This is a genomic window from uncultured Roseobacter sp., from assembly GCF_947499265.1.
Lineage (GTDB): Bacteria > Pseudomonadota > Alphaproteobacteria > Rhodobacterales > Rhodobacteraceae > Roseobacter.
The window spans coordinates 274,640-389,982 of sequence record NZ_CANMNK010000005.1; the positions used below are offsets into that span (position 1 = coordinate 274,640).

General features: G+C 59.7%; 104 protein-coding genes, 1 tRNA gene and 1 riboswitch (2 of these 106 running past the window's edge). Of the genes, 57 read left to right on the top strand and 48 right to left on the bottom strand.

The features are described 5' to 3' along the window. Nucleotides 1-35: the 5' end (the start) of an ectoine synthase gene (locus Q1A63_RS15485; RefSeq protein ID WP_298974033.1), read on the bottom strand. It extends 352 nt beyond the left edge of the window; the window shows 35 of its 387 coding nt (coding positions 1-35); its start codon is at nt 33-35; its stop codon lies beyond the left edge, outside the window. A 74-nt stretch (nt 36-109) separates the two neighbouring features. Here Q1A63_RS15485 and Q1A63_RS15490 point away from each other — a divergent pair, with 74 nt between their 5' ends. The 3 genes from Q1A63_RS15490 to Q1A63_RS15500 are packed head-to-tail and all read left to right on the top strand — an operon-like array spanning nt 110 to nt 2,768. After that, a complete protein-coding gene (locus Q1A63_RS15490) occupies nt 110-1,048 on the top strand; it encodes an aldo/keto reductase (RefSeq protein ID WP_298974036.1) in 939 nt (312 codons plus the stop codon). After that, the gene (locus Q1A63_RS15495; RefSeq protein WP_298974039.1) at nt 1,045-2,115 is read left to right on the top strand and encodes an FAD-binding oxidoreductase; all 1,071 of its coding nucleotides are present in this window, start codon (nt 1,045-1,047) and stop codon (nt 2,113-2,115) included. Before Q1A63_RS15490 ends, Q1A63_RS15495 begins: the two co-directional genes overlap by 4 nt. After that, a complete protein-coding gene (locus Q1A63_RS15500; RefSeq protein ID WP_298974041.1) occupies nt 2,112-2,768 on the top strand; it encodes a DUF938 domain-containing protein in 657 nt (218 codons plus the stop codon). The genes Q1A63_RS15495 and Q1A63_RS15500 overlap by 4 nt, the downstream gene beginning before the upstream one ends. On the opposite strand, the gene Q1A63_RS15505 is transcribed toward Q1A63_RS15500, so the two are convergent. The 5 genes from Q1A63_RS15505 to Q1A63_RS15525 form a co-directional block, all read right to left on the bottom strand. Beyond that, complete coding sequence (locus Q1A63_RS15505) at nt 2,765-5,257, bottom strand: FAD-dependent oxidoreductase (protein WP_298974043.1); 2,493 nt, start codon at nt 5,255-5,257, stop codon at nt 2,765-2,767. The genes Q1A63_RS15500 and Q1A63_RS15505 overlap by 4 nt on opposite strands. 131 nt (nt 5,258-5,388) lie before the next feature. Beyond that, on the bottom strand, nt 5,389-6,063 hold the full coding sequence (locus Q1A63_RS15510) for a spondin domain-containing protein (RefSeq protein WP_298974046.1): 675 nt from the start codon (nt 6,061-6,063) through the stop codon (nt 5,389-5,391). Beyond that, nucleotides 6,056-7,465 carry an FAD-linked oxidase C-terminal domain-containing protein gene (locus tag Q1A63_RS15515; protein ID WP_298974047.1) on the bottom strand — a complete coding sequence of 470 codons (1,410 nt, stop codon included), beginning with the start codon at nt 7,463-7,465 and terminating at the stop codon, nt 6,056-6,058. Before Q1A63_RS15515 ends, Q1A63_RS15510 begins: the two co-directional genes overlap by 8 nt. 26 nt (nt 7,466-7,491) lie before the next feature. Further along, the gene (ggt, locus tag Q1A63_RS15520; RefSeq protein WP_298974048.1) at nt 7,492-9,270 is read right to left on the bottom strand and encodes a gamma-glutamyltransferase; all 1,779 of its coding nucleotides are present in this window, start codon (nt 9,268-9,270) and stop codon (nt 7,492-7,494) included. Nucleotides 9,271-9,295: 25 nt separating this feature from the next. Beyond that, nucleotides 9,296-10,282: a D-glycerate dehydrogenase gene (locus Q1A63_RS15525; RefSeq protein ID WP_298974049.1), complete on the bottom strand. Its 987-nt coding sequence runs from the start codon at nt 10,280-10,282 to the stop codon at nt 9,296-9,298. A 118-nt stretch (nt 10,283-10,400) separates the two neighbouring features. Here Q1A63_RS15525 and Q1A63_RS15530 point away from each other — a divergent pair, with 118 nt between their 5' ends. Then, nucleotides 10,401-10,904, top strand: coding sequence for an SH3 domain-containing protein (locus Q1A63_RS15530; RefSeq protein WP_298974051.1), 504 nt, complete (start codon nt 10,401-10,403; stop codon nt 10,902-10,904). An 18-nt stretch (nt 10,905-10,922) separates the two neighbouring features. On the opposite strand, the gene Q1A63_RS15535 is transcribed toward Q1A63_RS15530, so the two are convergent. Next, complete coding sequence (locus tag Q1A63_RS15535) at nt 10,923-11,849, bottom strand: haloalkane dehalogenase (protein WP_298974054.1); 927 nt, start codon at nt 11,847-11,849, stop codon at nt 10,923-10,925. Between the two features lie 92 nt (nt 11,850-11,941). Here Q1A63_RS15535 and Q1A63_RS15540 point away from each other — a divergent pair, with 92 nt between their 5' ends. Together Q1A63_RS15540 and Q1A63_RS15545 are read left to right on the top strand one after the other, a co-directional pair. Next, nucleotides 11,942-12,934 (top strand): NADPH:quinone reductase, encoded by a 993-nt coding sequence (locus tag Q1A63_RS15540; protein WP_298974056.1) that lies wholly within the window; start codon nt 11,942-11,944, stop codon nt 12,932-12,934. Between the two features lie 100 nt (nt 12,935-13,034). Further along, nucleotides 13,035-13,109, top strand: a tRNA-Gln gene (locus Q1A63_RS15545). Between the two features lie 276 nt (nt 13,110-13,385). Here the strand turns inward: Q1A63_RS15545 and Q1A63_RS15550 are convergent. Together Q1A63_RS15550 and Q1A63_RS15555 are read right to left on the bottom strand one after the other, a co-directional pair. Next, entirely contained in the window at nt 13,386-13,721 is a 336-nt protein-coding gene (locus Q1A63_RS15550; RefSeq protein WP_366524373.1) for a nuclear transport factor 2 family protein, read from the bottom strand. Between the two features lie 55 nt (nt 13,722-13,776). After that, a complete protein-coding gene (locus Q1A63_RS15555) occupies nt 13,777-14,085 on the bottom strand; it encodes a hypothetical protein (protein ID WP_298974058.1) in 309 nt (102 codons plus the stop codon). A gap of 99 nt (nt 14,086-14,184) precedes the next feature. On the opposite strand from Q1A63_RS15555, the gene Q1A63_RS15560 reads away from it, so the two are divergent. The 7 genes from Q1A63_RS15560 (at nt 14,185) to Q1A63_RS15590 (ending at nt 20,920) form a co-directional block, all read left to right on the top strand. Continuing rightward, a complete protein-coding gene (locus Q1A63_RS15560) occupies nt 14,185-15,087 on the top strand; it encodes a LysR family transcriptional regulator (protein WP_298974059.1) in 903 nt (300 codons plus the stop codon). Between the two features lie 36 nt (nt 15,088-15,123). Beyond that, on the top strand, nt 15,124-15,525 hold the full coding sequence (locus tag Q1A63_RS15565) for an ACT domain-containing protein (RefSeq protein ID WP_298974060.1): 402 nt from the start codon (nt 15,124-15,126) through the stop codon (nt 15,523-15,525). A 318-nt stretch (nt 15,526-15,843) separates the two neighbouring features. Then, a complete protein-coding gene (locus tag Q1A63_RS15570) occupies nt 15,844-16,797 on the top strand; it encodes a hypothetical protein (protein ID WP_298974061.1) in 954 nt (317 codons plus the stop codon). Continuing rightward, a complete protein-coding gene (locus Q1A63_RS15575) occupies nt 16,794-17,663 on the top strand; it encodes a ThiF family adenylyltransferase (protein ID WP_298974062.1) in 870 nt (289 codons plus the stop codon). The genes Q1A63_RS15570 and Q1A63_RS15575 overlap by 4 nt, the downstream gene beginning before the upstream one ends. Further along, nucleotides 17,660-18,868: a hypothetical protein gene (locus tag Q1A63_RS15580; protein WP_298974064.1), complete on the top strand. Its 1,209-nt coding sequence runs from the start codon at nt 17,660-17,662 to the stop codon at nt 18,866-18,868. Before Q1A63_RS15575 ends, Q1A63_RS15580 begins: the two co-directional genes overlap by 4 nt. Then, nucleotides 18,861-19,946, top strand: coding sequence for a GNAT family protein (locus Q1A63_RS15585; protein WP_298974066.1), 1,086 nt, complete (start codon nt 18,861-18,863; stop codon nt 19,944-19,946). Before Q1A63_RS15580 ends, Q1A63_RS15585 begins: the two co-directional genes overlap by 8 nt. Further along, entirely contained in the window at nt 19,943-20,920 is a 978-nt protein-coding gene (locus Q1A63_RS15590; RefSeq protein ID WP_298974069.1) for a hypothetical protein, read from the top strand. Before Q1A63_RS15585 ends, Q1A63_RS15590 begins: the two co-directional genes overlap by 4 nt. Here Q1A63_RS15590 and Q1A63_RS15595 read toward each other — a convergent pair. The 3 genes from Q1A63_RS15595 to Q1A63_RS15605 all read right to left on the bottom strand — a co-directional run bounded on the left by Q1A63_RS15595 (nt 20,917) and on the right by Q1A63_RS15605 (nt 25,788). After that, nucleotides 20,917-22,551 carry a hypothetical protein gene (locus Q1A63_RS15595; protein ID WP_299632208.1) on the bottom strand — a complete coding sequence of 545 codons (1,635 nt, stop codon included), beginning with the start codon at nt 22,549-22,551 and terminating at the stop codon, nt 20,917-20,919. The genes Q1A63_RS15590 and Q1A63_RS15595 overlap by 4 nt on opposite strands. A 293-nt stretch (nt 22,552-22,844) precedes the next feature. Further along, the gene (locus Q1A63_RS15600) at nt 22,845-23,558 is read right to left on the bottom strand and encodes a response regulator (RefSeq protein ID WP_298974075.1); all 714 of its coding nucleotides are present in this window, start codon (nt 23,556-23,558) and stop codon (nt 22,845-22,847) included. After that, entirely contained in the window at nt 23,551-25,788 is a 2,238-nt protein-coding gene (locus Q1A63_RS15605; RefSeq protein ID WP_299632210.1) for an ATP-binding protein, read from the bottom strand. Before Q1A63_RS15605 ends, Q1A63_RS15600 begins: the two co-directional genes overlap by 8 nt. A gap of 253 nt (nt 25,789-26,041) precedes the next feature. Between Q1A63_RS15605 and Q1A63_RS15610 the strand changes: the two genes are divergently transcribed. The 4 genes from Q1A63_RS15610 to Q1A63_RS15625 all read left to right on the top strand — a co-directional run bounded on the left by Q1A63_RS15610 (nt 26,042) and on the right by Q1A63_RS15625 (nt 29,339). Then, a complete protein-coding gene (locus tag Q1A63_RS15610; RefSeq protein ID WP_298974079.1) occupies nt 26,042-26,887 on the top strand; it encodes an alpha/beta hydrolase in 846 nt (281 codons plus the stop codon). 79 nt (nt 26,888-26,966) lie between these two features. Beyond that, entirely contained in the window at nt 26,967-27,797 is an 831-nt protein-coding gene (locus Q1A63_RS15615) for a class I SAM-dependent methyltransferase (protein ID WP_298974081.1), read from the top strand. Between the two features lie 156 nt (nt 27,798-27,953). Then, the gene (locus Q1A63_RS15620) at nt 27,954-28,313 is read left to right on the top strand and encodes a group 1 truncated hemoglobin (protein WP_298974083.1); all 360 of its coding nucleotides are present in this window, start codon (nt 27,954-27,956) and stop codon (nt 28,311-28,313) included. 3 nt (nt 28,314-28,316) lie between these two features. After that, nucleotides 28,317-29,339 (top strand): adenylate/guanylate cyclase domain-containing protein, encoded by a 1,023-nt coding sequence (locus tag Q1A63_RS15625; protein WP_298974086.1) that lies wholly within the window; start codon nt 28,317-28,319, stop codon nt 29,337-29,339. A gap of 81 nt (nt 29,340-29,420) precedes the next feature. Here Q1A63_RS15625 and Q1A63_RS15630 read toward each other — a convergent pair whose 3' ends face one another. Next, nucleotides 29,421-29,825: an Rrf2 family transcriptional regulator gene (locus Q1A63_RS15630; RefSeq protein WP_298974087.1), complete on the bottom strand. Its 405-nt coding sequence runs from the start codon at nt 29,823-29,825 to the stop codon at nt 29,421-29,423. 72 nt (nt 29,826-29,897) lie between these two features. On the opposite strand from Q1A63_RS15630, the gene Q1A63_RS15635 reads away from it, so the two are divergent. From Q1A63_RS15635 to Q1A63_RS15660, 6 genes are read left to right on the top strand one after another with little or no spacing between them, the layout of a single operon-like run. After that, nucleotides 29,898-30,215, top strand: a complete 318-nt coding sequence (locus Q1A63_RS15635) for a DUF6525 family protein (protein ID WP_366524370.1) — start codon at nt 29,898-29,900, stop codon at nt 30,213-30,215. Between the two features lie 9 nt (nt 30,216-30,224). Beyond that, nucleotides 30,225-31,748 (top strand): ABC transporter substrate-binding protein, encoded by a 1,524-nt coding sequence (locus Q1A63_RS15640; RefSeq protein ID WP_299632211.1) that lies wholly within the window; start codon nt 30,225-30,227, stop codon nt 31,746-31,748. Beyond that, on the top strand, nt 31,745-32,428 hold the full coding sequence (locus Q1A63_RS15645; RefSeq protein ID WP_298974090.1) for an ATP-binding cassette domain-containing protein: 684 nt from the start codon (nt 31,745-31,747) through the stop codon (nt 32,426-32,428). Before Q1A63_RS15640 ends, Q1A63_RS15645 begins: the two co-directional genes overlap by 4 nt. Beyond that, nucleotides 32,422-33,147, top strand: a complete 726-nt coding sequence (locus Q1A63_RS15650; RefSeq protein WP_298974108.1) for an ATP-binding cassette domain-containing protein — start codon at nt 32,422-32,424, stop codon at nt 33,145-33,147. The genes Q1A63_RS15645 and Q1A63_RS15650 overlap by 7 nt, the downstream gene beginning before the upstream one ends. Further along, complete coding sequence (locus Q1A63_RS15655) at nt 33,144-34,082, top strand: ABC transporter permease (protein ID WP_298974110.1); 939 nt, start codon at nt 33,144-33,146, stop codon at nt 34,080-34,082. Before Q1A63_RS15650 ends, Q1A63_RS15655 begins: the two co-directional genes overlap by 4 nt. Next, nucleotides 34,075-34,869: an ABC transporter permease gene (locus Q1A63_RS15660; RefSeq protein ID WP_298974112.1), complete on the top strand. Its 795-nt coding sequence runs from the start codon at nt 34,075-34,077 to the stop codon at nt 34,867-34,869. The genes Q1A63_RS15655 and Q1A63_RS15660 overlap by 8 nt, the downstream gene beginning before the upstream one ends. Nucleotides 34,870-35,038: 169 nt before the next feature. Here the strand turns inward: Q1A63_RS15660 and Q1A63_RS15665 are convergent, their stop codons facing one another. Continuing rightward, complete coding sequence (locus tag Q1A63_RS15665) at nt 35,039-36,886, bottom strand: hypothetical protein (RefSeq protein ID WP_298974115.1); 1,848 nt, start codon at nt 36,884-36,886, stop codon at nt 35,039-35,041. 224 nt (nt 36,887-37,110) lie between these two features. On the opposite strand from Q1A63_RS15665, the gene Q1A63_RS15670 reads away from it, so the two are divergent. The 9 genes from Q1A63_RS15670 to Q1A63_RS15710 all read left to right on the top strand — a co-directional run bounded on the left by Q1A63_RS15670 (nt 37,111) and on the right by Q1A63_RS15710 (nt 46,214). Beyond that, entirely contained in the window at nt 37,111-38,238 is a 1,128-nt protein-coding gene (locus tag Q1A63_RS15670) for an MHYT domain-containing protein (protein WP_298974119.1), read from the top strand. A 112-nt stretch (nt 38,239-38,350) separates the two neighbouring features. Next, nucleotides 38,351-39,205: a xanthine dehydrogenase family protein subunit M gene (locus tag Q1A63_RS15675; protein WP_298974121.1), complete on the top strand. Its 855-nt coding sequence runs from the start codon at nt 38,351-38,353 to the stop codon at nt 39,203-39,205. 12 nt (nt 39,206-39,217) lie between these two features. Continuing rightward, nucleotides 39,218-39,748 (top strand): (2Fe-2S)-binding protein, encoded by a 531-nt coding sequence (locus Q1A63_RS15680; RefSeq protein ID WP_298974124.1) that lies wholly within the window; start codon nt 39,218-39,220, stop codon nt 39,746-39,748. Then, nucleotides 39,745-42,174 carry an aerobic carbon-monoxide dehydrogenase large subunit gene (locus Q1A63_RS15685; RefSeq protein WP_299632212.1) on the top strand — a complete coding sequence of 810 codons (2,430 nt, stop codon included), beginning with the start codon at nt 39,745-39,747 and terminating at the stop codon, nt 42,172-42,174. Before Q1A63_RS15680 ends, Q1A63_RS15685 begins: the two co-directional genes overlap by 4 nt. Before the next feature lie 54 nt (nt 42,175-42,228). After that, nucleotides 42,229-43,104: a MoxR family ATPase gene (locus Q1A63_RS15690; RefSeq protein WP_298974128.1), complete on the top strand. Its 876-nt coding sequence runs from the start codon at nt 42,229-42,231 to the stop codon at nt 43,102-43,104. Beyond that, nucleotides 43,101-44,282, top strand: a complete 1,182-nt coding sequence (locus Q1A63_RS15695; protein ID WP_298974131.1) for a VWA domain-containing protein — start codon at nt 43,101-43,103, stop codon at nt 44,280-44,282. Before Q1A63_RS15690 ends, Q1A63_RS15695 begins: the two co-directional genes overlap by 4 nt. Continuing rightward, on the top strand, nt 44,279-45,061 hold the full coding sequence (locus Q1A63_RS15700) for an XdhC family protein (protein ID WP_298974133.1): 783 nt from the start codon (nt 44,279-44,281) through the stop codon (nt 45,059-45,061). Before Q1A63_RS15695 ends, Q1A63_RS15700 begins: the two co-directional genes overlap by 4 nt. Beyond that, nucleotides 45,054-45,659, top strand: a complete 606-nt coding sequence (locus Q1A63_RS15705; protein WP_298974135.1) for a nucleotidyltransferase family protein — start codon at nt 45,054-45,056, stop codon at nt 45,657-45,659. Before Q1A63_RS15700 ends, Q1A63_RS15705 begins: the two co-directional genes overlap by 8 nt. 102 nt (nt 45,660-45,761) lie before the next feature. Beyond that, the gene (locus Q1A63_RS15710) at nt 45,762-46,214 is read left to right on the top strand and encodes a carbon monoxide dehydrogenase subunit G (protein ID WP_298974139.1); all 453 of its coding nucleotides are present in this window, start codon (nt 45,762-45,764) and stop codon (nt 46,212-46,214) included. A 268-nt stretch (nt 46,215-46,482) separates the two neighbouring features. Here Q1A63_RS15710 and Q1A63_RS15715 read toward each other — a convergent pair whose 3' ends face one another. From Q1A63_RS15715 to Q1A63_RS15730, 4 genes are all read right to left on the bottom strand, one after another. After that, nucleotides 46,483-47,472, bottom strand: a complete 990-nt coding sequence (locus Q1A63_RS15715) for an ABC transporter substrate-binding protein (protein WP_298974142.1) — start codon at nt 47,470-47,472, stop codon at nt 46,483-46,485. Then, complete coding sequence (locus Q1A63_RS15720; protein ID WP_298974143.1) at nt 47,469-48,224, bottom strand: ABC transporter ATP-binding protein; 756 nt, start codon at nt 48,222-48,224, stop codon at nt 47,469-47,471. Before Q1A63_RS15720 ends, Q1A63_RS15715 begins: the two co-directional genes overlap by 4 nt. Beyond that, nucleotides 48,221-49,009 carry an ABC transporter permease gene (locus tag Q1A63_RS15725; RefSeq protein WP_298974144.1) on the bottom strand — a complete coding sequence of 263 codons (789 nt, stop codon included), beginning with the start codon at nt 49,007-49,009 and terminating at the stop codon, nt 48,221-48,223. Before Q1A63_RS15725 ends, Q1A63_RS15720 begins: the two co-directional genes overlap by 4 nt. 4 nt (nt 49,010-49,013) lie before the next feature. Then, nucleotides 49,014-49,622 (bottom strand): YkoF family thiamine/hydroxymethylpyrimidine-binding protein, encoded by a 609-nt coding sequence (locus Q1A63_RS15730; protein WP_298974146.1) that lies wholly within the window; start codon nt 49,620-49,622, stop codon nt 49,014-49,016. After that, nucleotides 49,616-49,728, bottom strand: a riboswitch (TPP riboswitch). It overlaps the preceding gene by 7 nt. Before the next feature lie 302 nt (nt 49,729-50,030). Here Q1A63_RS15730 and Q1A63_RS15735 point away from each other — a divergent pair. The 4 genes from Q1A63_RS15735 to Q1A63_RS15750 all read left to right on the top strand — a co-directional run bounded on the left by Q1A63_RS15735 (nt 50,031) and on the right by Q1A63_RS15750 (nt 57,622). After that, the gene (locus tag Q1A63_RS15735) at nt 50,031-53,885 is read left to right on the top strand and encodes a TIR domain-containing protein (protein WP_299632213.1); all 3,855 of its coding nucleotides are present in this window, start codon (nt 50,031-50,033) and stop codon (nt 53,883-53,885) included. A gap of 225 nt (nt 53,886-54,110) precedes the next feature. Then, nucleotides 54,111-54,773: a peroxiredoxin gene (locus Q1A63_RS15740; protein WP_298974152.1), complete on the top strand. Its 663-nt coding sequence runs from the start codon at nt 54,111-54,113 to the stop codon at nt 54,771-54,773. Nucleotides 54,774-54,830: 57 nt separating this feature from the next. Beyond that, nucleotides 54,831-55,709, top strand: a complete 879-nt coding sequence (locus tag Q1A63_RS15745) for a sulfurtransferase (RefSeq protein WP_299632214.1) — start codon at nt 54,831-54,833, stop codon at nt 55,707-55,709. A gap of 380 nt (nt 55,710-56,089) precedes the next feature. Next, nucleotides 56,090-57,622 carry a winged helix-turn-helix domain-containing protein gene (locus tag Q1A63_RS15750; protein WP_298974155.1) on the top strand — a complete coding sequence of 511 codons (1,533 nt, stop codon included), beginning with the start codon at nt 56,090-56,092 and terminating at the stop codon, nt 57,620-57,622. Nucleotides 57,623-57,659: 37 nt separating this feature from the next. Here Q1A63_RS15750 and pcaC read toward each other — a convergent pair whose 3' ends face one another. Continuing rightward, entirely contained in the window at nt 57,660-58,064 is a 405-nt protein-coding gene (gene pcaC / locus Q1A63_RS15755; protein ID WP_298974157.1) for a 4-carboxymuconolactone decarboxylase, read from the bottom strand. Nucleotides 58,065-58,148: 84 nt separating this feature from the next. Next, nucleotides 58,149-59,318: a 4-hydroxybenzoate 3-monooxygenase gene (gene pobA, locus Q1A63_RS15760; protein WP_298974158.1), complete on the bottom strand. Its 1,170-nt coding sequence runs from the start codon at nt 59,316-59,318 to the stop codon at nt 58,149-58,151. 90 nt (nt 59,319-59,408) lie between these two features. Here pobA and pcaQ point away from each other — a divergent pair, with 90 nt between their 5' ends. From pcaQ to Q1A63_RS15815, 11 genes are all read left to right on the top strand, one after another. Next, nucleotides 59,409-60,341 (top strand): pca operon transcription factor PcaQ, encoded by a 933-nt coding sequence (gene pcaQ / locus Q1A63_RS15765; RefSeq protein ID WP_299632215.1) that lies wholly within the window; start codon nt 59,409-59,411, stop codon nt 60,339-60,341. A 158-nt stretch (nt 60,342-60,499) separates the two neighbouring features. After that, the gene (locus Q1A63_RS15770; RefSeq protein WP_299403227.1) at nt 60,500-61,084 is read left to right on the top strand and encodes an ANTAR domain-containing protein; all 585 of its coding nucleotides are present in this window, start codon (nt 60,500-60,502) and stop codon (nt 61,082-61,084) included. Further along, nucleotides 61,081-62,241 carry a CmpA/NrtA family ABC transporter substrate-binding protein gene (locus Q1A63_RS15775; protein WP_299632216.1) on the top strand — a complete coding sequence of 387 codons (1,161 nt, stop codon included), beginning with the start codon at nt 61,081-61,083 and terminating at the stop codon, nt 62,239-62,241. Before Q1A63_RS15770 ends, Q1A63_RS15775 begins: the two co-directional genes overlap by 4 nt. A 254-nt stretch (nt 62,242-62,495) precedes the next feature. Next, nucleotides 62,496-63,863: a CmpA/NrtA family ABC transporter substrate-binding protein gene (locus tag Q1A63_RS15780; protein WP_299632217.1), complete on the top strand. Its 1,368-nt coding sequence runs from the start codon at nt 62,496-62,498 to the stop codon at nt 63,861-63,863. Between the two features lie 72 nt (nt 63,864-63,935). Then, the gene (locus Q1A63_RS15785; RefSeq protein WP_299402616.1) at nt 63,936-65,009 is read left to right on the top strand and encodes an ABC transporter permease; all 1,074 of its coding nucleotides are present in this window, start codon (nt 63,936-63,938) and stop codon (nt 65,007-65,009) included. Between the two features lie 5 nt (nt 65,010-65,014). Further along, complete coding sequence (locus tag Q1A63_RS15790) at nt 65,015-66,706, top strand: ABC transporter ATP-binding protein (protein WP_299632218.1); 1,692 nt, start codon at nt 65,015-65,017, stop codon at nt 66,704-66,706. A 3-nt stretch (nt 66,707-66,709) separates the two neighbouring features. Further along, entirely contained in the window at nt 66,710-69,148 is a 2,439-nt protein-coding gene (gene nirB / locus Q1A63_RS15795) for a nitrite reductase large subunit NirB (RefSeq protein ID WP_298974169.1), read from the top strand. Beyond that, complete coding sequence (gene nirD, locus Q1A63_RS15800; protein WP_298974171.1) at nt 69,145-69,480, top strand: nitrite reductase small subunit NirD; 336 nt, start codon at nt 69,145-69,147, stop codon at nt 69,478-69,480. The genes nirB and nirD overlap by 4 nt, the downstream gene beginning before the upstream one ends. Continuing rightward, on the top strand, nt 69,477-72,053 hold the full coding sequence (locus tag Q1A63_RS15805; RefSeq protein ID WP_298974173.1) for a nitrate reductase: 2,577 nt from the start codon (nt 69,477-69,479) through the stop codon (nt 72,051-72,053). The genes nirD and Q1A63_RS15805 overlap by 4 nt, the downstream gene beginning before the upstream one ends. 68 nt (nt 72,054-72,121) lie before the next feature. Continuing rightward, nucleotides 72,122-73,543: a siroheme synthase CysG gene (gene cysG, locus Q1A63_RS15810; protein ID WP_298974174.1), complete on the top strand. Its 1,422-nt coding sequence runs from the start codon at nt 72,122-72,124 to the stop codon at nt 73,541-73,543. 61 nt (nt 73,544-73,604) lie between these two features. Beyond that, nucleotides 73,605-74,021: a heme-binding protein gene (locus Q1A63_RS15815; RefSeq protein ID WP_298974176.1), complete on the top strand. Its 417-nt coding sequence runs from the start codon at nt 73,605-73,607 to the stop codon at nt 74,019-74,021. A 3-nt stretch (nt 74,022-74,024) separates the two neighbouring features. Here Q1A63_RS15815 and Q1A63_RS15820 read toward each other — a convergent pair whose 3' ends face one another. From Q1A63_RS15820 to Q1A63_RS15840, 5 genes are all read right to left on the bottom strand, one after another. Beyond that, nucleotides 74,025-74,756, bottom strand: a complete 732-nt coding sequence (locus tag Q1A63_RS15820; RefSeq protein ID WP_298974178.1) for a cytochrome b561 domain-containing protein — start codon at nt 74,754-74,756, stop codon at nt 74,025-74,027. Continuing rightward, nucleotides 74,756-75,628 carry a carbohydrate ABC transporter permease gene (locus Q1A63_RS15825; RefSeq protein ID WP_298974180.1) on the bottom strand — a complete coding sequence of 291 codons (873 nt, stop codon included), beginning with the start codon at nt 75,626-75,628 and terminating at the stop codon, nt 74,756-74,758. The genes Q1A63_RS15820 and Q1A63_RS15825 overlap by 1 nt, the downstream gene beginning before the upstream one ends. After that, complete coding sequence (locus Q1A63_RS15830; RefSeq protein ID WP_298974182.1) at nt 75,628-76,545, bottom strand: sugar ABC transporter permease; 918 nt, start codon at nt 76,543-76,545, stop codon at nt 75,628-75,630. Before Q1A63_RS15830 ends, Q1A63_RS15825 begins: the two co-directional genes overlap by 1 nt. 72 nt (nt 76,546-76,617) lie before the next feature. Then, nucleotides 76,618-77,955 (bottom strand): extracellular solute-binding protein, encoded by a 1,338-nt coding sequence (locus Q1A63_RS15835; protein ID WP_298974185.1) that lies wholly within the window; start codon nt 77,953-77,955, stop codon nt 76,618-76,620. A gap of 34 nt (nt 77,956-77,989) precedes the next feature. Beyond that, entirely contained in the window at nt 77,990-79,072 is a 1,083-nt protein-coding gene (locus Q1A63_RS15840; RefSeq protein ID WP_298974188.1) for an ABC transporter ATP-binding protein, read from the bottom strand. A 196-nt stretch (nt 79,073-79,268) separates the two neighbouring features. Here Q1A63_RS15840 and Q1A63_RS15845 point away from each other — a divergent pair, with 196 nt between their 5' ends. After that, nucleotides 79,269-80,306 (top strand): LacI family DNA-binding transcriptional regulator, encoded by a 1,038-nt coding sequence (locus Q1A63_RS15845; protein ID WP_298974190.1) that lies wholly within the window; start codon nt 79,269-79,271, stop codon nt 80,304-80,306. Here the strand turns inward: Q1A63_RS15845 and Q1A63_RS15850 are convergent. From Q1A63_RS15850 to Q1A63_RS15860, 3 genes are all read right to left on the bottom strand, one after another. Then, the gene (locus Q1A63_RS15850; RefSeq protein WP_298974193.1) at nt 80,303-81,313 is read right to left on the bottom strand and encodes a cytochrome d ubiquinol oxidase subunit II; all 1,011 of its coding nucleotides are present in this window, start codon (nt 81,311-81,313) and stop codon (nt 80,303-80,305) included. The two genes, Q1A63_RS15845 and Q1A63_RS15850, sit on opposite strands and share 4 nt — an antisense overlap. A 2-nt stretch (nt 81,314-81,315) precedes the next feature. Beyond that, complete coding sequence (locus tag Q1A63_RS15855; RefSeq protein ID WP_298974196.1) at nt 81,316-82,704, bottom strand: cytochrome ubiquinol oxidase subunit I; 1,389 nt, start codon at nt 82,702-82,704, stop codon at nt 81,316-81,318. A 128-nt stretch (nt 82,705-82,832) separates the two neighbouring features. Next, complete coding sequence (locus tag Q1A63_RS15860) at nt 82,833-83,234, bottom strand: rhodanese-like domain-containing protein (RefSeq protein ID WP_298974199.1); 402 nt, start codon at nt 83,232-83,234, stop codon at nt 82,833-82,835. A 139-nt stretch (nt 83,235-83,373) separates the two neighbouring features. Between Q1A63_RS15860 and Q1A63_RS15865 the strand changes: the two genes are divergently transcribed. After that, nucleotides 83,374-84,123 carry a sulfite exporter TauE/SafE family protein gene (locus tag Q1A63_RS15865; protein ID WP_298974202.1) on the top strand — a complete coding sequence of 250 codons (750 nt, stop codon included), beginning with the start codon at nt 83,374-83,376 and terminating at the stop codon, nt 84,121-84,123. 5 nt (nt 84,124-84,128) lie between these two features. On the opposite strand, the gene Q1A63_RS15870 is transcribed toward Q1A63_RS15865, so the two are convergent. The 7 genes from Q1A63_RS15870 to Q1A63_RS15900 form a co-directional block, all read right to left on the bottom strand. Next, nucleotides 84,129-85,274, bottom strand: a complete 1,146-nt coding sequence (locus tag Q1A63_RS15870; RefSeq protein WP_298974205.1) for an iron-containing alcohol dehydrogenase — start codon at nt 85,272-85,274, stop codon at nt 84,129-84,131. Nucleotides 85,275-85,278: 4 nt separating this feature from the next. Further along, complete coding sequence (locus tag Q1A63_RS15875) at nt 85,279-86,652, bottom strand: aldehyde dehydrogenase family protein (RefSeq protein WP_298974207.1); 1,374 nt, start codon at nt 86,650-86,652, stop codon at nt 85,279-85,281. A 3-nt stretch (nt 86,653-86,655) separates the two neighbouring features. Next, nucleotides 86,656-88,020, bottom strand: coding sequence for a glutamine synthetase family protein (locus Q1A63_RS15880; protein ID WP_298974209.1), 1,365 nt, complete (start codon nt 88,018-88,020; stop codon nt 86,656-86,658). Nucleotides 88,021-88,170: 150 nt separating this feature from the next. Then, nucleotides 88,171-89,205 carry a TRAP transporter substrate-binding protein gene (locus Q1A63_RS15885; protein WP_298974212.1) on the bottom strand — a complete coding sequence of 345 codons (1,035 nt, stop codon included), beginning with the start codon at nt 89,203-89,205 and terminating at the stop codon, nt 88,171-88,173. 47 nt (nt 89,206-89,252) lie between these two features. Continuing rightward, nucleotides 89,253-90,575, bottom strand: coding sequence for a TRAP transporter large permease subunit (locus Q1A63_RS15890; RefSeq protein WP_298974214.1), 1,323 nt, complete (start codon nt 90,573-90,575; stop codon nt 89,253-89,255). Next, nucleotides 90,565-91,143: a TRAP transporter small permease subunit gene (locus tag Q1A63_RS15895; RefSeq protein WP_298974216.1), complete on the bottom strand. Its 579-nt coding sequence runs from the start codon at nt 91,141-91,143 to the stop codon at nt 90,565-90,567. The genes Q1A63_RS15890 and Q1A63_RS15895 overlap by 11 nt, the downstream gene beginning before the upstream one ends. Beyond that, entirely contained in the window at nt 91,140-91,913 is a 774-nt protein-coding gene (locus tag Q1A63_RS15900; protein WP_298974218.1) for an N-formylglutamate amidohydrolase, read from the bottom strand. Before Q1A63_RS15900 ends, Q1A63_RS15895 begins: the two co-directional genes overlap by 4 nt. 120 nt (nt 91,914-92,033) lie before the next feature. Here Q1A63_RS15900 and Q1A63_RS15905 point away from each other — a divergent pair, with 120 nt between their 5' ends. Together Q1A63_RS15905 and Q1A63_RS15910 are read left to right on the top strand one after the other, a co-directional pair. Further along, entirely contained in the window at nt 92,034-92,906 is an 873-nt protein-coding gene (locus Q1A63_RS15905) for a MurR/RpiR family transcriptional regulator (protein ID WP_298974219.1), read from the top strand. Between the two features lie 33 nt (nt 92,907-92,939). Beyond that, nucleotides 92,940-94,655 carry an AMP-binding protein gene (locus Q1A63_RS15910; RefSeq protein WP_298974221.1) on the top strand — a complete coding sequence of 572 codons (1,716 nt, stop codon included), beginning with the start codon at nt 92,940-92,942 and terminating at the stop codon, nt 94,653-94,655. Between the two features lie 62 nt (nt 94,656-94,717). Here Q1A63_RS15910 and Q1A63_RS15915 read toward each other — a convergent pair whose 3' ends face one another. Next, nucleotides 94,718-95,254 (bottom strand): peroxiredoxin-like family protein, encoded by a 537-nt coding sequence (locus Q1A63_RS15915; protein ID WP_298974224.1) that lies wholly within the window; start codon nt 95,252-95,254, stop codon nt 94,718-94,720. A gap of 165 nt (nt 95,255-95,419) precedes the next feature. Between Q1A63_RS15915 and Q1A63_RS15920 the strand changes: the two genes are divergently transcribed. Beyond that, complete coding sequence (locus tag Q1A63_RS15920) at nt 95,420-96,772, top strand: MmgE/PrpD family protein (protein ID WP_299632219.1); 1,353 nt, start codon at nt 95,420-95,422, stop codon at nt 96,770-96,772. Here the strand turns inward: Q1A63_RS15920 and Q1A63_RS15925 are convergent. Genes Q1A63_RS15925 through Q1A63_RS15935 form a run of 3 tightly spaced genes read right to left on the bottom strand, consistent with a single transcriptional unit; the run spans nt 96,769 to nt 99,348 of the window. Further along, nucleotides 96,769-97,563, bottom strand: a complete 795-nt coding sequence (locus tag Q1A63_RS15925) for an ABC transporter permease (RefSeq protein WP_298974227.1) — start codon at nt 97,561-97,563, stop codon at nt 96,769-96,771. The two genes, Q1A63_RS15920 and Q1A63_RS15925, sit on opposite strands and share 4 nt — an antisense overlap. Further along, complete coding sequence (locus tag Q1A63_RS15930) at nt 97,556-98,323, bottom strand: ABC transporter ATP-binding protein (protein WP_298974229.1); 768 nt, start codon at nt 98,321-98,323, stop codon at nt 97,556-97,558. The genes Q1A63_RS15925 and Q1A63_RS15930 overlap by 8 nt, the downstream gene beginning before the upstream one ends. A 5-nt stretch (nt 98,324-98,328) precedes the next feature. Continuing rightward, nucleotides 98,329-99,348, bottom strand: coding sequence for an ABC transporter substrate-binding protein (locus tag Q1A63_RS15935; RefSeq protein ID WP_298974231.1), 1,020 nt, complete (start codon nt 99,346-99,348; stop codon nt 98,329-98,331). A gap of 156 nt (nt 99,349-99,504) precedes the next feature. Between Q1A63_RS15935 and rpe the strand changes: the two genes are divergently transcribed. Beyond that, nucleotides 99,505-100,197 (top strand): ribulose-phosphate 3-epimerase, encoded by a 693-nt coding sequence (gene rpe, locus Q1A63_RS15940; protein WP_298974232.1) that lies wholly within the window; start codon nt 99,505-99,507, stop codon nt 100,195-100,197. Between the two features lie 31 nt (nt 100,198-100,228). Here rpe and Q1A63_RS15945 read toward each other — a convergent pair whose 3' ends face one another. The 9 genes from Q1A63_RS15945 to Q1A63_RS15985 all read right to left on the bottom strand — a co-directional run bounded on the left by Q1A63_RS15945 (nt 100,229) and on the right by Q1A63_RS15985 (nt 110,077). Next, nucleotides 100,229-101,722, bottom strand: a complete 1,494-nt coding sequence (locus Q1A63_RS15945; protein WP_298974233.1) for a class I adenylate-forming enzyme family protein — start codon at nt 101,720-101,722, stop codon at nt 100,229-100,231. Next, nucleotides 101,719-102,720 (bottom strand): nitronate monooxygenase, encoded by a 1,002-nt coding sequence (locus tag Q1A63_RS15950; protein WP_298974235.1) that lies wholly within the window; start codon nt 102,718-102,720, stop codon nt 101,719-101,721. The genes Q1A63_RS15945 and Q1A63_RS15950 overlap by 4 nt, the downstream gene beginning before the upstream one ends. Next, on the bottom strand, nt 102,717-103,487 hold the full coding sequence (locus Q1A63_RS15955) for an oxepin-CoA hydrolase, alternative type (protein ID WP_298974237.1): 771 nt from the start codon (nt 103,485-103,487) through the stop codon (nt 102,717-102,719). The genes Q1A63_RS15950 and Q1A63_RS15955 overlap by 4 nt, the downstream gene beginning before the upstream one ends. Beyond that, the gene (locus Q1A63_RS15960) at nt 103,487-103,888 is read right to left on the bottom strand and encodes a PaaI family thioesterase (RefSeq protein ID WP_298974238.1); all 402 of its coding nucleotides are present in this window, start codon (nt 103,886-103,888) and stop codon (nt 103,487-103,489) included. Before Q1A63_RS15960 ends, Q1A63_RS15955 begins: the two co-directional genes overlap by 1 nt. Further along, nucleotides 103,869-105,002 carry an acyl-CoA dehydrogenase gene (locus Q1A63_RS15965; protein WP_298974240.1) on the bottom strand — a complete coding sequence of 378 codons (1,134 nt, stop codon included), beginning with the start codon at nt 105,000-105,002 and terminating at the stop codon, nt 103,869-103,871. Before Q1A63_RS15965 ends, Q1A63_RS15960 begins: the two co-directional genes overlap by 20 nt. Further along, complete coding sequence (locus Q1A63_RS15970) at nt 104,999-106,198, bottom strand: acyl-CoA dehydrogenase family protein (protein WP_298974241.1); 1,200 nt, start codon at nt 106,196-106,198, stop codon at nt 104,999-105,001. The genes Q1A63_RS15965 and Q1A63_RS15970 overlap by 4 nt, the downstream gene beginning before the upstream one ends. A 9-nt stretch (nt 106,199-106,207) precedes the next feature. Next, a complete protein-coding gene (locus Q1A63_RS15975; protein ID WP_299632220.1) occupies nt 106,208-107,383 on the bottom strand; it encodes an acetyl-CoA C-acyltransferase in 1,176 nt (391 codons plus the stop codon). A 3-nt stretch (nt 107,384-107,386) separates the two neighbouring features. Beyond that, on the bottom strand, nt 107,387-109,477 hold the full coding sequence (locus Q1A63_RS15980; RefSeq protein ID WP_299632221.1) for an FAD-dependent oxidoreductase: 2,091 nt from the start codon (nt 109,475-109,477) through the stop codon (nt 107,387-107,389). Between the two features lie 114 nt (nt 109,478-109,591). Further along, the gene (locus Q1A63_RS15985; protein WP_299632222.1) at nt 109,592-110,077 is read right to left on the bottom strand and encodes a class I SAM-dependent methyltransferase; all 486 of its coding nucleotides are present in this window, start codon (nt 110,075-110,077) and stop codon (nt 109,592-109,594) included. Nucleotides 110,078-110,249: 172 nt separating this feature from the next. On the opposite strand from Q1A63_RS15985, the gene Q1A63_RS15990 reads away from it, so the two are divergent. The 4 genes in view from Q1A63_RS15990 to Q1A63_RS16005 are tightly spaced (each overlapping or abutting the next) and all read left to right on the top strand, a layout consistent with a single transcriptional unit that may run on beyond the window. Continuing rightward, nucleotides 110,250-112,022 carry an ABC transporter ATP-binding protein gene (locus tag Q1A63_RS15990; protein ID WP_299632223.1) on the top strand — a complete coding sequence of 591 codons (1,773 nt, stop codon included), beginning with the start codon at nt 110,250-110,252 and terminating at the stop codon, nt 112,020-112,022. Beyond that, nucleotides 112,015-113,937, top strand: coding sequence for an ABC transporter substrate-binding protein (locus Q1A63_RS15995; protein ID WP_299632224.1), 1,923 nt, complete (start codon nt 112,015-112,017; stop codon nt 113,935-113,937). Before Q1A63_RS15990 ends, Q1A63_RS15995 begins: the two co-directional genes overlap by 8 nt. Further along, nucleotides 113,934-114,962 carry an ABC transporter permease gene (locus tag Q1A63_RS16000; RefSeq protein ID WP_298974247.1) on the top strand — a complete coding sequence of 343 codons (1,029 nt, stop codon included), beginning with the start codon at nt 113,934-113,936 and terminating at the stop codon, nt 114,960-114,962. Before Q1A63_RS15995 ends, Q1A63_RS16000 begins: the two co-directional genes overlap by 4 nt. Then, nucleotides 114,959-115,343 carry the 5' portion of an ABC transporter permease gene (locus Q1A63_RS16005; protein ID WP_298974249.1) on the top strand. The gene runs 770 nt beyond the window's last position, so the window shows 385 of its 1,155 coding nt (coding positions 1-385); the start codon lies at nt 114,959-114,961; the stop codon falls past the right edge of the window. The genes Q1A63_RS16000 and Q1A63_RS16005 overlap by 4 nt, the downstream gene beginning before the upstream one ends.

The window sequence follows — 115,343 nt, forward strand, 5'->3', positions numbered from 1 at the left end:
GTGCCCTCCAAATCAGACTTATGTGCCGTAATCATGTCCGCATCCTTTCCGCGCTAATCACATGTTTTGATCATTGCATGGCGCGCCGGGTCATGCCACTTCTGAACCTATGACACATGCGTTGACCAGCCTCGATGGCACCCCCGCAAGCCGCCTTGCCTTTGGCACCATGCAATTTGGCGGGCGGGCCGATGAAACCGCTGCGCGCGAGATGTTCGAAGCCTCCATCGCGGGCGGCATCACCCATTTCGACACCGCCTATGTTTATAACGACGGCGCGTCAGAGGAAATTCTGGGCGGGTTGCTGCGGGACCAGCGTGACCGCCTGATCATCGCGACCAAAGCCGCCTACACCGGGGGCGGATCAAAACAGAACATCCAGGACTCCTTCGCGATTTCGCGCAAACGTCTGAACCTCGATGTGGTCGATATCCTCTACATGCACCGCTTCGACCCTGATACGGACCTGCATGAGAGCATGGAGGCGCTGGCCGAGCTGAAACAGCAGGGTCTGATCCGCTACGTGGGCGTGTCGAACTTCGCCGCCTGGCAGGTGGTCAAAGCCATCACCATCGCCGCGAAATTCGACATAACAGTCGATATCCTGCAACCGATGTACAACCTCGTGAAGCGGCAGGCGGAGGTGGAAATCCTGCCCATGTGCGCCGATCAGGGCGTGGCCTGTGCGCCTTATTCCCCGTTGGGGGGCGGGCTGCTGACCGGGAAGTACAACGCCGGCAAAGGCGGACGTCTGACCGAAGATGATCGCTACGCTGCGCGCTACGGCCTTGACTGGATGCATGCGGCTGCGGTCGGGCTCAGTGACGTCGCTGCGGAAATCGGTGTCAACGCGGCAACCTTGGCCGTGGCCTGGGCCGCTGCACATCCGATGGGGCCAACGCCAATCATATCCGCACGCACAGCTCAGCAACTTGAACCATCATTGGCCGCGCTGGACTATCAGATGAGCGATGATCTTTATGATCGCTTGGCGGCTCTCAGCCCCACACCACCGCCCGCCACGGATCGGATCGAAGAACAGCAATGACGGACATCCTCGTCATTGGCGGGGGGATTGCTGGCCTTTCTGCCGCGGCGCGTTTGTCCGAAGGCGCGCAGGTCACTGTCATTGAGGCGGAAACAGCGCTCGGCTATCACGCCTCTGGCCGGTCCGCGGCGCTGATCGAGCAGAATTACGGAGCCCCCAGCGTTCAGGCGTTGAACCGGGCCAGTGTCGATTTTCTGCAGGATGGTGGGTATCTCAGCCCGCGCGGCTTGATGATCATTGCGCAAGCCCATGAGCGCGCCGCCTACGAACAAGACATCGCAACACTGGGCACGACACCGATTACCATAGAGGAGGCCTGCGCGTTTGTGCCTGTGCTGGACCGGGCAAAGCTGGCCTTTGCCGCCTACCACGACGATGCTCAGGACATCGACACGGACCTCTTGCTGCAGGATTTTGCCCGTACCCTGCGCCAGAATGGCGGCACGGTGATCACCGGCAGCCGCGTGAACGCGATTGTTCGGGAAAATGGGTGCTGGCACGTGAGCGCGGGCGACAGAACAGAGGTTGCGCCGACCCTGGTCAATGCGGCGGGGGCCTGGGCGGATCAAGTCGCACAGATGGCGGGTGTTGCAGCGCTGAACATCGTGCCCCATCGCCGATCCATGGCCCGCATCCCCGCCCCCGGCGATCACGACGTCAGCACTTGGCCAATGTTTTTCGGCGTCAATGAAAGCTGGTACGCGAAACCCGATGCCGGGCATCTGCTGGTCTCCCCCGCGGATGAAGATCCGGTGGCACCCCATGACGCCTGGGCCGAAGACCTGACGCTGGCGCAAGGGCTGGCGCTCTATGAGGAGATGGTCACGGAACCGGTTACGCGCCTGCAATCGAGCTGGGCGGGCCTGCGCAGTTTCGCACCCGACAGGTCGCTTGTTCTGGGGCGCGAGCCTGCAATGCCCGACTTTATCTGGTGTGCGGCGCAGGGAGGGTATGGCATGCAAACCGCCCCTGCCGCATCGCGTCTGCTTGCGGATATCGTGCTGGGAAGATCATCCGAATTGGACGCTGAAACACGTGCGGCGCTGACCCCGGACAGGCTGCGATGACCTCCAAGCTACCCCCAAACGCCAGCGTTGCGGCCCGTCTGGAGGGGGCGAAACTGCACGCGCCCGCTGCCGCCCGCAATGCGGAATTCCTCTGTGATCTGCTGCGTGCGCACGCGCCCAAATCCGGTCAGGCGCTCGAAATCGCCAGTGGGACCGGCCAGCATGTCACAGCCTTTGCCAGCGCCATGCCCGGTCTGAGATGGCACCCCACCGAGGTCGATGCCGCGCGCATCTCCAGCATCGATGCCTATGTGCAGGACGCGGGCCTCGGGAACGTCGCGCCCGCGCGGATGCTGGATGCCACGCAAGCCGATTGGCATCGCCAGGCGGGTCAAAAAGACCTGATCGTGTTGATCAACCTGCTGCATCTCATCCCAGAGCAACCCGCCATCACACTTGTGACCGAGGCGATGCGCGCGCTTTCGCCCGGGGGCATATTCATCCTTTACGGGCCTTTCAAGCGAAACGGTGCTTTGACCAGTGATGGTGATGCACGTTTTGACGCCGACTTGCGCGCCGCGGATCCCGCCATAGGGTACAAGAACGATCAGGACCTTTGCGCCTGGCTGGAATTGGCAGGCGCGCACCCCCTCAAGCGTATCGAGATGCCAGCCAATAACCTTGCCTTTGTCGCGACGAAGCCGGAGCCCTAGCCATCCACGCGGATGCGCTCATTGTTCGGATCATAGGGGCTGTCTTCGACCACCTCGGCATCCCACAATTGATCGAACATCTTGACCTTGAGCTTGGTGCCCTGCACCGCCAGTTCCGGGGTCACATACCCCATGCCAATGCTTTTGCCGAAGGCCACGGAATACCCGCCCGAGGTCAGGCGCCCAACCCGTGTATCGCCATGGTAGAGCGCTTCACGCCCCCAGGGGTCCGCGTCAGAGGGTCCGTCGATCAGCAGGGTCACGCATTTTGACCGCACACCGGTGGCCTGCATCCGCTCCTTGCCGTGGAATTCCTTGGAGAGGTCAACAAACCGTGGCAGGTCTGCCTCCAGCGGTGTTGCATCCCGGCCCAGCTCGGTGCCAAAGGCGCGATATGATTTTTCCTGCCGCAGCCAGTTCTGCGCCCGCGCGCCCACCAGTTTCATACCATGCGTCGCCCCGGCCTTTTCCAGCAGGTCAAAGAGATAGTTCTGCATCTCGATCGGGTGGTGCAGCTCCCAGCCCAATTCGCCGGTATAGGCCACACGGATAGCCCGCACCGGGCACATGCCCAGCTCGATCTGGCGCATGGACAGCCAGGGGAACCGCTTGTTCGACAGGGCCGTCGCCGGGTCTGCGTCCTTGATCACCGATTGCAGCACATCACGCGCTTTCGGTCCGGCAATGGCAAAAACACCCCATTGCGTGGTCACATCCTGCTCGTTGATGCGGCCGAACTCTTCCTCTTTCTCCATGATGGTCTTGTAGAGGTAATCCTGATCATAGGCGTGCCAGGCCCCCGCAGACACCAGATAATAGTCATCTTCGGCCAGCCGCACGATGGTGTATTCGGTCCGCGTCGTGCCGTGGCTGGTCAGCGCATAGGTCAGATTGATGCGCCCGACTTTCGGCAGCTTGTTGGTTGTGAACCAATCGAGGAAACCGGTTGCCCCCGGCCCGCTGATCCGGTGTTTGGTGAAGGCCGTGGCGTCAATCAGGCCAACCCCTTCGCGGATCGCTTTGGCCTCTTCGACCGCATATTGCCACCAACCGCCGCGCCGGAACGAGCGGCTGTCGTGATCGCTGAAGCCTTCGGGCGCATAATAGTTCGGACGCTCCCATCCGTTGACCCAACCAAACTGTGCACCGCGTGCCGCCTGCCGGTCGTAAGCCGGTGAGGTGCGCAGGGGACGGCACGCCGGGCGCTCCTCGTCGGGGTGGTGCAGGATATAGACGTGGTTGTAGGCTTCCTCGTTCTTGCGCGCGGCAAACTCCGTGGTCATCCAGTCGCCGTAACGCTTGGGATCGAGCGAGGCCATGTCGATCTCGGCCTCGCCGTCGACCATCATCTGCGCGAGGTAATACCCGGTGCCACCCGCCGCGGTGATCCCGAAGGAGAAGCCCTCAGCCAGCCACATATTTGTCAGCCCCGGTGCCGGGCCCACCAGCGGATTGCCGTCGGGCGTATAGCAGATCGGCCCGTTGAAATCGTCTTTCAACCCGCAATCCTCGCAGGATGGGATGCGGTGGTTCATCGCCATGTATTGATCTTCGATCCGCTCCAGATCGAGCTGAAAGAGGTCGGCGCGGAAACTGTCCGGCACACCGTATTCAAACCGTGCAGGCGCGCCTTTTTCGTAGACGCCCAAAATCCAGCCGCCGCGTTCTTCGCGCACGTAGGATTGCGCATCGGCATCGCGGACAACGGGGTGTTCGACATTGCCCTCGGCGCGGAATTTCACCAGTTCCGGATCCTGATCCATCACGATGAATTGGTGCTCGACCGGGATCGCAGGCATCTTGATCCCAAGCATCTTCGCCGTGCGTTGCGCGTGGTTGCCCGAGGCGGTCACCACATGTTCCGCAGTGATCACGATCTGCTCGTCGGTGGGCACAAGATTGCCGCCCTTTTCGGCCATCTTCGTCGCGGTCACCTCCCAATGGGTGCCGTTCCAGTGAAAGGCATCCGCCTGCCATTTCCGCTCGATCATCACGCCGCGTTGCCGCGCACCCTTGGCCATCGCCATGGTCACATCCGCCGGGTTTATGTAGCCATCGGTGTGGTGGTAGAGCGCGCCCTTGAGGTCTTCCGTGCGAATGAGCGGCCATTTTTCCTTGATCTCATCCGGCGTCATCCACTGGTAGGGCACGCCGCAGGTTTCGGCTGTGGAGGCGTAGAGCATGTATTCATCCATGCGCTCCTGCGTTTGCGCCATGCGCAGGTTGCCCACCACAGCAAACCCCGCGTTGAGCCCGGTTTCCTCCTCCAGCGTCTTGTAGAAGCGGATCGAATAATCATGAATATGCGTGGTGGCATAGGACATGTTGAAATAGGGCAGCAGCCCCGCCGCGTGCCAGGTGGAGCCGGAGGTCAGCTCGTCCCGCTCCAGCAGCATCACATCGTCCCATCCCGCGCGCGCCAGATGATAGGCAATGGAGGTGCCGACAGCACCGCCGCCAACGACAAGGGCTTTTACCTGGGTTTTCATGCGCCGAATCCTCTGTCTTGCGAAGTTGCCCTATTTCTAGAAAACACCTGAGCGTCCTCGCTCTGCCCAGCCGACCGCAAAGCGCGCAAAAACGACTTTTCCCACGCCGCGCTTCGGCAAAATGCGACTGCCTAGGGCGACACCCTGGAAAAAACAGCGCGCCCGATCGGGCGCAACCCGTCGGCTTGCAAAAACGCGGGGTGGGTCAGGAGCCTGATGGATTGGCGCGGCTGCGTGGGCAGGTTGGGCCCGCTGTAGGTCTGCCCACTGTCCGCCCCCGCATCCCAGACCCAAAGAGGCACCGTGAGATTTTCACGCCAGCCTTCCGGGATCTTCAGGGAGACATTGCTCACACCGCTGAACCAATCCGGGCTGGGCGCCAGCATGGTCGCGAATGAAACCTGATCGTGTTTCTCCGACAGTGCGAGGGTAAATTCAAATGTGCCGCGTCCCGCGTCGGTTCCCGGCAGGATGACGGGCGCAGCGGCGCGGCCCCGGCGCGCGGCCTCCGCCACCTCAGCTTCCAAGACCGTCACACGCCCGTTTGTCGCGACCAGCGCCAGACCGCTGGAGGCGGTATCCCCATCCCGGAACAGGGTGTAGCGACCCGAATGTGCGAAAGCGATCAACCGGGACCAATGGGCATCGTCTGGCGGAGAAAGGGCTGTGTCTTCCGACCAATTCAACGTGACCTTGACGTCGTACACCACCTCATCCGCCGAAGCAGCGGTTGTGCAACACCACAAGGCAGCAACAAGCATGCCCGTCATCGCAGATCTGAAAGAGACCGGTTTGGGCTCAGTCATCAGGGGAGAGAATTTTGCCAGGGTTCATGATGCCCTTGGGGTCCAAGGCCTGTTTGACCGCGCTCATGACGTCGGTCGCGCCACCCAGTTCCTGCACAAGATATTTCTTCTTGCCCTGCCCGATGCCATGCTCGCCTGTACAGGTCCCATCCATCTTGATGGCCACTTCATTCAGCCAGCCCACGAACAGCGTGGCACTCTCCAACTCCTCGGCATTCTCCATATCCACCAGCAAGGTGACGTGGAAATTCCCATCACCGGCATGACCGACAATCAGCGCAACCAGCCCCAACTCTTCTGCCTTGCCCTGTGCCGCACCAACGCAATCGGCCAGCCGGGAAATGGGGACACAAACATCCGTTGCAATGGCCTTCGCACCCGGGCGGACCTGCAGCATCGCCCAATAGGCATCGTGGCGGGCCTGCCAGAGCTGGTTGCGCTCCTCTGTGGTGGTTGTCGCCGCATAACCCTGGCCGCCGTGATCCTCCGCCAAAGCACCAAAGATTTCGGCCTGTTCCACCACCCCCGCCTCTGTGCCATGAAACTCCAGCAGCAACAGTGGTGTCTCGGGCAGGTCGAGCTTGGAATAGGCATTCACAGCACCGACGGTTGCCGCATCCAAAAGCTCGATCCGCGCGACCGGCAGCCCATATTGGATCACGGCCATGACCGTCTGGCAGGCAGCATCCACCGTCGGAAAGGAACAGCTTGCGGAGCTGATGGCCTCCGGAATGCCCTGCAGTTTCAAGGTGATCTCGGTAATGATCCCCAGTGTGCCTTCTGACCCCACCAACAGCCGCGTCAGATCATACCCCGCAGAAGACTTGCGCGCGCGGGTGCCGGTGCGGATGATTTTGCCATCGGGCATCACCGCTTCCACGGCCAGCACATTGTCTTTCATTGTACCATAGCGCACGGCGTTGGTGCCTGACGCGCGCGTTGCGGCCATCCCCCCCAAAGAGGCGTCCGCGCCCGGATCGATGGGAAAAAACAGCCCCTGATCCCGCAGATGCGTGTTCAACGCCATCCGCGTGACGCCCGGCTGCACGCGACAGTCAAGATCGCTCGAATTCACCTCCAGCACTTTGTCCATCTGGCTGACGTCAATACAGATACCCCCGGCGGGTGCGTTCACATGACCCTCCAGCGAGGTGCCGGTCCCGTAAGCAATCACCGGGACCCGATGCTGCGCACAGGCGGCAACGATATCGGACACCTCCTGCGTGCTGGCCGCAAAGACAACGGCGTCAGGGGGTTGGTTTTCGATCCATGTTGTCGTGTGCCCATGCTGTTCCCGGATCGCCTGCCCGGTCTGGAACCGCTCGCCGAATTGCTGTTTCAGCACGCCAAGAACGGTTTCGATACCGGTCTCGTTGCGCGGCAACGTCGCGTGATACACCATAGTTTGCCTCCCCAGCGCGACCGATCCTATTGACCCAGCGCAATACCCTCTCGGCGGGGATCTGCGCCACCCTTGAGCCCCTCACCAATCGAAATCGCATGCAGACCGGAGGTCAAGGCGCGGCTGCCGACCTCGTACCCCAGGGCGGTCAACCCCTCGGTCAGAGCCTCGGCGGAGGTGCCTTCCTCCACATCATACGTGCCGAAGCGGTTGACCGCGTGCGGCACCGACACGGCCTGCTGTACGTCCAGCCCCCAATCGAGATGTGCGATGATGCTTTCCGCGACATAGCCGATGATCCGGCTGCCGCCCGGGCTGCCGATGGTCAGGACCGGCGCACCGTCTTTCATCACAATGGTCGGTGCCATGGAGGACCGCGGGCGCTTGCCCGGCTCAACCCGGTTGGCAATCGGTACGCCATCCACATGCGAGCGGAAGGAGAAATCGGTCAGTTCGTTGTTGAGAAGGAAGCCCCGCACCATCAGGCGGCTGCCAAAGCCGTTTTCGATGGTCGTGGTCATGGAGGCCACATTGCCTTCTGCATCGACGATCACGAAATGGGAGGTCGAGGGCAGCTCAATCGACTGGTCATCCGCCCACATCAGCGCATGGTCGAATTCCGGCGCGCCGGGGGTCACTTCGGGCAGCGCGTCATCACCCGCCAGCAGGGCGGAACGCCCCGCAAGATACATCGTGTCCAAGAGCCCCTTGGTCGGCACCGGCACAAAATCGCTGTCGGCCATGTAGCGGCCCCGGTCCGCGAAGGCCAAGCGCGATGCGTCGCCAATCAGGCGGCGGACCTCGATGTCCATCGGACCAGCGCTCAGGTCGTAATTGTCCAGCATGCCGAGGATCTGCCCGACCGTCAGCGCCCCGGAAGACGGCGGGCCCATGCCGCAAACATCATGTGCGCGATAGGTCACGCAGACCGGCGCGCGTTCCTTGACCGCATAGATGCCCAGATCAAGCGTGGACAAGACGCCGGGGTTGCCTTCAGCCGTTTGCACGGTATTCACGATATCAGCGGCAATCTCACCGGTATAGAAGGCACGCGTACCACCCTCTGCCATGGCTTGCAGGGTCGCGCCATAGTCCGGGTTTTTCAGCAAATCGCCTGCTGCAAGCGGCGTGCCCCCGGGCATGAAGTACTCAGACGTGGTCGCAAAACGGCCCAGGCGTTCCGCATCGCCTTCGATCAAACCTGCAAGACGGGGCGAGACTTCGAACCCTTCTTGAGCTCGTGCAATGGCAGGCGCCAACAACTCCGCCCAGGGCAGTTTGCCCCAGCGCACGTGCGCGTCTTCCATCAAGGCGGGGGTGCCGGGCGTGCCGACCGACAAGCCCCCGACAACCGCATCATAAAAGCTCAGCGGTTCCCCGCTGCCGTCCTGAAAAAGACGCGGCGTGGCTGCCAAAGGCGCGGTTTCACGCCCGTCCAAGGTGGTCAGCGTGCCCGTTGCCGCGTCGAAATAGACCAGAAACGCCCCGCCGCCGAGGCCGGAGGATTGCGGCTCCACCAGACCGAGCATCGCCTGCACAGCGACCAGCGCATCTGCAGCAGAGCCACCGTTGGCTAGCACATCGGCCCCCGCCTTGACCGCCCAGGGGTTGGCTGCAGCCACCATCCACTCTTGCGCCTCAACCGGCGTGCCCGCAAATTTTGCCTCCAGCGCCGCGGCAACATCTTCAGAGATTGCCTGAAACGCACCCTGTGTTGCGGCTTCCGGCTGAACCGCGTCCGCGGCCTGTTGTGCACCTGCGGTTGTCGCGGCGCAAAGGGCCAGTCCTGTCAAGAAAAGTCGCATGGTCTCTCCAATCTGAAAGCTGGGGTTATAGCATGGACGGCACAACCTGATCCGGTGGTCGGTGGCCGTCGTCGAAGGTCTTGATATTGATGATGACTTTTTCGCCCATCTCCATCCGTCCCTCGCGGGTGGCGGAGCCCATATGCGGCAGCAGCACCACGTTTTCGAGCTCTCGCAGACGCGGGTTCACATGGGTTCCGCGTTCATAGACATCGAGACCGGCGCCTGCGATCTCACCTGATCGCAACATGCGCGTCAGCGCGTTTTCATCGATCACTTCACCGCGCGAGGTGTTCACGATCACCGCCTCGGGCTTCATCAGCTTCAAGCGACGGGCGTTCATCAGGTGAAACGTTGAGGGCGTCGCCGGGCAGTTGATAGAGATCACATCCATGCGGGCAACCATCTGATCGAGGCTCTCCCAATAGGTGGCTTCCAGCGCCTCTTCCACTTCGGGACGCAACCGGCGGCGATTGTGATAATGCACCTGCATGCCAAAGGCCGCCGCCCGGCGTGCAACCGCCTGCCCGATCCGGCCCATGCCCAGAATGCCCAGCCGGCGCCCGCCAACCCGACCGCCCAGAAACGCGGTGGGCGCCCAGCCATCCCAGCCATCGGATTGCATCACATTCAGCCCCTCGGGCATCCGGCGCAGCACCGCCAGCAACAGCGCCATGGTCATATCGGCGGTATCATCGGTCAGCACACCGGGCGTGTTCGACACCAGAATGCCGCGCTGACGGGCGGTGGAAACATCGATATGGTCGACCCCCGCCCCGTAATTCGCGATCAGCTTCAAACGGTCGCCCGCCTGCCCGATCAGGGCAGAATCGATCTCGTCCGTCACCGTCGGCACCAGCACGTCCGCGGATTTCATGGCCGAGACCAGATCGGTGCGGCTCATCGGCGTGTCGTCATCGCGCAGTTTTACATCGAAAAGCTCAGACAGGCGCGTCTCTACCGCTTCCGGCAACCGTCGCGTAACGACAACACTCAGCTTAGGCTTTGGCATTTTGGGCCTCCCCGGACTTGGCGCAACCACCCTTTTCATGGCATGGTGGCTGAGATGGCGACGAGGCACAAGAACCTCGCGCATTCAATCGGGCAAAATACGAATAACGGGCACTGTCATGACCAAAACCTTTTTTGCAGCCCTCGTTGGGGGCCTCCTGCTTGCGGTGACACATTCGCCGGGTTTTGCGCGCGACACGGGCCCCGTTACGAATCTGCCACTGCCACGCTATGTCTCGATGAAAGCTACCGAGGGAAACGTGCGGCGCGGCCCTTCGCTGACGCACCGCATTGACTGGGTTTTCAAACACCGCGACATGCCCCTGCAGATCGTTGCGGAACACGGGCACTGGCGCCGCGTCGAGGATCGCGATGGCCAGGGCGGATGGGTGCATTATTCCCTGCTGTCCGGCGTGCGCACGGTGATCGTGGAAAAGGATATGCTGCCAATCCACGTGCGTCCCGATGCCGAAGCGCCGGTGGCCGCGGCCCTTGAGCTTGGGGTGATTGCCCGGCTTGGGAAGTGCGGTCCGGAATGGTGCCAGCTCCGTTCCGGCGGCTATCGGGGATGGGCCCCGAAGTCCCGCCTCTGGGGGGTGGCACCGGACGAGATCCGGGAATAACCCACCTGCATTGCCGCGCTAACCATGCCCGGTCGCGGCAATGCTCGACGCGATAAATGTGTTGATCAGACGCGCGAGTTCCGGTCCGACGTCCTCCTGCAGGAAGTGCCCGGCACCGCGAAGGACCTTATGCGGCTGGCCCGCAGCGCCGACCATTTCAGTCTGAAACACCCGGTCCACGCCCGCCATGATTCTGTCCTCAGCGCCGAATAGCGTGAGCACCGGAAGCTCAAGAGTGCGCAAAACCTCCCAGGAGCGGCGGTTGGCCTCCGACGCCGGGTCATCCGGCCGATCTGGTACCAGCATGGGAAACTGGCGCGCACCGGCCTGATATGTCTCATCCGGAAACGGCGCATCGTATGCGGCGATTTCAGCCTCAGATAATTTGCTGACCGTGCCGCCATAGACAATGCGTCCGGCACGGAATTCGTCGACCTCCTGCGAATAGGTGCGCCAGGATGCAAAGGCCTCTCCAAGGGTTTGATCGCCGGTTGGCAGGGCCGTGTTTGCCACAACAAGGCGCGAGAACCGGTGCGGCATTTGTGCGAGTAGCCGCAATCCGATCAGCCCACCCCAATCCTGACAGACCAGCGTGATACGGTGCAGATCAAGCTGATCCAGCACATCAGACATCCAGTCGACATGCCGCTGGTAGGTGTAATCTTCGCGTTTGATCGGCTTGTCGGACCGACCAAACCCCACCAGATCCGGCGCCACAACCCGGTGACCCGCCGCCGTAAAGACCGGGATCATGTGACGGTAGAGATAGGACCAGGTCGGCTCTCCATGCATCAGCAGAACCGGCGCCACGGCAGAAGGCCCCTCATCCAGATAGTGCACCCGCAGCGCGCCGCCTTCGGTGTCATCAATGCCCAGGTAATGCGGCTCAAAGGGGAAATCGACCAACCCGTCAAAACGGTGGTCGGGCGTTCGCAGCACTTTCATGACCCTATCCCATCCCGTGAATACCCGATGGTATTCCGTGTAATTCACCCTAGGGTAGCGCTGAATGACCCTGAATACAAAGAGGCTTCGCAATGCGTGCAATTAGTTATGATCGGTTTGGCGCGGCGGCAGAGGTGTTGCAGCTATCGGATCTGCCCGAACAGGGGCCTGGCCCGGGTGAGGTCTGCGTTGAACTGGCGTTTTCCGGGGTCAACCCATCGGATGTCAAAGCCCGCGCAGGATCGCGCCCGGGGGGCACCAAGCCGCCCTTCCCAAAGGTTGTGCCGCACAGCGACGGTGCGGGCGTCATTGCTTCGGTTGGTCCTGGCGTAATTCCGGCGCGCATCGGGGAACGCGTCTGGGTCTGGAACGGCCAATGGCAACGCGCATTTGGCACCGCAGCGACGCACATCACCTTACCAGCAGATCAAGCGGTCCCACTCCCCGACCAGATCAGCCTTGAAACAGGGGCGATCTTGGGCATTCCAGGACTGACCGCGGTCCACACCGTTTTTGGCAGCGGCGAGGTCATTGGCCAAACCGTGCTCGTGCAGGGCGGCGCGGGCACCGTTGGCTACCTGGCTGTACAGCTCGCAAAATGGGGCGGTGCAAGAGTGATTGCGACGGCCAGAGGGGCGGGTATGGCGCGATGCGCAGAGGCTGGCGCCGACGCTGTGTTGGATTACGCCACGCCAGACCTTTCAGATCAGATTCTAGCCGCGAATGGCGGACAACAGGTTGAGCGCATCGTCGAAGTGGAATTCGGGCGAAACATCGAAACGGACACTGCAGTCATAGCGCCAAATGGTGTCATTGCGGCTTTCGGATCAGCGCAGGACATGACCCCAAGCCTCCCGTTTTACCAGCTCCTGTTCAAGGCCGTGACAATCGATATTGCGCTGATCTACCTGCTGCCTTCGGCAGAGCGCCACAGCGCGATTGCACGTCTACACGCCGCGCTAGATGCCCATGCGCTGCACTGTCCAGTCGACAAAACCTATCCGCTCGCCGACACGGCAAAGGCCCATCAGGCCGTCGAAACAGGGGGCCGGCAAGGCGCGGTTCTGATCGACGTCACCCGCTAGGAGCAGCGCATTGGCTGGTAGGATTAACGGAAAATGCACAATTTTTGTCAAAAACGGGTCTTGCGCGTCCGGTCAGAGGGGCTTAATTACCGCGACACGTTGGGATGTAGCCAAGTGGTAAGGCAACTGTTTTTGGTACAGTGTACCGTAGGTTCGAATCCTACCATCCCAGCCAAAAAATTCTGTATGCCGTCCGATGTGAATCGCAACTTGCCCCGCGAGACTTGGAACTTTTGTCGGGTATGAACGCAATTTCGTATCAATTTAATTGATTTTGGGCGTTTCTGCGCCCTTGCAGTTACGTTCAACCCGTTCTGAAGAAATGCCCCAGTTCATATGCGCTTGTCAGCAATTGGCATCTACACAGGTGGTGGTTTGAAGTGAGCAAGCTCCAGAGGCGCATCGCTCGCAACGAAAACTGCAGAGTTAAGCGACGCGACCAAGGGAGGATTTAGGAAGGCCCGTTGTTGTCCATGTCGAGGATCATCTTCCACGCACCGGTCTCGTCGCGCTTGTAGACAAGCACCAGGCGGCCTTCAGGGCTGCGGACATCACCGGTATCGCGCATCTTCATGGTTCCGTAGAAGCGACCACAGACCACGGCAGTGTTACCATAAAATTGCAGGTCTTCGATGTCATAACCGGAGGTGATTTCAGCGGCTGCAATGCGCGGATTGTATTTGTCGCGAATGGCTTGGGTGCCCACGGTTACAGGTTGGCGTTCATTGACCGTCATGACGTCCGGGTGGCACGTGTTGACCATCTGCTCAATGTCGCCATCGTCCAGGCCGCCATTTCACTGGTTGATGATGGCTTCGATTTCTTCGCGTTCAGTCATGGTCTTACTCCGATGCTTTGGGTTGGTAGGATGTGAAAAACTGGCCCACGATCATTTCTTCGATCTTCCCTAGGAAGGCTTTTGTCGCGGGGCGTTGCGCAAATTGGGGTGTCACCCGCTTTGCCGTTTCGTAGTCAGGGAAGGTGAAAATATCCGCGTAAAGTGTCTGGCGAGACGGGTCTGTCGTCACCAAGGTTTCCCAGGATGTGACACCTTCAAGTGCGACAAAGTCAGCGCGGGCCGCCTCGCGGATGGCATCAACTTCGGCGCCCTCTTTCATCTTCAGGACGAAAATCTCGGTGATATTAGGCATTGTGCCTTCCTCATGATTGCGACTTGTCATGAAGCTAGGCCATCGCTACCGTAAGGATAACCCGCACTTATCCTAACGCAGTGATTGATTTATCGAACAATGAGCAGAAGTAATTTTGGAGATATCCGCGTCTTTGTCGAAGTTGCCCGCAGCGGTGGTTTCCGCGCTGCTGCCGAACACCTTCATCAGGCCCCGGCGTCGGTGAGTGAAGCTATTCAGCGGTTTGAAAACAGGCTTGGCGTGCGTCTCTTTGAGCGTTCCACGCGATCGGTTGCACTAACCCCAATCGGGGAGCAGTTCTATGCGCGCAGCTTACCGGCAATAGCAGAGCTGGAGGGCGCAATGCGCGATCTCGACGATCAGAAGGATGAAATCAACGGCACGCTGCGCCTGTCTGCCCCTTACAGCGCCGGACCGTTTTTTCTGGATGATCTAGTTGCCCGGTTTGCTGCCGCCTACCCGGCGGTCGATCTCGAGCTGATCTATGACGACAAAAAGGTTGATCTGCTGACATCGGGCATTGATGCAGCCATCCGATCAAACACGTTGCTTCACCCTGACACCCATGCGGTTGCCGTTGGTCCTGAGCTGTCAATGAGCATCGTGGCATCGCAGGCCTATCTTGCAACCAAGGGTGTTCCACAACAACCGCGCGACGTTCTGGACCACGACGCGATTTGCTATGCCTTCGGGGCCGGAGGGCATCATGCCCCTTGGGGTTTCACTGGACCCGACGGACCATTCACCATGCAGCCGAAGCCCAGACTGGTCGCGAACGACATGCGGTCCCTTTTGCACTACGCGCGCCACGGACTTGGCCTCGCATATGTCTACGCGGAGATCGCAGCGCCATATGTCACGAACGACGGCTTGGTTGAAGTGCTCGGCGAACATCTGTCGTCTTTGCCGCGTTACTCGCTCAACTACCGCAGCAAACGGCATATGACACGTCGGCTTAGAGCCTTCGTGGACATGGCGAAAGAAGGCAAAACAATCTACTGAAACGCCACACCCGAAGACAACGTATTTGGAGCACTCATGGTCGGAGAGACAAACCTTAACGCGCTGATCAAATCGCTATCTGCTGTGCTGCACGACGGCGTGTTCGTCTTTGCCACGTGCCCGCCGCACCAGCCTATTCCTGACATTGCACCCCGCATGATGTTTCAGGAGGCCGAAGGCACGACCCTTATTCTGCTCAAATCCGAAGCCGAAGCTCATTCGCTCCGGTTCGAGTTTCCATGTCGAATGATCACGCTCAACATACATTCTTCCCTCGAAGCCGTCGGGTTTATGGCTGTTATCGCGTCTGAGTTGGCAAAGCATGATATGGGTGTAAATCCTGTTTCTGGATTTTTCCACGATCACTTGTTTGTCCCTGACGGGCGGGAAAAAGAGGCGGTTGACGCGTTGGAAAACCTCGCCCACTCCATGTCGTGACGCAAACACCGTCGGATCAGCCCTCCACACGATGCCGTCGAACTTCTGGTGCGGAACAAATGCCGTTTATTGAGTTATCTTGACTGCAACGTCGAGCAGTCAAAGCGCATTTCGGCGTAAGGCATAAGCCGGACATACCTAAGGTATCAGTCGCCTGGCCTCTTGGAATGTTGCAGCGACGCCTTTTTCCTTTGGACAAACCTATCCGCAGCCATAAAACTGCAAAGACCTGCTTCCCACTCAAGCAGGGAAGACCGAGGTTTGCGTGAGCGCCTCGAAAGACCTTGAGCAGGCTGAATAAACTTTGAGGATTTGTGCATGTCCGGACTTGTCCGTGCGTTGTTTCAATCAGAACTTGATTTGACCCTCGCGACGGGCAAGCAGTTTGAAACGCGGATTGTTGAGCGGCCTGGGCTGTGGATGTCAGAAGATGAGCTGGCGGCTCTGTCTCAGGACCTGATCACGGTTGCCTCAAAGACCCTGGCGCGCGGCGCGCTGACCTATGGCGTTTTCTCGGGTGATCCGGAGCGGCTGAAATCCACGATCATCACACTTGTGCGGCGCAAGGATACCGGACAGCCGGTTGCGTTCAACGCGCTGGCCTTGATGGACATCACCACGATGGCCGAACCGATGGAGGTTCTGCATCTGGGACTGGTTATGGTCGATCCGGAGGAGCAATCCCGGGGATTGTCCTGGGTCCTCTATGGTCTGACCTGCATCTTGTTGCTCTTCCGCAATCAGATGCGCCCGCTGTGGGTCTCCAATGTCACGCAGGTGCCGGCCATCGTCGGCATGGTCGCGGAAACCTTCAGCGGTGTTTTCCCGACGCCCCGGCGGCAGAGGCAACGGTCGCTTCAGCATCTGCTGCTTGCCCGGACGATCATGGCAGACCACCGACACGTGTTCGGGGTCGGGGGCGATGCCGAGTTTGACGAGGATCGCTTTGTGATCACCAATGCCTATACAGGCGGCTCGGACGATCTGAAAAAGACGTTTGAAGAAGCCCCCCACCACCGCGATCAGGTTTACAACGACTTCTGTCAGCAGACGCTGGACTATGACCGGGGCGATGACGTGTTACAGCTCGGCCAGATCGATCTGGCAACAGCAGTCGGGTATCTGAAGAATTCGGTGCCCAGAGCCTCGCTGGCCAGTGTGGGTTTGACCCTTGTGGCCGTGATGCTGCAGCGGTTGATCTTGCCCGCCATCTACTGGTTCGACAACAGCCGCCGCTTTGGCACCTTGCGCCCGCGAAAGGACCCAGCTTGACCTTCTCCTACGATACTTTCACGACGCGCAATATCGGCTTTGTCACCCCGGAGGAGCAAGCAACCCTGCGCGCCGCACAGGTGTTTGTGTGCGGGACAGGCGGCATGGGCGGCGCCTGTGTCTTTGCGCTGGCCCGGATGGGCGTGGGGCGGCTGATCCTCGCGGACATCGATGAATTCGAGACATCGAACCTGAACCGTCAGGCCTTTGCCTTTCGCGACACCATCGGGCAGCACAAGGCCGAGGCGACGCGCGACCTATGCCTGCAAATAAACCCCGACATGGAGATCACGGTGTATCGCGACGATTGGCCCGCGCATGTGCAAGGCGCGACGGCTGCGAGTGCAATCGTCGTCAATGGCACTGATGATCTCGGTGCCTCGCTTTTGCTCTATCGCACAGCGCGGGCCGAACACCGGGCGGTGATCGACGCCTATGCCTCGCCGCTGCCATCAGTCTACGTCACGCAGCCGGGAGATCCGATGCCGGAAGAGCGGTTGCGATACCCCACAGGTGATACCCCCTGGGATGCACTGACCCAGGATCAGCGAGACGAAGCTTTTTTCCGCGAGGCAACACATGTGATCCTGCATTCTTCGTCGCGTCACTATATCGATCTCGATCTGGCAGGCGAGGTCGCGGCAGGCAAACGCAGCCGCATGTCCTTTGCCCCGATGGTAATCTCGACGGGCATGCTGATGGCCTATGAAGTGGCCAATGGCATTTTGGGCCGCCCGCCGGGGGCGGACTATCGGGGCTGGTTCTTCAACCCGCACGCGGCACGGGTCGAGCGCCCACGGAGCGCAATCACCGAAGCCCTCTTGCGACCGGTGGTGACACGCTTTTTGCGCCGTATGATGGCATGACAGGTCTTCCCCCCGAAATGATTGCCGACAGCGTCGTCACGCTGGCAAGCCTGATCGGTCTGGCCCTATTTGCGCAGGTTTTGCGCATGCAGCAGCCGCGCACCGCGATCACACAGCGGTTCTTGTTTGTGATTCAGGTGGTGGCCGCATTGCTCGCCATCCGCCTGTTGCAGTGGCTGACCGGTATGGAGTGGATCGGACGCCTGACCTTTGCCGTGGCTGGCCTTGTCCCGCTGGCCATGCTTCTGGTGACTGAAACACTACTGCGCCGCCATGCGCCGCTGGCCTTGAAAGCCTGGGCGGCTGGAGGTGCGCTTCTTTTTGCGTTGGTGGCCATGCTCGCCGGCCCAGATCAGGCCCTTGTGGCCACCGTTTCGCTGGCCGTCTTTCAGGTGACGACCTTTGTCGCGCTCACCCTCCTTGTGCTGGGTCGGGACCGGCAAAGCCTGTCAGTCGCTGAAAACACCATGATCGACCGATTGGCGCTGTCTCTGGTCTTGATCGTGCCGCTGGCGATGACGGATTTCCGAACCGAGTTTCTCGACCTCCCGGTACGGCTGTCGGGGATTGCCATTCTCGCAGTATGCTGGCTTGGCCTGACGCTCCGGCGCAGCGATGCAACGCAGTCGGAGGTCATCTCGGCGACGGCGGCTCTTGTTGTTGGCCTGGTCTTTGCGTCCCTTTGCATCATGGAACTCGCCGGGCTTGATGCGCGCACCACAGTGCAGGTGATGGCGGTTGTTGTGAGTGTGGGTTTACTGGCCCTGATTTTCAATCAAGCCCGTCTTATCAGACGCGCGGATAAGGTCGGGCGAGTTCTAGACGTTCTGGCTGACACGCGGCTGGACGAGCATGGCGCGTTCCTGCAAGCGCTGCAAACGCGGGCGCTGACCTCCGGCGCGCTGATTCTGGGCGCTGACGGTCTGGGGGATTTCGATGCGGCATTCCAAGATTATTTTTTGCGCCAAACCCTCGTGTCCTCCGACGATCTCGACCAGCTTGACAACCCTCAGCTGACTGAGCAATTCGACTGGTTCTTTCGCAAGTTTGAGGCCAGCCATGCGATGCTGGTCTCAAAGGCTCCGTTTCGCATCATGGCGCTGAATGTGCCGACACTCGCGCAATCGAGGCAGCTGGAACAGGAATTGAGGATTGCACAGCGCATTGCGACCCTGCTGGCCGAACGGGGCGTGTCACATGGTTGAGATCGTTGAACGCGATTTCCCGTCTTTCTTCGAGGTGCCGTTTCAGGCCTATGATGCAAGCACGCCCTATGTCTCGCCGCTGAAATCGGACCTGAAGCGTTTTTTGACGGCAGGCACCAATCCTTTGTTTCCAAGCGATGATGCCTTCACCTATTTTACCGCCCGTCGCGGCGATCGTCCGCTGGGCCGGATCGTGGTGCATACGCATGCCGCCTCGAACGAGCTGCACGGGACGAACCGCGCCTCTTTTGGGTTTTTCGACTGCGATGATGACGCGCAAATTGCCGCCGCTCTATTGCAAAGAGCCGAGGCCTGGGCGCGCGAAAGGAAGCACAACGAACTCGTTGGCAATTTTAACCTCACGGCCATGCAGCAGATGGGTGTGCAGACCGATCATTTCGACCGGGTCCCCTATACGGATATGGTGGTGAACCCGCCGCATATCCCCGATTTGCTTGGCCAGAACGGATTTGCGCCCTTCTTTCCGATGACGACCTTTGAATTGGATCTGGCCCGGGCCACCATCCCGCCGTCGCAGCTGGGGCCGGATACAACCTTTGCCCCGGTCAAGCGCAAAACCTTTGCGGCCCGTATGGAAGAGGCGCGGCAGGTGCTCAACGACGGGTTTTCGCAAAATCCGATGTTCGTGCCACTGACGGCGGAGGAGTTCACCTTTCAGGCGGGCGAAATGACAACCATCATCGATCCCCGGCTATCCGCCGTTCTGACCCAGGGTGATACCCCTGTCGGTGTGGTCATCTGCATTCCCGACCTGAATGGATTCCTCAAGGCGACACGCTCGCGGTTCTCGCTGATGACACCGTTTCATTTCCTGCGCTATCGGTTGCGGCGCAAACGCGCGGTGATCATCTTCTATTCGGTTGTCAAAGCCAGCCATGGGCGCGGGCTGATGAGCGCCATTCTGTCCCGCACCCTGACCCAACTGCGCGAGGCGGGCTACGACCATCTTGGGATCACCTGGATTGCCGATGAAAACCAGGCATCCCTGAGGATGATGTCCAAGATCGGGGCCACGCCCTTGCACCGCCTGCACCTGTTCAGGAAAGATCTTGCATGACACCTGATCTCTTTCGGCATCTGGTGGCGCAAGCCAGTCTTGCGCCCAGTGTTCACAACGTGCAACCCGCCCGCTGGCGGCTTGAGGGCGAGACGGTCTGGTTGTTTGAAGATCAGCGGGTGCGTCTGTCAGCGGCAGACCCCACGGGTCATGATGCGGCGATGAGCCTGGGTGCGGCCTTTGAGGGGATGGCGATGGCTGCGGCGCAAGAGGACTTGCGCATCTCTCTTGACCCAGTGGGTGAGGACAGCACAGGGGATGTGCGCCCCGTCGCCCGCCTGACCTTCACCCCGGGTGCCACCGAGGATCCGCTGGTCCAGCATGTGGCCGCGCGACAAAGCTGGCGCGGCGATTTCGCAACGGCCACAGACGAGGACAGGCAAACCGCAGAGGCTCTGACAGACGCGGATTGCATCGCGGTCACTGGCCCCCATACGATCCGCGTCATTGCGAAACTGTTGGACATGGCCAGTTTCACGTTCACGGTACGAGACGACTTTCGTGCGGAGCTTCTGTCGTGGATGCGGTTGCGGCGCGGTCACCCTGATTGGGGACGCGACGGGTTGAACGCGGATGCGATGCGCCTTGGGGTCTTCGACAGGATCGGTGCCAAGGTCGTGCTGGGGCGCGGCTTCAGGCCGCTGCTGAGGTGCGGGCTTGCGGAAAAGCTCCTGTCTGAGGAGGAAAAGACGGCAGGGGCGGCAGCCATTGTGGTGTTTCACCGCCCCGAGGGTGAAGACCCGTTTGACAGCGGTCGCGCCTTCTATCGGGCGTGGCTCAGGATTGAAGCGGCTGGCTTTGGGGCGGCTGTTCTGGCCGCACTGGCGGATGATCCAACGAGTGCCGAGACGTTGGCTGCGATGGCAGATTTGCCCGAGGGCCGTCGCATCGTCTCCGCGTTCCGCATCGGTCGTCGTCAGCAGCATGCGCCGTTTCCACCTGCACGTCGGTCATTGGACGAGCTGGTCGTCTAAAGCTGCTTGAGAAATTCAATCAATGCGCTTTTATCCGCCTCGCTGAGTGTCGCGCCAAAGTCATGACCGCCGTTGCCAAGGCCGGGGTGCGTTGTGTCCAGAATGACCGGCTTGGAAAAGGGGGCGTAATCGAACGGATATCGCCCGTCTTGCAAACGCAGGCCCAAACGCGTGAAGTCGAGCATGTGGCCGCCCACTTCAAACGTCTCGGGCCGCTGATCCGGGGTCAGCAGATGCCATACCGTTGGGACCGATCCGTTGTGCAGATAAGGGGCCGACGCCCAGATGCCGTCCAGAGGCGGCGCGACATAGGCCTCGGTGCGCGCCACCGCAATCTGGTCGCGATAAGGCGTATCCCGAAATGTGTCGGCAAGGTCTTCGGTGAAGGCCGCGGCCCTGAGCGGATCGGTTCCAACATCGCCGAGCCAGTTCGGGAAGGAGATCAGCTTCGGTCGCCCATTTTCGACATCGTAGGCGCCGTGACAGGCGGCACATTCGGCGGCATAGATCGCGTGTCCTGCCAAGGCCAGATTATTATCAATCACCCCTGGAAAGGGCTGCGACCTGTAGGTGCTGTTCAGAAATGCATAGATGTCTTCGGCCAAAGGCACGGCCTCGATGGCTTTGCTAGGGTGCACACCCATACTGGGCACGGTGAAGAAGGTCGTAATCGCGGCCAAAGCGGCCCGCTTTTCAGCTGTGTTATCCGCGACTGTAGTCTCCGCCTGCCGTTCGGTCTGTGGCACCGCATAGGCGCCATCAACCAGAAGACTGCTGCGCCAGTGCCGATGCCCCAGATCAGGGATGGACACGATGCCTGCATCGGCAAGACCGTCCCCAAAGAGCGGCACATCAAAAACATGCTTGAGCGCCGCAACCCCGTTGGTACTGCCCGGGACACCATTGAAAAACGGCAAAGGACGGTCGCCCGGGATCTGATCCAGGCGCGCCCGCACCATGAGCAGGACGAGCCACCGCAGCGCCTGCCGCTCGCGCCAACCTGTTTCCGGATAGAGCGTTGCCACCATCTCCATCAATCTGGCCGGCGCGTCCTGATAAGCCTTGAGCGTCCGAAAGACCGCCTGTGTATAGGCTTCAAGGTTCAGTGACGTATTGGGCATCCCGATCCATGCGGCGGTTGGATTGGGCTGACCATCGGTGCGATAGGTGACACCGGCATGACAGGCAGCGCATCCCATATTGGCGACTTGCACGGGCAGTCCAGCCAGGGGTGACAGCACACCATGCGTGATACCCAAGGGCAGTGCGTCCGATCGATCCGACACGCCTTCTGGCATGTTCTGAACCCGCGTCTGCACCAGAAATCCAAATGAGGCCAGCAGATTGTTTAGCGTTTTACGATCCGCCGATTGCGTGGGATCTCCATCAACGGCCTCCAACACAAGAGCTGCTGTTACCAGCTTCCACGGCACCGCGTGGCTTTCCAAGGCGTGCAGGCTCAATCCACCAAAATCCGCCCCAACAAAAGCCGCAGCCCCGCGTTCCGCCGGACCAGCGTCTGCTTCAACGGCGGGCATCGCGTCCGAGCCGACCTCATGACGCGCCCCGAACCAGAGCGCGGCTGCCGTCACGACCACGATGGCCCCAATTGCCAGAACTATCCGCTGCATGAGATGTCCGATTTCGAAAGCCACTGCAAAGAGCGTGTGCTGATATCCTGGCTGTTGGAGATCGGTCCGAATTCCAAGTCTGTTTCCCGCTGCCGTTCTTCTCGGGTGAATACCAGTTTCAAATCACCTTTGCGAATATAACCAATGAGCTGAAGAATACAGAATAGCTTCTGACGCACCAACCAACTTCGACGGCTTTGCGGTTTATGTCAGAGGAAACGAAATCAGCTCCACTGCGTCAGTGAATTAGTAGGCGGCGCTCAGTCCGCGGCGGCAAACCAAGTCGAGAGACGTCACTTTGGATCGTAAACGTATCCGATGCCACGCACGGTTCGGATAATCTCCGGCTTCTCGGGATTGGTTTCAAGTTTTCGGCGCAAGCGAGATATTCGGATATCGATGCTGCGATCGAAGGGATCCCAAGACCGGTCATGTGCTTGTTCCAAAAGCTGATCTCTGTTCAAAACCCGCCCTTTGTTTTCCGCAAAAACCTTGAGCAAACTATATTCCATTGCGGTCAACGGGACTTCGGCCCCATCAGCCTGAAGAAGCTTTGCCGCGTTTTTGTCCAGGACATAGTCCCCGAAGGCGGCGCGGTTTTCGCCGGAATCTTCCGTCTTCGCGGTGCCAATGATCGCCTCTCGTCGAAGGATCGCCTTTATACGCGCTTCGAGTTCTCGGAGATCCACGGGTTTGCCAAGGTAATCATCAGCCCCCATCTCCAAACCGATGATACGATCAATCACATCGCCTGCTGCGGTCAACATGATGACAGGGGTCGTATTCTCTGGGCGGAGCGACCTTAAGATCGAAAGGCCATCTTCCTTTGGCATGTTGATATCCATGATCATGACATCCACTGCGTTCTCAGAGAGTATGGCTCGAAGCTCTTCGCCACCAGCGGCGGCTGACACTTTATATCCACGCTTGCCAAGATACTCCTGGAGCATTTCGCGCACGTCGACCTCATCATCACACACCAGGATATGGGTTTTTGGGTTATCCATCTGCAGTTTCCTTGTGCTCGGCGAGCAGTTTTCCGACAAGGTGTCTAAGTTCCGAAGGGGAAACGGGTTTCTCGAGATACGGGAGGCCCGAGTCCCTCAACAATTCCAGAGATTTCTGCCCCATGGTGTCGCCCGTGACATAAGCCGTCTTGCTCAACATTTCTGGGAAATGGGCCACCAGCGCGTCGTAAATCTGGCGCCCATCGACACCTGGCATGTTCAGATCACTGAGGAATACATCGTACGTTGCTGTGCGAAGGCAGTTCATTGCCTCTTCGCCGGACGAAACGACATCAACCTCGAACCCTTCTCTTCTGAGGATCTCAGCGTTCAACTCACCCACTTCAACCTCATCATCCACGACCAGGGCTTTGAGATTTACCGAAGGTGAGATCGGCTCAGCTGGCTCATCCACTTCTGAACTCCGATTGCCGGCGGCGGGCAGTGTGATCCGAAAGCAGGTGCCCGAATTGTCGGTCTGGTCGAGCCTGATCTGCCCATTATGAGAAAGAACGATCCGGTGGCAGAATGCGAGGCCAATGCCAGTCCCCTCACCAACCTCTTTGGTTGTAAAGAACGGTTCGAAAATACGAGCGCGAATGGCTTTGGGAATGCCTGGGCCATTGTCTCTCACCGTCAGCTGCACCGTGCCTTTGTCAGGCTGTGCTTCGGCCGACAGTTCAATAAGGTCACCACAACCGGATGACGTCATGGCCTGTTCGGCATTGATGATCAGGTTGATAATGACCTGCGTAATCTGATCAGCATCTGCGGCGATTGCTGGCAAATCTACGGGAAGCTTTTGCTTGATGCGGATGTCCCCGGACGTGCTGCCATAGCCTACCACATCGGCGGCCGTTTCAATGACGCTCGCAACATCGACCTGCTCGATCTTGCTGGGTTGCTGGCGTGCCATCGCCAGGAATGTCTTGACGATCTTGGCACAACGCTCCGCCGCATTGCTGATCTTTTCAATCCTGACGGTCAGGTCAGGATCGGTGATCTCCTCTTTCATCATGAGTGAGTGACCCACAACCACAGAGAGGGGGTTGTTGAGTTCATGCGAGACACCGGCGAGCAATTCACCAAGCGCGGACATCTTTTCATTTTGGAACAGCATCTCGCGTTGTTTCGAAAGCTCTTCCTCAATGGCCAGTTCGTCTGTCAGGTCGCGTGTATTGGAAACGATGACTTCTTTACCATTGAACTCTATCAGGCGCGAGGAATCCGCACCCCAGAACTTTCGTCCACGCGCATTGACGAATTCTATCCGCCGATCTTTCAGTGACCCGGCATGGCGCAGTTCCTTCAAATAGCGCTGCCGCTCGGCGGGATTGGCATAATAGGACCTGGAGCTTTGGGCCGGGCCGAACAGTTCTTCCATATCCGGCGTTGCAAAAAGGATTTCGCCCGTCTCGGCATCTGTCATGTTAATGGCGGCCGGATAGGCTTCCATAACTTGCCTGATCAGGGCGTCCGCTTCCTTTTGGACGGTCAAATCAATGATGCTGGTTACGATGACCTCTTCGCCCTTGTAGTCAACGAGCTGCGAAGAGATACTCGCGGGAAACATGTTGCCTTTGGCGTCCAGCAGATCAAGCTTGAAGTCATCAACCCGTCCATCTGCAAGCAGCAGAGTAACAAAATCCGCCCGTTCTTCTGGATGGGCGTAATGCTCCCTGGCCGTTTTGGTAGGCCCGAAAAGCTGAAGGGCGGCGGGCGTGCGGTATAGTAATTGCCCATCTCCAACCCGTGCCATCGTCACCACGGCGGAGCTCGCATCCAGCACTTTTCTGATCAGAAGATCTCCGTCGCGCTCTTCGATCTCCGCTTGTTTCCTGTCGGTGATTTCCTCACGCGTCACAACAAAGCCGCCCAAACGGGTGGGGTGAACCGAGACCAGATAAGTGCGCCCGTCTGTTTCGGTCAATTCATAGTCTTGGATGAACTGAATGCCATTGGCCAGCCGGTCAGAGACCCATTTTTCTTCCTTGCCGATCGCATCGGCATAGATGCCTCTGCGTGCCGTCTCGCGCATCAGGATCTCCCAATCCAGACCGGGCTTCAGTAAATCGGAGACCCCCTTGTTCATCTCAGCATATTGTTGGTTGAACATCACAAGGCGGCGATCCTCATCATAGAGGGCAAAACCCTCCTTGAGAGACTCGATTGCATCGCGCAGGAGGTCTCGCGCTCTCTCGATTTCCTTAAAATCGTCCGCCATGCCCATCGTCATCCTGATCGTCTAGGGTATCATTGTTTCAGTGCCATTTCAAAATCGGCATCTTGTGTTTCAATTGTTTCACAACGATCTGCTTCGCACTAGGCCCCGCCGTAAATCCTCATATTTTGAGGGCGGATAGCGCTCTGTGTGACCTGCTTCACAGAGCAACAACTGAAACACTTTGCGCCCCTTTCAGACATTCCATTGAAACAAAGAAGCATCAGTTCTTGCTCATCCAAAACGCAAGTGAGTAAGCGCCATGACGATCCCTTTTAGACCTACCGAAACTGGTAATGCACCTATTGTCGCCCTGCATTCTTCTGCTTCAAGCAGCGGACAATGGCGGCAACTCGAAGCGGACCTCGAAGGCCGGTTTGAAGTGCTTGCATTTGACCTGCCCGGCTATGGTCGCGCGCCTTTGGCAAGTGACCCCTCTCGGACAGGTGCGGCAGGTTCTGCTGCCGCCGTCGTTCAGGAAATTGAGAAACTGGAGGGTGCTGTGCACCTCGTCGGTCACTCAAATGGCGGCGGCATTGCGATCAAGGTCGCGCTGATACGGCCCGACCTTGTCAAGAGCTTGACCGTCTACGAACCGGCTGCTTTTCACTTTCTGAAGCAGGGTAAGAATGCAAGCCAGCGCTTGTTTCAACAGATCCAAGGCATATCGGATCAGGTCGCGGCGGCTGCGGGGGAGGATGATGATGCAGCCGCCGCCGGGATGAAGCAATTTCTGGATTTCTGGAATGGCGAAGGGTTCTGGGACGGTCTCCCCGTTTCAGCCAGGCAAAGATTTGCGGGTCAGATCTCGTCGATCATGACCGATTTTTCCAACGGTTTCGCCGAAACCTGGGCGCTGAAGGATTTGTTCGGATTGGACATACCGACCTTGGTGATGACGGGGTTGGACTCTCCCGAAATCGCGCAACACGTCGCAATGGCTATTGCCAAAGCGCTTCCCAAAGCGCGTATCGCCCTCCTGCCGGAACTTGGGCATATGGCGCCGATCTTTCAGCCAGAATGGATCAATTCGAGAATTTTCGAACACGTGGCCACCGTGGAACGGCCAATCGTGACCTGCAGTTGGCCAAGTCAGGAAGCTGCATAACCCGTTCGCATTCTTCGGATGCAACACTCCACGAAACTGCTGGCATATTTCCAGCATAACACCCAAAGGATTTGAAAAAATGGGCATTCAAACATCTATCAATCATACGACCGATTACGCGGCCATCAAAGCGAAGCAAAATGTCGCCTGGGGGTCCGGGGACTACAGCAAAGTTGGCGTCACTCTTCAGATCACCGGTGAAGAGCTGGCCGAAGCCATGGATATGAAAGCGGACGCCAAGGTTCTGGATGTCGCCGCAGGGAATGGCAACGCGACCCTGGCCTTCGCCAGACGCTTTTGCAATGTCACCTCGACCGACTATGTCGAGGCCCTTTTGGAAGCCAGCAGCAGGCGCGCAGAAGCGGAAGGTCTGTTTGTCACCTATAAGGTCGCCGACGCGGAGAGCCTGCCATTTGAAGAACAGTCCTTTGACGCGGTCGTGTCCACGTTCGGGGTGATGTTCACGCCCAACCAGCACCAATCAGCCGCAGAGCTGCAGCGCATTGTAAAAACAGGTGGCAAGATCGGCATGGCCAGTTGGACACCGGAAAGCTTCGTCGGTCAGCTGTTCAAGACCATTGGGAAACATGTTCCACCGCCGGCTGGTGTAAACTCACCGGCTGTGTGGGGGAACGGCGCGTGGCTCGAAGAGGCCTTCGGCGGCACCTGTGAAATCCTTTCGTTCCAGCGCAAGAACTTTATGCTCCGCTATCGCGATGCAGAGCACTTCCTGGACTACTTCCGCACATTCTACGGCCCGATGCACAAGGCGTTCGAAGCACTTGATGCCAATGGGCAGGCGGCATTGCGCAGCGATGTTCTGGCGCTCGTCGAAAAGTTCGATGTCTCGACACATGAGTCCCTTTGCATCTCATCCGAATATGCCGAGGTCATTCTCGAACGTCTTTGAGACACCGGAATGTGTCGTCGATGCCCTTCTGCCACCAGCTGAAGGGCATCGGCCCACAACATGTAGTGGACAGGCTTGAATTGATCCAAAGAGAATTTGTAGTCTTCGGCAGAGGAGACCTCTCCTGATCTTGCTGTATTTGAAAAGGATTATTTGATGGCCGAACGCACGCTCTATGAGAAGTACGGGGGATTTTCGAAAGTCAGCAAGATCGTGCTCTCTTTTTATGACACCCTTCTGGACAACGATGAGATCGGCCATTTTTTTGACGACGTGGATATGTCCCGCATCGTTGATCATCAGACCAAGTTCATCGCATCTCTCCTGGGTGGTCCGGCCGCTTACACAGACAAGCAGCTGCGCCAGTTGCATTCTCATCTTGACGTCAACGACGCCCATTTCGATGAGCTTGAAGCCGTGCTGCGCGGCACGCTGCTTGAGCACGGTATGGCACCCGAAGACGTTGAGATTGTCGTTACGGAATTTGGGAAACGCCGCCCCTTGATTGTTAGGTGATCTATGAGCATTGAAGCCATCAACGAGCAGCTGCTCCGCGCCATCGGTGTCGGTGTCGCGCTCTTGGACCGCCAGACGCTCCAGTTCGGTTTCCGCAATGACACGTTCAACGACTGGTTCAGCAACGAAGACCAGCCCGGCCAATTGCAGCTGCTCTTCCCCGAGTTGGACGTTGATGCGCTGCGAGAAAGCCTGACGAGTAATGGGCGATATACATCTGAAATCAGGTTCAAAAAGAAACGCAGAACGCTGGTCATCGCGCTCGACTTCACGGCCGCAGATGAGGATGTCCTTGTTCTTGTCTGCCAGAATATCACCCGCATTAAAGAGTTGGAATCCATGATTGATTCCTACTCAATGATGGTTGAAAGGAACACGCGTGAGATCAAACGGGAAAAAGAGCAGGTGGAAAAACTCTTGCTCAACATCATGCCCCGGTCCGTCTACGAAGAGTACAAGACCTTCGGTGTCGTCACCCCGCAATTGTATAATCCTGTATCTGTTCTGATGCTCGATTTTGTCGGGTTCACCGATATGGTGGCCTCGCAAGATCCCAGTGTGACCGTCACCGAACTGAACGATATCTACAGCGCGTTTGACCGTATTGGCGAGCAATTCGGCTGTGAACGCATCAAGACAATTGGGGATGCCTATATCACCGTCGCGGGCCTGCCTGATCCAACACCGGATCATGCAAAGGCGATTGCCAACACGGCCATCCGATTTGTGCGCTACCTGACGCGCCGCAACCTGAGCCATCCGCATCAGTGGCGGTGCCGTATCGGCCTGTCTTCCGGTTCTGTGGTTGGTTCGGTCGTGGGGATTCAGAAGTATGTCTACGACATTTTTGGACCTGCCGTTAATCTGGCATCCCGGCTGCAGGAGTTCTCTGAGCCAATGGAGATCAGTGTTCAGAACGACGTAGCAGCTGTTCTCAAAGATCAGTTCGACCTTGAGAACCTGGGTCCAAGGGTGATCCGTGGGTTTAGTGAACAGGACGTCTGGCGGCTCACCGACAGCACTTGAGGTCGATGGATCCGACTTGGAGGCCAGACTGATCGGATTACCGCGCCAGGGCAAACGGCGGCTTCGCGGCGGTAGGTTGATTTAAGTACCACGCACCTCAGAGATGGACGTTTCGCCCAACCGTTGGACCAAGCTTTGTTCGATGTCCTCCAAAACGCTGGAGACGCGTTTGTGCAACGCATGCTCCACCGAGCACGCTGGCGCATCGGTGTCCTCGCTGCTGGCAACAAGCCGTTCATCAAGGGCAAGGTAGACATCTGCCAGCGTGATCGCTTCTGGCACACGCGCCAAACGCCAGCCCCCCGCATGTCCCTTTTCGGACGTCAGCAGCCCCGCTTCCCGAAGTCGGCCCAAGACACGCCGCACAACAACCGGGTTTGTCCCCGCATGTTCGGCAATATCGGCAGAGGTCCGGATCTTTTCGGGATCGCCAGCCATATGGCTGAGAGTGTGTAGCGCCAAAGAAAGGCGACTGTTTCGCTTCAAGGTATTTCTCCGCTCATTCTTTGCTTCACGTAACATTTTTTGTTGCGTGCATCTAGTAACTCCAGTAGTTGCGTGAAGATATTCACCCTACTTTTGGCAAATAGCATGTCTCCACAATACAGCCGCAATCTGGGACAAACGAGCCTTCGCAACAAGCGCCGCACCGGAGACCCGATGCAAGCCTATGACGCCTTGCCAACACCACTGCGTCGCTGGCTTTGTCAAGCCGCATTGCCTTGGTCACCTGTATCGGCCCGGAAAATCTGGCGCCGCGCGCAGGCGAAGGGTCTGAGCACAGACGAAGCGCTTGCCTTGTTGCGACGGGCCGAAATCCATACACTCGCCCGCGATAAGCGCGCGATCCGCCAGCCAATTCATCCCACAGAATGAGGAACTTCCATGTCGTTCATGACACGGCTCGCTGCTGCTGCCTTGCTTTCCCTATCAACAGCTCTGCCCCTTGCGGCACAGGAGGGGAGCCTGACAATCTCTGTTGGCTCCGGTCCGACGGCGGAAGTGCCCGACCCGCGGGCAGGATACAACGGTTGGATGTCGAACCAGACCGGGGTGACAGAGACGCTGATGGGCATCGACTACGAGTTGAACCTCTATCCGCGTTTAGCTGAAGGGCTCGAGCAAACCGCGCCGAACACATGGCACGTGACATTGCGCGAAGGGCTTCAGTTCCACGACGGCGCGCCGGTGACGGCGCAGGCTGTCGTGGATGCGATTGCGCCGATATCGGATGACACCCACGCCGGGCACAATGCCCGCATTGAAAACCTGCTCGATCTGAAATCGATATCGGCAGAGGGCGACGTCACTGTTGTGTTTGAGACGAACACTCCCAACGCCGCGTTCCCCTGGACGCTTGCAGAGCCCGGCATTGCCATTCTCGGTGCGGCGTCCGAGGACTTCCCGATCAACGCCACCGGTCCTTTCATTTTTCGGGAAGCCATCCCCGAACAGCTTTACCGTGTTGAAGCAAACGCTGACTATCGCCTTGGCACGCCGGGCCTGAGCGAGGTGCGCGTTATTGGCATCCCTGATCCTGGTGCAGCGGCGCTGGCCTTTGAGGCAGGTGAGGTCGATATGGTGATCAACTATCCTGAAACGGATTTTGCGCGCATTCAGGACACCGGCGCATTGGGGTTCTCTGCGCCGACGGCGCGGCTCTATTTTTTCACGGTGAATGCAGCCAGCGGCCCGATGGCAAACCCGTTGATCCGGCGCGCCATCTCGGCCGCGATTGACCGGCAGGGCATTGTGGACGCCGCCCTTTCGGGCGTTGGCGGCGTGCCCGCGGGCACCGTCTATCCCGCTGGGATGGGATGGGCTGCAGACATCGATCCGGTCTATGATCCGGCTCTGGCCGAACAGTTACTGGCAGAGGCCGGCGCAACCAAGGCGGGCGGTATCTGGATGCTGGATGACGCACCGCTGGAAATCGACATCGTGACCTACTCTTCCCGTGCCGCATTGCCGCCGACGGCGGAATTGACGCAAGCCTTCCTGCAGGCCATTGGCGTCACGGCGACCGTGCGCGTGGGCGAATACGGCGCGAGCAACGACGCGATCGCGGATGGCACAGCCGATTTGTTCCTGCAGGCTTGGGTGACAACGCCCCAGGGTGATCCTGCCGCAGTTCTGGAGGCGCTGTTGAAATCCACAGGTGGATCAAACGCGGGTGGCTACAATAACCCCGAACTGGATCAATTGCTCGCGGAGGGCCGCACGACCTTTGACAAGGCGGGCCGCGAAGCCATTTATGACCAGGTGCAGCAGATCATCGCGGCAGAGGCTGCCATGATCCCGGTCTTTCACGTGAGCCAGACCAATGTCGCGCGGGCGGGCCTCACTGGCTATGCCGTGCACCCGACCGAGACCTATTGGATCACCCATGAGACTGCCTTGACCGAATGACCATCTCCGTGACCGGCCTGAGCGCAACCCGCTCGGGCCGAACCATTCTGCATTCCACGAATATGGAGATCACGCCCGGCGAACGCGTCGGGCTTGTTGGCGCATCGGGGTCTGGCAAATCGACATTAGGCCACGCGCTGGTGGACACTCTGCGCGCGCAGGGTCAAAGCGTCGCGCATGTCCCGCAAAGCCCTGATGAGGCGCTCGATCCGATGCGATCCATGGCGTTTCATTGGCGCGAGGCGGAGGGCGCGCTGGACCTCCCAGCCGATAACTCCCGCCAACAAGGGCTCTTTTCCGCGCTACAGATCGAAGGCGGTGACCTGCGTAAACGCCCCTGGGGATGGAGCCGGGGGATGCAGCAGCGTTTTGTCATCGCTATGGCCCTCATCGGAACGCCAGACCTGTTGGTCATGGACGAGCCCACATCGGCGCTGGACCCTGTGGTGGCCGCGGGCACGATGGATCTGCTTGACGCTTATCTACCCAGTCGCAAGACGGCTTTGCTGCTGATTACGCATGATCTGGGCCTCGCCGCACTGCGTGTGAAGCGCCTGATGGTTATGGAGGCTGGTCGCATTGTGGAGGACGCGCCCACGGCGCAGGTCTTGTCTGCACCCAGGACCCAAGCGGCCAAGGCGCTTTGCGCCCATCGCAACTGGCTGGAACTGCCATGCTGAGTGTTGATCGGGTCTCTGTCCGGCGCGGCGCGAACATGGTCCTAGAGGATGTGTCCCTGTCGCTTGCACCGTCGCGAACGCTTGCGGTCGTCGGCGAGAGCGGGGCGGGAAAATCCACGGTGATCAACGCGGTCCTCGGGTTGGTCCCATGCGCCTCTGGCCAGATCACGTGGAACAATGCGCCCGTAGGCCTCAGTCGGCCGGCTCTTGTCATGCAAGAACCACGTGGTGCGTTCAATCCGCGTATGTCACTTCGCCTTTCCGTGATGGAGCCTGTGACAGCACGGGGGCGGGCAATAGACCAAAGCAGGCTCGACAGGCTTTGCAACGGGTTGGAGATTGCGCCGGACGTGCTCGACCGTCGTCCGACCGAAGTCTCCATCGGTCAGGCGCAACGCGCTGGCATTCTGCGCGCTCTGATCGCCGCCCCGCCTCTTGTTCTGTTTGACGAACCACTCTCGGCGCTGGACGCAGTCACGCAAAAGCATACCGCCCGCCTGATCGCCCAGATGCAGCTTGAGGAAGGGTTCGCAGCGCTGATCGTGACCCATGATCTGGGCTATGCCGCTGCCTTCGCGGACGACATCGCGGTGCTGCGGGCGGGGCGGATCGAAGAGGTGACCGCATCGAAAGCCTTTGTCGAGGCGCCTCAATCCAACTACGGCCAGATCTTGCGCGATGCGGCCTTCGCGCTTGGCGCCCTGGAACGTGTGGCGTGATCCGACTTATCGCGACCCTTTTCCTGCGTGCTGCTGTCGTGCTGGCAGGGGCGGCGCTGGCAACCTTTGCGCTGCTCTGGCACGCGCCCGGTGATCCGGCGCTGGCCATTGCGCTGGCCCGCTACGATGCGGTCGTCCCATCCGAGGTGGTCGATCTGGTCCGCACAAATGCTGGTTTGGACGCGGGGTTTTGGAAGGCGTTCCAAGCATGGATCGGTCCCTTGTTGGTTGGCGATTTTGGTAAATCGGCGGTGACCGGACGCGATGTCTGGCCAGAGCTTTTGAGCGCCATGTCTTATACCGTGCCGCTGGCCCTTGCGGGCTTGCTGATCGGCGTCAGTCTGTCCGTCCCGTTGGCCCTCCTGGCGACACGGCACCCCGGCGGTTGGCTGGATCGGTGTGCCGTGGGAGTGGCAACCATTGGTGCGGCCATCCCGGCCTATTGGCTGGGTCTGCTTTTGATCCTGCTTTTTGCAGTTCATTTGGGCTGGCTTCCGGCGATGGGCGCCCGAACTCCGGCGCATATCATCCTGCCTGCGCTCACATTGGGGCTCGGCGTCGCGGCATCGCTCACACGCATTTTACGCTCCGGTATCCTGGAGGCCCGAGGCCAGCCGTTCCTGCCCGCATTTCGGCGGCGCGGTGTGGCGGGGCGCTACATTGAACGTGACCACGTTGCCCCGCATGCCGCGATCCCGGTCGTTACCGTCTTTGGCCTTGAGCTGGCGCTTCTTCTGGAGGGCGCGGTCATGGTCGAGGTGATCTTTGCCCGTCCCGGCCTTGGCAGCTTTCTGGTGAATGCCATCGAGGCCCGCGATTTTCCCAAGGTTCAGGCCGTTGTGATCCTTGCAGCGCTGCTTTTCGTATCCGTTAACCTGCTGATTGATCTGATCTATCGCACGCTGGACCCCCGGATCGGAGAACACGATGCGTAGTGTGATCATCCTCGCATTGATCCTTGTGACAGTTGCGCTCATCGGGCCCATGCTCGCCCCGCATGACCCGGCACAGATCGACATTCCCAACCGTCTCAGCGCCCCCGGTGCTGAATGGGTGCTGGGAACCGATGCCCTTGGGCGCGATATCCTGTCGCGCCTGTTGCATGGCGCGCGCTGGTCCCTTGGTCTCGCTTTCCTGATTTCCATCATCGGGCTTATCGTGGGCACGCTGATGGGTCTTGTCGCGGCACTTGGTGGCAAACTTGCAGACTGGGTGGTGATGCGTACCACCGACACATTTCTGGCTTTCCCCGACCTCGTAGCCGCCGTTGTCATCGCCGGGGTGCTCGGAGCAGGTACCGGCAGCTTGATCTTTGCTCTGACCGTGACCGGCTGGATGCGCTATGCTCGGGTCGCACGCGGGATTGGCCTGTCCTTAAAAACCCGGGGGTATGTCGTTCAGGCGCGGCTCGCCGGCCTATCGCCGCTCGCCATTGCGCGCTGGCACTACCTGCCGTCGCTCCTACCGTCGCTCACCGTTGTTTGGACCGGGATGTTCGCGCGCGCCATCCTTGGCATCTCGGCCCTTGGTTTTCTGGGGTTTGGGGTGCAACCACCGATGCCCGAATGGGGCACCATGCTGCTGGACGCACGCATTCATATGCGCTCAACTCCACTGCAAATGATCTGGCCCGGGCTCGCGGTGGTGACTTGCGTTCTGGCCATCAACCTGGCCGGGGATGCCCTGCGCGACGCGCTGGCCGAACAGGAGCACCATGCATGACGAACCCGGAGCGGCCCGGCTTTGGCCTGCGGATATCCTCCAGACGGCCAATCGATTTTCGATCTGAGCAGCATCCGGTCGAAGTGAGCGCTGTGCGAAGAAGTGCCTCTGAACTTGACCTGGCGCCAGACATAGAGACCTAAGCCAGAGATGAACGGCCAACACACGTTCAAGCTACATGTGCCAGCTTAACCAGTAGCCACACGTATGCCGCGAGCAGGACTGTGCGCAGCCACTCCGCGTAGGGAAGAGACCAGATCCACCAACCGATGGCGTAAGCGCCAACTGCCAGAATAACCCAGACCAGAGGCGCAACACTTCCGACGACATGAACCAAGGTCTTGCTGCCTGCCGCGATCGGACTCAGGTTCTTACCGTCAATGCTGTCAGGTATCTTGGGAGTTCTGCCGAGCAGTGCAAATGTCGCTATGGCGTCCCAGTTTTGCTCCACCAGCGCGGCTCCATGCGCCCCACGGCAGATCGGCTGCGCAACCACGATATGCTGCCCGGGCGTGAAGCCATTATGTCCTGCGGAACCGATGTCCTGCAGGCGCAGATCCTGAAATGCCTTGGGGAAGAAGGCCACAACCCAATCCGCTGTCGCCCTGATGTTTAGCAGGCGCTTTACCTGATCGGGTCTTGCCGACCAGTCGAACCTCCTGCTCACGACGCTGCCCGCAAACACGACATTCTCAAACCGGCATAAGGGATATGATGCCAGTGCCTTGGCCAATAGATAGGTTCCGTTTGAGTGGCCAATATAGGAAAATGAGGCATTGGGATAACGAGCCACGGCCTCACCGTACTGATCCATCAACCATTCGACCTTGCTGCGTCTGCCAGCGGGGCGTAAGAACTCGGCGATGGGGAAATAGCCGTAGCTGGACGTTTCGGTCGCCACGCGCGCTTTGCGTTTTTCGCGCTTAGCAAGCTCCACCACTCGGCGGGCAACCTTATGGGTCCAATATCCTTTGTCGCGAATACCGTGAATGACGAAGACGACGTCGGTCACAGAATTGTCCTGATCAAATGGCATCTCATCCGAGGGTATAATCTCTACATCGCGGAGCCTCTCGCGCGTCCAGGTAAGCGCTTTGGCTAAAACGGCTCGACGCGCTTCACCCATGGTTTGGGGTCCGTCAGGCGCAGCGTCAGGAACCGGACGACTGCCACTCGCGGAGGCTCCCATTTCTATGACGTTCGCGTGCCCGGAAAACGGGACATCCAGATAAACAAAATCGCTTCCAGCAACGAGGTCGATGTTGTCCTCAGGGGAGACCATGTCGTCGACCGAACCGAGCAGTTGAATAGTCAGCGCTGCCCCCGGATAGTCGCCAGGCTGGCGAGCCCATTGCCGCATCCAGAGCCACTGAAGTCGAAGATTTGTAATGAAGGGAGCGCCTTTTCTGATCTGGGCGATGAGCGGTGTCAGTCCGAAAAGCTGCAGGAGTTGTATAAGGATCACCCCAGGCACCCACATCAGCGCCGTTGTTATGGAAAGGTGATGACTCAGCCTCCAGCCTCGATTCATCCCGGCCAGCAGCACAATCCGCGAGACTTTGTCAGCCCAGTCTAGAGGCTTTTTCCGCCCATGCCTCAGGGAAGTTTCACTATGCTCTTCGTCGCGGCTATCTTCTTTCAGCCCGGGTGCTCTGTCGTGATCACCACACGCAACTATATAGGCATGACGTGCAATGAGACCGCCAAGACTATGCCCAATGAAGACGATATCTTCGTAGCCTCCGCTCTTGTCCCAAGCTGCGGTTACCTCGCTGATGATCTGCGTTGTGATATCTTCGACGCGCGCAAACGAAAGCAGTCCCGCTGGCATAGCCGGGATCAGGATGTCCGCCTCCGCGAAGGTATCCTCGACGCTCTCTGCATGGTCTACGAAACATCCGCGAATGGTCCTGGAAACATCTCGTACGCTGGATGTCGTCCCGTTGTAGGAATGCAGGATCACAACAAGCCTACGCGATTGGCTGGAACTGGTCAGAAACTTTGATACCCCTGCCATCAAATAGTTCCTTGTGATTAAATGATCTTTCTCAATTCATATGAATACCGTTAGCGTACTGGCGCTGCGTTTTCTATGGCGCAGTGCATTCCTAACAAATCCGCATCCAGACAAACTCCCTGATCAAATCGACCTAAACTGCCCCATTGGAGCGCACGTCAGACACCACAATGTGCGGCGCACCCTGTTTGCAAAAAGAAACGGTTTTGGTCATCTTTGCACATATGGAATTTCTGGACGTTACCCATAATGGTTTTCTGGTCGCAATGTCTTGCGTTGTCGCCCTTGTGGCCGGCTTCACCGGGCTTTCGCTCACCCGTGACCTGTCGGAAAAGCCGATGTTTCAAAAAAAGATGTCTATTGCGCTTGCATCGATTGCTTTGGGTGGCGGCATTTGGGCAATGCATTTCATCGCGATGTTGGGGCTGCAGCTTCCGATCCTGTTCTACTATGACGCCGCGATTACGCTTGTTTCGGCATTGTCTGCGATTTTGCTTGTCGGGGCGGCCTTGATCCTGATGCACTTTGCCGAGCGGACCCCTGCCATCATTTCAATTGCAGGCGGAATTGTGGGCATCGGCATTTTGGTGATGCATTACATCGGCATGGCAGGCTTGGAGCTGTGCCGGGCGATCTACACGACATCAGGTGTCATCGTCTCGTCATTCGTCGCCATCGGGCTTTGTGTTCTGGCTTTCTGGATTGCCTATGGCCAAAGGACAAACCGCAACATCGTCTTGGGCACGCTGTGCTTTGCCATTGCCGTGTGCTCGGTGCACTTTTTGGCGATGGCCGGAACCCGCTTTGTTGCTGACCCCAGCCTCTCGGAGTTTGGCCCGTCGATGAGCAATGAGACTCTGGCGCTTGGGGTCATCTTTTTCAGCTTTGTCATCTTCGGTGCGTGCCTTTGGGTCAGCGTTACCTATCTGGTTGTTTCGCCTGAGAGAGAGAGAGGCCTTCCGGAACCGTCAGCCTTGCACGAAGCGGATCCGACCGCGATGTTGCAAATCCCCTGCGAGCGGGACGGCAGCAAGGTTTTCATCGCGCCCAACGACGTCTCGTTTGTCCGTGCTGACGGCCACTATACACAAGTCTACACGGAGAAAGAGCGGCTCTTTTGCGTCTGGCCAGTGACCGAAGCGACGAAGCGACTGGTCCCAGCTGGATTTCTGAAAACCCATCGCAGCTATCTCGTGAACCCGCGGCGCGTCGCGCGATTTGAGCGGACCAAGGACAAGGGGCGCTGCGTCTTCGAGGGCCCCGATTTGCCACCGGCACCTGTCAGCCGTTCGAAGCTGAAGGCGATACAGGACGCCTTGGCATCGCAGATCGGCGCAGTTCGTGCGACCTAGGGCGCATTTCGTGCAAAATACCTGTTTTTCATTGATTTTCTAAAGCCGCCGCACGCCGGCGTATGCACTACTTCCCCTAAGCCAGATCAATCGCTTTTAGGGAGGAGAGCCGATGATTCCAGCGGCATTTGAATACTATCGACCACAAGATATGGCCGGGGTTCTTGCCATTCTTGAGGAGCATGGTGACGACGCCCGTGTCATGGCGGGCGGGCACAGCCTGATCCCGATGATGAAGCTGCGCATGGCCGAGGTGCCGCATCTGATCGACTTGCAGGACGTCGGTGGCATGTCGGGCATCGAGGTTGGTACCGACAGCATCCGCATCGGCGCGATGGTCACGCAATCGGACATCATTGACGACGCGAGCCTGGCCGCTGCCGCCCCGATCCTGCGCGAAGCCGCCTTGCAGATTGCCGACCCGCAGGTCCGCTATATGGGCACGGTCGGGGGCAATGTCGCAAACGGCGATCCGGGCAATGACATGCCCGGCCTGATGCAATGCCTTGACGCGCGCTTCACTTTGGTCGGCGCTGATGGTGAACGCGACGTTCCGGCCCGCGATTTCTATGAAGCGGCTTATATGACCGCGCGGGAGGACGAGGAAGTTCTGACCGCCGTGACGATCCCCCTGCCCAAAGGCGGCTATGCCTACGAAAAGCAAAAGCGCAAAATCGGGGATTATGCGACGGCTGCCGCAGCGGTGCAGATCACCAAAGAGGGTGATGTTTGCGCCTCCGCCGCGATTGCGATGACGAACCTCAGCGACACGCCGGTCTATTCGGAAGCTGCTGGCGCGGCGCTTGTTGGAACTGCGCTGGACGATGCTGCGTTGACAGCCGCGGCCGCCGCGATGCTGAACGACATCGACCCGACCGAGGACAATCGCGGCCCCATCGCATTCAAGAAACACGTGGCTGGCGTCATCCTGCGCCGCGCCATCCTGCGCGCCTGGTCGCGTGCTTAAGGGAGGGATCACATGCCTGACAAAATGCACATCAAGCTCAACGTGAACGGCAAGGATGAGGAGTTCCTCGCCGAACCGCGCGAATTGCTGATCTACACGCTGCGCGAGCGGCTGAACATCACAGGGCCACATATCGGGTGCGAGACGTCGCATTGCGGGGCCTGCACCGTGACCATCGACGGCAAATCGGTGAAATCCTGCACCATGTTCGCAGCCCAGGCCAGCGGCAAGTCGGTCACCACCATCGAAGGTATCGGCGGCCCCGATGACCTGCACCCGCTGCAAGAAGCGTTCAAGGAACATCACGGGCTGCAGTGCGGCTATTGCACGCCCGGCATGATCACGCGAGCCACAAAACTTCTGGAAGAAAACCCCAATCCGACCGAGGAAGATATCCGTTTCGGCATGGCGGGCAACATCTGCCGCTGCACCGGCTACCAGAACATCGTGAAATCCATTCAGGCCGCTGCCGCTGAGATGAATGCTGCCGCCGCCTCAAGCAGCGAAGCGGTAGGCAATAAAACAGTGGAGGCCGCAGAATGAAAGACGAAGTAGAAAACCGCGAAGATCGCGTCGCCAACCTCAAAGGCATGGGCTGCTCGCGCAAGCGGGTCGAAGATGCTCGTTTTACTCAGGGCAAGGGCAACTATGTGGACGACATCAAGCTCGACGGCATGCTGTTCGGTGATTTCGTCCGCTCGCCCTATGCCCATGCGCGGATCAAGAGCGTCGATACCGCTGCGGCGCTGGAAGTGCCAGGTGTGCTGGCCGTTCTGACCGCTGCTGATCTTGAGCCGCTGGGCCTGCACTGGATGCCAACGCTTGCGGGTGACAAGCAGATGGTGCTGGCCGATGGCAAGGTTCTGTTTCAGGGACAGGAGGTCGCCTTTGTTGTGGCCGAAGACCGTTATGCTGCCGCCGATGGTATCGAGTTGGTTGAGGTTGAGTATGAAGAACTGCCGGTCATTGTCGATCCATTTGAGGCTTTGCAATCCGATGTGGTTTTGCGCGAGGATCTGGTGGGTGAGGATGGTTCGTTGCCCGATGGCGCACACGGACCGCGCAAACATCACAACCACATCTTCACCTGGGAGGCAGGGGATAAGGAACCGACCGAAGAAGTCATCGCCAACGCTGAGGTCGTGGCCGATGAGTCCATGTACTACCACCGCACCCACCCCTGCCCGCTGGAGACCTGCGGTTGCGTGGCCTCGATGGATAAGGTCAATGGCAAGCTGACGCTGTGGGGTACGTTTCAGGCACCGCACGCAATCCGTACAGTTGTGTCCCTGATCTCGGGGATCGAAGAACACAATATCCGAGTGATCTCTCCCGACATCGGGGGGGGCTTCGGCAACAAGGTGGGCGCCTATCCGGGCTATGTCTGCTCGGTCGTGGCCTCCATAGTCACCGGTAAGCCGGTGAAATGGATCGAAGACCGCATGGACAACCTGATGACCACTGCCTTTGCGCGGGATTATCACATGACGGGTAAAATCTCCGCCACCAAAGAAGGCAAGATCACCGCGTTGCAATGTCATGTGACTGCTGATCATGGCGGGTTTGACGCCTGTGCCGACCCGACCAAATTTCCGGCAGGCTTCATGAACATCTGCACCGGGTCCTATGACATCCCGACCGCCTACCTGGAGGTCGATGGCGTCTATACCAACAAGGCCCCTGGCGGCGTCAGCTATCGCTGTTCTTTCCGGGTGACGGAGGCGGTGTATTTCATCGAACGTATGATCGAAGTGCTCGCCATTGAGCTCGACATGGACGCGGCAGAGCTGCGCCGGATCAACTTCATCAAGAAGGAGCAATTTCCCTATACCGCCGCCCTCGGCTGGGAGTATGACAGCGGCGATTATCACACCGCATGGGACAAGGCGCTTACGACGGTCGACTACGAGGGGCTGCGCGCCGAACAGGCGCAGCGGGTCGAGGATTTCAAAGCTGGCAAGACCCGCAAGCTCATGGGGATCGGTCTCAGCTTCTTTACCGAAATTGTCGGCGCGGGGCCGGTCAAGAATTGCGACATCCTTGGGCTGGGCATGTTTGACAGCTGCGAAATTCGCATCCACCCGACAGGGTCCGCGATTGCGCGTCTGGGCACCATTTCCCAAGGTCAGGGGCATGCCACGACGTTTGCGCAAATCCTGGCCTCGGAGATCGGCCTGCCTGCAGATAGCATCACCATCGAGGAAGGCGATACCGATACCGCACCCTACGGTCTGGGCACTTACGGGTCTCGCTCCACGCCCGTCGCCGGCGCGGCGACAGCCATGGCCGGGCGCAAGATTCGCGCCAAGGCGCAGATGATCGCGGCCTATCTGCTCGAAGTCCACGACAATGATGTGGAATTCGACGTGGACCGATTTGTCGTCAAAGGCGCGCCGGAGAAGTTCAAGACAATGAAGGAAATCGCCTTCGCCGCTTACAATCAGGCGATCCCGGGGATTGAACCGGGGCTGGAGGCGGTCAGCTACTATGACCCACCCAACATGACCTACCCGTTCGGTGCTTACGTCTGCGTCATGGACATCGACGTCGACACCGGCGTGCCGGAAATCCGCCGCTTCTATGCGCTGGATGACTGCGGCACGCGGATCAATCCGATGATCATCGAAGGTCAGGTGCATGGCGGTCTGACCGAAGCGCTTGCCGTCGCGCTGGGACAGGAGATCGCCTATGACGACATGGGTAACGTGAAAACCGGCACGCTGATGGACTTCTTCCTGCCGACCGCCTGGGAAGTGCCCAACTACGAGACCGACTTCACCGTCACCCCAAGCCCGCATCACCCGATCGGGGCCAAGGGTGTCGGAGAAAGCCCACATGTGGGCGGGGTGCCGTGTTTCTCGAACGCGGTGCAGGATGCCTTCCGCCCCTTCGGCAACCGGCACACCAACATGCCGCATGACCATTGGCGGATCTGGCGGACGGCGAATGAGCTGGGCTTGCACGACTGAGGAAACTAATGTGGGCATCCGGGCCTGCGGGTGCCCACCGCGCGGGATTTGAGAATGACTTGGACCGATCTACAAACCGCTCTGGCAGCGGATGGGTATGTTGCATCTGACGATCTGACGGTTGCGATGCATCTGGCATTGACGCTTGACCGGCCTTTGCTGCTGGAAGGGGCTGCGGGCGTGGGCAAAACCCAACTCGCCAGCAGCATGGCAACGCTGCGCGATACCAAACTGATCCGCTTGCAATGCTATGAGGGGTTGGATGCCGCGCAGGCGATCTATGAGTGGAACTACCAGCGGCAGCTTCTGACGATCCGCGCCGCCGCTGAAGACGGCGAAACCGGGCAATCGGTTGAGGCGCGCATCTTTTCGCGTGAGTTTCTGCTGGAGCGTCCCCTGCTGGCCGCGATCACGCAAGACACGCCTCCCGTTCTGCTGATTGACGAGATTGACCGCGCCGACGAGGAATTCGAAGCCTATCTGCTGGAAATCCTTTCCGAATTTCAAATCACGATCCCGGAGCTTGGTACCGTCTCGGCGACAACCAAACCCATCGTGATCCTCACCTCCAACGGCACGCGCGATTTGTCGGATGCGCTGCGCCGCCGCTGCCTTTACGCCTATGTGGACTATCCCGACCGGGAGACCGAACTCGCGATCCTCAACGCCCGCTGTCCAGGCGTTGAGGCACGGTTGGGCGAACAGATCGTGGGGTTTGTGCAGAAACTGCGCGCGGAAGATCTGGAGAAAACGCCCGGTATTGCCGAAACGCTCGACTTCGCCGTCGCTCTCATGGGGCTTGGCATCGCGGATCTGACGGAGGATCCGGCGGCATTGCAACACACGCTCAGCACCTTGCTGAAGACCCAAAGCGACCGCGCCCATATCACCCCAGAGGTCGCAGGCCGCATCGCCGGGCGCGCCGCATGAGCCGCGTCACCCGCTTTGCAGGTCGTGATCCCGGCCCTGCAGCGCGGGTCGTTGGGTTCATGGCGCATCTGCGGGAAAACGGATTGCGCCTTGGTGTGTCCGAAACTGATCTCGCGCTGGCTGCCTTATGTGAGGTGGACGCGAGCCTGCCAGAACACAGCCGTCAGGCTTTGAAAGCGGTCTGTACGGGGTGCAAAGAAGAGATCGACCAGTTTGACGCGCTTTTTGACAGCTATTGGTTGGACGCGGGCCGCGTGAAACAGAAGATCGTGCAAACCCCGGCCGTAAAGGACGATGACGGCGTACATTCGTCCCGCGAAGCGCAAGGCGATGACGCCAGCGGAGCCGGGTCAGTGAATGCGCCCGATGGCGGTGAAGGTGAGGCCGAAAGCGAGGGCGAAGGCCGGTTGATTGCGACGGAGGTGCGCAATCTGATGCGCAAAGACCTGCGGGATCTGGTCCGCCCCGAAGACATCGCAGAGGCGGAAGGGGTCGCGCGCCGGTTGGGCGCCGCCCTGCGCGACCGCCGGTCCCGCCGCCGGATCGCCGCGCGCAAGGGGGACCGGTTGCATTTTCGCAGGACCATCCGCGCCAGCCTTGCGACCGGAGGCGAGCCGGTGCGGTTGCTACACAAACACCGCCCCGACCGACCCCACAAGATTGTGGCGCTGTGCGATGTCTCGGGCTCGATGACGGTCTATGCGCAGGTGTTTCTGGCATTTCTGGCCGGGCTCATGCGCAGTGATCCCACGGCAGATGCCTATCTGTTCCACACCCGTCTGGTCCGCATCACCGAAGCCCTGCGCGACAAGGATACCCTGCGTGCAATTGGACGCATGTCATTGATGGCGGACGGTTTTGGTGGCGGGTCCGAAATCGGGCCGTCTCTGGCTCGCTTTGCCAGAACCTACGCCAAGCGCTTTGTCGATGGACGCAGTGTCGTCATGATCCTTTCGGACGGCTACGACACGGCCCCGCCCGACGTTCTGGACGCGGCCCTCGAAGACTTGAAAAAGCGCGGCTGCAAGATCATCTGGCTCAACCCGTTGAAAGGGTGGCGCGATTACGCGCCCGTCGCGGCGGGCATGGCGGCGGCGCTCCCGCATCTTGATCTCTTTGCCTCCGCCAACACGCTGGACGATCTGGCCGCCCTTGACCGGGAGTTGACAGCGCTATGACACCAGCAGAAATCCTTTCCTCTGATCTGGCCGAAGCGGCGGAAACCCTGCGCGCACAAGGTGAGCCCTTTGCCTTTGCAACCATCGTCCGCACCGCCGGGGCGACAGCGGCCAAGCCCGGCGCAAAAGCCCTGCTGAGCAGCGATGGCACCATTCTGGAGGGCTGGCTTGGCGGTGGCTGCACGCGCGGTGCTGTCAAACGCGCGGCTGTCGAGGCCTTTAAAACAGGGGCGCCGCAACTGGTGTCGGTCGCTCCGGAAGAGCTGCTGGCCGAGAAGGGGATCACCGCCGGGGAGGAGGTGGACGGCACGCGCTTTGCCCGCAATGGCTGCCCCTCGCGTGGCAGTATCGATATTTTCATCGAGCCTTGCCTGCCAATGCCGGTACTGACGGTCGTTGGAAACTCGCCGGTGGCCAACGCTTTGTCAGCACTTGCGCCCAGTTTTCACTGGGACATTAAAAGCGTGCTCGAAGACACCATTACCCACCAACGCCATGCGGTGGTCGTTGCGACACAAGGCCAAGGGGATTTGGACGCGCTCCTGGCCGCATTGCAGGCCAAACCGAATTTCATCGCCTTTGTCGGCAGCCAAAAGAAATTCGCGGTTCTGGCGGACAAGCTGCGCAAGGCCGGGGTCGGCGACGCGCCGATCGCAACCATCAAAGCACCTGCCGGCATAGACATCGGAGCCGTAACCCCGGAGGAAATCGCACTTTCGATTTTGGCCGAACTGGTGCAGCAGAGACGCCGCGTCTTTCAAGGCAAAGCCGATGACTGATGTCGCCGCGATCATTCTGGCGGCGGGTCAATCGCGCCGTATGGGCGATCAGAACAAGCTGCTCCTGCCCATCTCCGGCATGCCAATGATCCGACATGTTGTCCTGCAATATCGTGCGGCAATCACAGGGCCGATTGTTGTCGTCACGGGGTATGACGCCGCCAGGATTGTAAGCGCGCTTGAAGATATCGACGTTGCCTTTGCGTTCAATCCTGACCACGAGACAGGCCAGCAAACCTCGGTTGCCTGCGGGCTGCGTGCCTGTCCGTCGGCGGAACTGGTGCTGATCGGATTAGGGGATCAGCCGCTCTTGAACGCAGGTGACATCAGCTCACTTCTTCAGGCGCATATCGCAGGCGATCCCGCCAAAATCTCCATACCCATTAAGGGCGACAAACGCGGCAATCCCATCGTGATCCCGAAAACACTTCAGCCGCGTCTACTGGAAGACCCTGACCGTCCCGGGTGCATGCGCTTCACCCGTGAAAACCCGGATCTGGTGCAGCGACATGCGCTGAAAGCACACGGGTTTTATACCGATGTCGATACACCCGACGCCTATCAGGCGCTGCTGGCCCGAAAGGAAACCGTGCAATGAAAAACTGGATGAACATCCTGCGCCGCCTGCGCCAAAAAATCGCTTTGACGCCGGAACAAGCAGACCACATCAGATTCCCCTGTTGTTAGCAAAGGACATATCATGGAACTCGCCGACGAAGTCATCATCAACGCTCCGAAAGACCGCGTCTATGCCGCGCTGAATGATCCGGAAGTCTTGCAGCAATGCATCCCCGGCTGTGAGGAGTTGGTCAAACACTCTGATACCGAGCTTGCCGCCAAAGTTGTCCTGAAGGTGGGGCCTGTGAAGGCGCGCTTTAGCGGCGACGTGCAGTTGGACACAGCGGGCGCGCCAGATGCGTTTTCGCTCACCGGCCAGGGCAATGGTGGCGCTGCGGGCCATGCCAAAGGCGGCGCAGATGTCACGCTCACCGCTGACGGAGATCAGACCATCCTGCGATATGAAGCCAAGGCCGAGATCGGTGGCAAGCTTGCCCAACTGGGAAGCCGTCTGATCCAAGGTACAGCCAAAAAGCTGGCCGCGAAGTTCTTCAAGTCATTTGCTGACGTGGTCAATGAAGACGCAACTGTCTAAGCGATTGGCTAGGCCGACCACGCGTCGGATGTCCTTGTCATGACAGCCCGCCTCGCTTTTGGTTGAAAGGGAGCCAAGCGCAATGCTGGCTCCCTCGCGTTTTTTGGAGCAAGCGGGGCGATGACCAGATACCCTTTAAACGAATGGGATGATCGCGATCTCCATCTTCACGCAACGCGGACTTCAAGTCGCCATCTGGCGGCGCGTCGGTGACCCCGGTTGATGCAACCCTCAACATGAATGCCACTTACCATCTTGGTGTTAGCCGTCAGTCTGAAGGCAAAAGGTAGTCATTTGTGAACCAACTTGAGACATCCGGCAATTCGGTCAGTTGTCTGCCGTCCTCGCCACGCAAAATGCCCGTCTCGAACAAAAACTGTGTGATATTCACGAACATCTCTTCGTCGATCAGACCTACCGGTTCGCCGGGGTCTTGCAGAAATCCGCCCTCGACCAGCGCCACCATCGAGGCGTGTACAAGGTCGGGATTCGACATCATCCCGGCGGTTTCGGCAATCAGTATATCAGCAGCCTCTGCAGGGTTGTTGGCGGCGAATTGATAGCCACGCTGCGCGGCTTGCACGAACGCGTGGGCGGCGTCGGGGTTTTGCTTTAGCCAAGTGCCATTGCCGCCCAAAAATGTCGTATGCTGGTCCGGAACGCCGAAGTCGGCATAGCGAAAGGCGCGTTGCGGACGATCCAGCAGCACCGAGTTCACGCCTTCCCACGTGCTGACCTCCAGCGTGAAATCCACGCTGCCATTGGCCAACGCTTCATAAGCCGACGTCCCCAATGTAACAGTATCGAAAACCCCTTCGCCGCCGTCGTTGCGGATGATGGTTGAAATCAACGCCTCCTCCCACGCGCTGCCGAAACCCGCATAGGTCATCCCATCCAGATCTGCAGGGCGCTGAATGTCCTCGCGTTCGCCGTTAAAGACCAACCGCCCGGCCTCATGCTGTACGACTGCCAAAACGACAGTCATATCCGCACCGCTCGCCCGCTGGCTGTGAAAACCCACGGCACTGAGAATCCCAAACTCGGCCACTCCGGTGGCCACAAGGGTGCCGGAGGATGTATCCGTATAAGGCAGGATATCGACAACAAGACCCGCGTCCTCAAACCAACCTTTGGCCTGCGCCACATATAGACCGACATGATTGGTGTTTGGTGTCCAGTCGAGGGCAACAGTCAGGCGTTCCTGCGCCCAGGCAGGCAAACTCACACAAAGCAAGGCGGCTGCAATCAGGTGTTTCATATCTGGTCTCCGGTTTGATTGAGTAAAATGTCGAGAAGATGCGCCTCCAGGGCGTGGGCTTCGGCTGTGATGGCGCGGTCCATGCGCGGACGTGCGGTTGGCACGGCAACTTCGGCGATCACGCATGCGGGCCGACACGACAGCACATAGATGCGGTCGGAAAGTGCTACGGCCTCGCGGACATCATGGGTGACCAGCACCGTGGTCCAGCGCGCATCACGCCAGCGTTCTTCGAACCACTTCTGCATCCGTGTACGCGTCAGCGCGTCCAGCGCGCCGAAAGGCTCATCCAGCAATTGCACGGGCCGCGCCTGCACGACCGTGCGCAAAAGAGCCGCCCGCTGTCGCATCCCACCCGACAGTTGTGCCGGGTAGTGCTGCTCGAACCCGATCAATCCGAAGTCATGAAGAAACAGCATAACGCGGTCGCGCGCATCCTTGCGGGTCATGCCCTGCACCTCCAGCCCCAAGGTCAGATTGTCGAGGATGCGCCGCCAGGGCATCAGCGCGTCACGTTGCGGCATAAACGCAAATCCCTGCTGATTTTGCGCCAACGGGCGCCCGTTGCAGGTGATCGCGCCACGGTCATGCTGCAATGCCCCGGTCAACAGCCGGAAAATGGTGGACTTCCCGGCACCGGACGGGCCAAGGATTGATATGAATTCGCCTTCGGCCACCCGCATCGAAATGTCGTCCAGCACCGCGGTGTTGCCTAAGGTGACACCGACGTTTTTCATCTCGAGAATGCTCATCTGCCATCTCCCAGGTCGCGCCAGCGCAGGAAGATGCGTTGCAGTAGCGCGGTGATGGCGAACAACACCAGCGTCAGGGCCGAACTGATGACAACGGCCGCCAGCACGAGGTCAGGTCGAAAGCTGTTCTTGGCGTTCAGAATCACAATGCCCAGGCCCGCGCGGGCGCCGACATATTCCGCAAAGATTGCCGCCACGACCGCATAGGTGATCGAAATACGCAGCCCTGCAAAGAAATACGGCATTGCAGATGGCAACCGCGCGCGGCGAAACACTGTGCGGCGTGAGGCGCCCATGGCGCGCAGCAAGTCTTCAATTTCGGGGTCGGTGGCAGCGTATCCATCCAGCAGGGCCACCAACATCGGGAAGAACGTCACAAGCGTCACCAGCAATATTTTTGGTGTCAGATCGAAACCGAACCACAACACGACCAAAGGCGCGATGGCGACAAGCGGCAACGTCTGGCTCACCACAAAAATCGGAAGCAGCGCGCGGCGCACACGCGGTGTGAAATCCAGCACAACTGAGAAGACAAAGGCCACCGTAAGCGACAGGGAAAACCCGGCGAGCGTGGCTTTAACGGTCGGAACCGTGTTGTGCCACAGAATGGCGCGGTTCAGCACCATCTGATCCAGCACCCGCGAAGGTGCAGGCAACACGAGCGGGGATATCCCCGAGACGCGAACGTAAAGCTCCCAGATCGCGAAGGCGCTGACCAGACTCAGGACGGCGGGAAAGCCACGGGTAAGACCTTCGCCGGGACGGCGAGGCAATGGGCGCTGCATCTGTTCAGCGCTTGGATGGACTGTTGGCGGATACCGTCAAATCAATCGTGACATGCCCATTGGGGGGGCCGAACTGGCAAAATGCCTGCTTCAGAGTGGCAAAGACCGGGCCTGCATCACCCGCGAGGCGCGTGCAGAAGTTTTTCGACCGATCAAAGGTACCGCTTTGCTTGAGGAATTCGATACAGCCCATGATCTCAGCCATGTGATCGCCTGCCCCCATCACATACAAGGAGAACTGCGCATCCGCCGCCTGACCCTTTTGCGGTGTCGCAGCGATGGCCGTTAGCGCGTTCTGTTGGCGTGACGCCAGCGGCTCTGACGGGTTGGCAAGCGCTCCTGTCTGGCAGATCGGGTCATCAGGCTCACCGGGACAGCCGCGTGACAGGGTAGCGCGCAGCACAACATGCTTGCCCGAAGCCGCCGCCGCTGCGTAAAGGTCACGCAACGCAGGAAACAGCACCTCGGGCGGTCCGACGATCAGGGTTGAAATATCATCGGTTTCGATCCGCAATCTGTCGCGCCACGGATCAAGGGCGCTTAGCGATGATAGAATGAGATCAACAAACCCGTCTGTCATCGGGTAAAGGGAAACTTGCGCGCCTGCAAACATTTCTGTCCTCCTTGCTACGCTGGCATTATCCAGATCAGCTTTGAGGGTCCGAGGGCATGCGCCCGCATCTCAGCCGCGGCTCTACGCGGCTCCCCTGTGGTGCCTTTTTCGTGTCAGATCGACGGAAGAAATGCAAGACCAACCAACCGGTTGGGCTTGATGTTTATTTCTGTAAAAAGAGTTGCCACATCATCAAATGAGGCCGCGCCCCAAGATGCTGCCGTTGAGGCTGGCCTCATAGACAACAACAAAATCCACCTCAGGTCACATCAACGCCCACGTTTTGTGGTAGCGTTGGGCGGCAAGGTGTTCATCTAAGTTATATTGCTCCAACTTTATTCATCCAGAAAGACGAATTGGTCGCGATCAACTAAACGAAATTTGGTCCTTTGGGAGAGGACGTTTTGAATGAAACGCATTTTTCTGAGTTACGGACACGATCACACGGCGCTTTTCGCCGCAAAGATAAAATCTGACCTTGAAAACGCCGGGTACGAGACCTGGTTTGACGCGGAACGGCTTTGCCCGGGCGGCGATTGGGAGCGCTACATCGAGGAAGGTCTCGAGTGGGTCTCTGAACGCCCGGAGATGGGCTATTTCATCCTCCTGATGACCCCGCATTCCGTCAGGCGACCTGATGGCTATTGCCTGAACGAACTGGCGCGGGCGATGGCCCGACAGCTCAAAATCATTCCGGTTCTGGTAGAAACAGTTGAGCCGCCGCTTTCGATCGCCCGCATTCAATGGCTTGATATGCGCGATGCGCGGCACGTCGATGAAGACGTATATCAGGTGAAATTTCAACGGCTCCTGCACGCGATCAAAACCGGCGATCTGGACTTTGCCGGCACAACACAACGTCTGATCCAACGGCTGGATCCGCTGTCTTTCCAAACCGACATTGCACGCCATCTTGATGGGTTTACGGGCCGTACCTGGATCCTGGACGAAATCAAGGCCTGGCTGCAAGGAGACGAGCGCGCATTTTGGCTCACAGGAGGACCCGGTACGGGGAAAACTGCGCTGTCTGCCTGGCTCACGGCGCAATTACCCGAGCTTGCAGCCGTCCATTTTTGTCAGCATGGCCATGCCCGCAAGAGTGACGCGCACCGGGCCGTGACGTCTTTGGCCTATCAACTCAGCATGCGCCTGCCGGACTATCAGGCGCGGTTGAACGCTTTGCCGCTTGAAGAGATTCTGTCCGAACAAGGCGCTGAAACCCTGTTTGAAGAGTTATTCATTCAACCCTTGGCGGGGATCGCCTTGCCAGATGGCGAAAATCTTTTGATCTTGATCGATGCACTCGATGAGGCGTCTCACAACGGTGCAAACCCACTGGTCAACATTGTCGGAAGCGGCATCGAAAGAACGCCTGACTGGCTCCGGTTTCTGGTCACCAGCCGCCCGAATGAACCCGAGGTTTCATTGCCGCTTCAACACTTGTCCCCTTTTCGCCTTGAGGCGCAAAAGCCAAACGGAACGGACCTGGCGGCCTTTCTGCGGAGCAGCCTGGAGCGCATATTGGCCACGCCGCCCGCCCCGGCAACCATAGATAAAATCGAAAGCCGCTGTGAAGGGTCGTTCCTCTATGCTCTTTGGGTTTGTCGCGAAATTGCGACCAAACGCCTTGACCTTGAGGCGACAGATGCCTTGCCTTCCGGCTTTGCAGCCATGCTTTTGCAAACGTTCAAACGCCAGTTTCCAGACATAGGGCTCTACAAATCAGCGCAACGCCCGCTCTTTGAGGTTTTGACCACGGCCCGCGAACCCATGGCCCAGTTGGAATTGGCACGGATCCTGAACTGGACCGATTACGACGGGGATGAGATCATCGAAAGCTGCGGATCAATTCTCTTTACCGAGGGCGACAGGCTGGCGGTGTTCCACCTATCCGTTCTGGAGTGGTTGTTGGATCGAAAGAAATCCGGCCCCTATGCGGTCGCGGAAACCGCAGGGCATCGCAGGCTCGCAGACTATGGCTGTGGGCTGTTTCAACGTGATCCGGCCACGATGACATCCTATGCCATGACGGCAACCACCCATCATCTGATGCAGGTAAACCGCATTGAAGAGGCCTGCGCGCTGTTGTTTGATTTCAGCCTGATGCAAAGGCGCGTTGCAGCGGATTTCTTAGGCTTCATCGAAGATTTGCGCATGATGCAAGGGCAGAACGACCTCACAGCCGATGATGCGAAGGCAACCGAAGATATCATAAGCATCTTTGACATGGCCTATGGTCTGCTTTTGGCGGAACCGGATCACCTGGCCTCTCAACTGCAGGCAAGGCTGGTCAATCATGTCAGCCCAAGGCTGACGCAACTGGTCGCGCAAGCCTCGACCAGCGCCAAATCATCGATCTTGCGCGCTCTGACCCCGGCATTGCGACAAGCTGGCGATCCCCTGCGACGGGTGCTGCCCGGCACCGCCGAAAGCCTCGATAGTGATGAGGTCTTTGCCATGTCTGCGGTCGCAATGGATGAGGCACGTGGCTTGGCAATGGCAGGCGGAGAGATGGGTGTGCTGCATGTTTGGCAGACCTCTACCGGCACCCCCCAATACAAAGAGGCGCTTGAGGACGCGTCACTTTCCTGCTCGGCCTACTGCCAGCAAAGTGGGCGATGGTTTCTGGGGGATTGGGAGGGCCGCATCACCGTCTTTGATGTCGACGCAATGACGCTGCGCACCGTCCGGGATGCATCGGGCAAGCAGGTGGTCAATATGGCGGTCTCGCGGTGCGGAACAAAGCTTGCCGCGATCATAGAAGCGAAAACGGGAGAGACCAGCGCGCTCCAAATATGGAACATTTCGGAAAAAGACCCCAAAACCATTTCTCTCACCCAAAATGCCGGGTCGCAAGCGATCAGCTTTCTGCCTGACCAACCAAAGCTCGCACTTGCCAACGACAAGACGGTCGAAATCATCGACCCCGATACGGGAGAGACGGAACCCACCGGCATCACGATCACGCAGCCCGTCGGGGAAATTTGTTTTTCGGCAGATGGCAACACGCTGGCTTTGGGCATCAATACGATGCAAATACAGTTGATATCCTGGCCAGAAGGCAGGCTGATCGGATTGCTGAACGGCGGGCCTGACGGGAAAGAGGGTTCTCATCTCTCAGGTCTCGTTTTTACAAACGCAGATGCGAACCTGCTTTCCTCAGGGTGGGATGGCGCCTTGCGGTTATGGGACACGCAGAGCTTTCGCGAAATCGGCTCATGCCCAAACCCGTCGCAGGTCTACGGCCTGCACCTCGACCAACAGACAAACCGCGCAATCACCGGTCATAAAATCGATGGCGCGCGCATCTGGGACATCAAAAAACTGGTCGGTACCGATGCTGTCGAGCGACATGCCAACGGCGCGCAATTTGTCGTACCTCTCACGGCACATGGGTTGGTGGCGACAGGTGGCGCCCGCACCCCCGGTGATGCCATTCGCATCTGGAACCTGGCCGATGGGCGTTGTCTCAAAACAATCGAGATTTCGGGAGAAGTTTCAGGGCTCAGTGCCACATCCGACGGGAACGCACTCGTGGTTCTGGAAGGCGACAACATAAGGTATTTAAGGGTAGATTTTGAAGCACCTGATGGTGTTGTCAGCGTCCATGGCCACGCTCCAGAAAGTGCCGTTGGCGATTGCCCTTCACGGCTTGATGTCATCAGACTGGCAGAAACTAAACTGGTCAGCCTGCGGAGTGGGTGGCCAGCGACAAAGCTCGTGACCTGGCAAGCGCCCAAGTGGCAGGCCGAAACCATCGCGGAATTCAAAACCGCCTATGATCCGTGCCTCGCGCTGACGACCGACGGGCAAAAATGTGCACTGGTTCTGGATGATGTGCCGGCCTTGATCCTTTATGATCTAGGTTCAGGTGACCAACGTTCGGACGTACCGTTTCCTTGGGCGACTGATGTCACGGCCTCGGCTGTCGCGATGTCCGCTGCGGGGGGCCAGATTGCGGTTGGCACCCAAAAAGGTCACGTGCACATCATCGACAGCAACACGCGCCAAACGACAGAACTGCGCCCCGCCGACAACGACTACATCAGCGCCCTTTGTTTTACCGAAGATGAGACACAGTTGATTGTCGGAACTTACGGTGGCCGGGTGGAAGTCTGGGACGTACCATCCTCAAAACGGCTGAGCGCCTTCTGCAATAACGACGGATGGCTGGCGGTCTGGGCGTCCAGCAAACAGCGCCGCATTGTGGCCTGCGACCTTGTCGGGGCGGTGCATTTTCTCGAAATTCCAGCTTTTGCGTGAGGCTTCGGTCGCCTTGACGATTTACCGCCCCGAATAGCAGAGCGTTGAAAGATCCAAGACAGCGCGCGGGTGCTCTGTGTAACCGAGTGGCCACGTTCTCTCACAAAGCTTTCAGAGTTTTCTCAGAACTTCATCAGGATTGACGAGGACCGCTTCGATAATCCGTCAGCGCCGGACGCAGGTAAATCGCCGCATCCGGCCCAGGAAATATCAAAGGAAAGTAAAATGCCCCTCGCCATAAACAGTATCGCACCAGATTTCAGCGCGCAAAGCACGCAAGGCCCCATCGATTTCTACGATTGGGTCGGAGACAGCTGGTGCATGTTCTTTTCGCATCCAAAGGATTTCACGCCCGTTTGCACCACTGAAATGGGTGCTGTTGCCCAGATGAAGCCGGATTTTGACCGCCGCGATGTGAAACTGCTCGCCTTGTCGATTGATACCGTTGAAGACCACACCCGCTGGTCGGATGACATCGAAACCGCCTGTGACATCGCTCCGAACTATCCGATGATCGCGGATACCCATCTGGAGATTGCAAAACTCTACGACATGCTGCCAGCGAAGGCCGGTGACACATCGGAGGGCAGGACCGCCGCCGATAATGCAACCGCGCGCACCGTCTTCGTGATCGGACCGGACAAAAAGATCAAGATGACGATCTCTTACCCGATGACCACGGGGCGCGATTTCACCGAAGTGCTCCGCGCCATCGACAGCCTGCAATTGATGGCCCGCCATCAATTGGCGACACCGGCCAACTGGAAACACGGCGAGGATCTGGTGATCGCCCCCTCAGTTTCCAATGAGGAAGCGCAGGCGCGTTTTCCGAACGGATGGAAAACCCCTTTGCCATATTTGCGGCTCGTACGCGCGCTGCAGACCTGATTTATTTTGAAAGGAAATTTCGTGAAACAGGAACTTACACGCCGAAGTTTTGCAATCTTGTCATTCGCCGCAGCCACCGTGCTGCCCCATCTGCCCGCAGCGGACACCGTTACCGAAGGCTACGTAAATCCTCATTTGCTTGTCGAGCCCAATGAATTGATCGGTGCCGTTTCCGCGATGACCCCATCGCAGGCTGAGGGCACGGCAACAGCAATCGTTGTGATCGACGTGCGCAAAAAAGACGCCTACGATGCAGGGCACATCCCCGGCGCGCGGCATCTTGATCCCAACGCCGTTGTTGCAGCGAACAGTCCTATCAGCGGGTCGCTCAAGACAATCCCCGAGCTTGAACGATTGCTGAGCAGGCTGGGCATTTCAGCGGACCACCGGGTTGTCCTCTATGATAATCGCGGTGGGTTTCATGCAGCACGGATGTTCTGGCTGCTGGAATACCTTGGTCACCAGAACGTCGCGCTCCTGAACGGAGGATATGATGCATGGCGCGTGATCGACGGCCCCACAACCAAAATCCGGTTTCATCACGCTCGGGCACGGTTTCAGGCCGCGCCGAGCCCCCGGCGGTTTGCCAGTGCGGATTACGTGTTGAGACATCGCTCCGAACCCAGCGAAAAGCTGATCGATGTGCGCCCGACCAAAATGTATGCCGATGGGCATATTCCCTGGGCCATCAACATCCCTTGGGCGCAAAACCTTGGTGAGGGCAATCGTTTTCTGTCGGCAGAAAAGCTGCGCAAAAACTTCGAAGCGCAGGGGATCACGACGGACGATAGTGTGACACTACACTGCCAGGTTGGTCTGGCCTCTGCACATAGCTATGTGGCGCTGCGCCTGCTCGGCTACCCCCGGGTGCGGGTCTATCATCGGTCCTGGGCGGAATGGGGGAGCGACCCATCCTTGCCAAAAGTCTCATCGTAACCAAAGGGCGCCGCAACCCCATAGAAAAGCGCGGCGCCCCTTCGCCTTGCGGCGGAAATGCGCGTTTTCTGGACCCAGTGAGCGCCACTCACATGTCCGGAAATCGCATCAAACCCAGGTTGAGACAGAGACGTCTCACCAACATGACCACTGGTCATCGCCAGCTTTTTCGCGTCACGTGAAAGCCGTTCTCTATCCCTTTACACAGAATGTCGCGGTGTCACCTTCAGGCGTTGAAGACCCCCGGATCGACGCCTCTCAGCAAAATGTGAACACGTAACGGATTCCCAAATGGACATTAATCAACTAAAACAACCGAATTATTTTTATGATTTCAGCCGGTCAAGAATGGACTGGTATTTTAGAAGGGTCACTTTTCCATGGCCGGGGTTTTGCCAGAAACGGCATTCGATGCGAATGCGCGCACCATTTCACTAAACGGTGTCGAGACGAGACTAACACCCAAATCCGCCACCGTGCTATCGATCCTTCTCGCCGCAAATGGGCGTGTTGTCAGCCGTCAGGAACTGCTGGATCGGGTGTGGCCCGACGTTGCCGTTGTAGATGAAGTCCTGACGCAGGCCATTGCCGAGCTGAGACGCGCGTTGGGCGACAACGCCCGCCAACCGCAGTATATCGAGACGGTTGCAAAATCCGGGTACCGCCTTTTGGGACAGCTGCAAAGCACGGCGCCCGCGCAAAAAACCGACCCAGACGCGCCTGAACTTGAATGCTCATTTCAGCACCCCTCGCTGGTTGTCGTGCCCTTTGAGGCAATCTCAACCGACACGTCGACCACCCTCTTGAGCAAAGGGCTCACGCGGGATCTTGCGGCCAGTCTTGCCAAATCCAGGTGGCTCTTTGTGTCCGCCTTTGCCAGTGCCACAGCGTCCGAAGTCGCCCATGTCGAACCTCTCAAGGTGGCAGAGGCGCTGCATGTGCGTTACGCGCTTTGGGGATCGGTGATCATCTCCGGAAATCGCATGCGCGTCATGGCGCGGCTATGTGACCGCAAAACAGCAAGCCTGCTTTGGGCGGAGCATTTTGAGCGCCCCATATCGGATCTGTTCGATGTTTTGGACGAGATCGGTCAGGAGATTGCCAAATGCGTGGAAGCGGTCATCGAAGCACAATTGCGCCGCATCGCGCGCCTGACGCCGATCAAGGATCTGGATGCCTGGGGTCTTTACCACCGCGCGTCGGGCCACAGGTTTGCCGCCGCGCGGGAAACGATCACGGAGCTGTCCGAATTGTTGGCCATGGCGCGCGCGCTTGAGCCTTCGTCGGCGCGCATTGCCGCGGCTCAGGCGACGCTGCAGTTCCGCAAAGAAATGCTGCTGACTCGGCCAACCGAACCACCGCGGTTGGTTTTGGCCCCGGATATGGCCCGCGCGGCCATTGAGTTGGACGAATTTGACCCCGATGCGATGACCGCGCTCGGATCTACGCTGATCGTGTCGGGCTGCCGCGACGAGGGGATGTTCTGGATGAGCCAGGCCTGCCGTCATAACCCCAATTCGGTAAACGCCCGCAACCTGCTGGCCTGGACCTGCCTGATCGCGGGCCACAAAGAAGAGGCGATGACACATGCAGCCTATGCAAACCGGATCAGCCCCCTTGATCCGGTGGGCTACAGTTTTCATTGCGTCATGGCCCAATCTCTCGCGTTAAGCGGAAATGTGAAGGCCGCGATGGTGCACAGCGAACGGGCGGCATCGCACCGAAACGCCAATGTTCAGGTCTACGCTGTCGCAGCGCTTTGCGCCCTTCTTGCGGATCGCGGGGATATTGCAGTGCAACATCTGGCGCGGGTGCGGGATGTCACCCCAGACTTTTCAGCGGAGACGTTTTTGAAGTGGTTTCCGTTTTCAGGATCGGAAAGCGGCCTGATCCGGGAGACGCTTGCGGCCTAGACGCCGTGACGCCGCCAACACCTATCGCGTCATGGGGTCAGCCCTGCCCTTCGGTTTCGCCGCGTACTGATCGTTCCATCTCTTCAAAGGTTTCTCTGGCCAGCCTCAAGGCATGATTGGCGCGCGGCACACCGGCATAGATTGCGACATGCTGGAAGGCTTCCAACACATCCGTCTTGCTGGCACCGGTACGGGCGGTGGCGCGGATATGCATCGGGATTTCGTCAAAGTTGCCCAGCGCCGCCAAGAGGGCCAGCGTCAGCATCGACCGTTCGCGCGGCGTGATGGCATCGCTGGCCCAGACATTGCCCCATGCGCTTTCGGTGATAAGATCCTGGAATGGCGCGTCGAACGGCGTCTTGCCCGCTTCGGCGCGGTCGACATGGGCGTCTCCCAGTACCTTGCGCCGCACGGCATCACCCGCTTTCAATCGATCAGACATCCTGTGTCCTCCTGGCCAGTATAACGGTGTCGTGGCGCGCGCCGAGGACCGCCGACAAATGTCGCTTTGATGCGCTGCCCTGCATCAATAGGGCAATCCCACGTAATTCTGCGCCAAGACGCTCTGCGCTTCTCTATTGGACCGCAGAAATTCGATCTCGGCCTGCTGCATCTTCAGATCAAAGGGGGTCTGATCCGGAAACCGGTGCAAAAGGCTGGTCATCCACCAACTGAACCGTTCCGCTTTCCAGACCCGCGCGAGCGCTTTTTCCGAATACCCTGCAAGGCCCGTTTCATCGCCCGACCGGTAGTACGCCGTCAGCGCCCGATGCAGGTAATGCACATCAGACGCCGCGGTATTCAGGCCCTTGGCACCCGTTGGCGGAACGATATGAGCCGCATCACCACATAAGAACAGCCGCCCCCATTGCATCGGCTCACAGACGAATGACCTGAGCGGCGCGATGGATTTTTCAATTGATGGTCCGGTTAAGAGCCTGTCGGCGGCTTCCCTGGGGATCCGGCGTTTGAGCTCCGACCAGAATGCGTCATCCGACCAGTTCTCGACCTGATCGTCGAGATCGCACTGAATGTAATATCGGCTCAGGTGCGCATTGCGCATGGAACAGAGTGCAAAACCACGCGAGGAGCATGCATAGATCAACTCGTCGGACACCGGCGGGGTCTCCGACAGGATCCCAAGCCAGCCAAAGGGATAAATTTTCTCGTATTCCCGCCGAACATCCTCCGGTATCGACGTCCGGCTGACGCCATGAAACCCGTCACACCCGGCAATGAAATCACAATCGATCCGGCGGTCTTCGCCATCCACCGTATAGGTCACATAGGGCGCGTCAGACCGGGCGTCGTGGAGGGTGACGTTTTCGGTGGTGAATTCGATTTTACCGCCCGCCGCCGCGCGTGCGGCGTAAAGATCGCGGGTAACTTCGGTCTGCCCATATACGGTTACGGGCGTATCAGTGTGCTCCTTGAAACTGATGCCGAACTGCATGTCCTCGAAAGAGAGGATCGTGCCTTCATGCAAAAACGCCTCACGGTCCAGCCGGTCGGCGACGCCCGCTTCGCGCAGCAGATTGACCAGGCCAACCTCCAGAATGCCCGCCCGAATACGGCCCAGCACATGGGCTTTGGTTCTGCGCTCAAGCACGATGCTGTCGATGCCATTTTTGTCGAGCAGTTGGCTCAACAGCAGACCCGACGGACCGCCCCCGATGATTACAACCTGCGTCTTCACGTCGAACCCCTCCCGGGCCAAATTACTCGTTTGGTTTTAGCAATAAAAATGAGTATTCAGATATTTAACTTACCGGTTTTGGAAACTATTATGGATCGGCGCATCAAGTATCGCCATATAGAGGCCTTTGTCGAAATCGCGCGCGAGGGCAGCCTGAAACACGCCGCGCGGAAATTATTTCTGACCCAGCCCGCAATCTCCAAAACGCTCAAAGAGCTGGAAGGTATCCTGGGCACCACGCTGATGCGCCGCAACCGGGGTGGTGTGACATTGACCAGACAGGGTGCGGTCTTTCTGCATTTTGCACAAATGTCATTGGCCAGTCTGCAGCAGGGCCTCAACGGGTTGGAAACCGCGGATCATGCGCTCAAGGAACGGCTGAATGTCGGTGCATTGCCTAGCGTCGCGGCCACGCTGATGCCGGAGGTTGTGACCGAGTTTTCCCATCTCGCGCCGAACGGGATGCTGCGCGTTCTGGATGGCCCGCATGACTATCTTGTCGACCGATTGCGCTTGGGTGCGCTTGATCTGGTCATCGGCCGTCTGGGCGATCCCGACACGATGCAGGGCCTGACCTTCACACAGCTTTATACCGAACAGGTTGTCTTTGTCGTCCGCGCGGGCCACCCGCTGTTGGCAAGCCCGGACGTCCAGCGCATTATCGACTATCCGGTGATCTCCCCGCCACCAGCTGCGGCCATTGCCCCAACCGTCGAGCGCTTTTTGATCGCACATGGCATCGGGGAGTTTCCGAACAAGATTGAAACAGTCTCCGGCGCATTGGGCCGTGCGTATACGCGACATTCGGATGCGGTCTGGATTATTTCCGGTGGCGTTGTGGCGAATGAACTGGCGGATGGTCTGCTGGTGCAATTGCCGTTTGATACTGCCATGACGCGTGGCCCTGTCGGGCTGACGTCCCGTGCAGACGGGCCTGACATGCGGGTCCAGCACGTGTTCCGTCTCGCCGTGCAGACCGTTTTGGACCGAAACGATCTGGCAATACGTGCCGAGGGGAATTGACGGCGTTTTCGCTCCACGCATCCTGCAACTCTTCGTAAACCGAATAATGCCTATGCGTTGAAGATCATATTTGCACGGATTTTGAGCAGCTTACGCCGCGCAGGGGGCAATCCGCTTCTGATCCCTGTCACAGGCAACCATGGATGCTACGCAACCACATGCGCGAAGACCTCAGCATCCTTGTGGTGGAAGATAACCCCGAAAAAGCATCCCAGATCACCCAGGCCCTGAATGCGGCAGGGTGGTCGGACGTGCATGCTTTGGGGCAAACCGCCCGGCTGGATCAGGCGATCAAATCACGTCAACCTGATATCGTTTTGATCGATCTGGCCAACCCGGACCGGGACACGCTGGAACACCTCAGCCAGGTCTCCGACACCAAAGCCCGCGCCGTTGCCATGTTTGTCGATCACACCGACCCCGACCTGACGCAAGCGGCCCTCACCGCGGGCGTCAGCGCCTATGTCGTCGACGGGCTGCAAATGAACCGGATCAGGCCGGTGATCGAAACCGCCATCGCACGGTTTCAGATCATGAAACAGATGCAATCCGAACTCGACGCCGCAAAACGTGCGCTGGAGGATCGCAAGACCATTGACCGGGCCAAGGGCATTGTGATGCGCCGCCGCGGCCTGTCGGAGGATGAAGCCTATAAGCTGATGCGCAAGACGGCGATGGATCAGGGGCGTAAGGTGATTGATGTGGCCCAGGCGCTGGTCACCGCGGCGGACCTGCTGTCATGATGAAAACAGTGCTGAATTGCGGCTATGTCCCCTTGGTGGACTGCGCCCCGCTGATCATCGCGCAGGAGCTTGGGTTTGCGGCAGAGGAAGGCATCGACCTCAATCTCGTGCAACAACCCTCATGGTCGGCACTGCGCGATATGCTGGCATTGGGCCATCTGGACGCAGCACAAATGCTGTCGCCGATGCCCGTTGCGATGTCGCTCGGTCTGGGCGGGCTGAGCGCGGAAATCGATGCGCTGATGGTGCTCTCGGTCAACGGAACGGTCTTTGGCCTCTCCACCCCCCTCGCGCAGAAACTGCGTGCGGCGGATCATGCGCCAGCCTTCGGACAAGCGGCCCAACTGCACAAAAGCCTCAACGCGGCAGGAATAAATCACCTGCGCATTGGCGTGCCCTTTCATTTTTCGATGCACCGGCTGTTGCTGGAATACTGGCTGGCGGAAAGCGGACCGCCGGATTTATCGGTAGACATTGTCGCCGTCCCCCCGCCGCGCATGTCCGATGCGATCAGCCGTAACGAAATCGATGCATTCTGGGTGGGCGAACCCTGGGGCAGCGTTGCAGTGTCGCGCGAGGTGGCTGAGCTGGTGCTTCCGGGCAGCGCGATCTGGGCTTTCGCACCGGAAAAAGTGCTGGCCGCGCGACATCAGTGGATCGAGGATCACCCGACCCGGGTGCGGGGCCTGATGCGCGCCGTTCATCAGGCGGCGCGCTGGCTTGATACATCGACAAACAAATCACTGGCGGTTGAGATACTGGCGCGCAGCGAACACCTGAACCTTGCGCCGGATCTCATTGACCCTGCGATCTCCGGCCAGCTGTCCCCCAAGGCAGAGGACCTGCCCACGCAAATTGACCGATTTCTGGTGTTCAACAAACATGCCGCCAACTTTCCCTGGCGCAGTCAGGCCGCGTGGATTGCCGAGCGTATTGGCGCGGCGGCGGATGATATCGCCAAGGCCAAGGCCTGCTTCAGAACAGACCTCTACCGGAACAATCTCGGGCCTGTCGGTGTCGATCTGCCGGGTGCCTCGGAAAAAATCGAAGGCGCGATGCGCCATTCAACCGCCGTTTCTTCAACCCGGGGCCATATGATTCTTGCACCTGATGCCTTTTTTGACGGCAAAACCTACGAAAACGGCACCGAGAAATGATCAATTATTGAGCGCTAGCTGCATTGCAGCATTTTTTTGCACCGCAGCACGTCAATTTATTTGATCGCATCCCGGACTAACCGCACAGTCGGAGCAGGGCAAAGATGCCCAAAGTTTTGTGTTGGGTGCCGCTGTAGGCACACATGTTTAACTGAGCAAAGCCGCTCGTACGTTTCACGGTCCTCCCCCGTGATACCTACGTGCGGCTTTTTCTTTTGCGGCCTCTGCGCCTCCGATCTGAAGGGACCAACCTGATGAAGAAAGTTCTCACATTATCCTTTACGGCAAGCCTGCTTGCCACCTCGGCCTTTGCCGAATTGCTCGATCTGGAAAAAGACGAGCTGACGTTCGGGTTTATCAAGCTGACCGATATGGCGCCGCTCGCCGTGGCCTACGAAAATGGCTATTTCGAAGACGAAGGTCTGTTTGTCACGCTGGAGGCGCAGGCCAACTGGAAGGTTCTGCTGGATGGCGTGATCGGCGGGCAACTGGATGGTGCGCATATGCTGGCAGGCCAGCCGCTGGCCGCAACCATCGGCTACGGTACCACGGCGCATATCATCACACCGTTTTCCATGGACCTGAACGGCAACGGCATCACGGTTTCCAATGAAATCTGGGACCAGATGAAGCCGAATATCCCCCTGATGGAGGATGGCCGCCCGCAACACCCGATCAGCGCAAGCGCGCTTGCACCCGTTGTCGAGGACTACAAAGATCAGGGCATCCCCTTCAACATGGGCATGGTCTTCCCCGTCTCCACCCACAATTACGAAATCCGCTACTGGCTGGCCGCGGGGGGTTTGCAACCGGGGTATTATTCACCCGATGACATTTCCGGCCAGATCGGCGCGGATGTATTGCTTTCCGTGACCCCACCGCCGCAGATGCCCGCAACCATGGAAGCTGGTACGATTTATGGCTACAGCGTCGGAGAACCCTGGAACCAGCAGGCAGTGTTCAAAGGGATCGGTGTGCCTGTGATCACCGACTATCAACTGTGGAAAAACAACCCCGAAAAGGTCTTTGGCATCACGGCGGAATTTGCCGAAAGCTATCCCAATACGACGCTGGCGCTGACAAAAGCGCTCATTCGTGCCGCGATCTGGCTGGATGAAAACGACAATGCCAACCGCCCCGAAGCGGTCGAGATCCTGTCGCGGTCGGAATATGTCGGGGCCGATTACGATGTCATCGCGAATTCGATGACGGGTACTTTCGAGTTCGAAAAGGGTGACAAGCGCGAGATCCCGGATTTCAACGTCTTCTTCCGCTACAACGCCACCTATCCCTATTACTCGGACGCGATCTGGTACCTCACACAAATGCGCCGCTGGGGTCAGATCGCTGAGGCCAAATCCGATGAATGGTTCGTCGAGACGGCCAAGGAGGTCTACCGCCCCGACATCTACCTGCAGGCCGCGCGCATGCTGGTGGATGAAGGCATGGCCAAGGAGGCGGATTTCCCCTGGGACAGTGACGGGTTCAAGGCCCCGACCCCCGCCGAGGATATCATTGACGGCATCGCCTACGACGGCCGAACCCCCAACGCCTATCTCGACAGCCTGCCCATCGGCCTCAAGGGCGAGCAGGTGATCGTAGGCAACGAGGTTCAGGGCTGATTTCACCTCTCCCCCGCCCTCACGCAGGGCGGGGCATCCCAGCTGTAATCCCTAGTCACAGGATCGCCAGACATGACCGCCATTGACCCCATTTCCCTTGACAGAGACGCGCGGCGCGCGCGCCTTTTCACCCGGATCAACAAGCTCGACAACTGGTTTCAGGTGCTTGGCCTCAGCTGGATGACACCGGTGCTGAAAGCCGTCGCGGGGGACAATCCAAAAGCACAATTGGGCGAGATCTGGCGACTGTTGGGCGTGCCGCTGCTGGCCATCGCCATCTTTCTTGGGGCCTGGGCAAATCTGGCCCCAAAGGTACAGACGTCACTGGGGGCAGTCCCCGGACCGGCGCAAGTTTGGGAACAGGCGGTCAATCTGAACGAAGACGCCAACCGTGCCCGCGAAAAGGAAGCGGCTTTTTACGAACGTCAGGACACACGTAACGCCAAGCTGATCGCCGACGGCCAAGCGGATAAGGTCAAACATCGCACCTATACCGGCAAACCGACCTATTACCAGCAAATCTGGACATCGATCAAAACGGTTTTCTTCGGCTTTATGATTGCCTCGGTCATCGCCATCCCGCTGGGTATTGCCGCGGGTCTATCGGCCACCGCCAACGCCGCCCTCAACCCGTTGATCCAGATTTTCAAACCCGTCTCCCCGCTCGCCTGGTTGCCGATCGTGACGATGATTGTCTCCGCCGTATACGCCAGCAATGACGGGATGTTTTCCAAATCCTTCCTGATCTCCGCCATTACCGTCACGCTTTGCTCGCTCTGGCCGACGCTGATCAACACCGCCCTTGGGGTCAGCAGCATCGACAAGGACCTCGTCAGCGTCTCCCGCGTGCTGAAAATGAACACCTGGACCAAGATCACCAAGCTTGTGCTGCCCTCGGCGCTGCCGCTGATCTTCACCGGGCTGCGGCTGAGCCTCGGGGTCGGCTGGATGGTCCTGATCGCGGCGGAAATGCTGGCGCAGAACCCGGGCCTGGGCAAATTCGTCTGGGATGAGTTCCAGAATGGCTCCAGCCAGTCGCTGGCCAAGATCATGGTGGCGGTCTTCACCATCGGGATCATCGGCTTCCTCCTGGACCGGGTGATGTATGCCCTGCAGTCCATGTTCACCTTCTCGGCAAACCGGTGAGCGCCATGATCCTGAGCTTTCAGAATGTGAACAAGGGGTTTGGACAGGGCGCTGCCCGGTCCGAGGTCCTGAACAACATCAATCTTGAGGTGCAGGAAGGCGAATTTGTCGCGATCCTCGGTTTCTCCGGCACCGGCAAATCCACCTTGATGAACCTGATCGCCGGGCTGGAAATGCCCGACAGCGGCACCGTGTCCTTCAAGGGCACAGCCATCACCGGCCCCGGCCCGGAACGCGGGCTGATCTTTCAAAGCTATTCGCTGATGCCCTGGCTGACCGTGGGTGGCAATGTCGGGCTGGCGGTGGACGCGGTCTTCCCCAAGCTCTCCAAGGCGGACCGTCAGGCGAAGATCGACCACTATGTCGGCATGGTGGGTCTGCGCCACGCCATCAGCCGCCGCCCGGCGGAACTGTCGGGCGGGATGCGCCAGCGCGTTGCCGTGGCCCGGGCGCTGGCGATGAACCCCGAGATGCTGTTGCTGGACGAACCGCTCTCCGCGCTGGATGCGCTCACACGCGCCAATCTGGCGGATGAAATCCTCGACATCTGGGAGCAGGACAAGAAGACCTGCATCATGATCACCAACGACGTCGACGAAGCCATTCTGTTGGCCGACCGGATCATCCCTCTGAACCCGGACGGCACATTGGGCGACCCGTTCGTGGTCACTCTCCCCCGTCCGCGCGACCGCATGGAGATGAACCATGATGCAACCTTCAAGGCCCTGCGCGCCCGGGTCACCGGCTATCTGATGGATGTCGGCATCGCGGCCAAGGTCGAAGAGACGCGCAGCCTGCCCGACGTTACGCCGATCCATGGCGTGCCGGCTGCCGTGGCCGAGGCACAAAAGGGCATGATCGAAGAGCGCTTTCTGGATTTCTCGCAGCTGCACAAGGTCTATCCGACGCCCAAGGGCCCGCTGACGGTGGTCGAGGATTTCAATCTCAAGATCAACCGCGGTGAATTCATCTCGCTCATTGGTCATTCCGGGTGCGGCAAATCCACGGTGCTGACCATGGCCGCCGGGCTGAACCCGATCTCAAAGGGTGCGATCAAACTGGACGGTCGCCACGTCGAGGGTGCTGATCCCGAACGCGCGGTTGTCTTCCAATCCCCGAACCTCTTCCCCTGGCTGACGGCCAAGGAGAACGTGGCGATCGGGGTGGATAAAGTTTACCCCCGCGCCTCCCAGGCCGAGCGGCAGGATGTGGTGGAATACTACCTCGAACGTGTGGGTCTCGCCGATAGCATGGACAAGGGCGCGGCGAGCCTCTCCAACGGGATGAAGCAGCGCGTCGGGATCGCCCGTGCCTTTGCACTCTCGCCCAAACTGCTGTTGCTGGACGAGCCCTTTGGCATGCTTGACAGCCTCACCCGCTGGGAGTTGCAGGAGGTGCTGATGGAGGTCTGGTCGCGCACCAAGGTCACGGCGATCTGCGTTACCCATGACGTCGATGAGGCGATTCTGCTGGCCGACCGTGTGGTGATGATGACCAACGGGCCGCAGGCGACCATCGGCAAGATCACCGAGGTGGATTTGCCGCGCCCGCGCACCCGCAAGGCGCTGCTGGAGCATCCGGAGTATTACGCCTACCGGCAGGAAGTGCTCGATTTCCTGGAGGAATATGAGCACGGCAACCAGTCCAAAAAGGCGGCTGCTCCAACCCCCACCCCTAAAGCAGTCGCGGCGGAGTAAGACATGACCAAAAAACTGATCATCATTGGGGCGGGCATGGCCTCGGGCCGGGTGCTGGAACATCTGACCGACCAGGCACCGGGTGCCTATGACATCACCCTCTTCAACGCGGAGCCGCGCGGAAACTATAACCGGATCATGCTTAGCCCGGTGCTGTCGGGCGAGAAGACATACGACGAGATCGTGACCCATGACCATGCGTGGTATGCCGATGCGCGCGTCACCTGCCGTTTTGGCGAACGCATCGCGCAGATCGACCGTACAGCCAAAACGGTGACGGCCGAAAACGGTGACGTGCTGGCCTATGACAAGCTGCTCATCGGGACGGGATCCAATCCTTTCATGATCCCCCTGCCCGGGCATGATCTGCAAGGTGTGATCGCCTACCGCGACCTTGAAGACACGCAAGACATGATGGCGATGGGGCCGGACAACAAAGTCGTTGTGATCGGCGGCGGGTTACTGGGCCTCGAAGCGGCGGCAGGCATGGCCGCACGCGGCGCTGACGTCACCGTGGTGCACATCATGGGCCATCTGATGGAACGGCAGTTGGACGAAGCCGCCGCCTACCTGCTGCGCAAGGCGCTGGTGGACAAGGGTATCACGGTACGATGTTCGGCCAATTCCAAGGAAGTCCTCGGGCGGGACGGGCATGTGCGTGCCTTGCTGCTCGACGATGGCACCGAATTGCCCTGTGATCTCTTGGTGATGGCTGTGGGCATTCGGCCCAACACCGCGTTGGCACAGGACGCGGGGCTCGCCGTCGGGCGCGGGATCCATGTGGATGATCAGATGATCACGTCGGACCCTGATGTGCTGGCCGTGGGCGAATGCATTGAACATGACGGGGCGATTTTCGGGCTGGTAGCACCGCTCTACGATCAGGCCAAGGTTGCTGCTCAAACTCTTTTGGGCTCGTCTGGACGGTTCGTGCAAAAGGAACTGTCGACCAAGCTCAAGGTCACCGGGTGCGATCTGTTCAGTGCCGGTGACTTCGCGGATGCCGAAGGGCGCGAGGACATCGTGTTCCGCGATCCTGCCCGCGGCGTCTATCGCCGTCTGGTGATCGAGAATAACACGGTCATTGGCGCGGTGATGTATGGCGACACCGCGGACAGCAATTGGTTCTTTGGCCTCATCCGCGACAAGACCGACATCTCGGAGATGCGCGAGACGCTGATTTTTGGCCCGGCGTTTCAGGGAGGGTCCCCCCAGGACCCGTTGGCAGCCGTTGCAGCCTTACCGCGTGACGCGGAAATCTGCGGTTGCAACGGCATTTGCAAAGGTCAGATCGAGGATGCCATAGCCGCAGGCGCCACGGATCTGGGGGCCGTCCGGGCAACGAGCAAGGCATCGGGGTCCTGTGGTACCTGCACCGGGCTGGTCGAACAGGTCTTGGCCGTCACACTGGGCGATGATTTCGTGATGCCTGCGGCAGCCTCGGTCTGTGGCTGCACCGACATGACCCATGAAGACCTGCGCCGGATGATCAAATCGCAAAGGCTCACCTCGATGCCAGCGGTCTGGCAGGAATGCGGGTGGAAGACATCCTGTGGCTGCCACATCTGCCGCCCGGCGCTGAATTTTTATCTGCTCGCTGACTGGCCGCTTGAGTACCGCGACGACCCGCAAAGCCGGTTCATCAACGAACGCAAACACGCCAACATCCAGAAAGACGGCACTTTCTCTGTGGTTCCGCGCATGTGGGGTGGGATCACCACACCCGATGAGTTGCGTGCGATTGCCGATGCGGCGGACAAATACGCCGTGCCCACCGTCAAGGTGACCGGGGGTCAGCGGATTGATCTGCTGGGGGTACGCGGCGAGGACCTGCCGGATATCTGGGCCGATCTGAACGCGGCGGGCATGGTGTCCGGTCATGCCTATTCCAAAGGGCTGCGCACGGTGAAAACCTGTGTCGGCACCGACCACTGTCGTTTTGGCACCCAGGACAGCACCGGGCTGGGGATCAAGCTGGAAAAAACGCTCTGGGGGTCCTGGACGCCGCATAAGCTGAAGCTTGCGGTGTCGGGATGCCCGCGCAATTGCGCCGAGGCCACCTGCAAGGATATTGGTGTGGTCTGTGTGGACAGCGGCTTTCAGATCAGCATTGGCGGTGCGGCGGGCATGGACGTGCGGGAAACGACCTTGCTGTGCCAGGTGGCAACCGAAGAGGAGACCATCGATGTGGTCAAGGCGGTCACGCAGCTCTACCGCGAAAACGCCAAATATCTCGACCGGATTTACAAGTGGATGAACAAGGTCGGGATCGACTGGATCATCTCACGCGTTGTCGAGGACGCTGCGGAGCGCGCGGCCCTGGTAGAGCGGTTCGAAGTGAGCCAATCGATCTACCGCAAAGATCCCTGGGCCGAGCACGCGACAGAGCGCGCCGAGACCTATCGACCTGTTGCCGATCTTTCACTGGAGGCCGCCGAATGACCCATTGGATCGATATTGCCGCCCTTGATGCCATCCCGCAGCGCGGAGCCCGTGTGATCAAAACCGGGTTGGGATGTGTTGCGGTGTTTCGCACCGGGGCGGACGAGGTTTTTGCGCTGGACAACGCCTGCCCGCATAAAGCCGGACCTCTGGCTGAAGGGATCGTGCATGGCAAGGCCGTTACCTGCCCGCTGCACAACTGGGTGATCTCACTGGAGACCGGTCAGGCGCAGGGCGCCGATGAAGGTCAGGTCGCAACCTATCCCGCGCGGGTGGAGGCGGGGCGTGTTCTGCTGGACGCGACCTTTCTGCGCGCGAGAGCCGTGGCATGAGCTTGACGCGCACCGCCTGCCCCTATTGCGGCGTGGGCTGCGGGGTTCTGGCCGCCGCGGATGGCACCATCAAGGGCGATCCCGATCATCCCGCCAACTTCGGGCGCCTGTGCTCAAAGGGCTCGGCGCTCGGCGAGACCCTGGATCTCCAGGGTCGTCTTCTCGCCCCGCAGATCGGCAGACGTCGCGCAAGTTGGAATGAAGCGCTCGATCTGGTGGCCAACCGGTTTGCGGATGCCATCCGCAATCATGGTCCGGATAGCGTCGCCTTCTATGTTTCCGGTCAATTGCTGACTGAAGATTACTACGTGGCCAACAAGCTGATGAAAGGCTTCATCGGATCCGCCAACATCGACACTAATTCACGTCTGTGCATGGCGTCGTCTGTCGCTGGGCATAAACGCGCCTTTGGCACGGACACGGTGCCTGGCACTTACGAAGATCTGGAAGAGGCCGATCTGATTGTTCTGGTTGGATCCAACCTGGCCTGGTGCCACCCGGTCTTGCATCAGCGCATCGCAGCGGCAAAAGCCAAGCGCCCCGACCTGCGGGTCGTGAATGTCGATCCGCGCCAAACGGCCACGTCTGAACTGGCGGATATGCACCTGCGCGTTGCACCGGACGGGGACATCGCGCTCTTTAACGGGCTGTTGGCACATCTGGTTGATACCGGCGCCACCGATCAACGCTATGTTCAGGATCATGTGAGCGGCGCGCGTGCCGCCGTTGACGCCGCGCGGACGACCAACCCCTTGGACAGCGGCCTGACAAAAGGGGATTTGCAACGGTTTTTTCAGCTATGGGCACAGACAAAAAAGGTCGTCACCGTCTATTCGCAAGGAGTCAATCAATCCGCCTGCGGCACGGATAAGGTCAACGCGATCCTGAACTGTCATCTGGTCACGGGACGTATCGGCAGACCCGGCTGCGGCCCCTTTTCGGTCACAGGGCAACCTAACGCCATGGGCGGACGTGAGGTGGGCGGGTTGGCCAATATGCTCGCCAATCACCTCGACATCGAAAACCCGGACCACCGCGACGCCGTTCAGACCTATTGGCAAAGCCCGACGATCTGCACCGAGCCAGGCCTCAAGGCGATTGATTTATTTCAGGCCTGTGCCAGTGGTCAGATCCAGGCGCTATGGGTGATGTCCACCAATCCCGCGGTATCGATGCCGGATGCCAGCGGCGTGGCGCGCGATATTGCAAACGTCCCCTTTGTGGTCGTGTCCGACATCATGGCGCGCACGGATACCGGTGATCTGGCGGACGTGCGCCTGCCCGCGACCGGTTGGGGAGAGAAAAACGGCAGCGTGACCAATTCGGAACGGCGGATCTCGCGACAGCGGGCATTTCTGCCAGCCCCCGGTGAAGCGCGCCCCGATTGGCAGATCATCTGCGATGTCGCTGCACGGATGGGTTGGGGGGACGCCTTTGCTTATGCGTCACCTGACGCCATTTTTGCAGAATATGTCGGGCTGGCGCGCGCGACACGTCACTTCGGGCGCGACCTGGATCTGAGCGTGTTTGACAACGTCGACTACGAGGCTTTGCGCCCCACGCAATGGCCTGAGAACGGCAAGCGTTTCTTTGCGGACGGCAAGTTCTTTCATCCCGATGGCAAGGCCAGAATGCTCCCAATTGCCGCTCCCCGTCGGATGGCGCAGCGTTTTACGCTGAACACAGGCCGGAACCGCGACCAGTGGCACACGATGACGCGCACCGGGAAATCTGCACGACTGGGGACACATCTGGCTGAGCCTTATGTGGAAATTCATCCGGGCGATGCTGCCAGTCTGGGGATCAAAGCGGCAGATCTCGTTCAACTGGACAGCATATATGGCCGCGTTGTGCTGCGCGCTCTGATCACCGACCGTGTGGCCCCGGCACAGCTCTTTGCCCCGATGCACTGGACAAGACAGCGCGCCACGGCTGGCCTGATCAATAGCGTCATCGCGTCGGATGTCGACCCGATCTCAGGTCAACCAGCGCTGAAATCGAGCCTCGTGACGGCCAAAAAGTTCAATGCCAAATGGTTCGGGTTCGCCGCCAGCGTCAACGAGATGGTCCCGCACGGACCCTATGCCGCGGTCGCCAAAACGCAAAACGGTTGGCAAATGGAATTGGCCGGCACCGACATACCCGCGGACTGGGAAACCCATGCGCGGCAGATCACCGGAATCACCACCGGCGACATCGCGGTGGTGGAAATCCCGATCTCCGGCGTGGTCCGGCTTGCCATTGTCGCGGATGGTCTGCTCAAGGCAGTGTTTTTTGCGGCAACGGAACCCGTCGCCCTGTCCCGTAGCGAAGCGGTCGGGCTGCTGGGGACACCCGTGGATGCGCTCACTGCGCTTGCAGGTCGGCCAACGGCGGGGCGCAGGGATCCGGGGGTGACCGTTTGCGCCTGCTTCAATATTGGCCGCAACACGCTGCTGGAGGCGGCGAATGCGGGTGCCGCGAGTGTTGACGCGTTGGGTGAGACGACCTGTGCGGGCACGAATTGCGGGTCTTGCAAACCGGAGTTGGCGGCCCTTTTGCAACAGATGATCAAACCGATGGCCGCAGAATGACACCCTGACGTCGAAACCCGCCCTCCCGTTGCATGCCCAAAAGGCACTGCTCAAGAAAGGCAAGTCACGTGAAGACATTCCCAATGTTCCTGCAAATGGCAGGGCGACGCGTGGTCATCGTCGGCGGGGGCGAACAGGCCGCCCAAAAGACAAGGCTGATGCTCAAGACGGAAGCGCAAATCCACATCGCAGCGCCGGATCTGGACGATGAACTGACCGCGCTGGCATGCGACGGTCGCATCCTCCATCAGACCGGGCCTCTCACAGATGAGACCTTTCAGGGCAGCGCGCTGGTTTTTGTTGCCACAGGCTGTCCAGGCGCAGATACCGCGATCCAAACGCTGGCAAAGGCCGCCGGGAGCCTTGTCAACGTGGTGGACCAGCCAGACCTGTGTGACGCGATCACCCCGTCGATTGTCGACCGCGATCCGGTGGTTGTGGCCATCGGGACCGAAGGCACCGCACCCGTTCTGGCACGTCAGATCAAAACGCGAATGGAGCAGGTGCTGGAGCCGGGCCTGGGACGTCTTGCGGCCCTCGCTGGTCGCTTGCGCCCTGCAGCCGCAGCGCGTCTGGCCCCCCGCGAAAGGCGCGACCTCTGGCGTTGGGTGTTTGCCGGTCCTGCGCGTGAAGCCCATGCGCGGGGCGCCGAACGGGATGCCGCCCGCATGATCAAGGACGCCCTGCAAACAGGTGATTTCGGCGCGGGCACAACCGGCAGCGTCGCGCTTGTGGGGGCCGGACCCGGGGCACGGGATCTGATCACATTGCGCGGCGTCCAGCGCCTGCAGGAGGCGGACGTGATCTACTATGACCGTCTGGTCGATCCGGGCATCCTCGAACTGGCGCGGCGCGACGCCGAACGCGTCTACGTGGGCAAGGCGCCCGGATGCCATAGCTGGCCGCAGGACCGGATCAGTTCTGTTTTGGTCTCATCAGCACGGCAAGGCAAGCGATGTGTGCGCCTGAAATGCGGCGACCCCGGTATTTTCGCCAGAGGCGCCGAGGAAATCACCGCCCTGGAAGCGGCTGGCATCCCCTTTGAGATTGTCCCCGGCGTGACGGCGGCGAGCGGTGCAGCAGCTGCCTGCAATGCGATGCTGACCGAGCGTGGTGAGGTGGATACCCTGGTCTTGACCACCGGACACCGGCATGACGGACCGCATGCACCGGCCTGGCTGGCGCATGTGCAGCCTGGCGCTTCCATCGCGCTTTACATGTCGGTGGCCAGCGCGCCGATGATCCAGGATTTGCTGGTGCGGTCGCCCTACGCTGCACATATTGAGGTGACCCTGGTGTCGAAAGCACAGAGCCCCGCGCAAAAGATTGTCTCCTGCCACGTCACGGAATTGGCCGATGCCCTGACGCAAAATGACATGCAGGACACAACGATGATCTTGCTGAAGCTGCGCAAGTCATCTTGCCTGCGAGCGGGTCCACCGGCCCCCGGAACCACAGCGGCACCGGAATTGCGCGCCGTCTCTTCCTAGTGCGCGCAAAACCCTTCATGATGGCGCAGCTTGCATCAACGTTCATCAGAAAGTGCCGCCAATGTCCCCTACTCAACCCTCGCGCATTCTCACCCATGATGCGGTGATGACAATGCTGTCCGCCGCCATCGCCGAAGCGGAAAGCCACGGGCAACCGCAATGCATTGTCATCGTGGATGCGAGCGGCGAACTGCTCGGCGAAATTCGCATGACCGGCGCCAAGTTTCTGAGCCGCAAAAGTGCACGCTCCAAAGCGCTGACGGCGGCCTCGATCCGCGCGGCCACAACCGCGATACCGGACGCCGTGCGCCAAGCCATCGGCATGGCCACGGGCGGACATATGACCGGGCTGCCCGGGGGTCTGCCGATCATGATCGAAGGAGAGTGCATCGGTGGGATCGGGATCGGGTCCGGATCAGGGGATCAGGATGTTGCCGTGGCCACCGCAGCGTTGAAGGCAATCGGCGCGGATATCTGACGCCTAGTTTGCGGGGTCTTTCTCGCGGTATCCGATGCGCCGCGACACCCCGAACCCGATGGGCTTGCGCTTATTGCCGGGGAGCGCCGGATCAGGCCCCCAGATGGCCTGATAGGTATCAACCGCCATGCCCCGGTTTTGCAGGATGACGGAGGCCGCCAACAGGCCGGACCACCAGATGGACAGGCAAAGCCACATCCAATTGGGCGCATTGGCTTGCCAGAGACCGGTCAGGACAGCGGCAACAGAGAGCGCCAGCGCGACGTAGCCTGCAGCCTTGTGAACATACTCGAACGCAAGCCTGCGGGGCGTCATATCATAGTGATCCCCGTGTAATGAACCATCTGGCGCGGGCGCTGTGGGGCCGCCTTTTGTCCCGCGCAGAATGCCGCCACAGACCTGCACAACCGCCAACGCAAGAGCTGCCCAGCCGAGGAAGGCATGCGGCCCCGCCTTGATGGTCAAAGGCGGCGCAGACAGGATCAGCCCCAGCCCCACAACCATCAGCAGGGTGGCGGTATACTGGCAGATGCGGTGGGTGTTCCACCAGAAATGACTGTCCAGGGTGCGCGGCCAGTCCTGTCCCGGCGTAATCTTGAAGTACCGGGCGATGAAAATACCCAGCGGGACCAATACCCCCCAGGCGAGGACCATCACGCGGGCATGCCAGCTCAGATGCCAGCCCACATCATGCGCGCTTGCCGCATCCATGGGGGCAAGCAGCCAGTCCCACATCAGCCTTTCACCGCTCCTGCGGTCATACCGGTAATGATCTGCCGCGACGCGACAAAGGTGAAAATAATGGGCGGGATGGCGAGCAACATGCCAGTGGCCATGATCACGCCCCAGTCGATGTCAAATTCGGTCATGGAATTCACAATTGTGACCGGCACGGTGCGGGAGTTGCGATCCGCCAGCGCATTGGCCAGCAGGAATTCGTTCCAGGCAACCCGGAATGTGAAGATCGCCGCGGCGGCCAGACCCGGTTTGATGAGCGGCAACACCACGAGGAAAAACACCTGAAATGGCCCCGCCCCATCCATGCGCGCGGCTTCTTCGAGCTGGATCGGGACCTGCACGATGAAGCTTTGCAGGATCCAGATCACGAACGGCAGGTTCATCGCCACGTATACTAGGATGATCCCGGCGCGTGTGCCGTCGATCTGGAACTGGAAGGTCCAGATGCCAAAGACGGGCACCAGCAGCACCGCCGGCGGCACCATCCGCATCGCCAGCGTGGCGAGCGACACGCTATCGCGTCCCATGAACCGAAAACGCACCAGCGCATAGGCCGCCATGCAACCGATCACCAGTGTCAGCACGGTCGAGACCAGCGCAATGATCAGCGAGTTGACCAGCGCGCGACCAAAGGTTTTGTCGCAATAGTCGATGTGCGGCGCTTCGTACCAGAGGAAATCGCAGAGCGCCGTTTCATAGTTGCGCAGCGTCGGCATGAAAATGAGCGACGAGGTGTCGGACATGATGTCCACGTTCAGCTTGAGCGAGGTCATCAGCATCATCGCGATGGGCCCGACGGACATGACCACAAGGGCGACAAGCAGCGCGTAAAATGCCGGGTTCTGGCGGTCGTAGGTCTTCGCCGACATCACAGATCCTCCTCAGCAGCTTTGCGCAGCCGCGCGGCGCGGACTTCCATCGCCTTGTTGTAGAAAAACATGCCGAAGGTCAGGATCATCAGCAGGATCAACAGGTAGTTCGACATGGCCGCCGCTTCGCCCAACTCACGGAATTCCGAGGCCGTGCGCGAGATGCGTAAGGATAGGATTTCGGTCGACAGTCCCGGCCCGCCATTGGTCAGCACCAAGATCACTTCAAGCACCTTGAAGGCATCGATCAGACGCAGCAGCAGCGTTACAATCAGCACCGGCAGCATCAGCGGCAGCTTGATGTAGATGACCTGCTGCCAGCCGGTCGCGCCATCGATGCGCGACGCCTCCATCGCCGATTGCGGCAGGGATTGCAGCGCGGCCAGCGAGAGGATGAAGATAAACGGGGTCCACTGCCAGACGTCCGCGATCACCACCGAGGCAAAGGCCCAGTTGCCATCTGAAAGCCAGGGCACCGGATCGAGCCCCATTGATTTCAGCGTGCGGTTAAAGATACCGACGGTGGGGTGATACATATAGCGCCACATCAGGCCGACAACGATGGGTGCGATCATCATCGGCAGGATGAAGAGCGTGCGCAGAAGGGACATGCCGCGGATATTGCGGTCAAGCAGCAGCGCCAGCCCGACGCCCAGAAACATCTCCAAAGACACAACGATGGCGGCGAATTTCAGCGTGACCCAAAAGCTTTCCCGAAAGCTCGCGTCGCTCAGAAGGTTGATGTAATTGCGCAGGCCGACGAATTCAGCTTCGCCGATCCGCTGGCTCGGGTTCCAGTCCAGAAAACTGGCGTAGATCATATAGCCAATGGGGTAGAGCAGCGCGACCGCCATGATGATGGCCGCAGGAGCCAGGAACAGATAGGGTGTCAGCCTGTTGACGTTCGCGCTTTGCATGTCTCAGAAATCCATGGGCGGGGAGTGCGCCGGGCGACCTGTGCCGCCCGGCCAGCGTTTGGGAGGAAACGCTTACTGCCAGGTGTAGTATCCGGCCTCATCCATGATGGCGCGGGCCCGTTCGGCCACACCATTAAGCGCTTCCTGCGGGTCAAGCCCCTCGGTCAGCACCTGGCTCATGGTGGTCCCGATGTCGGCATTGATCTTGCCCCATGTGGGGATGATCGGACGCCAGTCGGGATCGGCATATTTCAGCGCCTCGCCAAAGGTCGCGGAATAGGGATATTTCTCGTTCAGTTCCGCGTTTTCATAGGTGGAGAAGCGCGACGGGTTGCCGCCCGCCATGGCCACCATCAGGTCGCCCTTCTTGGAGGTCAGCCACTGCATCAGCAGGAAGGCCGCTTCCTTGTTCTGCGCATTCTTCGGAATGGCAATGCCGAACCCACCGGTTTGCGAGCCACGACGCACGCCTTCGGGGTGCAGCGCATAGCCGACGTTGCCCGCCACCTTGGACTTGCTGGGATCTTCAAACCCGGCGGCAAAGGCGATGGAATCCATGAACATGGCCGCCTGGCCTTGGCCGAAGGCTGCCGCAGCTTCGGCCGGGCCGAATGTCTGTGACCCTTCAGGGCCGCAATCCACGATGGTCTTCAGGGCATTGGCCGCAGCGACGCCAGCGTCATTGTTGATGATGGGTTCCCAGTTGTCGTCAAACACGCGCCCGCCCAGAGGGGCAAGGTGCAGCAGAAACGCGTGGCTGGCCTGGTGGCCGGAGGCTGCGCGCGACGCCATGCCGCCCATGCCCGGTTCGACCTCGGGGATCTTGCACGCCGCGTCGAGCAGCTGGTCGTAGGTTTCGGGTGTTGCGATCCCATGCTTTTCAAAGATGTCTTTGCGATAGGCCAGTACCGATGTTTCAGACCCGAAGGGAATGCCGAAAAGCGATCCGGTTTTGCCGGGCAGATAGCCTTTCTTGCCGCCTGCGATCCCGATATTGGCCACATAGCCGTCAATCAGGTCTTCGGCGTCATAGTTGGGGTCCGCCAGCTTCGGATTCATGAAAAACCGCGCCAGGTTTTCCAACTGATCGGCAAAAACGTAATCCGCCTTGGAGAAGACCACATAGGCGATCATGTCGTAATCGCCCTCATCCTTGGTCAGCTCCAGGGTCTGCCGCTCGCGCATCTTGAGGTATTGCAACTGGTCCACTTCGACCTCAATGCCAGTCTCCTCGGTGAAGGCGGGCAACACCTTCATCATCGCGTTGTAATGCGGGTGCGCCGGTACGTTGATCACAAGCGTGGTGCCCGCGTAGGGCGCATAGGGCCCGCCGTGACCATCGGCCAGCGCCAGTCCGGCCATGGAAACCGACAGCGCGGTGCCCGTCAGGATTGTCTTGAGTGATAGCATTCTTCAGTCCTCCCTAGATGCTATTTCTGATGTGTCAGAGCTTGAGCCCGGACGTCTTATCGAAAATCATGAGCTCATCGGTGAGCACGCCAAAGGTCTGCGTGGTCCCGGATTTCACCGGGGCCGCACTTTGCGTCTCAACCAGGATTTCGCCACTGCCGCAGCGCGTGACCAGAACCGATTGCGCCCCCAGATATTCTGAAACGACAATGCGCAACTCGATGGGCGCGCCCTGCGTCAGATCGGTGGTGAAACTCGACGGGCGCAGGCCCAGCGTGATCTGGCGGTCCCGTGCGTTCTGAACCCGGGCGCTGGTTTCGGCATCCAGCGGCAGATGGAAGCCATCCCCCCGCACCCAAACGGTGTCCTGTTCCGCGACCAACTCCCCATCGACGAAGTTCATCGTCGGTGAGCCAATGAACCCCGCGACGAATTTATTCGCCGGTGATTTGAAAAGCTCCTCTGGCGAGCCCTGTTGCTGGATCAGCCCGTCGCTCATCACCACAATCCGGTCGCCGAGCGTCATCGCCTCGACCTGATCGTGGGTCACATAGACCATGTTCTTGTCGATGGTGTCGCGCATCTCTGCGAGTTCTGCACGCATCTTGCCGCGCAGCTTGGCGTCCAGATTGGAGAGCGGCTCGTCAAACAGGAACGTGCCCGCGTCGCGCACCAATGCCCGCCCCATCGCAACCCGCTGCCGCTGCCCACCCGAAAGTTCCGCCGGTTTGCGGTCCAGCAGATGCGCAATGTTCAGCATCTCGGCGACGCGCTGCACTTTCTCTTCGATCTCCGGCTTGGAGACCCGGGCCAGACGCAGCGCGAAAGACATGTTCTTGGCGATGTTCATATGCGGATAAAGCGCGTAGTCCTGAAAGACCATCGCCAAATCGCGCTCTTTCGGATCGAGTTTGCTGATCGGTTTGTCGTCGAAATAAATCTCACCGCCAGACAGGGTTTCCAGCCCGGCCAGCATCCGGAGTGTCGTCGATTTCCCACATCCGGACGGACCGACAAGCACCGTGAATTCACCGTCGTTCAACGCCAGGTCAAAGGGTGGCAAAACTTCAACGGCACCGTAGCTCTTGGCGACCTGATCAAAGACAATTCGTGGCACGCAAGTCCCCCCAAATGCGCTCGCACCTGCTCGTGAAATGAGCCCAAGCGATTACAAATAGAGTGCCTGCCGTGACGAATTTCAGGAAGGACAAAAACCGAAAACTACGTTAACGTTAACGCAAATCGCGTGTTACACGCTGAAAAGAATGATAAATCTGAACCGAAGTAGAGAAGAGAAGAAAGCGCCACCAGGGATGTCCAGCCAAGCAAAACCAACAAAAATCGAGGATGTCGCCCGCAAAGCCGATGTCAGCATCATGAGTGTATCCCGCGCCATCCGGGGGGTGGAGGGGGTCTCGGAGAAGAAGCGCGCGGAAATTCTCAAGATCGCCCGGCAGATGAAATACATGCCCAATAGTGCGGCACGTTCGCTCGCCGTGGCGAACTCAAACCTGATCGGCATATCGCTGCCAACCTTCGCCGGAGAGGTCTTTGCCGAGATCCTGAACGGCATGCGCCAGACCTTCGATACGGCGGGCTATTCCAGCGTGATCGATACCACCGAGTACAACCGCGAGGCTGAGCTTAACTGGGTGCGCCGGTTGCTCTCCTGGCAGCCTGCGGCGATTATTCTGACAGGCATCGATCACCACCCTGAAACCCGCGAGCTGCTCAAGGCCTCCCCCATCCCGGTGCTGGAGATTTGGGACCACACGGATGATCCCATCGATATCTGCGTCGGCATCGATCACTTTCAGGCGGGCCGGATGATCGGCGAGCATGCGATCTCCTTGGGGTATCAGCGGCCTGCTTTTGTCAGCACACCGCGGGGGCATGACAAGCGCGCCGATGCCCGCCTTGAAGGCATCCGCGATGTCTTTGCCGAACAAAGATCGACCCCGGTGATTGCGGAGCGCCCGGCGCTTGGCAACGCTTTTGTCACGGGGTTTGATGGCACCGCCAGCCTACTGTCAGACTATGCGCCGGATGTGATCTGCTATCTGAACGATCACATGGCCTTTGGCGGGTTGATGTGCTGCCAGGCAAAGGGATTTTCGGTGCCTGAGGACATCGGCGTCATCGGGTTTAATGCGCTCGATCTGGCGTCCGTGCTGCCGATCAAACTGACCACCGTACGCACGCTGCGCCGGTTGATGGGCATCACCGGCGCGCGCAATCTTTTGGCGCGGATCAACGGCGTGCCCACCGAACAGAGCAAAGTTCTGCCTCTGGAATTCCAGGCGGGTCAGACCACGCGACTGCAAACCGACAACGACCGTTTAAGGGTCTAATCGTATCTGAGCTCCGTCGCCTTGCCGCGGAAGATATAGTAGGATAGCACCGTGTACCCCAGGATCGCTGGAAGCACGAAAAGCGTGCCCAACAGAATGATGAACAGGCTTTCGGGGGCGGCGGCGGCCTCGTAGATGGTGATCTGCTCAGGCACCACATAGGGGTAGAACGAATAGGCCATACCCGCAAAGGCAAGTGCAAAGAGCGCCATGGCCGCGACAAACGGCCCCCAGGTCATGCGGTCCTGCACCTTCGCCAGCTGATTGATCTGCCACCACAGATACACGACCAGCGCGCCGGACAGGATCGGCATGGGTGACAGATACAGGAATTCAGGCAGGCTGAACCACTTGTCGAAGATGCGCGGGCTGACGAATGGCGTGGCGAGGGAAATCGCGCCGATACCCAGGATCAGACCCCATATGCCCCCCTTTGCCCACCGCACCGCGTGCATCTGTAAGGCTCCGTCGGTCTTGGCGATTAACCAGGCGGCACCGATGAAGCTGTAGCCGACTGTCAGGAACACCGCCGTCAGCAGGGCAAATGCCACATGAGACACCGTCCACGTAAGACCCATGACATACATGCCGAGCATGAACCCCTGGCTCATGGAGGCCATTAGCGATCCCGCGAAGAATGCCGCGTTCCACCTTGGCTTCTGCGACAGCGGTGCCTTGGCCCGGAATTCGAAGGACACACCCCGCAGGATCAACCCTACAAGCATGATGAACACCGGCAGGTACAGCGATGTCAGGATGATACCGTGCGCCGGCGGAAAGGCCACCAGCAGCAGGCCAATGGCCAGCACCAGCCAGGTTTCATTCGCATCCCAGAACGGCCCGATAGACGCCACCAGCCGGTCTTTTTCAAGATCATCGGCCAGCGGCATCAGCAGTCCAACCCCAAGGTCGAACCCATCCAGAATGACGTAAATCAGGATGGACAGCCCCATCAGCGCGGCAAATGTCCAGGGCAGCCAGATGGCGGGATCGCCAAACATTTCCATGACTATTCTCCCGGATGCAGCACGGCCACTTCGGCTTCGCCGCCGCGTGGGTAGGTGCGGGTTGAGAGGGGTTCACCGCGTGACGCCTTGCGGGCCAGATAGGTGATGACCGCGATATAGGCGATGATCAGTGCGGCGTAGATGACCAGATAGCCAATCAAAGTGCCCAACACCATGCCTGCGGGCACGTCACTGACGGCGTCCTTGGTGCTCAGAACCCCTTGGACCAGCCACGGCTGACGCCCGATTTCGGTGGTATACCATCCCGCCAGCGTCGCAATCCAGCCGCTGAAACTCATCGCCGTAAAGGCATAGAGCGGCAGCGCGGGCATGTCGCCAGCGCCATATCTGCGCAGGAAATAAAGCCCGGCCCAGGACAGTGCCAGCATCGCCAGGCCAGTGCCAACCATGACGCGGAAGCTGAAGAACACTGGGGCCACGCGCGGGTGCAACGCAGTACCATCTTCGGCCACAAAATCGTTGAGCCCCGGCACAACGCCGTCTGCCTTGTGGGTCAGGATCAGGGACGCGCCGTTTGGCACGGCAATCTCGAAGCGGTTCTCACGCGCGTCCTCATCCGGCAGGGCGAAGAGCACCAGCGGCACATTCGGCCCGGTTTCCCAATTGGCCTCCATCGCGGCAACCTTGGCGGGTTGGTGCTCCAGCGTGTTCAGACCATGGAAATCTCCTGCGAGAATTTGCAGCGGGATCAGCGCGGCGGCGGCAATGATGCCAAACCGCAAGGTCGATTTGACGCTCTCCGCCCGGTCGCCCCAGAGCAGGCGCAGCGCAGAGATACCCGCGATCAGGAAGGCAACGGTGAGACCGGATGCCAGCATCATGTGTACAAAGCGATAGGGCATGGAGGGGTTGAACACGATCTCCCACCAATTGGTGGCAAAGACGATCCCGTCACGCAATTCATAGCCCTGCGGCGTGTGCATCCACGAGTTCAACACGATGATCCAGAAGGTCGACATGGTTGTCCCGAAGGCGACAAGGAAGGTCGCCATCGTATGTACCCAGGGTTTCACCCGTGATGCACCAAAGAGCATGATCCCGAGGAAGACCGCCTCCAGAAAGAAGGCCGTCATCACCTCATAGGCCAGCAACGGCCCCGCCACATTGCCGACGGTTTCCATGAAACCCGGCCAGTTGGTACCGAACTGGAAGGACATGGTGATGCCCGACACAACCCCCATCGCGAAGGACAGCGCGAAGATCTTGACCCAGAACATATAGGCGTCCATCCACTTGCTCTCGCCCGTCGCATTGAAGCGCAGCTTGAAGAACAGCAGGACCCAGCCCAAAGCGATCGTGATCGTTGGGAACAGGATGTGAAACGATATATTCGCACCAAACTGGATGCGAGACAGAAGTAAAGTGTCCACGGGATTATTCCTCGATTGTCGAGCGTTAGACGAGTTGTGCCTGTATCCCGCAACATAGTTTTCGAAGTCTGAAAATCAGGGCCGTGCGACGAATTGCGCCTATTGCCAGAGGCCTGACGGAGCGGTGATCAGTCTTTCGGGTCTGGGAACGCGACAGGGCCGCCCTGTTTCTCCCAGGTCGAAAACCCCTCTTTAAGATGCGCGGCGTCAAAGCCCATATCTTGCAAGGTTGCGGTCGTCAGCGCAGAGCGCCAGCCCGAGGCACAATGGAAGACGAATTTCTTATCTTCGGCAAAAACCTCTTTGAAATAAGGGCTATCGGGGTCCACCCAGAACTCGATCATCCCGCGGGGTGCGTGAAAACTACCCGGGATGAAACCGCTGCGTTGCCGCTCCCGCACATCGCGAATGTCGACGACAACGACGTTCGGATCTTCCAGCATGGCGATCAGATCCTTGGTCTCAATTTCCTCAATACGGGCACGCGCATCTGCGACCATTTGCGCAGAGCTGGTTTTCAGGGCGGGCATGGCAGATCCTTTGCGGTGGTAGGTGCAGGCGCGACACTGCCACAGCGCAGGACCCGCGACAACGGCCCAGACATGCGATTGACACGCCTGCCGCTTTCGGACGATCTAGAACGGGCAGACACGAGCAGGGCGAAGCACTTTGGACTATTGGACCACTCTCATTGTGGCAGGTGCTGCGTTTCTGTTTTCCGGTGCCGTCAAGGGGCTCGCCGGGATCGGTATGCCCACGGCAGCCATCGCGCTAATGACCCTTTTCCTTGACCCGCGCACGGCCATTGCACTGGTTCTCTTCCCGATGATCGGCTCGAACGCCTGGCAGGTCCTGCGTGCGGGCGAACTGCAGCGCACCGCACGCCGTTATGCCGTCTTTGCCGTCGTGCTGCTGGGCGGCGTGACCCTGACGGCCTTCGCCACGCAAAACACCGGTGATCGCGCCCTGCTGGCGGTTCTCGGTCTGGTGATCCTGTTTTTCGTTGCCGTCTCGTGGCGCGGGCTGGTACCGCCCCTGCTCGCCCGCCACGATCGATCCGCACAGATTGGCTTTGGCCTCTTGGCGGGTGTGGTGGGCGGCATGACAGCCGGTTGGGGCGCGCCGCTGGCCATGTATCTGGCCACCAAACAGGTCGACAAGGACGAATTTGTGCGCGCCACGGGGTTCCTGATCTTTGTCGGCAGTCTGCCGCTTTGCCTGGCCTACATCCAGCTGGGGTTCATGACCGGCCCGCTTGCTGGGGCGTCGGCCCTGATGCTGCTCCCCACGCTCGTCGGCTTTTCACTGGGCGAGATCTTCCGCAACCGACTGTCGGCTCAGGCGTTTCGCAAGGCAATTCTGATCGTTTTTGTCTTCATGGGGCTGAACCTGATCCGCCGCGCCATCTGGTACGGGTGATCCCGTCAGAAACAGCTTTCCAGCAACTCGGTGGTGTTTTTCACGGTCATTTTCACCGGATTACCGCCGCAGCTTGGATCCTGCAGCGCAGATGCCACCAGAGCGTCCATATCCGGCTCGGTCACCCCCAACGCCGTCAGGTTCGCCGGGATCCCAAGCTTGGCGTTCATCTCACCCACAAATTTGTAAAACCCGTCAAACCCGCCTGAAATGCTGAGGTAATTCGCAGCCCGCGCAAGATGTTTGCGCACCCGGGGCCGGTTGAACATCAGCACCTGCTGCATGACCACGGCGTTGGTGGTGCCGTGATGGGTGTGGTGCACAGCGCCAATGGGATGAGACAGCGCGTGAATGGCTCCAAGCCCTTTTTGAAACGCGGTGGCCCCCATGGCGGCCGCTGACATCATATGCGCCCGCGCCACTAGGTTGGTGCCATCCTCAAAAGCGGTGAGCAGGTTGTCCTTGACCAACCGCATGCCTTCCAGGGCGATCCCCTGGCTCATCGGGTGGTAATGCGGCGAACAATAGGCTTCCAGACAATGGGCAAAAGCATCCATGCCAGTGCCGGCGGTGATCGCTGGCGGCATGCCCACGGTCAGCTCCGGATCGCAAATCACCACGGCGGGCAAGATCTTCGGATGAAAGATGATCTTTTTCTCATGGGTTTCCGAATTGGTGATGACGCTGGCGCGCCCCACTTCGGAGCCGGTCCCGGCCGTGGTCGGCACCGCGACAATCGGTGCAATCGCGTCTGCATCCGCCCGTGTCCACCAGTCGTCGATGTCTTCGAAATCCCACAACGGGCGCGTCTGCCCGGCCATGAAGGCAATGACCTTGCCCAAGTCCAGCCCCGACCCACCGCCAAAAGCCACCACGCCATCGTGCCCGCCCTCGCGGTATATGGCGACACCTTCTTCGGCGTTCTGCTCGGTCGGGTTCGGATCGACATCCGAGAACATGGCCCGACCCAACCCCGCTGTGGTTAAGAGTTCCAGCGTGGCTTGGGTGATCGGCAGATCGGCGAGCCCCTTGTCGGTCACCAGAAGCGGTTTCGTGATCCCGGCAGCAGTACAGGCCTCCGCGATTTCGGAAATACGTCCGGCGCCAAAGCGCACGGCGGTGGGATAGGACCAGTTGGCAACAAGGGACATCAGATCAGGCCTTTTTCAGATGATATGATTTTGGACGTGTCAGATTGTGGTAGCCGATGACAGACAAACCACCCCCCCGGCCCGTATCCTTGCAGCCGGTCCAGCACAAGCCCGGATCAAGGTAATCGGCGCGGTTCATGAAGACGGTGCCGGTTTCGATGCTGTCACCAATCGCTTCGGCGCGCGCGGTGTCTTTGGTCCAGAGCGAGGCGGTCAATCCATAGTCGCTGTCGTTCATCAGGCGGATGGCGTGCGCGTCGTCCTGAACAGGCATGATCCCCACCACCGGGCCAAAGCTTTCCTCTCGCATCACCCGCATCGAATGATCCACGTCTACGAGGATTTGCGGCATCAGATAGGCGCCACTGTCCTGCGGGAAGAGCGCCGGATCGATCAACGCTTTGGCCCCTGCGGCCACGGCATCAGCTGTCTGGCTGCGCACCGCATCGGCAAATCGCACCTGTGCCATGGGGCCCAGCGTGGTTTCAGGGTCCAGCGGATTGCCCAGCGTGTAGCCTTCCACGATCTTCACCGCCTTCGCGACAAACGCATCAAAATGGCGCTCGGTAACGTAGATGCGTTCGATCCCACAACAACACTGCCCGGAATTGAACATCGCCCCGTCAATCAGCGTCGCGGCGGCCGCATCAAGATCGGCGTCTTCCATGACATAGCCGGGGTCTTTGCCGCCCAGCTCCAGCCCCAGCCCGGTGAATGTGCCCTTGGCCGCCGCTTCCATGGCCCGGCCACCGCCGACGGAACCGGTGAAATTCACAAAGCCGAACGCGCGGTCGGCAATCAGGGCAGAGGTGGTCTGGTGGGTCAAGAAGACATTCTGGAACACATCCTCCGGGACGCCTGCCGCGCGGAATGCCTGCGCCATGCGTTCCCCCACCAGAGGTGTCTGGCTGGCGTGTTTCAGCATCACGGCGTTCCCGGCGATCAGCGCAGGGGCCACCGTATTAATCGCGGTCATATAGGGGTAATTCCACGGGGCCACGACCAGAATCAACCCATGCGGCACCCGTTTGATCATGCGCCGAAAGCTGTCGCTGTCCTCCAGCGCGATGTCGGCCAGCGCTGCTTCAGCAATGCCCGCCATATGCCGGGCGCGTTCGTCAAACCCGCCGAATTCACCGCCATACCGGATGGGGCGGCCCATCTGCCAGGCCAGTTCCGGCACGATCTCGTCGTTCATCGCGCCCACGTTGGCCACGCCTTTGAGCACCAGATCAATGCGTTCCCGCAGCGGTCGCGCAGCCCAGGCCACCTGCGCCGCCTTGCCTTTGGCCACCGCTTCTGCGGCTTCAAACTCGTTCAAAACGGGCCGCGTCGCATAGATCGACCCATCGATCGGGGAAATGCAAGTGATGGTCATGGCTCAGGCCCTTTCAAAGCCGCGGGCGATTTCCCAATCGGTCACGGCGCGGTCAAACTCTTCCTGCTCCCACTCGGCGCAGCGGGTGTAGTGGTCGACCACGTCGTCGCCCATCGCCGCCCGCAGCATAGCAGAGCCGCGCAGCGTTTCCGTCGCGGCGCGCAGCGTTTGGGGGATGTCGGCGGCCTTTGCATCCTCGTAGACGTCGCCCTTGGTCGGTGGGGCAAGCACCATCTTGTCCTCAATGCCCTTGATTCCTGCCGCCAACATCGCCGCCTGCGCCAGATAGGGGTTCAGGTCCGACCCGCCGATGCGGCATTCCACGCGCACGCCTTTCGTGCCATCGCCGCAAAGGCGGAAGCCTGCCGTGCGATTGTCCACCGACCAGACGGTTTTGGTGGGCGCAAAGGTGCCCTTGGCAAAACGCTTGTAGCTGTTCACATACGGGGCCAGGAAGAACGTATAGTCCGGCGCGTAGGCAATCAGCCCGGCCATATAGTGTTTCATCAGCTCGGACATGCCAAGGTCATCCTTCGCATCGTGGAAGGCAGGCGTGTCGCCTTGCCAGAGCGATTGATGCACATGAGAGGAGCTGCCGACCTTATTTGCCGCCCATTTCGGCAGGAAGCTTGCGGCATGCCCGCGTGCCCATGCGATCTCCTTGACGGCATGTTTCGCAATCGTGTGGTGATCGGCGCAATCCAGCGCTGCGGCGTAGCGAATGTTCAGCTCCTCCTGCCCAGTCTCCGCCTCGCCCTTTGTATTCTCCACCGGAATACCTGCGGCATAAAGGTGATTGCGCAGGGGCCGCATGATCCCTTCTTCCTTGGTGGTCTGCAGGATGTGGTAATCTTCGTTATATCCGCTGATCGGCGCCAGATCGCGGAAACCGCCCTTGCGGATCTCGTCATAGCTCTTCTCGAAGAGGAAGAACTCCAGCTCTGTCGCCATCATCGCGTCAAAACCAAGGGCCTCCAGTTGCGCGATCTGTTTTTTCAAAACCGCCCGTGGATCATGCGACACGGGCGCGTGGCTGTGATGATCAAGGATATCACAAAGCACCATGGCCGTGCCTTCCAACCAAGGCATGGGCCGGATGGTGTTCAGATCAGGTTGCATGACGTAGTCGCCATAGCCAGCCTGCCAGGACGTGGAGGCGTAGCCATCGGGCGTCGCCATCTCCAGATCGGTGGCCAGCAGGTAGTTGCAGCAATGTGTCTCGGCATGGGAGTGTTCCACGAAATTCGCCGCATGGAACCGTTTGCCCATCAGTCGCCCCTGCATGTCGACAAAACAGACCAGAACGGTGTCGATGCTGCCCTCCGCCACCTGCGATTTCAACTGCTCAAAGCTCAGCGTGCCTGCCATGGGATGTTCCGTTTTCTAGAGCGTTTTGATGTCTCTTGGGCATCGCTTATCACTTTTGGCGTTTGACCGAAGGGAAAGGCAGCGAAAAATAATCCCGAATGACATTGAAATGCTGTGGGTCGGGGGCGACGCGTGCCGCCCCCGGTTGGTTTAGGTGTAGCGGTAGGGCCGTCCGGCTTTTACCATATCCGCGTTGTACTTCTTGAAAATATCCACGACTTTCGCCTTGGTTTCGCTTTCAGCGGCAATCTCGTCCCAGAACTTCAGCGCCGCATCCTCGACCTGCTGCCATTCCGCATCCGGGATCGAGGTCAGCTCCATCTTGGTGCCATTGACCCGCAGATTGGCCTCGCCGCCCCAGTACCACCACTGGCGATAATAATGCGACTGGTCCATGCAGACCTTGAGCAGTTCCTGCAGATCCGGCGGCAGCGCATTGTAGCTTTCCATATTGGCAAAGAACGACCCCGCCCAGGCGCCAGAGATGTTGTTGGTCAGGAAATAGTTGGTCACATCCGCCCAGCCCACGGTGTAGTCCTCGGTGATGCCAGACCAGGCGATGCCATCAAGTTCACCGGTCTGCACGGCCACCTCGATGTCTTCCCAGGGCAGCGTCACCGGCACCACGCCGAACTGCGTCAGGAAACGCCCGGCGGTGGGGAAGGTGAAGACCCGCTTGCCCTTGAGATCCTCAAGGCTGTTGATCGGATCCTTGGTGGCAAAGTGGCAGGGATCCCACGCGCCCGCGGAGATGTGTTTGACCCCGACCGCGGAATATTCTTCGTCCCAGATCTCGTTCAGGCCGTACTGATTGAAGAGCACCGGTACATCCAAGCTATAGCGCGAGGCAAAGGGGAAATAACCTCCAAAGACAGTGACTTCGGTGGGGGAGGCCATGGAATCGTCATCCGACTGCACCGCGTCGATGGTCCCGTTCTGCATGGCGCGGAACAGTTCACCGGTGGGCACCAGCTGATCGGCAAAGAAGAGCTCGATCTGCATCCGATCCCCGGCGATCTTGTTGAAGCTGTCGATGGCGGGCTTGATCACATGTTCGGCCAATGCGGGGCCCGCATAGGTCTGCATCCGCCATTTGATCGTCGATTGCGCCAGCGCGGGTGCGGCCAGTGGGGCCGCCGCTGCCCCCGCCGCAGCGGTGGTGAGAAACTTACGTCTTGTCGTCATGGTGGTTCTCCTTGTTGAAATGAACGCCCCGTCGTCCGGGGTCTTGATTATTTTCCGTAAACATATTCTGGCAGCCACAGAGCGATCTGCGGGAAACTCATGATCAGAGCCAGACACACCAGCATCACGCCCACAAAGGGCAGAATGGAGCCATAAATGTCGCGCAGAGTAATCTCCGGCGGCGCCATCGCGCGCATCAGAAAGAGGTTATAGCCAAAGGGCGGCGTCATATAGGCGATCTGCGTGGTGATCGTGTAGAGCACCCCGTACCAGATCAGATCGAAGCCCAGAGCAGCAACCAGCGGCACGTAGAGGGGCGCGACGATCACCAGCATCGCCGTGTCATCGAGGAAGGTGCCCATCAGCAGAAAGCTCAACTGCATGAGGATCAGGATCATCCAGGGGTTCAGGCCCAACTGTTCCGTAAACAACTGATCGATAGCTTTTACCGCCCCCAGACCGTCGAAAACCGCACCAAACCCGAGGGCCGCGAGAATAATCCACATAAACATGCAGGAGATCGCCAGCGTCTGACGCACGGAGGTCTCGAAGACTGCGCGGTTCATCCGACCTTTAAGCACGGCGGCCATGAAGGCCGTGAGCGCGCCAATTGCCGAGCTTTCGACCAGAGATGTCCAGCCATTCACGAAAGGCACCATCATCGCCATGAAGATCACGATGGGCAGCAGCCCCGCACGCAGCAGCCGCAGTTTTTCGCCCATCGGCACGGTGCGCTCCTCGGGTGGCAACACGGGGCCCAAAGCGGGGTTCGCCTTGCAGCGCAGGTAGATGTAAAGAATGAAGGCCGCGGCCATCATCAGACCGGGCAGCACACCGGCGAGCCAGAGCTGCCCGACCGGCTGCCGCGCGATCATCGCATAGAGCACCAGCACCACCGAAGGCGGCACCAGGATCCCCAGCGACGAGCCTGCCTGGATCACCCCTGTGACCATCCGCTTGTCATAGCCCCGCCGCAAAAGTTCGGGCAGCGCAATTGTAGCACCAATGGCCATGCCTGCGACGCTCAACCCGTTCATGGCGGAGACCAGCACCATCAGCCCGATGGTCCCAATCGCCAGCCCACCCGATACCGGCCCCATCCAGACATGGAACATACGGTAGAGATCGTCGGCGATCTTGCTTTCCGACAACACGTAACCCATGAAAATGAACATCGGCAGGGTCAGTAGCGGATACCATTTCATCAGCTTCATGGCGGAGGAAAACGGGATGTTCACACCACCCGGTGTCCAGAGCAGCACCGCCGCGATCGCCGCCACGCCGCCAATGGCGCCAAACACGCGCTGACCGGTCATCAGCATCAGCATCATCGAGGCGAACATCAGGATCGCGATCATCTCATACGACATGCAAATCAACCTCGCGCAATGTCGCAATGTCCTTGATCAACTCGGAGATTGCCTGGAGCAGCATCAGAAAGAAGCCCACGATCATAACCACTTTGATTGGCCAGATGTAGGGCCGCCACGCGGTGCTGGAGCGCTCCAGCCGCCCGATCTCCTCCGACCCCGTCAGCAGGCCCGCGAAATAGCTAAGCGGCTCCTGGCCCCAATACCCCAATGAATAAGCGGTGGACCCGAGGCCGCCGTAGAGCAGAATGCCCAGATAGAAGATCAGCAACAGCACAGTGAAAGCATCGAACCACGCCTTCTTGCGCACCGACCAGTTGTGATAAAACAGGTCCATCCTCACATTCGCCCCCAATTGCACCGCATAGGGACCGCCCATGATGTAATAGGCGACCATCGCGAATTGCGCGATCTCAAGTGTCCAGAGCGAGGGGAGAAAGAACGTCTTGGAAATCGACGACCAGAGCAAGATGCCCATCATGACAAAGATGCCGTACATCATGACCCGCCCGATCCGGTAGTTCACCGCATCCACCACGCGCACGTAAAGCCCCGCCAGACGCCTCATGTCTGTGCCTCCACCGCGCGGATCGCCGCAATGGCCTGTTGCAGCCAGGGCGCGAGCATATCCGCGATGACCACCTGATCCTGAGATGTCGCGATCAGATCGTTGCGCACCTCCAGCATGACATTTGGCAGCCCCTGTTTGACCCCATGTTCCTTGAGCGTATGGGTCACGCCGTCCTGCGGGCCGTAAGGTTGATTGCGTTCGGTTTTCAGCGTGGTGTGTTCGGCGGCACGGGCCAGAATCGCATCGGCGAGCCTGGCATCGGCATCGTGAAGCACACCGAGCTGCACCCCGCGCGAGTGCCCCAGATAGACCGGCGTAAAACTATGAATGGTGATCAGCACATTTGCATGTGTGGCCTCCAGCGTTTCGGTGATGGCGGCCCTGAAGGGCGCATAGACGTCCGCGATACGCGCCGCTTGGTCGCGCGCGCTCAACGACGCATTGCCCGGAATATCGAACACTTCGCTGCGCGTTGGCATCGCGCCTGCAGCATCCGGTGGTCGATTGCAGTCATAGACCAGACGCGACACACCACCGGCCACCAGGGCTGCGTCCAGCACTTCCGACAACCGGCTTGCGACTCCCAACGCACCAGGGTCCCAGGCGACATGGCTTTGACGTACATCCTCACTCACACCCAAACCGGCGAATTTCGCGGGGATGTGATTGGACGCATGTTCGCAGACCAGCACAATGCCGGAAGCACCGCTCTTGCGGCTCACAATGGCTGGCCTCAAGCCCGCATCAGACGTGGTGTTTGGCGTCATTCGTCCCCCTGTTGGCACAAACTTCTTGCCGGATCGGGATTCTGTCAACACAATAATGAAACTATCCTTTCAGTTTGCATCGAACTGTAACAATACTCGTCAAAAAGAAGGCAGCGCCCTGTGGAAGACGCCGAACAGACCATCGCGGACCGTATTCAGGCCCGATTGGAAACCCTGACCCGCGCAGAGCGGCAATTGGCGCATTCAATTCTGGAAAACTATCCGGCCTCCGGTCTGGGCCCGATTTCGGCGCTGGCCAATGATGCGGACGTCTCAACCCCCACAGTGGCCCGAATGGTGCAGAAACTGGGGTTCAAGGGCTACCCCGAATTTCAGTCAGAGCTGCGTGAGGAACTGAAAGCGAAGGTCAAAAGCCCGATCGCCAAACACGACACCTGGGCCGAAGGCGCCCCATCGGGCCATATGCTCAACCGCTTCACCGAAGCGGTCATCGACAACATCCGCTATTCGCTTGGGCAGATCGACACAGGAGATTTCGATGCCGCCTGCGCGCAGCTCGCAGACACCACCTCAAAACTGCACATCGTCGGCGGGCGCATTACCCACACGATGGCGGAATATCTGTTTTTACACATGCAGATGATCCGCCCCGACGTGATCCACATTCAATCCACCTCGAACGCCTGGCCACACTATTTATTGGACGTGAAAGAGGACGATACCTTCGTGATCTTCGACGTGCGGCGGTATGAAAGCAACACGCTGAAACTGGCGGAAATGGCCCGCGGCAGGGGTGCGCGCATCATCCTGTTCACAGATCAATGGCGATCACCCATTCACAGCCTCGCGGATATCTGCTTTTCCAGCCGCATCGTTGTACCCTCGGCCTGGGATTCTGCGGCAACGACACTGCTTTTGGTCGAAACGGCCATTGCCGCCGTGCAGGATTTGATGTGGGCGGACACCAAGGAGCGCATGCAGACCCTTGAAGACATGTTCGATCAAACCAAACTCTTCCGCAAGTTCACCTGAGCGCTGCGAAGACCCCCCAGAGGAGGAATTCATATGACGGATCATAATCGACGCCCGCGCAACGGCCTGTCCCAAGTGATCGGCGACACCTCCGAGCCGTTGCTGAACCTCACCATTCCCGCATTGCTTGCGCGCACGGTTGCAGAACACCCCGACCACCCGGCGGCCGTCTTCCGCGCACAGGATATCCGCTGGACCTATGCCGAATTCAGCCAGGAGGTTGACCGCCTGGCCGGTGGCTTGCTGAAGCTTGGCCTCCAAAAGGGCGACCGCGTCGGCATTTGGTCACCAAATCGCGCGGAATGGCTGCTGACACAGTTCGCGACCGCCCGGATCGGCGCCATCCTGGTCTGCATCAACCCTGCCTATCGGCTCTCCGAGCTGGAATATGCGCTGAACAAGGTCGCCTGCACCGCGCTCATAACCGCCCGCGCGTTCAAGACCTCCGACTACACCGGCATGCTGGCGGCCCTCGCGCCGGAGTTGGAAACCGCGACCCCCGGCGCGCTCGCCGCCGCGCGCCTGCCCCATCTGCGCAGCATCATCGTCATGGGCGATGATATCCCGCCCGGCATGCTGAGTTTCGATGCGATCTGCGCTCAGGGCGATCAAACACCCGGCGCGGATCTTGACGCCATTTCCACGGCGCTTGACCCGCAGGACGTGATCAACATCCAATTCACCTCCGGCACCACGGGCAGCCCCAAAGGCGCCAGCCTGACCCACCACAACATTGTCAACAACGCCCATTTCGTCACCCAGGCCATGGCCTTCACACCCGCCGACAAGCTTTGCATTCCAGTGCCCTTCTATCACTGTTTCGGCATGGTCATGGGCACCTTGGGCTGCGTCACCAAAGCCGCCACAATCGTCGTGCCCGGCGAAGGGTTCGATCCAAAAGACACCCTCAGCACCGTATCAGACGAGGCCTGCACCGCGCTCTTCGGCGTGCCCACGATGTTCGTAAACGAATTGGCGCTGCCGGATTTTGACAGCTATAACCTGTCGACGCTGCGCACCGGCGTGATGGCTGGGGCGCCCTGCCCTATTGAAGTGATGAAACAGGTGCAATCCAAAATGCACATGCACCAGGTCACCATCTGTTACGGGATGACCGAAACCTCACCGGTATCTTTCCAGAGCAATGTGGATGACCCCCTGCACCAACGCGTCTCCTCCGTCGGGCGCATTCATCCCCATGTTGAGGTGCGTATTATCGATGACAAGGGTGAGACACGCCCGGTTGGCGCTCAGGGAGAACTGCTGACACGCGGCTACTCGGTGATGCGCGGCTACTGGGGCGAAGAGACCCAGACTGCCCGCAGCATCGACGCGGACGGGTGGATGCACACGGGCGACCTCGCCACTCTCGATGCCGAAGGCTATTGCGCGATCACCGGTCGGGTCAAAGACATTATCCTGCGGGGCGGCGAGAATGTCTACCCGCGCGAGATTGAAGAGTTTTTATATACACATCCTGATATCGCGCAGGCCCAAGTTTTCGGCATCCCCGACGATAAATTCGGCGAAATCGTCTGCGCCTGGATCGTTCCGAGAGAGGGCGCGCAGCTGACATCGAATGACGTGCGGCAGTTCTGCAAAGACAATATCGCGCATTTCAAGGTGCCTGCGCATGTGTCTTTCAAAGACGAGCTGCCGATGACGGTCACCGGCAAACCGCAAAAGTTCATCATGCGGGATCAGATGATCGCTGAGCTTGCCGCCGCGCTAGCACCGGACAAGACCTGAAAGGTCTGGTCCGGGACATGTCGTGCGGCGCAGCCGCGCCTTTGGATCAAAGCGACCTCAGGTTACACCGCACCTTCGTATTCACCGCGCGCCGGATAGTCGTTCTGGATTGCGAAATCCAACGCCCCCACCAATTCCGAGAAATGCGGCCGCACGAAAGGCATCGTCTGCACCGACCCATAGTAGAGTGTCTGCTGCGGCGTGATCATGAACAGCCCGGGCTCGGAAAAGAGCGCAGGCTCTTCGATCCCGATGGATGTCTTCCCCCGCGAGGTCGAAATATAAAGGCCCCATTCCTTTGCCTTGGCCAGGCTCAGATCATACCCGAACCGCAGCGCTTTTGCCCCGATCTTCTCGGCCATCGCCTGCGCGCGGTCCTCACCATCCGAACTGATCGCAATCGTGGTCACGCCGCGTTCGGCAAAATCCGCCGTTTTCTTCTCAAGTTCAGCCAGATAGGTGGCGCACAGCGGGCAATGCAGGCCGCGGTAAAAGCAGACAACCGTGCCCTTCTCCGCCCCATCCTTTGACAAATCAAACGTGCCGCCACCCAGGAGGGGCAGCAAAAGATCAGGGGTTTTCTGGCGTGGCATCAACATGTCTTGGTTTCCTTTCTCACTGGTTCAAAAAGTGACCTTTCACGAATGCGCGGACATGGCCAGTGCGCGGCGTTCACGTCTGCTTGTGTGATCTTACAGCCCGGCAAATGTCGCAGACGGACGCGCTCATTTCCCCAGCCCAGGGTTTTCTGGGCCTGATCGCTTATGAAAGACGCCGCCATGACCAACCCCTTTGATGCCGTTTCCGAATTTGTCTTTCGACCAAAAATTCCAGACACAGCACGACGCATGGCGGCGCTCCTGCTGATCGACACTTTGGGCGTCGCAGCCGGCGCACATGGCATGACCCCTTCCAGAATTGCACGCGACCATGCCGTGGATTTTCACGCCGCCAGCGCGCCGCAACATGCTGCGCCACTGCTCTTTGACGGCAGGCAGGCCTCCATTCCCGGTGCGGCCTTTGCCACCGCCACCCAGATCGATAATCTGGACGCGCACGATGGGTTCAACCCGGTCAAGGGACATATCGGCTGCGCCGTTGTGCCCGCGCTCTGCGCCTTTGCGTACCATGTACCGGACCTCACCGGCCAGCAGGCACTGGACATTCTGGCAATGTCCTACGAGATCGGCGCGCGGGCCGGATTGGCCCTGCATGCAACGGTCGCTGACTATCATACCTCCGGGGCCTGGAACGCGCTGGCCGTCGCCGCCATTGGCTGCCACTTGGGCGGTGCTTCGAAGGCGCAGTTGCGCGAGGCTCTGGGCATCGCCGAATACCACGGACCGCGTAGCCAGATGATGCGCGAAATTGCCAATCCGACCATGTTGCACGATGGCTCCGGCATGGGCGCCCTGACCGGATCCATGGCCACCCTGCTCGCCCTGCGCGGCTTTACCGGGGCCCCCGCGATCACCATCGAAGCGCCTGAAGCAGCACCTTTCTGGGCAGATCTGGGCACCCGCTGGACGATTGAAGAAAACTACATCAAGCCCTATCCGATCTGCCGCTGGGCACATGCACCTCTGGACGGGCTCGACCAGATCATGCGCGCGCATAACCTCTCCCACGATGAGATCAAATCTGTCCGCGTGGGCACTTTCGCCGAAAGTGCTGCCCTCTACCCGCATATGCCGGACACCACCGGTCAGGCCCAGTATTCTCTGCATTTCGCGCTGGCCACGCTGATGCGTCACGGCCAGGTCGGCCCGCAGCACATTGATGGCGCGGGGTTGAAGGACCAGCAGGTGGCGGAGCTTATCTCCCGCATTTCCGTACAGGTCGAGGACAGGCACAATGCCAGTTTCCCGAACCACCGGATGGCCGATGTCGCCGTGACCCTCAGGGATGGGCGTGTCTTTCATTCCGGCGATATCCACGCGCGCGGCGGGCTGGACGCGCCGATGGATGAGGCGGAGGTTGCGCAAAAATTCCGCAACTTTGCGCAGCCGACGCTTGGCAGTGAGCGAAGCGCCGCGATTTGGGCGATGCGTGAAAAGCTCCTTTTGCCCGACACGCAATTTGCCGAATTATCCGCTCTCTTGTCTCAGGCTCCTTAAGTGCGCCAGTTCAGCACACGTCGCTCAACCGCGCCAATGACCGCACTGACCATCACCCCCAGGACCGACAGAATGACCACACCAGCAAAGAGCCTTTCCAGATCATAAAGCGCACCGGCCTCCAGAATATAAGCGCCAATGCCATATTCCGCGCCCAGCATTTCCGCGGCCACCAGCAGGATGATCGCAATGGCCAGGCTGATGCGCAGCCCCGCCAGGATACCCGGCATTGCGCCGGGCAGAACGATCTTGCGCACAATCGACAGCCAGGAGAGCCCGAAGCTTTGCCCCATCCGGATCAGCGTACGGTCCACATTGTCCACCGCCGCATAGGTCGCAACGACCGTCGGGGTAAAGGTGCCAAAGGCGATCAGCGCGTATTTGCTGCCCTCATCAATCCCGAACCAGATCACGAAAAGCGGTAGCAGCGCGATCTTGGGGATCGGAAAAATCGCCGCAACAAGTGGCACCAGACCGGCGCGGATGTAGGAGAAGAGCCCCATCAAGAGCCCAACCCCGATACCCGCGACCGCACCAAACGCAGCCCCGATGGCGAGACGTGCCAGAGACGGCAACAGGTGCTTGAAGAGCAATCCCGATGCGTAAAGCTCTTGAAACGTCCATAAAACATCGCTGGGCCGCGGCAGGGTCAGCGGGGAAATCACGCCCGCGCGGGTCCCCCATTCTGCCAGAATCAGCAGCACCGCAAAAACGACAAATCCAACCCAACGCCGGGTAACCGGCGCAAATCCACCGCCGCGGAAGGTGACCTTTTGCACGGGCTCAGGCACCCAAAAGCTCCGCGTCCGCTGCCGCAGCCTCCGCGCGCATCACCTCCCAAAGGTGTTTTTGCTGCGCTTCCAGATCCGCGTCACCGTAGCCGCGTGCCCCGAGCGGTTTGTCCAATGTCACCACCTCGCGGATTTCGCCCGGACGCCGCGACAGAACCACAATCCGGTGCCCCAGCCGCACCGCTTCTGCGAGATTATGCGTGACATAAACGGCGGTAAACGGCGTGCGTGTCCACAGCCCGATCAGATCGTCCATCAGCAATTCGCGGGTTTGACTGTCGAGCGCAGAGAGCGGTTCATCCATCAGCATCACCGCCGGTTTGACCACCAGCGCCCGTGCAATCGCCACGCGCTGTTTCATGCCCCCGGACAGTTGCCGTGACAGCGCATCCGCGAATTCCGTCAGCCGCGTGCGGGCCAACACGTCGCGGATCATCGCATCCGCCTCGGCCTTGGCGATGTCGTGGTCTTCCAGCACCAGCGATACGTTTCCCGCAACCGATCGCCATGGCAGCAAGGCGAAATCCTGAAAGATATAGGTCAGCGGGTTGAGACAGCCGTCCGGTACCGCGCCGATTTGTGCAATCTCGCCCGTATCTGGCTGCTCCAGCCCGCCCATCATCCGCAACAATGTGGATTTGCCGCAGCCCGAGGGCCCGACGATACAGACGATCTGCCCCGCCGGGATCTCCAGATCAATGCCGCGCAACACTTCTCGGTCGCCATAGCGATGACCCACCCCGGTCAGACGGAGCTCCACCGGGCTTAGCTGCCGACCGTTTCAACGTAGGAGGTGTCGAGCAGAGTATCGAGTGAGATATCCATATCCACCAGCCCTTCGGACTGGAACCACGCCAATTGATCCGCCACAGAGGAGACGTTCAGCTTGGCGCCCTCATTGAGGCGCATGGTGCCGTTGATGATGGACGGCGCCGCCTTTTCGCGCGGGCGGTCGGTGTAGACATATTTGTGGATCAGATCGACCATCGCATCGATACCCTCATCGCCGCCGTCTTTGGCAATCATCGTGGCGTTGTAATCGGCAACACCCTTGGAATAGGCGGTCAGATAATCCTGTGTCAGTGCCTTTTCCTCGCTTGCATTGCGGGCCGAAGTGAAAACGGTCGTGACCTGATAATCCGGCAGATAATCCGCGATATTGCCAATGATATGCACGGCGCCGGAGCCTGCCAGCGGCTTGGCGATATGGGGCACAATCGACCAGGCATCGATCTGGCCGGATTTCAGCGCGCCGATGATCGCGCCGACCTTTTGCAGTGGCTTGAAGGACATCGAAACGCCTTCCGCAGCAGCCACCTTGGAGCCCATGTAATGGAAAGAAGAGCCCGCCGTCGACATGCCGAAGCTCTTGCCATCAAGGCCCGCAGGCGCGGTCAGACCCGCCTGAAAAGCGGCATCACTGGCGAGAATTTTCTGGCCATCGATCCCTGGTTCTTCAGACAGCGCGCCGCCGATGACCTTGATCGCCCCCTTGTCCGCCAGCGAGACCAATCCACCCGAAATCGCCGTCACTGCATAATCGACATCCCCGCTGGCGATGGCCACGGCCATGGGCTGCGCCGCCTGAAAGAATTTCAGCTCCACCTCCAACCCGGCATCGGCGAAATAGTTGCGTTCAAAGGCAATGAAGCTGCCCGAATGGCTGGTAAAACGCAGCGCGCCCACGGTGATCTTCTTGCCTGTGGCATAGGCCGGTGCGGCCAGCCCCACGGCGGTTGCGGCGCTCAGTGTTCCGATGGCCTGACGGCGATTGAATTTCAGCATGATGTCCTCCCGGGTGCTCTTCAAAAGACGCCTGCGCGCCGTTTGCGCAAAGCTTACCGCAAGCAGCCAAAGCTGCAAGCAGACAGTCCCCCTTGCCTCGCGTCCCGCGGCAGGGGTATAGCGCCTCTATCAAACCTCCACTGACAAGGTGCGCGCATGTCCTTTGACCGATCCCTGAAAATTGCCCCCTCGATCCTCTCTGCCGATTTCGCCAATTTTGGCGCGGAATGCGAGGCGATTGAGGCGCAGGGCGCGGATTGGGTACATGTCGATGTGATGGACGGTCATTTCGTGCCCAACATCACTTTTGGCCCGGCAACCTGCGCCGCGATCCGGCCGCATATCAAGGGTGTTATGGATGTGCATCTGATGGTTGCGCCGGTTGACCCCTATATCGAAGCTTTCGCGCAGGCGGGTGCCGATGTGATCACGGCCCATGTCGAGGCCGGCCCGCATATTCACCGCACCCTTCAGGCCATCCGTAGCGCGGGCGCGAAGGCCGGTGTCGCGTTGAATCCCGGCACGCCGGCAGCCGCTGTTGAATATCTGCTCGATATGGTCGATCTGATCTGCGTCATGACCGTGAACCCCGGTTTTGGCGGGCAGAAATTCATCCACAGCCAAGTCGAAAAAGTGCGCCAGCTGCGTGCGATGATTGGCGACCGGCCTGTGCACATCGAAATCGACGGCGGTGTCGACCCGACCACCGCACCTTTGGTCGCCAAGGCCGGTGCCGATGTGCTGGTGGCAGGCTCGGCGGTCTTCCGTGGCGGCTCGGTCAGCGACCCGGCCCCCTATGGCGCGAATATCCGGGCGATCAGAGAGGCGGCCGCGGGCACCTACGTCTGAGAGCCACATGCGAGGTCATGCGATCAGGCGGTCAGGTCAGTTGATCAGCAAAACTGTCTAGAAGTTTGTGTTTCAGGATTTTTCCCGTCGGGGCCGCGGGGAGCTGCGCCGCCAGCACGATGCGGCTTGGACGCTTGTATCCGGCCAGACGATCCTTGAGAAAATCGCGCAAAGCGTCGTTGGTCAGATCGCACCCCATCGCCACCTGCACAAAGGCCAGCACTTCTTCATCCCCTGAAGTCATGCGCCCGATCACCGCGGATTGAATGACCTGCGGATGGTCGTTGATCGCCGCTTCCACCTCCGGCGGGTAAACGTTGAAACCGCCGTGGATGATCAATTCCTTCGATCTGCCAAGAATATGCAGATGGCCCGCCGCATCGAATTTGCCCAGATCGCCCGTGTGCATCCACCCCTCGGCATCCAGCACCTGCGCGGTCTCGGCGGGATTGCGGAAGTATCCCAGCATGACGTGCGCGCCCCGTGTCAGCACTTCCCCCATACCCTCGCCACCGCCCGGCACGGTCTCGTCAATGCGCACCTCGACGCCCGGCAAAGGGGGGCCAACAGAAATGTCTGCGGACCCCAGCGGGTTGTTTGTAATGGAGACGCCTGCCGTGGTTTCGGTCATGCCGTATCCATTTTGCAGCGGCACACCATAGAAGGCTTCGGCCTTACGCTTCCATGCGGGATCCAGAGGTGCGGCCCCGGAGGACACATAGCGCAGATCATCCGAGCCAAGTTGGTCATATCCCTGCTCAGCGGTGTATTGCATCAACAAGGCATGCATCTGCGGCACGGCAGACAGCAGCGTCACCCCTTTGCGCAGCGCGGTATAGAGCTTTTCCGCCGAAAACCGCGCTTCGAACCGGATCTGGGCCCCGGTGTAGACGGCTGCCGTCACAATTGATGCCAGACCAAAGACATGGGTGATGGGCAGGACGCCGTAGATCACATCGTCGGCTGTCATCCCGCGCAGATTGGCCGACGCCATACCGCCAAACGCGAGGTTTTCATGACTAAGCATCACCCCTTTCGGCGCACCGGTTGTGCCTGTGGTGTAAAGCAGCACCGCGATGCGCGCATCGTCTTCGGCGGGTGAGGCAGGCCGCGTCGCTATATGAACGGTGCCAAAAACCGCCGCGCAGGGCATCGCCGCCAGCCGCTTTGCATGCGCGCGCGCCTCGGGCGACACATCGGTTGTTAGGACGATGACAGCGGGGGTGGCATGATCCAGAATGCGCGTCACTTCGGAGGTGGATTGGCGCGCATTGACCGGCACGGCAATCGCCCCGATCCGCCAGCAGCCAAACAGAAAGGCGACGGCGGCGGTGCAGTTTTCACAGAGGATGACAACGCGGTCGCCAACCCGGCAACCCCGCTGCGACAGGCCATCGGCGGCGGCAACGGCGGCGGTTTCCAAATCCCGCCAGGTCCATGCCACACCGGTGCCATCCGTCATGGCCAAGGCATCAGGCCGCCGCGCGACCTGATCCGCGAGGAAGCGATGCGCCCGCGCGGTCATTCCGCCGCCTTCGGCATCGGCATCACGCCGGCCAAACGCTGCTGCGCGGCCACCGCCTGCGCCTCGATGCGCTCAATGATGTCCGCCATCGGTTCAATCCGGTCGGTCAGCCCCAAAGCATGCCCGGCGGAGAGCAACCCGCGGCTGACATCCCCGGTCTCATAGGCTTTGCGCCCGATCTGGCCGGACACCAGCGGCATCAGATCCTGAATGGTGATGTCCGGCACCTCCGCTTCCATGCGCATCACCTCAGCCGTGGTGTCATTGGCGAGGGTCCGGACCGTGTTGCGCAGGGATCCCATGGTCAGCACCGTGTCGCGCTCCGTCGCCTCCACCAGCGCCTGCTTGTATCCCTCATGCGCACAAAGCTCCTGGGACACCAACAGCCGCGTGCCCATCACGACGCCCGCTGCCCCCATGCCCAAAGCCGCAATCAGCTGGCTGCCGTGTCCGACACCGCCGCCAATGAGAAACGGGATGTCCAACGCATCGCCCGCCATGGCGCCATTCACAAACGACCCGATCATATCCATCCCCGGATGTCCGCCGCATTCCGCACCGACAATAGAAACCATATCGACGCCGACCGCCTGCGCCTTGAGCGCATAGCGCACGGCGGGCACCTTGTGCAGCACGGTCAGACCCAGATCTTTCAGCAGCGGGATGTAAGGTTCAGGATTACGCCCGGAGGTTTCGACAACATGGACGCCCTCATCAGCGATGAGACGGAAGATATCCTCCGTCTGATCCCCCGGCACAAGCTTGGGCAGCATCGAGACGTTCACCCCAAAAGGCAGGTCGCCGCAGGCCTTGCGCGCCGCTCTGATTTCGGCGCGCAGGGCGTCGCGCTCCGGAAAACTCGCCGCCGTGATGAAGCCCATGATCCCCGCTTGTGCCGCCGCCGTGACATAGGGCGCGTTAGCCAGCCACTGCAACCCGCCCGCCACGATGGGCCGTTTGATACCCAATCGGCGGGTCAGTTCGGTGTCCCAAATCATAGACCAAACCTCGGCGCGCGTTTTTCCAGAAAGGCCGCGATCCCTTCGGCGGCCTCGTCACCACCTGCTGCGCGGGCCATGGCATCGCGTTCCGCATCCAATTGCGCAGCCTCGGTGGTTTCATAAGCCTGCGCCACAAGGCTTCGGATCACCCCATGTGCCGCGCGCGGGCCTTCTGCCAGCCTGTCCGCCAGAGACATTGCGGCATGCAGCGCTTCGCCGGGCGGCGTGGTTTCATTCACCGCCCCAAGCGCCATCATTCGTTCCGCCGATATCGGATGCGCCAACAAGCACATCTCCATCGCCAGAGGACGCGGCAGGCACCGTGCCAGAGAGGCCGTGAGACCTGCGTCCGGCACCAGCCCTGCCTTAACATAGGCGGCGGTAAATTCCGCACCCTCTGCTGCGACGATAAGATCGCAGGCCAAGGCCAGCGACAGCCCGGCCCCCGCTGCACCGCCCTCAACTGCCGCAATCAAGGGCACCGGACAGTCACGCATCGCCCGCACAAGCGCGTGCAGCTCATCCACCTTTTCGCAGCGTTCGGGTTCGGTCAGCTGGCGCCGTTCGATAAGGACGTTCAGATCGCCACCGGCGCAGAAAAAATCCCCTTCCGAGGTCAGGATCACGGCCCGGATGCGCGGTGCCTGCGCCTGGACCATCGCTTGTGCAATGCAATCGTAAAGCGCCGGGCTCAGCGCCCCACGCCGCGCCGCATTGCCGTTCCAGATGATCAGGCGATCGCCTTTGTCTTCGATCCGCGCCATTACGATACCCTTTTGAAAACGCCCGGGGCCTTGGCGATCAACGCGCCCGCTGCGTCGCGCAGCTCTGCATCCGCACAGACAATCTTGCGCCCGCCGCCCGAGATCGTACCCCTGGCCACAACGCGCCCCTCATGCACGGCGGCCATAAATTGCGTGGTGAGCGAAACCGTGACCACGCGTGCCAGCTCATCACCACCAAAATGAAGCGAGGCCGCAAATCCCGCAGCGCTGTCGAGCATCATCGCGATGATCCCGCCGTGCAGGCTTTCGTTACGGTTCAGATGCGGGGCCGCGATGTCGAGCACGACTTCCGCGCGCCCGGCCGCGCGCTCCAGATCGACCCGGTAGCCGATCAGACCCTGCGCCCCGCTGATCGGAAAGTCAGGCGGCGGAGAGGGCAATGAACCGCTCCAGATGATGATCGCAATCGCCGAAGCGATGCTCCGCCATCACGATACGTTTCGCAATATGCGCCAGTTCGTATTCCTGTGTCATTGCGATACCGCCGTGCATTTGAATGCTGTCCTCGGCGACCAGGCGGCCCGCGCGTCCCAGCAGATTTTTGGCCGCCGACACATGCCGTTCGCGGAGGACGCGATCCTGTTCCAGATGGCCCGCCGCGTTGATCACGGCGGAACGCGCCTGCTCCATCTCGATCAACAGATCGGACATGCGGTGGGCCAGCGCCTGAAAGCTACCGATGGGGCGACCAAACTGCTTGCGGGTCATCAGATACTCCCGCGTCAGGGCGGTGGCAGTTTCCATCGCGCCGAGCGTTTCCGCACACATCGCGACGTTTGCCGCGGCGATGCGGCTTTCGATGGCGGCAAAGGCCTGCCCTGTCGCACCGAGCCGTGTCGAAGTGGGCAGGGTGACATCTTCCAGGATCACTTCACCCGCCCGGCCACCGGCCAGCAGCGCGTAGCCCTGCACGCTCAGCCCTTGTGCATCTTTTGGCACCAGAAAGAGGGAAATGCCCGTTTCGTCATCAATCGCCCCATGTTCACGCGCTGAAACGACGATACAATCCGCCGCCTCCGCGTTGACCACAACCGTCTTGCGCCCGTTCAGCACGAGATCCTCGCCCTGCGCAATGGCCGACGTCTGGACACGGCTCAGATCGTAGCGGCTGGTGGGTTCACCATGGGCAAAGGCGAGCTGCAGGGTGCCGCTGATGACCTCCGCCACCCGGCAGATCTGATCGGTGCCGCCCAATGCGGCAATCAACCCTCCGGCCAGAACGCCAGTGTCCAGAAACGGCTCCACCACACCCGCGCGCCCAAGTTCCTCAAAGACAACCGCGAGATCGAACCCCTGCCCGCCAAAACCGCCCTGCTCTTCGGTAAAAAGCGCGCCGATCACGCCAAGATCGGCAAGGTCTTTCCAAAGCGCCGCGGACATGCCGGTATCACTTTCAAGGATATCGTTGCGGGTTTTGGTGGTGTAGCGATCCGCCAGAAACCGCCGCAAGCTATCCTGCAGCATCTGCCGCTCTTCGGTGAGATCAAAGTTCATTTGCCACCTCCCAGCATCGATTTGGCGATGATCTGGCGCTGGATTTCGTTGGACCCTCCGAAGATCGAAAGCTTGCGATTGTTGAAATACTGTTTTGCCACCGGACCTGCCTGCAGCGGATCGGGCAGCGCATCGTTGGCGCCCGCCACCGCCTCCGATGCAAAGGGCATCGCATAGACACCCGCGGCCCGGCGGGCCAGATCATTGATCTCCTGCCGGATGATCGTGCCCTTGACTTTCAGCATTGAGCTTTCCACGCCCGGCGCCTGCCCGGCAGCGGCCCTGGAGATGATGCGCAGGTTGGTCGTGGACATCGCCATCAGATCAATCTCCACCTGCGCCAGACGCGCGGCAAAATGCGGATTTTCGATCAGCGGCCTGCCACCCGCCATCTCGGATTTCGCGATCCGTTTCACCGCCGCCAGCCCGGCCTGAGAGAACCCGACACCGGCGATATTCGTGCGCTCGTGGGTCAGCAGATATTTCGCGTAGGTCCAGCCCTTGTTTTCCTCGCCCACCAGATTTTCCACAGGGACGCGCACGTCCGTGAACCAGACCTCGTTCACCTCAGCCCCGCCATCCAGCAGCACGATCGGGCGCACCTCGATGCCCGGTGTGTTCATGTCGATCAGTAGAAAAGAAATACCTTCCTGTTGCTTGACGTCCTTGTTCGTGCGCACCAGGCAGAAAATCATATTCGCGTGCTGACCCAGCGTCGTCCACGTCTTCTGACCGTTCACAACGTAGTGGTCACCATCACGCACCGCGGCCGTTGTCAGTGACGCCAGATCAGACCCGGCGCCCGGTTCGGAATAGCCCTGACACCACCAATCCGCGCCCGACAGGATGCGTGGCAACCAATGGTCCTGCTGCGCTTTGGAACCGAACTTCTGCAAAACCGGGCCCAGCATCGACAGCCCGAAGGGCACGATGCGCGGCGCGTAGGCCAATGCGCATGCGTCCTCGAAAATGTGACGTTGCACCGCGTTCCACTCCGCCCCACCAAAGGCTTTAGGCCAATTCGGTGCCAGCCAGCCCTTCGCGTTCAGGATGGTGTGCCAGCGTTCATGATCGGCCTTTGACAGGGCGATGCCCGCGCGCACCTTATCCGAGAGCTCAGACGGTAGGTGTGCGTCCAGAAAACCGTGCACGTCATCACGGAAGGCCAGTTCTTCGTCGCTATAGCTCAGATCCATATGCCACCCTCACTGATAAATTTCGAATAGTCCCGCAGCCCCCATGCCGCCACCGATGCACATCGTGACAACGCCCAGCTTGGCACCGCGCCGCCTGCCCTCGCGCAAAAGATGCCCGGCCAGCCGCGCACCGGTCATTCCGAACGGATGCCCGATGGCGATGGATCCGCCGTTGACGTTGAACTTTTCGGGATCGATGCCCAGCCTGTCGCGACAATAAAGCGCCTGACTGGCAAAGGCTTCGTTGAGCTCCCAAAGATCGATGTCATCCACTGACAGACCATGGCGTTCCAGCAATCGCGGCACGGAAAAGACCGGACCGATGCCCATCTCATCCGGCGCACAGCCCGCAACAGCGAAGCCCTTGAACGCTCCCAGGGGTTCGACACCCTCGCGCTCGGCCTCGCCTGCATCCATCAGAACAAGCGCGGCTGCGCCATCGGACAACTGGCTCGCATTCCCGGCCGTCACAAACCCGGCGTCGCGCACCGGGTCGAGCTTTGCCAGACCCTCCTGCGTTGTGTTTGGCCGGTTGCATTCGTCCCGTGCGACCGTCACGGCATGCATTGAAACCTCTTTGGTTTCCTTGTCCTGCACCGCCATCGTCGTTTGCATGGGCACGATTTCCATATCGAACAAACCCTCTTCCTGCGCTGCGGCAATCCGCATCTGACTGCGCAGGCCATATGCATCCTGTGCGTCGCGGCTGATGTTATAGCGCTTAGCAACAATGTCCGCCGTGTCGATCATGGCCATGTAGACATCGGGCTGGTGCTCCAGCAGCCATGCCTCAGGCGTGGCTTCGGTCTTGGGCTGCACCAGTGAAATGCTCTCGACCCCGCCCGCAACAATCGGTCCGGTGCCATCAACCGTGATCGCATGTGCCGCCATCGCAATGGCCTGCAAACCGGAGGCACAGTAGCGGTTCACCGTCATGCCGGAGGTGGTGATTGGCAGCCCGCCGCGCAGGGCGATCTGGCGCGCGATGTTCTGGCCGGTTGCGCCTTCGGGAAAACCGCAGCCGATGATGCAGTCTTCGATCCGGTCGGGCGCGATACCCGCCCGCGCGACCGCTGCGGCCACCACATGCCCGCCCATCGTCGCCCCATGCGTCTGATTGAACGACCCCCGGTAGGATTTCGCAAGGCCCGTCCGCGCGGCGGAGACGATAACGGCTTCCTTCATGGTTCAGCCTTCCTTGTTCAGATCGTCAAAGCTGCGACCCTCAGCCACCAGCTCCTGCAGGAGCGGCGCGGGTTGCCAGAAATAGTCGTCCTCCTGCGCGTAGCGTTCGATATCAGACAAGAGCGCGGGCAATCCCACCAGATCCGCCCACTTCAGCGGCCCGCCCCAATAGCGCGGGAACCCATAACCGAAGAGCAGCACCATATCGGCATCAAGCGGGCGGCGCGCGATGCCTTCTCCCACCACTTTCGCCGCCTCATTGGCCATCGCCGCCATGTAGCGGCGCACGATCTCTTCATCGGTGAAGTCGCGCGGCGTGAGGCCTAGATCCGCCCGCTCCGTTTCGATCAGTGTCATGACCTCCGGGTTCGGCACACCACCGCGTTTGCCCTTTTCGTAAATGTAAAATCCTTTGCCGGTTTTCTGCCCGAAATGCCCTGCTTCACAGAGCTTATCCGGGTACCGGCCCACCCGCTCGCGCGCATCCCGTGTGGGCGCCAGCCGTTTCCGCATGGCCCAACCGATGTCCAGCCCGGCCAGATCCGCGACGGCATAAGGCCCCATCGCGAAACCGAAACCGGTCAGGGCCGCATCGATCTGAAACGGGGTCGCACCATCCAGGATCATGTGATCTGCCGCCGTGCGGTAGGTGCTGAGAATTCGGTTGCCGATGAACCCGTCACAGACCCCGGCGCGCACCGAGACCTTGCCCATGCGCTTGCCCAGCGCAAACCCGGTCGCCACGACCTCGGGCGCGGTCTGATCGGCCACAACCACTTCCAGCAGCTTCATGACATGTGCGGGCGAAAAGAAATGCAGCCCGATCACATCACCCGGGCGGGACGTGCTTGCTGCGATTTCGTTCACATCCAGATAGGAGGTGTTGGTGGCCAGAACCGCACCCGGTTTGCAAACCTCATCCAATTGCCGGAAGACGGATTTCTTGACATCCATCTCCTCAAACACCGCCTCGATCACCAGATCGGCCTCTTTCAGCGCGCTGTAATCGGTGGCCATGGTGAGCGCGCTGCCCAGCATCTCATCATGCGTTTCCTGCGTGATCTTTCCGCGTTTCAAAGCGCCTGCAAGGTTGCCCGCGATCCGCGCCTTTGCGGCCTCAGCCGCCGCTTCATCCCGTTCGATCAGCGTAACACGCAAACCCGCCAGCAAGGCGGCTGTTGCAATGCCTGCCCCCATCGTCCCGCCGCCAATCACCCCAACCGCCTCCACCGGCCGCGGCGCGATACCCTTGAGCTCAGGCAGATTGCTGACCGCCCTTTCGGAGAAAAACGCATGGATCATGCCCTGGCGCTGATCCGTTTGCATCAGATCGCGGAACATCTGCCGTTCCGCCTTGAGCCCCTCGGCAAACGACATCTCGACACTGGCCTGCACCGCGCGCACCGCTTGTGCGGGCGAAATCTGGCCGCGCCCCTTTTTCAATACGGCATCGTAGGCTTCATCCCAATCAATCGCCTCCGGTGCCGGCATCTCGCTGACGGGTCGGCGGTGCGCGCCCTGAGCCAGCAAATCATTGGTATACTCCAGACCAACGGTTTGCGGATCCCCCGCTGCCACCTTGTCGATGACCCGGATGCTCAACGCCTCGGGCGCTTTGACGTGCCGTCCGGATGTGATCATGTCGATGGCAGCCGGAACGCCGGTGATCCGGGGCAGACGCTGTGTGCCACCCGCCCCCGGAATGAGGCCAAGATGCACTTCCGGCAGCCCCACACGCGCCTCCGGCTGGGCGATCCGGTAATGCGCCGACAGTGCCACCTCCAGACCGCCGCCCAGGCTGACGCCGTGCATTGAGGCAACCACCAGGAGCGGCGAGTCTTCAATCCGGTTGCACACATCCGGCAGGTGCGGCGCCAGCGGCGTTTTGCCAAATTCCTTGATGTCGGCGCCCGCGATAAAGGCGCGCCCGTCCCCAACAATCAGCACCGCTTTGACACCGGTCTCCGCCTCGGCACGGTCCACCCCGGCCATCAACCCGCTGCGCACCTCTTGGCTGAGCGCGTTGACCGGCGGGTTCTGAAGCCGCAACACGGCGATATCACCATGGCGCTCATAAGCGATTTTATCTGTCATCAACTCTCTCTTCGTTCCGCTGATCGCCACCAGAGCACTAAGCAGGAGGTGCTCATGGCAATTTCAAAGACAGAATACGGACGGTGACAGAATTAACAATCGCTGCGGCGCCAACTAGCGCCGATAGATGAAACACCGCCCCGGCACGGCCTCCGGCGGCAGGTCAATCTCGGTCAGCTCATCAAAATACATCCGGTCACTGGAAACCATCACCCCGCCCGGCGCCAACAAAGGGGCAATCAAGGGAGAGATTTTCCGCGCAAAGATATCGTTCTTCTCGGCATTATGTCCGCCCAGGTCCGCGTGGATCAGACGTGCGGTTGCCCCGAATTGCTTCAAGGCGGCGGGCAGGGTTTCGAAGACGTCGCCCAGAAACACGCGATCATCGGGGGGCGTGCTGTCGGGGTGCGAGGCCACCGCCCGCTCGAACACATAGATGTCCCGGGCGGGTAAAATCTCGCACATGTGGTGATAGGTCCGCCCATTGCCCAGGCCCAACTCAAAAACCGAGCCGCGCAGGTCCCTGGTCAACACCGCGGCGTGATTCAAACACGCGCGCTGTGAAACCATTCGATTGATGAAGAGATCCAGGCGGCTCATTGTCGGTACCTTTGCAAAATTGTCACCTTCACATGCCTCTTTTGAATGAAAATTGGTAGCGCAAAGGGGCTCACGTATCTGTGCGCTGGACGTGAGCATCGAAATCAAGTTGACTGATGCCGCCGGGGAGCGGCTTTTTGGGACGTATTTGCATCAAGGAAGAAATAGCAACGTGGTAACCCCCTTGCTTGAAGTACAAGATTTGAGCATTGGCTTTGGATCAGCAGATTCTGTCGTCCGAGGTGTCAGTTTTCAGGTTATGCCGGGAGAGACGCTTGCGCTGGTCGGCGAAAGCGGGTCCGGCAAAACCATCACCTGCAGATCCGTGCTCCGCATCCTTCCGGCCAGCGCACAAATTCGCAGCGGATCCATCAATTTCGACTGCTCCGGCAAGGTGCTGGACCTGCGAAATCTGAACGAACGGTCGATGAGATCCATTCGTGGAAATCAGATTTCCATGATCTTTCAAGAACCTATGCGATCACTCTCGCCGTTGCACCGGCTCGGAGATCAGGTGTCGGAAGTGCTGCGCCTGCACCGCGACATGCGCCCCTCCGAGGCCAAGAAAACCGTGTTGGACACCTTCGAACGGGTTGGTTTTCCGGAACCCGCGCGGGTCTGGCGTGCCTACCCGTTCGAGATGTCGGGCGGGATGCGGCAGCGCGCGATGATCGCCATGGCGATGGTCGCCAAGCCGGATCTGCTGATCGCGGATGAGCCGACAACCGCGCTGGATGTCACGACGCAGGCACAGGTTCTGGGGCTGATCAAGGATCTGCAGAAAGAGACGGGAATGGCCGTCATTCTGGTCACGCATGATCTGGGGGTGGTCGCCAATATGGCCGAATCCGTTGTGGTGATGAACAAAGGCCGTGTGATGGAGCGCGGCCCCGCGCCGGCCGTTCTGGGGGATCCCGCGCATGGGTACACGAAAAAGCTATTTGCTGCGGCCCCGATAATCCCTGAGGTTGCTGCCCCTGCGCGTGCGGAAAAACACGACGACCTCATCCTTGATCTGCGCAATGTGTCCAAGACCTATACGATGCGTGCAGGCGGGTGGAGCAAACCGATGACCGTCACGGCCTGCCACGAGGTCAATCTGGAGTTACAACGCGGCAAAACGCTGGCCGTGGTCGGTGAAAGCGGGTCGGGCAAAACCACCTGTGCACGGATCGCCCTGGGCGCGGAGATGCCTGATCCCGGCGGCGAGGTCGTGTTCACACCCACCAAAGACGCGCCGCCCGTCAAGATCAACGCGATGTCGTTCACGGAGCGAGTTTCGTTCCAGCGTCAGGCGCAGATGGTGTTTCAGGACCCCTATTCGTCCCTGTCTCCGCGCATGCGGGTGCAGGATGCGCTGACTGAACCCATGGAAATCCACAATCTGGGATCACGATCCGACCGACGCGAGAAGGCGGCTGAAATGCTGCGCTGGGTTGGCCTCGATCCCTCGATGCTGGGGCGATATCCGCATGCGTTTTCGGGTGGTCAACGGCAACGGCTCTCCATCGCGCGCGCCTTGACGCTCGATCCGGTGTTACTGGTCTGCGACGAGCCGACCTCGGCGCTCGATGTCTCGGTACAGGAGCAAATCCTCTGCCTGCTCGAAGATATCCGGGATCGGGTTGGCCTCAGCTATCTCTTCATCAGCCACGATCTCGCGGTGGTTGCGCGCATCGCGGATGAGGTGGCCGTGATGCGTCAAGGTGTCGTCGTCGAACAGGCCCCGCCTGATACGTTGTTCTACAATCCGCGCCATCCCTACACCAAGGCCCTGATCGCCGCACAGCCCGAGCCAGATGTGAGCCGACCCATCGATCTTGGCCTTGTGGCAAAAGGGGCGGGCAAACCCTCAAGCTGGCCGGACGCATTCCGCTTTGAAGGCGTTGCCGCCCCCGCTTTGACCGAACTGGAACCCGGCCATAAGGTGCGTTGTCATGTTTAGAGTTTTCGCTGCCCTTCTGATCGTGCTGACGACCGCCGCAAGCGGCCATGCCGACACGCCGACCCCATCTGAGAGCAGTTTCTGGCAAAAAGAAGTGGGCAAAGGCATTCTGCCGCCCGTGACCCAACGCCTGCCGCAAGAGCCGCTGGTCGTTGACCTCGAAGCTAAAGGCCGCACCTTGGGGGAGCAGGGCGGCACGTTGCGCACGCTGGTGTCGCGCTCAAAAGATGTGCGGCAGATGGTGGTCTATGGCTACGCGCGGCTCGTAGGCTATGACCAGAACTACAATCTTTATGCTGACATCCTGCGCGATATCGAGGTGGTCGAGGGCCGCAAATTCACGCTGCACCTGCGCAAAGGGCATCGCTGGTCCGATGGGCATCCCTTTACCTCCGCGGATTTCGAATACTACTGGAAACACGTGGCTCAGAACAAGGAACTGAGCCCCGCCGGCCCGCCACAACATATGGTCGTGGACGGCGTGTTGGCGGATGTCACCTTTCCCGATGCGCATACCGTGGTGATCGAATGGCCGACGCCAAACCCGCAGTTCTTGCAGCTGCTGGCGCAGGCGAGCCCCTTTTTCATCTACCGGCCTGCGCATTACCTGAAACAGTTTCACGCGGAGTTCACAGACGCCAAGACCCTGAAGAAAAAAATCAAAAAAGCCCGTGTACGCGCCTGGGCGGCGCTGCACAACGACCGTGACAACATGTATAAATTCGACAATCCGGACCTGCCGACGCTGCAGCCCTGGATGAACGCATCCGGCACGAAATCCAGCCGTCATCTCTTTGTGCGCAACCCCTATTATCATCGGATCGACACGCAGGGTGTGCAATTGCCCTACATCGATATCGTGGAAATGACGATTGTCGGTGGCGGGTTGATCGCAGCCAAGGCCAACGCGGGCGAGGTGGATCTGCAGGCGCGGGGGCTGGATTTCCCGGACATCTCGATCCTGAAAAAGGGCGAGACCGATGGGGCGGGATACAAGACGCTGCTCTGGGCCAATGGCGCGGCAAACCAGATCACCATCTATCCCAATCTGAACTTCGCCGACCCGGTATGGCGCGAGGTGATCCGCGATGTGCGCTTTCGCCGCGCGCTCAGCCTTGGCATCGACCGGCGCATGATCAACCGCGCGCTGTACTTTGGCCTGGCGAAGGAAGGCGGCATGACCGCACTAGCCAAAAGCCCGTTCTTTGACCCCGCCAATCTCTTCTCATGGTCCATCTACTACCCGGCCAAGGCCAACGCGCTGCTGAATGAAATGGGGCTGACGGAGCGCACCCCCGATGGCATCCGCAAGTTGCCGGACGGGCGCCCGATGGAATTTGTGATTGAAACCGCAGGTGAGCGGCAGGAGGTCGAAAACGCGCTGGCCATCGTGACGGATACCTGGCGCGAGATCGGCATCAAGCTGATCATGCGCCCGCTGGACCGCGATATTCTGCGCAACCGGGTCTATTCGGGTCTGTCAATGTCTGCGGTCTGGTTCGGCTGGGACAATGGCCTGCCGCAAGCCTACACACCGCCCGAATACCTCGCGCCGACGCATCAGGAGTTCTTCGCCTGGCCCAAGTGGGGGCAGTACTATCAAACCGGTGGCGAGGTTGGCGAAGCCCCGGACATGCCTGCGGCCAAACGGTTGATGCAGCTGAGCTGGGATTGGGATCACACCACCGACACGGACGAACGGGCCGCGATCTGGCGCGAAATGCTGGCCATTCATGCAGATCACCAGTTTGGCATCGGCATTCTATCGGAAGCGCCACAACCCGTTGTCGTCTCGGACCGGCTGCGCAATGTCCCCGAGGTGGCCAAATGGGCCTGGGACCCTGGTGCCCATTTCGGCATTCACCGGATTGACGAATTCTACTACGACGAACCGTTCCAGCAGCTCACGCAATGATGTTTCTCCGCTACGCCATCTATCGGTTCATCACGATGCTGCTCACCCTCTGGGTGGTGTCAATCATGATTTTCGTGATCATCAACCTGCCGCCCGGCGACTATCTGTCTAACCAGATCGCAGAGCTGCGCGCCACGGGACAGGCCGAAGGGGTGGCCAAGGCCGAGTTCCTGCGCACCGAATATGCGCTCGACCGACCGATCTGGGAGCAGTACCTGATCTGGGTCGGCATGGCGCCCGGCCCGCAGGGCTGGTACGGGCTCATTCAGGGTAATTTCGGCTGGTCCTTTGAATTTGACCGGCCTGTGTCTGAAATCGTGGGCGATGCATTGTGGCTGACGGTTCTGGTGAACCTTGCCGCCGTGCTCTTTGTCTATCTGGTCGCCCTGCCGCTGGGCGTCATCGCTGCGGCAAGATCCGAGACATGGGTGGATTATACCGCGGCCTTTGTCGGCTACCTAGGGCTGGCCACGCCAAACTTCCTGCTCGCGCTGATGCTGTTTTATTATGGGAACAAGTATTTCGATCTGCCCATTGGCGGGCTGATGGATCCGCAGTTCGAGGGGGAGCCGATGTCCTTTGACAAGGTGAAATCCATCCTTGTCCACCTGATCGTGCCAACCTTCGTCATCGGGACCTCGGGGGCCGCTGCCATGATGCAACGGCTGCGCGCCAATATGCTGGACGAGCTCAGCAAACCCTATGTCGAGACCGCCAAGGCCAAGGGTCTGGCCCCGTCAAAGCTGCTCGCCAAATATCCCCTGCGCATGGCGTTCAACCCCTTTGTGGCGGATATTGGCAACCTGCTGCCCGCGATGGTATCTGGGTCGGTTCTGGTCTCTGTTGTTTTGGGCCTGCAAACCATCGGGCCGTCGCTGCTGACTGCACTGAAGTCTCAAGACCAGTTCCTGGCCGGGTTCGTGTTGATGTTCGTTGCCCTACTCACCCTCATCGGCACGATGATTTCGGATTTACTGCTGGTTCTGCTTGACCCGCGCATCCGCTACGGAGCCCGCGGCACATGACCCAATTGCCTGATGGTCGCTATGTCGACGACGCCCCCTATTCCGACACCACCGACCTCAGTGCGCTGGAACGTTCTGATATGGACGCTCCCAACTGGGTGTTGGTCTGGCGCAAATTCAAGCGGCACAAGCTAGGTCTGATATCGGGTATCTTTCTGCTGCTCAGCTACCTGATGCTGCCTGTTGCGGGGTTCATCGCGCCTTATACGCCCAACGAACGCAGCGCGGATTACCTCTATGCGCCACCGCAATCCGTGCACCTGTGGCATGAGGGCGAGTTTATCGGGCCTTTCGTTTACCCCACCACCGCCACGGCGGATCTGGTCAACTACCGCTGGACCTATGAGACCGACACGACACGGCCCATGCCGCTGCAATTCT

Coding starts and splice junctions, on each gene's coding strand:
- Q1A63_RS15490 (WP_298974036.1), top strand. CDS start 110: ATGACACATGCGTTGACCAGCCTCGATGGCACCCCCGCAAGCCGCCTT.
- Q1A63_RS15495 (WP_298974039.1), top strand. CDS start 1,045: ATGACGGACATCCTCGTCATTGGCGGGGGGATTGCTGGCCTTTCTGCC.
- Q1A63_RS15500 (WP_298974041.1), top strand. CDS start 2,112: ATGACCTCCAAGCTACCCCCAAACGCCAGCGTTGCGGCCCGTCTGGAG.
- Q1A63_RS15505 (WP_298974043.1), bottom strand. CDS start 5,257: ATGAAAACCCAGGTAAAAGCCCTTGTCGTTGGCGGCGGTGCTGTCGGC.
- Q1A63_RS15510 (WP_298974046.1), bottom strand. CDS start 6,063: ATGACTGAGCCCAAACCGGTCTCTTTCAGATCTGCGATGACGGGCATG.
- Q1A63_RS15515 (WP_298974047.1), bottom strand. CDS start 7,465: ATGGTGTATCACGCGACGTTGCCGCGCAACGAGACCGGTATCGAAACC.
- ggt (WP_298974048.1), bottom strand. CDS start 9,270: ATGCGACTTTTCTTGACAGGACTGGCCCTTTGCGCCGCGACAACCGCA.
- Q1A63_RS15525 (WP_298974049.1), bottom strand. CDS start 10,282: ATGCCAAAGCCTAAGCTGAGTGTTGTCGTTACGCGACGGTTGCCGGAA.
- Q1A63_RS15530 (WP_298974051.1), top strand. CDS start 10,401: ATGACCAAAACCTTTTTTGCAGCCCTCGTTGGGGGCCTCCTGCTTGCG.
- Q1A63_RS15535 (WP_298974054.1), bottom strand. CDS start 11,849: ATGAAAGTGCTGCGAACGCCCGACCACCGTTTTGACGGGTTGGTCGAT.
- Q1A63_RS15540 (WP_298974056.1), top strand. CDS start 11,942: ATGCGTGCAATTAGTTATGATCGGTTTGGCGCGGCGGCAGAGGTGTTG.
- Q1A63_RS15555 (WP_298974058.1), bottom strand. CDS start 14,085: ATGCCTAATATCACCGAGATTTTCGTCCTGAAGATGAAAGAGGGCGCC.
- Q1A63_RS15560 (WP_298974059.1), top strand. CDS start 14,185: ATGAGCAGAAGTAATTTTGGAGATATCCGCGTCTTTGTCGAAGTTGCC.
- Q1A63_RS15565 (WP_298974060.1), top strand. CDS start 15,124: ATGGTCGGAGAGACAAACCTTAACGCGCTGATCAAATCGCTATCTGCT.
- Q1A63_RS15570 (WP_298974061.1), top strand. CDS start 15,844: ATGTCCGGACTTGTCCGTGCGTTGTTTCAATCAGAACTTGATTTGACC.
- Q1A63_RS15580 (WP_298974064.1), top strand. CDS start 17,660: ATGACAGGTCTTCCCCCCGAAATGATTGCCGACAGCGTCGTCACGCTG.
- Q1A63_RS15585 (WP_298974066.1), top strand. CDS start 18,861: ATGGTTGAGATCGTTGAACGCGATTTCCCGTCTTTCTTCGAGGTGCCG.
- Q1A63_RS15590 (WP_298974069.1), top strand. CDS start 19,943: ATGACACCTGATCTCTTTCGGCATCTGGTGGCGCAAGCCAGTCTTGCG.
- Q1A63_RS15595 (WP_299632208.1), bottom strand. CDS start 22,551: ATGCAGCGGATAGTTCTGGCAATTGGGGCCATCGTGGTCGTGACGGCA.
- Q1A63_RS15600 (WP_298974075.1), bottom strand. CDS start 23,558: ATGGATAACCCAAAAACCCATATCCTGGTGTGTGATGATGAGGTCGAC.
- Q1A63_RS15605 (WP_299632210.1), bottom strand. CDS start 25,788: ATGGGCATGGCGGACGATTTTAAGGAAATCGAGAGAGCGCGAGACCTC.
- Q1A63_RS15610 (WP_298974079.1), top strand. CDS start 26,042: ATGACGATCCCTTTTAGACCTACCGAAACTGGTAATGCACCTATTGTC.
- Q1A63_RS15615 (WP_298974081.1), top strand. CDS start 26,967: ATGGGCATTCAAACATCTATCAATCATACGACCGATTACGCGGCCATC.
- Q1A63_RS15620 (WP_298974083.1), top strand. CDS start 27,954: ATGGCCGAACGCACGCTCTATGAGAAGTACGGGGGATTTTCGAAAGTC.
- Q1A63_RS15625 (WP_298974086.1), top strand. CDS start 28,317: ATGAGCATTGAAGCCATCAACGAGCAGCTGCTCCGCGCCATCGGTGTC.
- Q1A63_RS15640 (WP_299632211.1), top strand. CDS start 30,225: ATGTCGTTCATGACACGGCTCGCTGCTGCTGCCTTGCTTTCCCTATCA.
- Q1A63_RS15645 (WP_298974090.1), top strand. CDS start 31,745: ATGACCATCTCCGTGACCGGCCTGAGCGCAACCCGCTCGGGCCGAACC.
- Q1A63_RS15650 (WP_298974108.1), top strand. CDS start 32,422: ATGCTGAGTGTTGATCGGGTCTCTGTCCGGCGCGGCGCGAACATGGTC.
- Q1A63_RS15660 (WP_298974112.1), top strand. CDS start 34,075: ATGCGTAGTGTGATCATCCTCGCATTGATCCTTGTGACAGTTGCGCTC.
- Q1A63_RS15665 (WP_298974115.1), bottom strand. CDS start 36,886: ATGGCAGGGGTATCAAAGTTTCTGACCAGTTCCAGCCAATCGCGTAGG.
- Q1A63_RS15670 (WP_298974119.1), top strand. CDS start 37,111: ATGGAATTTCTGGACGTTACCCATAATGGTTTTCTGGTCGCAATGTCT.
- Q1A63_RS15675 (WP_298974121.1), top strand. CDS start 38,351: ATGATTCCAGCGGCATTTGAATACTATCGACCACAAGATATGGCCGGG.
- Q1A63_RS15680 (WP_298974124.1), top strand. CDS start 39,218: ATGCCTGACAAAATGCACATCAAGCTCAACGTGAACGGCAAGGATGAG.
- Q1A63_RS15685 (WP_299632212.1), top strand. CDS start 39,745: ATGAAAGACGAAGTAGAAAACCGCGAAGATCGCGTCGCCAACCTCAAA.
- Q1A63_RS15690 (WP_298974128.1), top strand. CDS start 42,229: ATGACTTGGACCGATCTACAAACCGCTCTGGCAGCGGATGGGTATGTT.
- Q1A63_RS15695 (WP_298974131.1), top strand. CDS start 43,101: ATGAGCCGCGTCACCCGCTTTGCAGGTCGTGATCCCGGCCCTGCAGCG.
- Q1A63_RS15700 (WP_298974133.1), top strand. CDS start 44,279: ATGACACCAGCAGAAATCCTTTCCTCTGATCTGGCCGAAGCGGCGGAA.
- Q1A63_RS15705 (WP_298974135.1), top strand. CDS start 45,054: ATGACTGATGTCGCCGCGATCATTCTGGCGGCGGGTCAATCGCGCCGT.
- Q1A63_RS15710 (WP_298974139.1), top strand. CDS start 45,762: ATGGAACTCGCCGACGAAGTCATCATCAACGCTCCGAAAGACCGCGTC.
- Q1A63_RS15715 (WP_298974142.1), bottom strand. CDS start 47,472: ATGAAACACCTGATTGCAGCCGCCTTGCTTTGTGTGAGTTTGCCTGCC.
- Q1A63_RS15720 (WP_298974143.1), bottom strand. CDS start 48,224: ATGAGCATTCTCGAGATGAAAAACGTCGGTGTCACCTTAGGCAACACC.
- Q1A63_RS15725 (WP_298974144.1), bottom strand. CDS start 49,009: ATGCAGCGCCCATTGCCTCGCCGTCCCGGCGAAGGTCTTACCCGTGGC.
- Q1A63_RS15730 (WP_298974146.1), bottom strand. CDS start 49,622: ATGTTTGCAGGCGCGCAAGTTTCCCTTTACCCGATGACAGACGGGTTT.
- Q1A63_RS15735 (WP_299632213.1), top strand. CDS start 50,031: ATGAAACGCATTTTTCTGAGTTACGGACACGATCACACGGCGCTTTTC.
- Q1A63_RS15740 (WP_298974152.1), top strand. CDS start 54,111: ATGCCCCTCGCCATAAACAGTATCGCACCAGATTTCAGCGCGCAAAGC.
- Q1A63_RS15750 (WP_298974155.1), top strand. CDS start 56,090: ATGGCCGGGGTTTTGCCAGAAACGGCATTCGATGCGAATGCGCGCACC.
- pcaC (WP_298974157.1), bottom strand. CDS start 58,064: ATGTCTGATCGATTGAAAGCGGGTGATGCCGTGCGGCGCAAGGTACTG.
- pcaQ (WP_299632215.1), top strand. CDS start 59,409: ATGGATCGGCGCATCAAGTATCGCCATATAGAGGCCTTTGTCGAAATC.
- Q1A63_RS15770 (WP_299403227.1), top strand. CDS start 60,500: ATGCGCGAAGACCTCAGCATCCTTGTGGTGGAAGATAACCCCGAAAAA.
- Q1A63_RS15775 (WP_299632216.1), top strand. CDS start 61,081: ATGATGAAAACAGTGCTGAATTGCGGCTATGTCCCCTTGGTGGACTGC.
- Q1A63_RS15780 (WP_299632217.1), top strand. CDS start 62,496: ATGAAGAAAGTTCTCACATTATCCTTTACGGCAAGCCTGCTTGCCACC.
- Q1A63_RS15785 (WP_299402616.1), top strand. CDS start 63,936: ATGACCGCCATTGACCCCATTTCCCTTGACAGAGACGCGCGGCGCGCG.
- Q1A63_RS15790 (WP_299632218.1), top strand. CDS start 65,015: ATGATCCTGAGCTTTCAGAATGTGAACAAGGGGTTTGGACAGGGCGCT.
- nirB (WP_298974169.1), top strand. CDS start 66,710: ATGACCAAAAAACTGATCATCATTGGGGCGGGCATGGCCTCGGGCCGG.
- nirD (WP_298974171.1), top strand. CDS start 69,145: ATGACCCATTGGATCGATATTGCCGCCCTTGATGCCATCCCGCAGCGC.
- Q1A63_RS15805 (WP_298974173.1), top strand. CDS start 69,477: ATGAGCTTGACGCGCACCGCCTGCCCCTATTGCGGCGTGGGCTGCGGG.
- Q1A63_RS15815 (WP_298974176.1), top strand. CDS start 73,605: ATGTCCCCTACTCAACCCTCGCGCATTCTCACCCATGATGCGGTGATG.
- Q1A63_RS15820 (WP_298974178.1), bottom strand. CDS start 74,756: ATGTGGGACTGGCTGCTTGCCCCCATGGATGCGGCAAGCGCGCATGAT.
- Q1A63_RS15825 (WP_298974180.1), bottom strand. CDS start 75,628: ATGTCGGCGAAGACCTACGACCGCCAGAACCCGGCATTTTACGCGCTG.
- Q1A63_RS15830 (WP_298974182.1), bottom strand. CDS start 76,545: ATGCAAAGCGCGAACGTCAACAGGCTGACACCCTATCTGTTCCTGGCT.
- Q1A63_RS15835 (WP_298974185.1), bottom strand. CDS start 77,955: ATGCTATCACTCAAGACAATCCTGACGGGCACCGCGCTGTCGGTTTCC.
- Q1A63_RS15845 (WP_298974190.1), top strand. CDS start 79,269: ATGTCCAGCCAAGCAAAACCAACAAAAATCGAGGATGTCGCCCGCAAA.
- Q1A63_RS15850 (WP_298974193.1), bottom strand. CDS start 81,313: ATGGAAATGTTTGGCGATCCCGCCATCTGGCTGCCCTGGACATTTGCC.
- Q1A63_RS15860 (WP_298974199.1), bottom strand. CDS start 83,234: ATGCCCGCCCTGAAAACCAGCTCTGCGCAAATGGTCGCAGATGCGCGT.
- Q1A63_RS15870 (WP_298974205.1), bottom strand. CDS start 85,274: ATGTCCCTTGTTGCCAACTGGTCCTATCCCACCGCCGTGCGCTTTGGC.
- Q1A63_RS15875 (WP_298974207.1), bottom strand. CDS start 86,652: ATGACCATCACTTGCATTTCCCCGATCGATGGGTCGATCTATGCGACG.
- Q1A63_RS15880 (WP_298974209.1), bottom strand. CDS start 88,020: ATGGCAGGCACGCTGAGCTTTGAGCAGTTGAAATCGCAGGTGGCGGAG.
- Q1A63_RS15885 (WP_298974212.1), bottom strand. CDS start 89,205: ATGACGACAAGACGTAAGTTTCTCACCACCGCTGCGGCGGGGGCAGCG.
- Q1A63_RS15890 (WP_298974214.1), bottom strand. CDS start 90,575: ATGTCGTATGAGATGATCGCGATCCTGATGTTCGCCTCGATGATGCTG.
- Q1A63_RS15895 (WP_298974216.1), bottom strand. CDS start 91,143: ATGAGGCGTCTGGCGGGGCTTTACGTGCGCGTGGTGGATGCGGTGAAC.
- Q1A63_RS15900 (WP_298974218.1), bottom strand. CDS start 91,913: ATGACGCCAAACACCACGTCTGATGCGGGCTTGAGGCCAGCCATTGTG.
- Q1A63_RS15910 (WP_298974221.1), top strand. CDS start 92,940: ATGACGGATCATAATCGACGCCCGCGCAACGGCCTGTCCCAAGTGATC.
- Q1A63_RS15915 (WP_298974224.1), bottom strand. CDS start 95,254: ATGTTGATGCCACGCCAGAAAACCCCTGATCTTTTGCTGCCCCTCCTG.
- Q1A63_RS15920 (WP_299632219.1), top strand. CDS start 95,420: ATGAAAGACGCCGCCATGACCAACCCCTTTGATGCCGTTTCCGAATTT.
- Q1A63_RS15935 (WP_298974231.1), bottom strand. CDS start 99,348: ATGCTGAAATTCAATCGCCGTCAGGCCATCGGAACACTGAGCGCCGCA.
- rpe (WP_298974232.1), top strand. CDS start 99,505: ATGTCCTTTGACCGATCCCTGAAAATTGCCCCCTCGATCCTCTCTGCC.
- Q1A63_RS15945 (WP_298974233.1), bottom strand. CDS start 101,722: ATGACCGCGCGGGCGCATCGCTTCCTCGCGGATCAGGTCGCGCGGCGG.
- Q1A63_RS15950 (WP_298974235.1), bottom strand. CDS start 102,720: ATGATTTGGGACACCGAACTGACCCGCCGATTGGGTATCAAACGGCCC.
- Q1A63_RS15955 (WP_298974237.1), bottom strand. CDS start 103,487: ATGGCGCGGATCGAAGACAAAGGCGATCGCCTGATCATCTGGAACGGC.
- Q1A63_RS15965 (WP_298974240.1), bottom strand. CDS start 105,002: ATGAACTTTGATCTCACCGAAGAGCGGCAGATGCTGCAGGATAGCTTG.
- Q1A63_RS15970 (WP_298974241.1), bottom strand. CDS start 106,198: ATGGATCTGAGCTATAGCGACGAAGAACTGGCCTTCCGTGATGACGTG.
- Q1A63_RS15975 (WP_299632220.1), bottom strand. CDS start 107,383: ATGAAGGAAGCCGTTATCGTCTCCGCCGCGCGGACGGGCCTTGCGAAA.
- Q1A63_RS15980 (WP_299632221.1), bottom strand. CDS start 109,477: ATGACAGATAAAATCGCTTATGAGCGCCATGGTGATATCGCCGTGTTG.
- Q1A63_RS15985 (WP_299632222.1), bottom strand. CDS start 110,077: ATGAGCCGCCTGGATCTCTTCATCAATCGAATGGTTTCACAGCGCGCG.
- Q1A63_RS15995 (WP_299632224.1), top strand. CDS start 112,015: ATGTTTAGAGTTTTCGCTGCCCTTCTGATCGTGCTGACGACCGCCGCA.
- Q1A63_RS16000 (WP_298974247.1), top strand. CDS start 113,934: ATGATGTTTCTCCGCTACGCCATCTATCGGTTCATCACGATGCTGCTC.